Origin of the sequence: Kitasatospora sp. NPDC058115, assembly GCF_042884635.1 — a bacterium.
GTDB lineage: Bacteria > Actinomycetota > Actinomycetes > Streptomycetales > Streptomycetaceae > Kitasatospora.
Genome location: NZ_JBHVTL010000012.1, coordinates 115,343 through 205,320 on the forward strand (window position 1 = coordinate 115,343; position 89,978 = coordinate 205,320).

64 protein-coding genes and 3 pseudogenes (1 of these 67 cut by a window edge) are annotated in these 89,978 nt (G+C 75.6%); 38 read left to right on the forward strand and 29 right to left on the reverse strand.

The annotated features are described in order from the left end of the window. The 8 genes and pseudogenes from ACFVVL_RS15000 to ACFVVL_RS15035 form a co-directional block, all read left to right on the forward strand. Positions 1-9,844 (forward strand): annotated as a pseudogene (locus ACFVVL_RS15000) (type I polyketide synthase) (its annotated part extends 353 nt beyond the left edge of the window); the annotation flags it as partial. A gap of 50 nt (positions 9,845-9,894) precedes the next feature. Next, on the forward strand, positions 9,895-10,650 hold the full coding sequence (locus ACFVVL_RS15005; protein WP_387675057.1) for a thioesterase II family protein: 756 nt from the start codon (positions 9,895-9,897) through the stop codon (positions 10,648-10,650). Positions 10,651-10,887: 237 nt separating this feature from the next. After that, positions 10,888-13,653, forward strand: a complete 2,766-nt coding sequence (locus tag ACFVVL_RS15010) for an ATP-binding protein (RefSeq protein ID WP_387675060.1) — start codon at positions 10,888-10,890, stop codon at positions 13,651-13,653. Positions 13,654-13,735: 82 nt separating this feature from the next. Next, positions 13,736-14,524: an alpha/beta fold hydrolase gene (locus tag ACFVVL_RS15015; protein ID WP_387675063.1), complete on the forward strand. Its 789-nt coding sequence runs from the start codon at positions 13,736-13,738 to the stop codon at positions 14,522-14,524. 114 nt (positions 14,525-14,638) lie between these two features. Next, entirely contained in the window at positions 14,639-15,883 is a 1,245-nt protein-coding gene (locus ACFVVL_RS15020; protein ID WP_387675065.1) for an extracellular solute-binding protein, read from the forward strand. Next, on the forward strand, positions 15,876-16,772 hold the full coding sequence (locus tag ACFVVL_RS15025; protein WP_387675068.1) for a carbohydrate ABC transporter permease: 897 nt from the start codon (positions 15,876-15,878) through the stop codon (positions 16,770-16,772). The genes ACFVVL_RS15020 and ACFVVL_RS15025 overlap by 8 nt, the downstream gene beginning before the upstream one ends. Before the next feature lie 4 nt (positions 16,773-16,776). Then, the gene (locus ACFVVL_RS15030; RefSeq protein WP_387675071.1) at positions 16,777-17,592 is read left to right on the forward strand and encodes a carbohydrate ABC transporter permease; all 816 of its coding nucleotides are present in this window, start codon (positions 16,777-16,779) and stop codon (positions 17,590-17,592) included. 106 nt (positions 17,593-17,698) lie between these two features. Then, positions 17,699-18,796 carry a helix-turn-helix domain-containing protein gene (locus tag ACFVVL_RS15035; RefSeq protein WP_387675074.1) on the forward strand — a complete coding sequence of 366 codons (1,098 nt, stop codon included), beginning with the start codon at positions 17,699-17,701 and terminating at the stop codon, positions 18,794-18,796. Here the strand turns inward: ACFVVL_RS15035 and ACFVVL_RS15040 are convergent. Beyond that, complete coding sequence (locus ACFVVL_RS15040) at positions 18,748-19,491, reverse strand: GPR1/FUN34/YaaH family transporter (protein ID WP_387675077.1); 744 nt, start codon at positions 19,489-19,491, stop codon at positions 18,748-18,750. The two genes, ACFVVL_RS15035 and ACFVVL_RS15040, sit on opposite strands and share 49 nt — an antisense overlap. 529 nt (positions 19,492-20,020) lie before the next feature. Here ACFVVL_RS15040 and ACFVVL_RS15045 point away from each other — a divergent pair. Further along, the gene (locus ACFVVL_RS15045; protein WP_387675080.1) at positions 20,021-21,007 is read left to right on the forward strand and encodes an ATP-binding cassette domain-containing protein; all 987 of its coding nucleotides are present in this window, start codon (positions 20,021-20,023) and stop codon (positions 21,005-21,007) included. Next, the gene (locus ACFVVL_RS15050) at positions 21,004-21,795 is read left to right on the forward strand and encodes an ABC transporter permease (protein ID WP_387675083.1); all 792 of its coding nucleotides are present in this window, start codon (positions 21,004-21,006) and stop codon (positions 21,793-21,795) included. The genes ACFVVL_RS15045 and ACFVVL_RS15050 overlap by 4 nt, the downstream gene beginning before the upstream one ends. A gap of 43 nt (positions 21,796-21,838) precedes the next feature. Here the strand turns inward: ACFVVL_RS15050 and ACFVVL_RS15055 are convergent, their stop codons facing one another. Next, on the reverse strand, positions 21,839-22,471 hold the full coding sequence (locus ACFVVL_RS15055; protein WP_387675086.1) for an HD domain-containing protein: 633 nt from the start codon (positions 22,469-22,471) through the stop codon (positions 21,839-21,841). Between the two features lie 71 nt (positions 22,472-22,542). Between ACFVVL_RS15055 and ACFVVL_RS15060 the strand changes: the two genes are divergently transcribed. Further along, the gene (locus ACFVVL_RS15060) at positions 22,543-23,502 is read left to right on the forward strand and encodes a GlxA family transcriptional regulator (protein WP_380292487.1); all 960 of its coding nucleotides are present in this window, start codon (positions 22,543-22,545) and stop codon (positions 23,500-23,502) included. Between the two features lie 52 nt (positions 23,503-23,554). On the opposite strand, the gene ACFVVL_RS15065 is transcribed toward ACFVVL_RS15060, so the two are convergent. The 6 genes from ACFVVL_RS15065 to ACFVVL_RS15090 form a co-directional block, all read right to left on the reverse strand. After that, on the reverse strand, positions 23,555-24,826 hold the full coding sequence (locus ACFVVL_RS15065; RefSeq protein WP_387675089.1) for an MFS transporter: 1,272 nt from the start codon (positions 24,824-24,826) through the stop codon (positions 23,555-23,557). After that, complete coding sequence (locus ACFVVL_RS15070) at positions 24,819-26,018, reverse strand: cytochrome P450 (protein ID WP_387675092.1); 1,200 nt, start codon at positions 26,016-26,018, stop codon at positions 24,819-24,821. Before ACFVVL_RS15070 ends, ACFVVL_RS15065 begins: the two co-directional genes overlap by 8 nt. 24 nt (positions 26,019-26,042) lie before the next feature. Then, on the reverse strand, positions 26,043-26,717 hold the full coding sequence (locus ACFVVL_RS15075; protein ID WP_387675095.1) for a DUF5825 family protein: 675 nt from the start codon (positions 26,715-26,717) through the stop codon (positions 26,043-26,045). Next, positions 26,698-28,632, reverse strand: a complete 1,935-nt coding sequence (locus tag ACFVVL_RS15080; protein ID WP_387675098.1) for a RiPP maturation radical SAM C-methyltransferase — start codon at positions 28,630-28,632, stop codon at positions 26,698-26,700. Before ACFVVL_RS15080 ends, ACFVVL_RS15075 begins: the two co-directional genes overlap by 20 nt. Positions 28,633-28,710: 78 nt before the next feature. Then, on the reverse strand, positions 28,711-28,872 hold the full coding sequence (locus ACFVVL_RS15085; RefSeq protein ID WP_380292481.1) for a hypothetical protein: 162 nt from the start codon (positions 28,870-28,872) through the stop codon (positions 28,711-28,713). Further along, complete coding sequence (locus tag ACFVVL_RS15090; RefSeq protein ID WP_387675101.1) at positions 28,869-30,686, reverse strand: alpha/beta hydrolase family protein; 1,818 nt, start codon at positions 30,684-30,686, stop codon at positions 28,869-28,871. The genes ACFVVL_RS15085 and ACFVVL_RS15090 overlap by 4 nt, the downstream gene beginning before the upstream one ends. Positions 30,687-31,025: 339 nt before the next feature. Between ACFVVL_RS15090 and ACFVVL_RS15095 the strand changes: the two genes are divergently transcribed. Beyond that, a complete protein-coding gene (locus ACFVVL_RS15095; RefSeq protein ID WP_387675104.1) occupies positions 31,026-31,637 on the forward strand; it encodes a DUF5134 domain-containing protein in 612 nt (203 codons plus the stop codon). Positions 31,638-31,695: 58 nt separating this feature from the next. Here ACFVVL_RS15095 and ACFVVL_RS15100 read toward each other — a convergent pair whose 3' ends face one another. The 5 genes from ACFVVL_RS15100 to ACFVVL_RS15120 form a co-directional block, all read right to left on the reverse strand. Next, a complete protein-coding gene (locus tag ACFVVL_RS15100; protein WP_387675107.1) occupies positions 31,696-32,121 on the reverse strand; it encodes a hypothetical protein in 426 nt (141 codons plus the stop codon). Positions 32,122-32,127: 6 nt separating this feature from the next. Continuing rightward, complete coding sequence (locus ACFVVL_RS15105; protein ID WP_387675110.1) at positions 32,128-33,627, reverse strand: tyrosinase family protein; 1,500 nt, start codon at positions 33,625-33,627, stop codon at positions 32,128-32,130. Between the two features lie 222 nt (positions 33,628-33,849). Next, positions 33,850-34,734 carry a glycosyltransferase family 2 protein gene (locus tag ACFVVL_RS15110; protein WP_387675112.1) on the reverse strand — a complete coding sequence of 295 codons (885 nt, stop codon included), beginning with the start codon at positions 34,732-34,734 and terminating at the stop codon, positions 33,850-33,852. Beyond that, complete coding sequence (locus ACFVVL_RS15115; RefSeq protein ID WP_387675114.1) at positions 34,731-35,444, reverse strand: haloacid dehalogenase-like hydrolase; 714 nt, start codon at positions 35,442-35,444, stop codon at positions 34,731-34,733. The genes ACFVVL_RS15110 and ACFVVL_RS15115 overlap by 4 nt, the downstream gene beginning before the upstream one ends. Beyond that, a complete protein-coding gene (locus ACFVVL_RS15120; RefSeq protein ID WP_380292467.1) occupies positions 35,441-36,337 on the reverse strand; it encodes a PfkB family carbohydrate kinase in 897 nt (298 codons plus the stop codon). The genes ACFVVL_RS15115 and ACFVVL_RS15120 overlap by 4 nt, the downstream gene beginning before the upstream one ends. A gap of 245 nt (positions 36,338-36,582) precedes the next feature. Here ACFVVL_RS15120 and ACFVVL_RS15125 point away from each other — a divergent pair, with 245 nt between their 5' ends. Genes ACFVVL_RS15125 through ACFVVL_RS15135 form a run of 3 tightly spaced genes read left to right on the forward strand, consistent with a single transcriptional unit; the run spans position 36,583 to position 40,709 of the window. Then, positions 36,583-38,559 carry an aminotransferase class III-fold pyridoxal phosphate-dependent enzyme gene (locus ACFVVL_RS15125; RefSeq protein ID WP_380292465.1) on the forward strand — a complete coding sequence of 659 codons (1,977 nt, stop codon included), beginning with the start codon at positions 36,583-36,585 and terminating at the stop codon, positions 38,557-38,559. Further along, positions 38,556-39,464, forward strand: coding sequence for an inositol monophosphatase family protein (locus ACFVVL_RS15130; RefSeq protein WP_380292463.1), 909 nt, complete (start codon positions 38,556-38,558; stop codon positions 39,462-39,464). Before ACFVVL_RS15125 ends, ACFVVL_RS15130 begins: the two co-directional genes overlap by 4 nt. A 9-nt stretch (positions 39,465-39,473) precedes the next feature. Beyond that, positions 39,474-40,709: a hypothetical protein gene (locus ACFVVL_RS15135; RefSeq protein ID WP_387675117.1), complete on the forward strand. Its 1,236-nt coding sequence runs from the start codon at positions 39,474-39,476 to the stop codon at positions 40,707-40,709. Here the strand turns inward: ACFVVL_RS15135 and ACFVVL_RS15140 are convergent, their stop codons facing one another. Continuing rightward, positions 40,710-41,570 (reverse strand): SDR family oxidoreductase, encoded by an 861-nt coding sequence (locus ACFVVL_RS15140; protein ID WP_387675119.1) that lies wholly within the window; start codon positions 41,568-41,570, stop codon positions 40,710-40,712. It lies immediately after the preceding gene. Between the two features lie 49 nt (positions 41,571-41,619). Between ACFVVL_RS15140 and ACFVVL_RS15145 the strand changes: the two genes are divergently transcribed. Genes ACFVVL_RS15145 through ACFVVL_RS15155 form a run of 3 tightly spaced genes read left to right on the forward strand, consistent with a single transcriptional unit; the run spans position 41,620 to position 45,760 of the window. Next, complete coding sequence (locus ACFVVL_RS15145) at positions 41,620-42,636, forward strand: zinc-binding dehydrogenase (RefSeq protein WP_387675122.1); 1,017 nt, start codon at positions 41,620-41,622, stop codon at positions 42,634-42,636. A 26-nt stretch (positions 42,637-42,662) separates the two neighbouring features. Continuing rightward, complete coding sequence (locus tag ACFVVL_RS15150) at positions 42,663-44,795, forward strand: beta-galactosidase (RefSeq protein ID WP_387675125.1); 2,133 nt, start codon at positions 42,663-42,665, stop codon at positions 44,793-44,795. After that, positions 44,792-45,760, forward strand: coding sequence for an ROK family protein (locus tag ACFVVL_RS15155; RefSeq protein WP_387675128.1), 969 nt, complete (start codon positions 44,792-44,794; stop codon positions 45,758-45,760). The genes ACFVVL_RS15150 and ACFVVL_RS15155 overlap by 4 nt, the downstream gene beginning before the upstream one ends. Positions 45,761-45,958: 198 nt before the next feature. Here ACFVVL_RS15155 and ACFVVL_RS15160 read toward each other — a convergent pair whose 3' ends face one another. Together ACFVVL_RS15160 and ACFVVL_RS15165 are read right to left on the reverse strand one after the other, a co-directional pair. Then, positions 45,959-47,035 carry a polysaccharide pyruvyl transferase family protein gene (locus ACFVVL_RS15160; RefSeq protein WP_387675131.1) on the reverse strand — a complete coding sequence of 359 codons (1,077 nt, stop codon included), beginning with the start codon at positions 47,033-47,035 and terminating at the stop codon, positions 45,959-45,961. Then, positions 47,032-48,144 carry a hypothetical protein gene (locus ACFVVL_RS15165; protein WP_387675134.1) on the reverse strand — a complete coding sequence of 371 codons (1,113 nt, stop codon included), beginning with the start codon at positions 48,142-48,144 and terminating at the stop codon, positions 47,032-47,034. The genes ACFVVL_RS15160 and ACFVVL_RS15165 overlap by 4 nt, the downstream gene beginning before the upstream one ends. A gap of 290 nt (positions 48,145-48,434) precedes the next feature. Between ACFVVL_RS15165 and ACFVVL_RS15170 the strand changes: the two genes are divergently transcribed. After that, on the forward strand, positions 48,435-49,394 hold the full coding sequence (locus tag ACFVVL_RS15170; protein ID WP_387675137.1) for an ABC transporter ATP-binding protein: 960 nt from the start codon (positions 48,435-48,437) through the stop codon (positions 49,392-49,394). Continuing rightward, a complete protein-coding gene (locus ACFVVL_RS15175; RefSeq protein WP_380292446.1) occupies positions 49,391-50,224 on the forward strand; it encodes an ABC transporter permease subunit in 834 nt (277 codons plus the stop codon). Before ACFVVL_RS15170 ends, ACFVVL_RS15175 begins: the two co-directional genes overlap by 4 nt. 802 nt (positions 50,225-51,026) lie before the next feature. Here ACFVVL_RS15175 and ACFVVL_RS15180 read toward each other — a convergent pair. The 3 genes from ACFVVL_RS15180 to ACFVVL_RS15190 all read right to left on the reverse strand — a co-directional run bounded on the left by ACFVVL_RS15180 (position 51,027) and on the right by ACFVVL_RS15190 (position 56,213). Then, a complete protein-coding gene (locus tag ACFVVL_RS15180) occupies positions 51,027-51,911 on the reverse strand; it encodes a universal stress protein (RefSeq protein WP_387675141.1) in 885 nt (294 codons plus the stop codon). Positions 51,912-52,740: 829 nt separating this feature from the next. Further along, a complete protein-coding gene (locus ACFVVL_RS15185) occupies positions 52,741-55,770 on the reverse strand; it encodes an amino acid adenylation domain-containing protein (RefSeq protein ID WP_387675144.1) in 3,030 nt (1,009 codons plus the stop codon). Positions 55,771-55,901: 131 nt separating this feature from the next. Next, on the reverse strand, positions 55,902-56,213 hold the full coding sequence (locus ACFVVL_RS15190) for a hypothetical protein (protein WP_380297793.1): 312 nt from the start codon (positions 56,211-56,213) through the stop codon (positions 55,902-55,904). Positions 56,214-56,588: 375 nt separating this feature from the next. Here ACFVVL_RS15190 and ACFVVL_RS15195 point away from each other — a divergent pair, with 375 nt between their 5' ends. From ACFVVL_RS15195 to ACFVVL_RS15225, 7 genes are all read left to right on the forward strand, one after another. Then, complete coding sequence (locus tag ACFVVL_RS15195; RefSeq protein WP_387675147.1) at positions 56,589-57,818, forward strand: GNAT family N-acetyltransferase; 1,230 nt, start codon at positions 56,589-56,591, stop codon at positions 57,816-57,818. Positions 57,819-57,908: 90 nt separating this feature from the next. Further along, positions 57,909-59,144, forward strand: a complete 1,236-nt coding sequence (locus ACFVVL_RS15200; RefSeq protein WP_380297795.1) for a DegT/DnrJ/EryC1/StrS family aminotransferase — start codon at positions 57,909-57,911, stop codon at positions 59,142-59,144. Continuing rightward, the gene (locus ACFVVL_RS15205) at positions 59,141-60,571 is read left to right on the forward strand and encodes an NAD(P)/FAD-dependent oxidoreductase (protein ID WP_387675151.1); all 1,431 of its coding nucleotides are present in this window, start codon (positions 59,141-59,143) and stop codon (positions 60,569-60,571) included. Before ACFVVL_RS15200 ends, ACFVVL_RS15205 begins: the two co-directional genes overlap by 4 nt. After that, positions 60,568-61,998, forward strand: coding sequence for an aspartate aminotransferase family protein (locus tag ACFVVL_RS15210; RefSeq protein ID WP_387675154.1), 1,431 nt, complete (start codon positions 60,568-60,570; stop codon positions 61,996-61,998). The genes ACFVVL_RS15205 and ACFVVL_RS15210 overlap by 4 nt, the downstream gene beginning before the upstream one ends. Further along, entirely contained in the window at positions 61,995-62,438 is a 444-nt protein-coding gene (locus tag ACFVVL_RS15215; RefSeq protein WP_387675157.1) for a hypothetical protein, read from the forward strand. Before ACFVVL_RS15210 ends, ACFVVL_RS15215 begins: the two co-directional genes overlap by 4 nt. Beyond that, positions 62,435-63,916, forward strand: coding sequence for a GMC family oxidoreductase N-terminal domain-containing protein (locus ACFVVL_RS15220; RefSeq protein ID WP_387675160.1), 1,482 nt, complete (start codon positions 62,435-62,437; stop codon positions 63,914-63,916). Before ACFVVL_RS15215 ends, ACFVVL_RS15220 begins: the two co-directional genes overlap by 4 nt. Further along, positions 63,913-65,442: an FAD-dependent oxidoreductase gene (locus ACFVVL_RS15225; RefSeq protein WP_380296531.1), complete on the forward strand. Its 1,530-nt coding sequence runs from the start codon at positions 63,913-63,915 to the stop codon at positions 65,440-65,442. The genes ACFVVL_RS15220 and ACFVVL_RS15225 overlap by 4 nt, the downstream gene beginning before the upstream one ends. 7 nt (positions 65,443-65,449) lie before the next feature. Here ACFVVL_RS15225 and ACFVVL_RS15230 read toward each other — a convergent pair whose 3' ends face one another. From ACFVVL_RS15230 to ACFVVL_RS15245, 4 genes are all read right to left on the reverse strand, one after another. Further along, complete coding sequence (locus tag ACFVVL_RS15230) at positions 65,450-66,418, reverse strand: ROK family protein (protein WP_380296529.1); 969 nt, start codon at positions 66,416-66,418, stop codon at positions 65,450-65,452. Next, entirely contained in the window at positions 66,415-66,936 is a 522-nt protein-coding gene (locus ACFVVL_RS15235) for a pyridoxamine 5'-phosphate oxidase family protein (RefSeq protein WP_387675164.1), read from the reverse strand. Before ACFVVL_RS15235 ends, ACFVVL_RS15230 begins: the two co-directional genes overlap by 4 nt. A gap of 102 nt (positions 66,937-67,038) precedes the next feature. Then, on the reverse strand, positions 67,039-68,355 hold the full coding sequence (locus ACFVVL_RS15240) for a hypothetical protein (RefSeq protein WP_387675166.1): 1,317 nt from the start codon (positions 68,353-68,355) through the stop codon (positions 67,039-67,041). 9 nt (positions 68,356-68,364) lie between these two features. Continuing rightward, entirely contained in the window at positions 68,365-69,669 is a 1,305-nt protein-coding gene (locus tag ACFVVL_RS15245) for a hypothetical protein (RefSeq protein ID WP_387675169.1), read from the reverse strand. A 226-nt stretch (positions 69,670-69,895) separates the two neighbouring features. Here ACFVVL_RS15245 and ACFVVL_RS15250 point away from each other — a divergent pair. From ACFVVL_RS15250 to ACFVVL_RS15275, 6 genes and pseudogenes are all read left to right on the forward strand, one after another. Beyond that, positions 69,896-70,429, forward strand: a pseudogene (locus ACFVVL_RS15250) (carbohydrate binding domain-containing protein); the annotation flags it as partial. Between the two features lie 192 nt (positions 70,430-70,621). Next, a pseudogene (locus ACFVVL_RS15255) lies at positions 70,622-71,578 on the forward strand (chitinase); the annotation flags it as partial. A gap of 114 nt (positions 71,579-71,692) precedes the next feature. Next, complete coding sequence (locus ACFVVL_RS15260; protein ID WP_387675172.1) at positions 71,693-72,034, forward strand: PadR family transcriptional regulator; 342 nt, start codon at positions 71,693-71,695, stop codon at positions 72,032-72,034. Further along, positions 72,031-72,933, forward strand: a complete 903-nt coding sequence (locus ACFVVL_RS15265; RefSeq protein ID WP_387675175.1) for a hypothetical protein — start codon at positions 72,031-72,033, stop codon at positions 72,931-72,933. The genes ACFVVL_RS15260 and ACFVVL_RS15265 overlap by 4 nt, the downstream gene beginning before the upstream one ends. 739 nt (positions 72,934-73,672) lie before the next feature. Continuing rightward, entirely contained in the window at positions 73,673-74,395 is a 723-nt protein-coding gene (locus tag ACFVVL_RS15270; RefSeq protein ID WP_387675178.1) for a DUF981 family protein, read from the forward strand. A 197-nt stretch (positions 74,396-74,592) separates the two neighbouring features. Continuing rightward, complete coding sequence (locus ACFVVL_RS15275; RefSeq protein WP_387675181.1) at positions 74,593-74,964, forward strand: hypothetical protein; 372 nt, start codon at positions 74,593-74,595, stop codon at positions 74,962-74,964. Positions 74,965-75,024: 60 nt separating this feature from the next. Here the strand turns inward: ACFVVL_RS15275 and ACFVVL_RS15280 are convergent, their stop codons facing one another. Next, positions 75,025-76,293 (reverse strand): MFS transporter, encoded by a 1,269-nt coding sequence (locus tag ACFVVL_RS15280; protein WP_387675184.1) that lies wholly within the window; start codon positions 76,291-76,293, stop codon positions 75,025-75,027. Between the two features lie 124 nt (positions 76,294-76,417). Here ACFVVL_RS15280 and ACFVVL_RS15285 point away from each other — a divergent pair, with 124 nt between their 5' ends. Further along, positions 76,418-77,353: a LysR family transcriptional regulator gene (locus ACFVVL_RS15285; RefSeq protein ID WP_387675187.1), complete on the forward strand. Its 936-nt coding sequence runs from the start codon at positions 76,418-76,420 to the stop codon at positions 77,351-77,353. 34 nt (positions 77,354-77,387) lie between these two features. Here ACFVVL_RS15285 and ACFVVL_RS15290 read toward each other — a convergent pair whose 3' ends face one another. The 5 genes from ACFVVL_RS15290 to ACFVVL_RS15310 all read right to left on the reverse strand — a co-directional run bounded on the left by ACFVVL_RS15290 (position 77,388) and on the right by ACFVVL_RS15310 (position 84,796). Then, positions 77,388-77,810 (reverse strand): I66 family serine proteinase inhibitor, encoded by a 423-nt coding sequence (locus ACFVVL_RS15290; RefSeq protein WP_387675190.1) that lies wholly within the window; start codon positions 77,808-77,810, stop codon positions 77,388-77,390. A 124-nt stretch (positions 77,811-77,934) separates the two neighbouring features. Next, positions 77,935-78,690 (reverse strand): pyruvate formate-lyase-activating protein, encoded by a 756-nt coding sequence (gene pflA, locus ACFVVL_RS15295; RefSeq protein WP_387675193.1) that lies wholly within the window; start codon positions 78,688-78,690, stop codon positions 77,935-77,937. A gap of 74 nt (positions 78,691-78,764) precedes the next feature. Beyond that, positions 78,765-81,041, reverse strand: coding sequence for a formate C-acetyltransferase (gene pflB, locus ACFVVL_RS15300; RefSeq protein ID WP_387675196.1), 2,277 nt, complete (start codon positions 81,039-81,041; stop codon positions 78,765-78,767). Positions 81,042-81,065: 24 nt separating this feature from the next. Next, entirely contained in the window at positions 81,066-83,714 is a 2,649-nt protein-coding gene (gene adhE / locus ACFVVL_RS15305) for a bifunctional acetaldehyde-CoA/alcohol dehydrogenase (RefSeq protein WP_387675199.1), read from the reverse strand. 218 nt (positions 83,715-83,932) lie between these two features. Then, positions 83,933-84,796 (reverse strand): universal stress protein, encoded by an 864-nt coding sequence (locus ACFVVL_RS15310; RefSeq protein ID WP_380297471.1) that lies wholly within the window; start codon positions 84,794-84,796, stop codon positions 83,933-83,935. A gap of 304 nt (positions 84,797-85,100) precedes the next feature. On the opposite strand from ACFVVL_RS15310, the gene ACFVVL_RS15315 reads away from it, so the two are divergent. The 4 genes from ACFVVL_RS15315 to ACFVVL_RS15330 all read left to right on the forward strand — a co-directional run bounded on the left by ACFVVL_RS15315 (position 85,101) and on the right by ACFVVL_RS15330 (position 89,935). Beyond that, positions 85,101-86,927, forward strand: coding sequence for a CocE/NonD family hydrolase (locus ACFVVL_RS15315; protein ID WP_387675203.1), 1,827 nt, complete (start codon positions 85,101-85,103; stop codon positions 86,925-86,927). Between the two features lie 167 nt (positions 86,928-87,094). Next, positions 87,095-88,357 (forward strand): MFS transporter, encoded by a 1,263-nt coding sequence (locus ACFVVL_RS15320; protein ID WP_387675206.1) that lies wholly within the window; start codon positions 87,095-87,097, stop codon positions 88,355-88,357. A 116-nt stretch (positions 88,358-88,473) separates the two neighbouring features. Further along, positions 88,474-89,670 carry a PP2C family protein-serine/threonine phosphatase gene (locus ACFVVL_RS15325; RefSeq protein WP_387675209.1) on the forward strand — a complete coding sequence of 399 codons (1,197 nt, stop codon included), beginning with the start codon at positions 88,474-88,476 and terminating at the stop codon, positions 89,668-89,670. A gap of 136 nt (positions 89,671-89,806) precedes the next feature. After that, the gene (locus tag ACFVVL_RS15330) at positions 89,807-89,935 is read left to right on the forward strand and encodes a hypothetical protein (RefSeq protein ID WP_387675212.1); all 129 of its coding nucleotides are present in this window, start codon (positions 89,807-89,809) and stop codon (positions 89,933-89,935) included. The last annotated feature ends 43 nt before the right edge of the window (positions 89,936-89,978 follow it).

Sequence of the window (89,978 nt, forward strand, 5' to 3'; positions counted from 1 at the left end):
GCAGCGGCTGCTCCTGGAGGTGGCCTGGGAGACCTTCGAGCGGGCCGGGATCGACCCGCTGTCGGTCAAGGGCTCCAGCACCGGCGTCTTCGTCGGCCTCGCCTACCAGGGGTACGCGGGCGACGCCGAGAACGCCCAGGAGCTGGAGGGCTTCCTGCTCACCGGCACCGCGCCGAGCGTCGCCTCCGGCCGGCTCTCCTACACCTTCGGCCTCGAAGGCCCGGCGCTGACCGTGGACACCGCGTGCTCCTCCTCGCTGGTCGCCCTGCACCTGGCGGTCCAGGCGCTGCGCCGGCGCGAGTGCTCGCTCGCGCTGGCCGGCGGCGCGGCGGTCATGGCGAGCACCGGGATGTTCACCGAGTTCAGCCGCCAGCAGGGCCTCTCGGTGGACGGCCGCTGCAAGTCCTTCTCCGCCGAGGCGGACGGCACCGGCTGGGGCGAGGGCGTCGGCCTGCTGCTGGTCGAGCGGCTCTCCGACGCCCGGCGCCACGGGCACCCGGTGCTGGCCGTGGTGCGCGGCAGCGCGGTGAACCAGGACGGCGCGTCGAACGGTCTGACGGCGCCCAACGGTCCCGCCCAGCAGCGGGTGATCCGCCAGGCGCTGGCGAGCGCGGGGCTCTCCCCGGCGGACGTCGACGCGGTGGAGGCGCACGGCACGGGGACCAGGCTCGGCGACCCGATCGAGGCGCAGGCGCTGCTGGCCACCTACGGGCAGGACCGGCCCGAGGAACGCCCGCTGTGGCTGGGCTCGTTGAAGTCGAACATCGGTCACACCCAGGCCGCGGCCGGGGTCGGCGGCATCATCAAGATGGTGCAGGCGCTCCAGCACGAGGTCCTGCCCAGGACCCTGCACGTGGACGAGCCCTCCCCGCACATCGACTGGTCGACCGGCGCGGTGCGGCTGCTGACCGAACCGGTGGCCTGGCCGGCGGGCGAGCGGCCGCGCCGCGCCGCCGTCTCTTCCTTCGGGGTGAGCGGGACCAACGCGCACACCATCATTGAGCAGGCTCCGGCCGCGCCCGGGGCGGACGAGGAGCCGTCGGCCCGCTCGGCCCCGCTGCCCGTCAAGGCGGCGGCTCCGGTGCCCTGGGTGGTCTCCGCCCGCAGCAGGGCCGCCCTGCGCGGGCAGGCGGAACGGCTGCTCTCCCACGTCATCGGCCTGCCCGACGTGCGGCCGGTCGACGTCGCCCGCGCGCTGGCGACCTCGCGCGCCGCGCTGGAGCACCGCGCGGTGGTGGTCGGCACGGAGCTCGCCGAACTCGTCGACGGCGTCCGCGCGCTGGCGCAGGGCGGCCCGTCGCCGCAGGTGGTCGAGGGGGTGACCGGCCGGGACGCCGGGCTGGCGTTCCTGTTCTCGGGGCAGGGCAGCCAGCGGGTCGGGATGGGGCGTGAGCTGCACGCGTCGTTCCCGGCGTTCGCGGAGGCGTTCGACGAGGTCTGCGCCGCCGTGGACGTCCACCTCGAACGGTCCTTGCGGGACGTGGTGTTCGGCGAGGACGCGGAGCTGCTGGGCCGCACGGAGTTCACCCAGCCCGCGCTGTTCGCGATCGAGGTGGCGCTGTTCCGGCTGGTGGAGTCCTGGGGGGTGCGGGCGGACTTCCTGGCCGGGCACTCGATCGGCGAGCTGGCCGCCGCGCACGTCGCGGGCGCCCTCTCCCTGGCCGACGCGGCCGAACTGGTGGTCGCGCGCGGCCGGTTGATGCAGCAGCTGCCGCCCGGCGGCGCGATGATGGCGGTGCAGGCCGCCGAGGGCGAGGTGCTGCTGACGCTGGCGGGCCGCGAGGACCGGGTGGGCATCGCGGCCGTCAACGGCCCGTCCTCGGTGGTGCTCTCGGGCGCGGAGGACGCCGTCCTGGAGGTCGCGGGGCTGCTGGAGGGCCGTCGCACCAAGCGGCTCGCCGTCTCCCACGCGTTCCACTCGCCGCTGATGGAGCCGATGCTCGCCGCCTTCCGCGAGGTCGCCGCACGCGTCACCTTCGCCGCGCCCACCCTGCCGATCGTCTCCACCCTGACCGGCCAGCTCCTCACCTTCGAGGAGGTGGCCGACCCCGACTACTGGGTGCGCCACGTGCGCCACGCCGTCCGCTTCGCCGACGCCGTCGAGACGCTGGCGGCCAAGGGCGCGGCGGTGTTCCTGGAGGTCGGCCCCGGCGGTCTGACCCCGATGGTGCAGGAGACGCTGGCCGGCGCGGTCGCCGTCCCCGCGCTGCGCGCCGACCGCCCCGAGGCCGAGTCCTTCACCACCGCCCTCGCCCGGCTGCACGCCCACGGCACCGCCCTCGACTGGGACGCCGTGCTCGCCGGCACCGACGCCCGCCGGATCGACCTGCCCACCTACGCCTTCCAGCGGGAGTCCTACTGGCTGGAGCCGGCCGCCCGTGACCGGCGCGAGCACCCGACGGCGGACGGCTGGGAGTACCGGGTCACCTGGACGCCGCTGCCGGACCTCCTCGCGGACGCCCCGCAGAACACGAGCACGGCGCAGGGCCGCTGGCTGCTCCTGGCACCCGCCGGCAGCGCGGCGCGGAGCACCGCCGACGCGCTGCGCGCGACGCTGGCGGCCCGGGGCGCGGACATCGACGTCCTGGAGCTCGACGGGCCCGCCGACCGGCAGGCCCTCGCCGCGCGGCTGCGCGCGGCCGCCGACGGCGAGGTGCCGCTGCGCGCGGTCGTCTCGCTGCTCGCCCTCGGCGACGACCGGGACGAGGACCAGGACCGGGGCGCGCTGCCCGCCGGTGTGGCGCCGACCCTGACCCTGGTGCAGGCCCTCGGCGACGCGGACGTCGAGGCGCCGCTCTGGTGCGTGACCCGCGGCGCGGTGGCGGCCGGCGGAGCCGACGAGCCGGCCGATCCCGCCCAGGCGCAGATCTGGGGTCTGGGCCGGGTCGCCGCCCTGGAGCACTCCGACCGCTGGGGCGGCCTGGTCGACCTGCCGCCGGCCGCCGCACCGGGGGAGGAGCGGCCGGAACCCGACGAGCCGGCCCTCGCCCGGCTGGTCGACGCCCTCACCTCGGACGGCGACGAGGACCAGCTGGCCGTCCGCGGCACGACGGTCCTGGCCCGCCGGCTGACCCGCCTCACCCCCGACGGCCCCGCCCCCGCCGACGGATGGGCGCCGCGCGGCACCGTCCTGGTCACCGGCGGCACCGGTGCGCTCGGCGGCCACGTCGCCCGCTGGCTGGCGCGCAGCGGCGCCGAGCACCTGGTGCTCACCAGCCGGCGCGGCCCCGCCGCCCCGGGCGCCGACGAACTCCGCGCCGACCTGGAGGAACTCGGCGCCCGCGTGACGATCGCGGCCTGCGACGTGACGGACCGGGACGCGCTGGCCGCGCTGCTGGCCGGCCTCCCGGCGGAGCAGCCGCTCACCGCCGTGGTCCACACCGCCGGCGTCGACACCGCGGCGATGCTCGCCGACACCGACCCGGAGGCCTTCGCCGCCGTGGTCGCGGCGAAGGCCGCCGGTGCGGCCCACCTGGACGACCTGCTGGGCGACCGTCCGCTGGACGCGTTCGTGCTCTTCTCCTCGATCGCCGGGACCTGGGGCGGGGGCGGCCAGGGCGCCTACAGCGCCGCCAACGCCGCCCTGGACGCGCTGGCCCAGGCCCGCCGGGCCCGGGGCCTCGCGGCGACCGCCGTCGCCTGGGGCCCGTGGGCCGAGTCGGGCATGGCCGGTTCCGCCGAGGTGGCCGGCAGCCTGCGCCGCCGGGGCCTGCGGCCGCTGGCGCCGGACGCCGCGATCGCCGCGCTGGCCGGGCTGCTGGAGCGCGGCGAGAGCGCCGTGACGGTGGCCGACGTGGCGTGGGAGCGGTTCGCCCCCGCGTTCACCGTGGTGCGGCCCAGCCCGCTGCTGTCGGAGCTGCCCGAGGTCCGGGCGGCCCTGCGGCCGGCCGCGGACCCGCGCGACGGCGACCTCTCCGAGGAGGCCGGCGCGCTGCGCCGCACCCTCGCCGGGGCCGGGCCCGCCGAGCGGGAACGCTCCCTGGTGGAGCTGGTCCGCGCCGAGGCGGCCGCCGTGCTCGGGCTGCGCGGCCCCCATCTGGTCGAGCCCGGACGGCCGTTCCGGGAGCTGGGCTTCGACTCGCTGACCGCGGTGGAGCTGCGCGACCGGCTGACCCGGGCCACCGGGGTCCAGCTGTCCACCACCGTCGTGTTCGACCACCCCACGGCCGACGCACTGGCGCGGCGGCTGCTCGCCGACCTGCTGGGCGGGGCCACCGCCCCCGGCACCGGGGACGGGCCCGCGACGGCCGGCCGGGACGACGAGCCGATCGCCATCGTCGCGATGAGCTGCCGCTTCCCCGGGGGCGTGCGCAGCCCCGAGGAGCTGTGGCAGCTGGTGGCCGGGGAGACCGACGCGATGTCGGTGTTCCCCGGCAACCGGGGCTGGGACCTGGACGCGCTCTACCACCCCGACCCCGACCACCCGGGCACCACCTACGCGCGCTCCGGCGGCTTCCTGCACGACCTGCCCGACTTCGACGCCGCCTTCTTCGGCATCTCGCCGCGCGAGGCCGTCGCCATGGACCCCCAGCAGCGGCTGCTGCTGGAGACCGCCTGGGAGCTGTTCGAGCGGGCCGGCATCGACCCGGCGACCGTGCGGGGCACCCCGACCGGCGTGTTCGTCGGCACCGGCTACCAGGACTACCTCCAGCGCGGCCTGGAGGTCTCCGACGACGTGGTGGGCTACCTGGGCACCGGCAACGCGGCCAGCGTGGTGTCCGGGCGGATCTCCTACACCTTCGGCCTGGAGGGTCCGGCGGTCACCGTGGACACCGCCTGCTCGTCCTCGCTGGTGGCCCTGCACATGGCCGTCCAGTCGCTGCGCAACGGCGAGTGCTCGATGGCGCTGGCCGGCGGTGTCACCGTGATGTCCAACTCCGGTGCCTTCGTGGAGTTCAGCCGGCAGCGCGCGCTCGCCGCCGACGGCCGCTGCAAGGCGTTCGCGGCCGCCGCCGACGGCACCGGCTGGGGCGAGGGCGTCGGCCTGCTGCTGGTCGAGCGGCTCTCCGACGCCGAGCGCCACGGTCACCGGGTGCTGGCGGTGGTGCGCGGCAGCGCGATCAACCAGGACGGCGCCTCCAACGGCCTGACGGCGCCCAACGGCCCCGCCCAGCAGCGGGTGATCCGCCGGGCGCTGGCGAGCGCCGGACTGTCGGCGGCGGACGTCGACGTGGTGGAGGGGCACGGCACCGGCACCCGGCTGGGCGACCCGATCGAGGCGCAGGCGCTGCTGGCCACCTACGGGCAGGACCGGCCCGAGGAACGCCCGCTGTGGCTGGGCTCGTTGAAGTCGAACATCGGTCACACCCAGGCCGCGGCCGGGGTCGGCGGCATCATCAAGATGGTGCAGGCGCTCCGGCACGAGCTGCTGCCCAGGACGCTGCACGTGGACGAGCCCACCCCGCACGTCGACTGGTCGGCGGGCGCCGTGGAACTGCTGACCGAACCGGTGGCCTGGCCCTCGGGCGCCCGCCCCCGCCGGGCCGGCGTCTCCTCCTTCGGGATGAGCGGCACCAACGCCCATGTGATCATCGAGGAACCCCCGGCCGCCCGCCCGGCCCCGGCGGCCGACGCCGCACCGCGGCGGACACCGCTGGAACCGGTGGCGGTGGTCCTGCCGCTGTCCGCCCGGACGGCCGGCGCGCTGGAGGAGCAGGCCGCCTCGCTCGCCGCGCTGCTCCACGCGCGGCCCGAGCTGCGGCCCCAGGACGTCGGCCACTCGCTCGCCACCACCCGCTCCGCCTTCGAACAGCGGGCGGTCGTGGTGGGCGGCGACCGGGCGGAGCTGACCGCGGGGCTGGAGGCGCTGGCGACCGGCGGCTCCCACCGGCTGGTGGCGCGCGGCACCGCGGGCGGCGAGCCGAAGACGGTGTTCGTCTTCCCCGGCCAGGGCTCGCAGTGGTCCGGCATGGCGGTCGGCCTGCTGGACTCCTCCCCGGTGTTCCGCGACAGCGTCGCCGCCTGCTCCCGGGCGCTGGCCCCGTACGTGGACTGGCGCGTGGAGGACGTGCTGCGCGAGGCGCCCGGTGCGCCAGGACTCGACCGGATCGAGGTCATCCAGCCGGTGCTCTGGGCGGTCATGGTCTCGCTCGCCGAGCTGTGGCGCTCCTGCGGGGTGCGGCCCGCCGCCGTGGTCGGGCACTCGCAGGGCGAGATCGCGGCCGCCTGCAGCGCGGGCGCGCTGTCGCTGGAGGACGGCGCGCGGATCGTGGCGCTGCGCAGCCGGCTGCTGGCCGGGGTGCCGGGCGGCATGGTCTCGGTGCCGCTGCCGGAGGCGGAGGTTGCCGGGCGGCTGGAACGGTGGGAGGGGCGCCTGAGCGTGGCCGCGGTCAACGGCCCGCAGAGCGTGGTGGTGGCCGGCGACCTCGACGCCGTCGAGGAACTGCTCGCCGCCTGCGAGGCCGAGGGGGTGGCGGCCAAGCGGGTGCGGGTGGACTGCCCCTCGCACTGCCCCCAGGTCGAGGTGCTGCGCGAGGAACTCGCCGGGATGCTGGCCGGGATCACCCCGAAGGCGCCGGCCGTGCCGTTCTACTCCACCGTCACCGGCGAGGTGGTCGAGGGCGCCGAGCTGGACGCCGACTACTGGTACCGCAACCTGCGCCGGCCGGTGCAGTTCGAACGGGCCGCGCGGCGGTTGCTGGCCGACGGCCACCAGGTGTTCGTCGAGGTCAGCCCGCACCCGGTGCTGGCGTTCGGTCTGCAGGAGACCGTCGACGCCGTCACCCGCGAGGAGGACGGGGCGCCGGACGCCGGTGCGCGGCGCGGCCTGCCGCCCGCCGTGGTGCCCACCCTGCGGCGCGGTGACGGCGGCGCCCGGCGCTTCCTGATCTCGCTCGGCGAGGCCCACACCCACGGGGTGCGGACCGACTGGTCCGCGGTCTTCGCGGGCTGGGACGCGCGGGAGACGGACCTGCCGACCTACCCCTTCCAGCGCCGGAGGTACTGGCTGGAGACGGCCGCCCGGCCCGCCGCAGCGGCGGCCCCGGAGGCGGACGCCGAGTTCTGGGCGGCCGTCGAACGCGAGGACCTGGCGTCGCTGACCGGGGACCGGCGGCTGGCGCAGGACGCCCCGCTGGGCTCGGCCCTGCCCGCGCTCTCCGCCTGGCACCGGCGCCGCCGCGAGGAGTCCGAGGCGGACGGCTGGCGCTACCGGATCACCTGGCAGTCCGTCCCGGAGCCGGTGGCGCCCGGGCCGGCCGGGAGCTGGCTGGTGCTGCTGCCGCCGGAGCCGGCGGCCGGTCCCGCTCCCGCCGCCGAGCTGGCGCTGAACGCCCTGGCCCTGCACGGCGCCGAGGTGGTCCGGCTGACCGCGGGGGACGACGAGGACCGCCGGGCGCTGGCCGGGCGGCTGCGCCGGGCCGCCGACGGCCTCGGCGCGGACGGCCCGCGCGGGGTGCTGTCGCTGCTCGCGCTCGACGAGCGGCCCCACCCCGGGCATCCGGGCCTGTCCCTGGGCCTGGGCCGGACCCTGACGCTGGTGCAGGCGCTCGGCGACGCCGGGATCGCGGCCCCGCTGTGGTGCGCCACCCGGGCGGCGGTCTCCGTCGACGGCCTCGACACCGGCGCCCGCGACACCGCCCCCGGTCCGCTGCGCGGCACCGCCCAGGCACAGGTCTGGGCGCTGGGGCGGGTCGCCGCGCTGGAACTGCCCGCCCGCTGGGGCGGCCTGGTCGACCTGCCTGACCTGCCCGGGGGCGCGGCGGCCACGGACGGCCGGATCCTCCGCCGCCTGGCCGCCGTGCTCTGCGGCGCCACCGCCGAGGACCAGCTCGCGCTGCGGGCCGGCGGCCTGTACGCCCGGCGGCTGGTGCGGGCCCCGCGCCCGGCCGGTCCCGCCGCGCGGCCCTGGCAGGTGCGCGGCACCGTGCTGGTCACCGGGGGCACCGGCTTCATCGGCGGCCAGGTCGCCCGCGCCCTCGCCGCCGACGGCGCCGAGCACCTGGTGCTGGCCGGCCGCGCCGGGGCGGCCGCCGAGGGCGCCGAGCAGCTGCGGGGCGACCTGGAGGCGCTGGGCGCCAAGGTGACGCTCGTCGCCTGCGACCTCGCGGACCGGGCGGCGGTCGCCGACCTGGTGGCCGGCCTGGACGACCTGGCGCCGCTCAGCGCCGTGGTGCACGCCGCCGGAGTGGGCGGCGCGCCCGCGCTGCTCGCCGACACCACCGAGGCGGAGTTCGCCGCCGTGCTGGGCGCGAAGGCGCTCGGCGCCGCGCACCTGGACGAACTGCTGGGGGAACGCCCGCTGGACGCGTTCGTGCTCTTCTCCTCCGGCGCCGCGGCCTGGGGCAGCGGCGCCCAGGCCGGCTACGCGGCCGCCAACGCCTTCGTGGACGCGCTCGCCGAGAACCGTCGCGCCCGCGGGCTGGCCGCCACCTCCGTCGCCTGGGGCGCCTGGGGCGGCGGCGGCATGGTCGACGCCGCCGCCGGGGAGCGCCTGCGGGCGCGCGGCCTGGAGCCGATGAGCCCCGAGCTGGGAGTCCTGGCGCTGCGCCGCGCGGTGGAGGGCGGGGACACCACGCTGGTGGTCGCCGCCGTGGACTGGGAGCGCTTCGTGCCGGGCTTCACCGCGGCCCGGCCCAGCCCGCTGATCGGCGAGCTGCCCGAGGTCGCCCGGCTGCTCGCCGCGCAGGAGGGCGAGGACGCCGCCGACGACGCCGCCGAGCCTCCGCTGCTGCGCCGGCTGGCCGCCCTGGAGGTCGGCGAACACGCCTCGGAGATCGTGGAGTTCGTCCGCGGCGAGGCCGCCGCCGTCCTCGGCCATCCCTCGAAGGAGGCGGTCCAGGCCCAGCACGTGTTCCTGGAACTGGGCTTCGACTCGCTCACCGCCGTCGAGTTCGGCAAGCGGCTCAGCCGGGCCAGCGGCCTTCGGCTGCCGAGCACGCTGGCCTTCGACCACCGCACCCCGGCCGAGGTGGGGCGGCGGCTGCTGGCCCTGCTGGCGGAGCGCGGCGGTGCCCCGGCCGGTGGGCCCGCGGACGCGCCGCAACAGCCGCGGCCGGAGCCGGAGCCGGAGTCGCAGGACCTGATCGTCTCGCTCTACCGCCGGGCCGGGGAGCTCGGCCGGATGGCGGAGGGGATCGAGCTGGTCACCGCCGCCGCCCGGCTGCGGCCGGTCTTCGCCGCGGCGTCGGCCGCCGACCACCTGCCCGCGCCGGTGGCCTTCGCGCAGCACCCGGACGGCCCGCAACTCGTCTGCCTGGGCCCGTACATGGCGCCGTCGGGCGTGCACCAGTACGCCCGGTTCGCCGCCGCGTTCGGCGGCCGGCGCGGCATCTGGGCGCTGTCCGAGCCGGGCTTCGTCCCGGGGGAGGCGCTGCCGCAGGACGTCGCCGCGCTGGTCGAGGTGCACGCCACGGCCATCGAACGCAGCGTGGGCGACCGGCCGGTGGTCCTGGTCGGCTACTCCTCGGGCGGCTGGGTGGCCCACGCGGTCGCCTGCCACCTGGAGCGGCTCGGACGCCCGGTGGCGGGGATCGTCATGCTGGACAGCTTCACCCGGCGCGAGCGGATGGGCGAGCGCTTCCAGTCGGCGGTGGTGGAGGGGCAGTCGGAGCGCTTCGGCTTCGTCTCCGCGCCGGGCACCCAGCTCACCGCGATGGGCGGCTACCTGAGGATCTTCGAGGACTGGGACGCGCCGCGGGCCGCCGCGCCGACGCTGGTCGTCCGGGCCGCGGAATGGATGGCCCGGGACGGGGCGGACGCCGACGACCGCCCCGCCGCCCCCGAGCACGCCGACACCGTGGTCGAAGTGCCCGGCAACCACTACACCCTGATGGAACGTCATGCCCACGAGGCCGCCGCGGCGGTCGACGCCTGGCTGGACGCGCTCGGCCCGGTGGGGCCGTGACCGCCGCCGGCAGCCCCCTCCCACCCACGACGCAAGGAGCGACAACTCCCGTGAACCGTCCCGCTGACGACGACGACCGGTGGATCCGCAGGTTCCACCCGCGCCCCGACGCCGCGGTCCGCCTGGTCTGCCTGCCGCACGCAGGAGGCTCCGCGAGCTACTTCCTCCCGGTCTCCCGGGCGATGCCGCCGTCCGTGGACGTCCTGTGCGTCCAGTACCCCGGACGTCAGGACCGCCGCGCCGAACCGCTCGTCGACAACGTCCCCGACCTCGCCGACCAGGTCCTCGCCGCGCTGCTGCCCTGGACGGACCGGCCGCTGGCCTTCTTCGGCCACAGCCTGGGCGCCACCCTGGCGTTCGAGGTCGCCCGGCGCCTGGAGCGGCAGAAGGGGCTGGTGGCGGCCGGCCTGTTCGCCTCCGGGCGCCGCGCCCCCTCCACCCACCGCGTCGAGACGGTGCACCTGCGCGACGACGACGGCCTGATCGCCGACATCCGCGAGCTGAGCGGCACCGACGACCGGCTGCTGGGGGACGAGGAGATCCTGCGGATGATCCTGCCCGCCACCCGCGCCGACTACCGGGCCGCCGAGACCTACGCCTACGAGCCCGGCGAGGCCCTGCGCTGCCCGCTGTCCGCCCTGGTCGGCGACGACGACCCCAAGGTCACCGTCGACGAGGCCGCCGCCTGGGCCGACCACACCGAGGGCCCCTTCGACCTGCGGGTCTTCCCCGGCGGCCACTTCTACCTGGCCGACCACCAGGCCGCGGTCATCGAGGCGGTGACCGCGCGGCTGACCGCTCGCTGAGCGTCCCGGCCCGCGCGGACGCGCCGGCCCCGGAGCGGCGGACACCCGCCCCGGGGCCGGCGCACCCGGTCCGTCGCTGCCCGCCACTGCCCGCGCCGCCCGCGCCGCCCGCGCGCCCGGCATCCCCCCCCGGGCCGCGATTGCCCAGGTCAGGGCGGTGGGGCCGGGTATGTAGACTCTCCGGGGACCGGGCGGGACCCGGTTCCGGCGGACGAGCGCGGACGGGACGAGTCGGAGATGGCGGGAGCGGACGGTCCACTGTCCCGCAGCGGTCTGCGCGGCCGGGAGGCCGAGCTGGCCGAGCTCACCGCGCTGATCGCGTCGGTCGCCCGCACCGGGAGCGGCGGGCTGGCCCTGATCCAGGGCGAACCGGGCATCGGCAAGACCACGCTCCTCGCCGAGGCCGTCTCCAGGGCCCGGGCAGCGGGCTTCTCGGCCGGCGTCGGCAAGGCCGACGAACTGCACCACATCGTGCCGCTCTCGTCGCTGGCCACCTCCGTCCTGCACGGCGAGCGGCCGCTGCTGTCCGGCGACGACTTCGCCGGCCTCGCCCGCCACCACGACCAGCGGATCTGGCTGGTGGAACGACTCGCGGAGGCCATCGAGGCCCGGGCGGACAGCATGCCGGTCCTGGTCGGCCTGGACGACGTGCAGTGGGCCGACACGCTGAGCCGCTTCGCCCTGCAACAGCTCCCGACCCGCCTGCGGACCTCGCCGGTGCTCTGGCTGCTGACCGGCCGGCGCGCGCCCGCCGCCCCGGCGGAGGAGATCGTCGCCGCCGCGGCCGGGAACCTCCCGGCGGTCACCGTCCGGCTGGGCCCGCTGTCCGGCGAGGCCATCGGCCGGCTGGCCCGCGACACGCTCGGCACGCCGGTCGACGCAGCGGTGCGGGACCTGCTGGACGGAGCGGGCGGCAACCCCTTCCTCGCGGTCGAGATGCTCAGGGGCCTGCGCGAGGCCGAGGCGCCCGACCGGCCCGTGCCGCCGGACCAGCCCGTGCCGCCGGGCCTGGTGGTGGGCGTGCGCGGCCGGCTCAAGTCCCTGGGGCCGGACACCCTGGGCTTCCTCCAGATGGGAGCCGTCCTGGGCCGCGGCTTCGGCTTCGACGCCGCCGCCGCGCTCTGCGGCCGGCCCGCCGCCACCCTCGTCCCGGCGCTGGAGGAGGCCCTGCGCGCCGGGCTCCTGGACGACGACGGCGACCGGCTGGTGTTCCGGCACGACCTGCTGCGCCAGGCGGTCTACGCCGACATCCCGCCGTCGGCCCGCAAGGCCCTGCACCGGGAGGCCGCCCGCAGCCTGGTCGCGGCGGGGCACCGGCCGGTCGACGCGGTGCCGCACGTCCTCCGGGGAGCGCTGCCCGGGGACGAGGAGGCCGTGCTGCTGCTGCGGCGCGCGGCCGACGAGGTGCTGCCGGTCACGCCGGAGCTCGCGGCCGACCTCATGACGCGCGCCCTGGAGCTCGCCCCCTCGCCGGGCCCGCTCCGGTTCGCCGTGGGGGAGCAGGCCGTCCGCTGCCTGACCCGGGCGGGCCGGAGCCGGCAGGCCCTGGCCGCGGGGGACGGACTGCTGGCCGAGCGGCCGCCGCTGGAGGCCTTCGGCCGGCTGCAGGCCGCCCTCGGCGGCACGCTGTGGGAGCTGGACCAGGCGGGCGAACTGCGCCGCCGGACCGAGGCCGCCCTCGCCACGGGCGCCGCCGCCCCGGAGGTCGGGGCGAGGCTGGCCGCGCTGCGCACGCTGGCCCTGTCCCGGGAACCGGACCTGGTCGCGGCGCGCGAGGCCGGCGAGGCCGCGCTGCGGGCCGCCACCGCCACCGGCGACCGGGAGGCGCACGTCCTGGCGCTGTCCGCGCTCGGCGAGATCGCCCAGAACGCGGGGGAGAGCGCCACCGCGCTGGAGCGGTTCGCCGCGCTGAGCGCCCTCGACCCGGCCTTCCTGCCCGAGGAGGTCGTCGCGCACCTGCACCTGGACGACTTCGGGACCGCCGGACGGCTGCTCCTGGGCGGGGCCGACACCGGGACGGCACGTCAGACGATGCTGGCGTGGGCCCAGGGCCAGCACGACCTCGGCCTCGGCCGGCTCGACGACGCCGAGGCCGACCTGGTGACCATGGAACGGCTGGAGGACGAGCTGCGGATCCGCGTCCAGCAGGTGAACGGCCGGGTGCTCCGCTCCCGGATCGCGCTGCTGCGCGGTGAGCGCGAGGCGGCGCGGGAGCAGCTGGCCGCCGCCCGGGAACGGCTGGCGGCCAAGCCGAACGCGGGCAACACCGCCGCGGTGGGCTTCCTGGAGGCCGTCCACGCCGGGGCCGGCGGCGACCTCGGGCTCGCCGCCGAGCGGATCCGGCTGGTGCAGCGGCAGGGCCCCTTCATGCGCTGGCGGATCCTGCGCAACTCGGTGGCCCTCGCCACCCGCCTGGCCCTGCGCGCCGGGGAGCGGGAGCTCGCCGAGGACCTCGCCGCCCAGGCCGCCGCCCACGCGGACCGCAACCCCGCCGTGCCGACGGCCACCGGCCTCGCGGCGCAGGCCCGCGGGCTGGTGGCGAACGACCCCGCCGTGCTCGCGCACGCCGTGGACCTGCTCGGCGCGAGCCCCCGTCCGCTGGTGCGCGCCGACGCCTGCGCCGACCTGGGGCGCGCGCTGCTGGCGGCGGGCCGCACGCGCCCGGCGGTGGCCGCGCTGACGCGGGCCCGGGACGCCTTCGCCGCGTCCGGCGGCCACGGCGCGGCGGCCCGGGTGCAGCGGGTGCTGGAGGACGCGGGGGCGCCCGGCGGCCGCCGGGCGGTCACCGCCCCGCGACCCGTGCAGGGCTGGGAGTCCCTCACGGCCTCGGAGCGCCGGATCGCGCGCCTGGTCGCCGAGGGCCACACCAACCGCTCCGCCGCCGAGCAGCTCTTCCTCTCGCCGCACACCGTCAACACCCACCTGACGTCCGCCTTCCGCAAGCTGTCGGTCAACTCCCGGGTCCAGCTCGCCAACCTGGTCAGGAGCCTGCCCGCCGACTGAGGGCACTTGGTACGTTCACGCGATGCGCCGCGCCGGCCGGACGCGCTTGGCTGGGGCCACCATCGAGTCGGAGGTCGCCGGAGTGCACCGATCCAGCCCCTTACTGCCGACCGTCGTGCTCGTGCACGGCGCGTTCGCCGACGCCTCGTCCTGGGCGGGGGTCGCCGCCCGGCTGCGCGCCGACGGACTGGCCGTGCACACCCCCGCGAACCCGCTGCGCGGTCTGGCGCACGACGCCGACCGCATCGGGAGCGTGGTCCGCGCGCTCGACGGTCCCGTGGTGCTGGTCGGCCACGACTACGGCGGCGCGGTCATCACCCAGCCCGCCGCCGGGGGCGCGGACCACGTCGTGGCGCTGTGCTACGTCGCGGCCTTCGGCCCGGACGCCGGCGAGAGCGTCCTGGACGTCGCCGACCGCTTCCCCCCGGCGCCGGTGGCCGACGCGACGCTCACCGTCACCCTGCCCGCCCGGCCCCCCGACGGCCCGCGGCGCGCCCTGACCGTCCGCGGCGAGCGCTTCCCGGAGCTCTACGCGGCCGATCTGCCGCCCGCCGCCCGGGAGGCGGCGGGCGGGGCCCGGCACCCGATCGCGTGCCGCGCGCTGACCGAGCCCTCGGGGCCGCCGGCCTGGGCCGCCAAGCCGTCCTGGTACGCGATCGCGACCGCCGACCGGATCGTCAACCCCACCGCCCAGCGCTTCATGGCCCAGCGGATGGCCGCCACCGAGCACGTGCTGGACGCCTCGCACGCGCTCGCGCTGTCCCGGCCCGACGCCGTGGCGGGGATGATCCGGGAGGCCGCCGGCCTGACGAGGCTTCCGCCGTGGTGCTTCCCGGACACCCCCGGCGGGCGTCCGACCTGGGGTGTTTAAGATGTGTCCGAGCGGAAGGCGCCGGTTCGGGTCATCGTGACGGCACGGGAGTCCCCACGCGCACGACGGTGGCCGCCCCCGGCCACGAACAGTCACCCGACGAGGCACCCCACGATGATCCCACCGGTCCCACGGCCGACGCGGCGTCCTGCCACCGGCCTGGCCGCCGTCATGGCCCTGGTGGCGCTCGCCACCGGATGCGGCGCCGGCACCGGCAGCGCCGAGGACCCCGGCACCATCACGGTGCTCGACTACTACACCGACCGCACCGAGCACGCCCAGTGGGACGAGATGCTCTCCGCCTGCGGACGGCGGGCCGGCGTCCGCGTCGAGCAGACGAGCGTCCCGCCGGCCGCGCTCGTCCCCAAGGTCCTCCAGCAGGCCTCCGCCCGGACCCTGCCCGACCTGCTGATGCTGGACAACGCCGACCTGCAGCAGATCGCCCGGACCGGCGCGCTGACACCGCTGGCCCGCTACGGCATCGACACCACCGGCTTCGCCGAGCCCATCCTGTCCGCGGGCACCTACCGGGGCGAGGTGTACGGGCTGGCGCCCTACGTCAGCACGGTCGCCCTCTTCTACAACGAGGACATGCTCGCCGAGGCCGGTGTCGCCGTGCCGAGGACCTGGGACGAGCTGAAGGACGCGGCGGCCCGGCTGACCCGCCCCGGACGCTACGGCATGGCGCTCGACGCGAGCGCCACGTTCGAGAGCAGCTGGCAGTTCCTGCCCTTCCTGTGGTCCAACGGCGGGGACGAGAAGCAGCTGGACAGCCCGCAGGCCGCCCAGGCCCTCCGGCTCTGGTCCGACCTGGTGACGAGCGGCTCCATGGCGAGGTCGGTGCTGAACTGGACGCAGGCCGACGTCCACGACCAGTTCGCCGCCGGCCGGACGGCCATGATGATCAACGGACCCTGGCGGATCCCCGCGCTGAACGAGGACCCGTCCCTGCACTGGGCGGTGGCGCCCGTCCCCGTGCCGCAGGCGGGGGCGACCCCGGTCACCCCGCTCGGCGGCGAGGTCTGGACGGTCCCGCAGAACCCCTCCGCCGCCCGGCAGGAGAAGGCCGCCCAGGTCCTCGCCTGCCTCACCGAACCCTCGAACATGCTCACCCTGGCCGGTCAGCACGTCACGGTCCCCTCCCGCCCGGAGACCGCCGCGCGGTACGCGCAGCAGAACCCCTCGACGGCCGTCTTCGTCAAGGGCGTGGAGAACGCGCGGACCCGTACCGGACAGCTCGGCGTCGGGTGGCCGAAGGCGGCGACCGGGATCTACACCGCGATCCAGTCCGTGCTGAGCGGGCAGCAGACCCCGGAGGAAGCCCTCCGGGCCGCCCAGCGGACCGCGACCGGTGACTGACCGGCTGCGCCCCGGGCCGCGGCTGTCCCGGTGGATGTTCGTGCTGCCCGCCGCGGTGTACCTGCTGCTCTTCTTCGGCTACCCGCTCGTCAAGAACGTCGTGATGAGCTTCCAGCAGTACACGGCCGACACGTTCTACACGGGCGACGCGCCGTTCGCGGGGCTGCGCAACTACACGGCGGTCCTCTCCTCGGAGGCGTTCACCGGGGCCCTGCCGACCACCGTGCTGTTCACGGCGGGCTCGGTGCTCGGGCAGGTCGCCGTCGGCCTGGCCCTCGCGCTGTTCTTCCGGCGGAACTTCCCGCTCGGCGGCGTCCTGCGCTCGCTGCTGCTGCTGCCCTGGCTGCTGCCGCTGGTGGTGTCCGGCACGACCTGGCGCTGGATGCTCGACCCCGACACGGGGGTGGTCAACACGGTGCTGCGCGGACTCCACCTCTCGACGGCCGGCGTCCCCTGGCTCACCGACCCCGGGCAGGCGCTGGTGTCGGTGATCCTCGTCAACGTCTGGGTCGGCATCCCGTTCGCCACCGCCGTCCTGTACGGCGGCCTGCAGAGCATCCCCCCGCACCTCTACGAGGCGGCGGAGCTGGACGGCGCCGGACCGCTGGCGTCGTTCCGGTACATCACCTGGCCGCTGCTGCGGCCCGTGGTGAACGTCGTGCTGGTGCTGGGCGTGGTCTACACGGTCAAGGTGCTGGACGTCGTCCTCGTGGTGACCGGCGGCGGGCCGGCCGGCGCCACCGAGACCCTCGCCACCCGGGCCTACGAGCTCTCCTTCCGGCAGTTCGAGTTCGGGCGCGGCGCCGTGCTGGGCAACGTATTGATCGCCGTCTCGTTCCTGGCCGCCCTGGTCCACCTGCGGGCCGACCGCCGCGCCCGGGCGCTGTGATCCGGTGAGGCGCGCCCGGGGCCGCGGCCCGCTGACCACCGTCGTCGCGATCGTCCTGCTGGCGCTGATGCTGTTCCCCGTCTACTGGATGGTGAACGCCTCCCTCCAGCCGACGGGCACCACCCTGCGGGGCGGCTGGTTCCCGCTCCACCCGGACTTCGGCGGCTACGCCGTCGCGCTGCGCGAGCAGGGGCGCAACCTCGTCACCAGCCTCGTGGTGGCCCTCGGCAGCGTGCTGCTCAGCCTCGCGCTCGCCGCCCCGGCCGCCCATGCGCTGGCCCGGTTCTCCCTGCGCGGCACCCGCCTCGTGCTGCTCGGCGTCCTGGTCACCCAGACGGTGCCGGGCGTCGTCCTGGCCAACGCCCTCTACGGCGCCTACGCCGACCTGGGACTCCTCGACTCCCGCCTCGGCCTGGTCCTCGCCGACTCCACCGCCGGGGTGCCCTTCGCGATCGTCGTCCTGCACGCGTTCATGCGGACCCTTCCCGGGGAGATCATCGACGCGGCCCGGGTGGACGGCGCCGGCCGGCTGCGCGTCTTCTGGTCCGTGGTGCTCCCGCTGAGCACCAACGCCCTGGTCACCGCCGGCGTCTTCACCTTCCTCTTCACCTGGGGCGACGTCCTGTTCGCGCTCACCCTGACCACCACCCCGTCCGTGCGGCCGGTCACCCTGGGCATCTACCAGTACCTCGGGGCGCACACGGACCAGTGGAACGCCGTGATGGCGACCTCCGTCCTGACGGCCGTCCCCGCCGCGCTGCTGCTGGTCGTCTCCCAGCGCTTCGTCACCGCCGGCGCCACCGACGGGGCCCTGCGCTGAGGCACACCCGGGCCCGCCGCCCGATCTAGCGCGTTCACGCGATGCGCCCGGCCCCGGTCCGCTGGCACGGTGAAGTCCGAGGCACACCGGCCGAAGGACGGGGATCATGGCAACGGATGTCCAGGAACGAAGCTCGCGCGGCAGCGTCCGCACCACCGGCGCGCCGCCCGCCCACCGCGAGCGGGCGCTGTGGCGCGACGCGCTGGCCCGGACGCTCGGCGCCGCGCCCCTGACCGTGCCCGGTGAGCCGGCCTGCGGCACGGTCCGCACCTCCGCGCTCGGCCGGCTGCGGACCGCCACCGTGGAGGGCGGCGGCCTGTCCGCCCTGCGGAGCGGGCGGACCGCCGGAACCGACGGCCGGGCCGCGACCGTGGTGGTCACCCTGCTGGACAGCGGCACCGCCCGGCTGGAACAGGACGGCCGGGAGGCGGTCCTTGAGCCCGGGGACGTCGTCGTCCACGACCTGGCCCGCCCCTTCCGGCTCGCCTTCCCCGGGGACTTCCGGGCGAAGTGCCTGCTGCTGCCGAGGGACGTCCTGGGCCTGAGCGCGTCCGAGACCGCCCAGGTGACCGCCCGCCGGTTCGGCTCCGACACGCCGCTCGGCTGCCTGCTCTCGCCCCTGCTGGCCGGGCTCGTGGACGGCGCCGGGGACTACGCCCCGCACACCCTCAAACTGATGGCCCGCAACGCCGTGGACCTGCTCGGCCTGCTCGCCGACGAGGTGCTCGCGCGGAGCGGCGCGGAGACGCCCGGCGGGGACCGGGCGCTGCTGCTGCGGATCCAGGAATACATCGACCGCAACCTCGCGGACCCCGAGCTGACCCCGGAGGTCATCGCCCAGGCCCACCACATCTCCCTGCGCTACCTGCACAAGCTGTTCGAGGGCGAGGACGCCACGGTCCGCCGGTGGATCCAGCGGCGCCGGCTCAAGGAGTGCCGGCACGACCTGGCGCTGCACCGCCACACGACGATCTCCGCGGTGGCGCACCGCTGGGGCTTCACCAGCGCCGCGCACTTCAGCCGGGCGTTCCGGGCGGCCTACGGGATGTCCCCGCGCGAATGGCGCGCCGTCCAGGAGTCGGTGCCGGGCCCGGCGCACGGACCGGCCGCGGCCGGCGCGCCCTCGGAGCGGACGCCGGCCGGGCCGGCCGTCGGTTACAGGCTCCGGCGCACGCCCGCCTGCGTCTCCAGCCCGCGCAGCTGACCGGAGAGCCCCGCGTGCATGGCGAGGTGCGCGGGGCCGCTGCGCCCGATCGGCAGGACCTCCCTGCCCCGCAGCTCCTCCAGCATCAGGGCGTAGGCCGCGTACATGGCGACCGCCGCGAGGAGCAGGCCCAGCGCTCCGGCGAGGTGGCCCAGCCAGGCCGCGCCCGAGAGGCCGTGCAGCCCGGCGACGAAGTAGCGCGGCGTGGCGATCATCAGCAGCAGCCACAGCGCCCTCTTCGGCCTCGCCACCGAGGCCATCAGGGCGGCGAACACCGTGAACGCCAGGTTCATCACGCCCAGCACCTGCGCCCCGCCCCGGGCCTCCGTCGCCGAGACCAGCCCGTTGGCCAGCCAGGCCCCGGCGAACCCGCCCATCAGGGTCGCCGCGATGACGTCCCGGGCACCGAAGGCGAGGATGCTGACCAGCAGCTGGAGCACGAACGCGGAGAAGACCGTGAGCGCCACGGCCTGCCGGCCCGCACCGTCGATCAGACCGAGCTGGAGGCTGCTGGTCACGGCCGAGGCGATGGCCACCGCGAAGAAGCCCAGCGGCAGCGGCGAGGCGATGGGCCTCAGGTGGATCCGCGCCATCGCGCGCGGGTCCGGTTCCTGCCCGCCGCCGGCCACCGGTCCGGCGTCCGGGGTGACCTCCTGCCGCGCCACCCGCTGCTCCTCCGCCGCCACTGCCGTCATCGTCGCGCTCCTCTGTGCTCTCGCTGCTTCGCGGCCCGCCGTGGGGGCGGACTCGTGGGCAGAACGATAGGAACCGGGGCGAACCGTGACTTGTCCCGAGGCGTACGGGCACTGTCGCACCCGCGCCCCGGTTCCCCGCCGCGGGCGGGACGCCGGTCAGCCGGTGGCGGGGGACGGTAGCACGGTGTGGCGCCGGGGTCCGCGGACGCGTCCGCGCACGGATGGCGCCACCCGGCGCCACGTGGCGCCAATCCGTGCCGTCCGGCGCCATGAGGCGCCATCAGGTGGATCCGGACGCCTCCCGGTGCGCCCGGACTCCGCGGTGGAGCCCGGCGGGCCGCCGTCCCGGGCCTCCCGCCTGCGTCTTCGTGCCCCAGGGGCAACGACTTCGAGCCGCCCGTGCCCGGCGGTGCCATGATGGCTTGCCATGGCGCCAAGATGGTGCCACCATAGCGTCATCAAAGGTCGGGCGACCGAGCTCGCCGTCACGAACGCCTTCGAAGGGGAGGACTCCGTGCCGTCTTCTGCCATGCCTGAGCCCAGGCGGGCCCCTGGTGCCCAGGTACCCGCCGCCGTCACCGCCGTCGGCCTGCGCAAGTCCTACGGGGCCAAGACCGTCCTCGACGGCGTCGACCTGCGCATCCCGGCCGGCAGCGTGTTCGCGCTGCTCGGGCCGAACGGCGCCGGAAAGACCACCGTCGTGAAGATCCTCTCCACCCTGATCAAGCCCGACGGCGGGCAGGCGCAGGTCGCGGGCCACGACCTCGCCACCGCCCCGGACGGCGTGCGCGCCGCCGTCGGCGTCACCGGGCAGTTCTCCGCCGTCGACGGCCTGATCACCGGCGAGGAGAACATGCGCCTGATGGCGGACCTGAACCACCTCGCCAAGCGGGAGGGGCGCCGCGTCACGGCCGAACTGCTGGAGCGCTTCGACCTCGTCGAGGCCGCGAAGAAGCCCGCCTCCACCTACTCGGGCGGGATGAAGCGCCGGCTCGACATCGCCATGACCCTGGTCGGCAGCCCCCGGATCATCTTCCTGGACGAGCCGACCACCGGCCTGGACCCGCGCTCCCGGCACAACATGTGGCGGATCATCCGCGACCTGGTCGCCGGCGGCGTCACCGTCCTGCTGACCACCCAGTACCTGGACGAGGCCGACCAGCTCGCCGACCGCATCGCGGTGCTGCACGGCGGCCGGATCGTCGCCGAGGGGACGGCCGAGGAGCTGAAGCGGCAGATCCCCGGCGGGTACGTCCGCCTCCGGTTCACCGACCCGGAGGCCTACCGGTCGGCCGCCGCCGCCCTGCCCGCCGCCACCGCGGACCACGAGGGCCTGTTCCTGCAGATCCCCAGCGACGGCAGCCAGCGCGACCTGCGGGCGGTCCTCGACCGCCTGGACGCCGCCGGCGTCGAGGCGCCCGAACTCACCGTGCACACGCCCGACCTCGACGACGTGTTCTTCGCCCTGACCGGCGGCACCACCCCCGCGACCCAGCCCGAGGAGGCTGTGCGATGAGCTCCCTGTCCCTCGCCGTGCGCGACTCGGCGACGATGCTGCGCCGCAACCTGCTGCACGCCCGCCGCTACCCGTCCCTGACGCTGAACCTGCTGCTGACGCCGATCTTCCTGCTGCTGCTGTTCGTCTACATCTTCGGCGACGTGATGAGCGCGGGCCTCGGCGGCGGCCACGCCGACCGGGGCGAGTACATCGCCTACCTCGTCCCCGGCATCCTGCTGATGACCATCGGCGGCACCACGGTCGGTGCGGCGGTCTCGGTCTCCAACGACATGACCGAGGGCATCATCGACCGCTTCCGCACGATGGCGATCCACCGGGGGTCCGTGCTCATCGGGCACGTCGTGGGCAGCGTGCTGCAGGCCGTCCTCAGTGCCGTCCTGGTCGGCGCGGTCGGCGTGGCGATCGGCTTCCGCTCGACCGACGCCACCGTCCTGGAGTGGCTGGCCGCCTTCGGGCTGGTCACGCTGTTCGCCCTGGCGCTCACCTGGATCGCCGTCGGCCTGGGCATGATCAGCCCGAGTGCGGAGGCGGCCAGCAACAACGCCCTGCCGCTGATCTTCCTGCCGCTGGTCTCCAGCACCTTCGTCCCGGTCGAGGCGATGCCGGGCTGGTTCCAGCCGATCGCCGAGTACCAGCCCTTCACCCCGGCCATCGAGACCCTGCGGGGGCTGCTGCTCGGATCCGGGATCGGCAACAACGGGTGGCTCGCCGTCGCCTGGTGCCTCGGCCTGACCGTCTTCGGCTACTTCTGGGCGAAGTCGGTGTTCGACCGCCACGCCGGGTGAGCCCCGCGAGTCGCCGCCCGGCGCGGGTCGTCCGGGCGGCGGCCTACTCGCCCCAGGGGCACGACGCGGCGGAGCGCTCCAGCTCGGTCACGCCCTCCGCCCGGCGTTCGCGGAGCAGCTCCCCGCCGATCGAGTAGCGGGGAGCCGCCGCCTCCGACCGGGCGGCCCGCTCCACGATCGCGTCGACGAGGGAGCGGACCATGGCCAGGCGGGGGTGGGCGGCGTGGATCTGCGGCGCCCACCGGGCGGCGAGCTCCGCGCGGCGCCCGAAGTCCAGCCCCACCCCCTCGCGGGTGAGGTAGCACAGCAGGCCCCGGCGCTCGGCGATGCCGGGCGAGGTGTGCAGGGCGATCGCCTCCCACACCCGGTCGACGTCCGCCTCGGGGACGTAGTGGCGCCGCAGGAGTCCGGCCGCCAGGTCCGCGCCCTCCACCTCGAAGCGGGCCTTGCCCTCGGCGAGGTCGCCGGCGCCCAGATCGTGCAGGACGGTCGCGGCGAACAGCAGCTCACGGTCGTAGTCGACGTCCTCCAGACATCCCTCGTGGGCGGCGACGATCTCGGCGAAGAGGAAGCTGCGCACGCTGTGGTTGGCCACCGACGGCGACTCGGAGGTGCGGGCGGCGGCGAGGACGGCCTCGGCCAGGGGGCCGGTCGGCAGCTCAAGTGTGAAGTCCATGGCCGCAGGCTACGAAGACCCCTCGGGGCCGCGACAGTGGCACGCAGGCCGGGTGGCGCTAGGATCGTGCCATGTCGGCCATCGATGGGCACCGGGTCGCGGTGCTGGCGCTTCCCGGAGTCCTCCCGCTGGACCTCGGCATCCCGGTGCAGGCCTTCGGGGCGGACGCGCACTACCGGGTCACCGTCTGCGCCGACCCCTCGGCCGGGCCGGTGCTCAGCGGCGGGTTCACCGTCACCGCGCCCGCCGGGCTGGAGGCGTTGCGGGAGGCCGACACCGTCGTCGTCCCGGGCTACGAGACGCCGGAGACCCCGCCCTCCGCCGCCGTGCTGTCGGCGATCCGCTCGGCGCACGCGCGGGGAGCACGGCTGGTGTCGATCTGCACCGGGGCGTTCGCCCTGGCCGCCACCGGACTGCTGGACGGCCGCCCCGCGACCACGCACTGGCGGGACGCCGACGCGCTGCAGCGCCGCTACCCCCGGATCGACGTCCGGCCGAACCGGCTCTACGTCGACGACGGCGACATCCTCACCTCCGCGGGCGTGACCGCCGGCATCGACCTCTGCCTGCACATCATCCGCCGGGACTTCGGCGCCGCGGCCGCCAACGCCCGCGCCCGGGCACTCGTCGCCCCGCCCCAGCGCCCCGGCGGCCAGGCGCAGTTCATCGAGCGCTTCCGGCCGGCCGCGCGCGGCGAGGACCTCGCGCCGCTGCGCGCCTGGATGCTCGGCAACCTGGCGCACCGGCACAGCGTCGACGAACTGGCCCACCGCGCCCACATGTCCCGCCGGACGTTCATCCGCCGCTTCCAGCAGGAGACGGACACCTCACCGATGGCCTGGCTGACCACCGCCCGCATCGACTGGGCCCGCGAACTCCTGGAGACCACCGCGACCCCCGTCGAGCAGGTCGCCCGCCTCAGCGGCCTGGGCAGCCCGGCCGCCTTCCGCGCGGCCTTCCACCGCCACGTCGGCACCTCCCCGTCGGACTACCGGGCCACCTTCCAGATCCAGGGCGCGGTGGCGCCATGACCGGCCCCGCGAGGACCGGCCGCCGCGACCGGCGGTTCCCGCCGCCCGGTCCTCACAGCTCACGCATCTCGCGTCTGGTGAGCGCGTAGCCGAAGGCACCCAGCAGGCAGAGCCCGGTCGTGGCGAAGACCCCCCGGCTCCCGAAGGCGTCCACCGCCGCACCGGCCGCGATCACCGAGAGCGGGAAGACCCCCAGCGCACAGAAGGTGACGGCCGCCATCACCCGGGCCAGCAGGGCCGGCGGGGTGCTCTTCTGCACCCCGGTGACGACCAGCACATTGGTCACCGTGCCGGCGCCGCCGGCCAGGCAGAGCAGCAGCACGGCGCCGACGATCCCGGTGAACGGCACCAGGCCGATCGCCGCCCCCATCAGCAGCCCGGAGAGCATCGCCGTGCGGCCGCGCGAGCGCACCTCGGTCAGGCCGGCCGCGAACAGGCCGCCGACCAGCGCGCCGCCGGTGAACGCGGCCAGCAGCAGGCCCAGCCCGACCGCCCCGGCGGCGAAGCCGTCGGTGGCGAGGGCCGGCAGTGCGACCCGGGTGGCGCCGCCGACCGTCAGGTTGGCGATCACCGTCACCGTCAGCACCGCGCGCAGCAGCGGCGATTCCCGCAGCAGGGCGCGGAAGTTCCGCGGCACGGAGGCCCGTTCGGAGATCGGGCGGGGCACGGTGACGGGGTTGCCGCGGCCGATCAGCACCAGCGTCACCGCCGAGACGGCGAAGGTCGCCGCGTCCAGCCCCAGCGCGGCGGCCGGGTCCAGCCAGGCGACCAGCGGGCCCGCCGCCGCCGGACCGACCAGACCGGCGCCGAAGGTGACCGTACTGTTCAGCGCGTTGCCCGCGTGCAGGTCCTCGGCGGGCAGCAGGGCCGGGGTGACCGCCCAGGCGGCCGGCAGGAACACCCCCGCACCGACACCGACCAGCAGCGCGAGCCCGCCGATCAGCCAGAACCCCGACGCCCCGCCCGCCGCGACCGCGCACAGCCCGGCGGTGGCCGCCAGCCGGCCGAGGTCGGCGGCCAGCATCACCCGCCGGGCGCCGAACCGGTCGGCGAGCATCCCGCCGAGCGGGGTGGCGGCCAGCCGTCCCGCGCCGTAGGCGGCGACCACCAGGCTCAGCGGGCGGGCGCCTCCCCCCAGGGAGTAGACCAGCAGCGGCAGGGCGACCACCTGGAACGCGTTGCCGAACTCCGAGGTGGCCTGCCCGATCACCAGCAGCCGGTAGCCGCGCGAGCGCAGCGGCGCGAGGCCGATCCGGGGACGGAACCGCAGCAGCCCCGCCGCCCCCCGCGCTCCCGCCCGGTCCGTCCCCGTCCTGCTAGCCATCGAGCGAGACCGGCAGCGACTCCAGGCCGCGCAGCATGATCGTGTTGCGCCAGGGCAGGGTCTCCTCCGGGACGGCCAGTTCGATCCGGGGGAAGCGCTCCAGCAGGCCGCTCAGCGCGACCTCGCTCTCCAGCTTGCCGAGGAAGGAACCGAGGCAGCGGTGCAGTCCCTGCCCGAAGGCGAGGTGGCCGGGATCGCCCCGGTCCAGGATCAGCCGGTCCGGATCGGTGAAGCGGGCCGGGTCCCGGTTGGCCGCGCCGAGCGAGAGCAGCACCAGCTCGTCCGCCGGGATCTCCACGTCGTCGACCGTCACCTCGGCGTTGGTGAACCGCAGGGTGGCCATGCCGACCGGGGACTCGTAGCGCAGGAACTCGTCGACCGCGACCGGCATCGCCGTCGGGTTGGCGCGCAGCCACGCCAGCTGGTCGGGGTGGTGGAACAGCGCCAGGGTGGCGGTGCCGAGCAGGTTGACGGTGGTCTCGTGACCGCCGATCAGCAGCAGGAAGACCATCGAAAACACCTCCTGCTCGGTGAGTTCACCGGCGTCACTGGCCTGCACCAGCTCGGTGAGGATGTCGGCGCGCGGTGCCGCCCGCCGGGCGGTCATCAGCTCCCGGAGGTAGTCGTTCAGTTCGGCGGTGGCCTGGTCGAAGGTCATCTCGCCGCCCTGGGTGAGGATGGCCGTGGACCAGGTGCGGAAGGCCTGCATGTCCTCCGGGGGGAATCCCAGCAGCTCGCAGATGATCATGATGGGCAGGGGGAAGGCGAAGTCCGTCACCAGGTCGGCGGACTCCCGTCCGCGCAGCCCGTCCAGCAGGCCGCCGGCGATGCGTTCGACCAGCGGCCGCATCATCTCGACCCGTCGGCGGGTGAAGACGCCCTGGATCCGGCGGCGCAGCCGGGTGTGGTCCGGCGGGTCGCTGTTGAGCATGTGGACGACCTCCGAACCGAGCGTCAGTGCGGAGCCCCGTCCGCTCGCGATGGCCTGGCTGCGGCGGACGTCCTGCCCGAACCTCGGGTCCGTCAGCGCGCCCCGGACGTCCTGGTAGCGCGTCACCAGGTAGACCGGCAGGCCCTCGCCGAACTCCACGACCGAGACCGCGCCGGCCTCGCGGATCCGGGCGAGCGTGGGGTAGGGGTCGCGGATGAAGGCGGACATCCGCGCGGCGGCGTCGTCGACCGCGGTGGTCATGGTCTCTCCTCGGACTCGGACGGGTCACACGGTCAGCGAAGGGAACGGCCAGCGGCGCACCCGCATGGGCAGGAACCAGGCCCGGCCGGCCTGTTCGGCGATCAGCCCGGCCTCGGTGAGGTCCCGGCGGACGGCGTCCGGCAGCAGGTCGGTCCCGACGCCCTCGGCCAGCGCGTCCAGCTGCTCCAGGTGGCCGGGCTCGTCGATGGTGAACAGCTCCAGCGTCCCGAACCGGCGGTCGCGCACCTCGGCGAAGCCCGGGCCGCGCCGGACGACGCACTTGCTCGGGAAGTACGTGGCCCGCCAGTCGGCGACGACCTCCTCCGGTGCGCCGGCCACCCGCTCGGGCGGGTACAGGTGGTGGAACCGGCGCCGCGCCGCGCAGCCGTCGGTGCAGACCGCCCGCCAGAGCACGGCCAGCCCCTGTGCGGTGGCCTCGCGCAGCAGCATCAGCGCCCGCGCGGAGGCCGGCGGCGCGTCCGCGCAGAGCCGCACCGGCTCGGTCAGCCGCAGGCAGCGGACCCCGGCGCGGTGCAGCCCGGTCACCTCCGCCCCCGCCGGGCCGGACAGGACGCGGCGGCCGAGCGCGAAGCCCGGCAGCTCCCGGGCGGCGGGGTCGTAGTCGAGCCAGAGCTCGGCCTGCGGGCCGGGCGCGTGCCAGGCGGCCTCGTCGGTCCGCTCAGCCGGTCGCGAGGGCATCGAGCACCTCCTCGGTGCGGGGGTGGGCGGCGGCGGGGCCGTGCCGGTGCTGCATCCGCATCAGCACCTGGTTGTCGGACTCCACGGCGACCTGCAGATAGCTGTCCCCGTCGTGGAACAGCAGGCCGAGCGCGGTGAAGCGGTCCAGGACCGGGCCGACCGCCGCCGCTCCGCCGGGCACCCTGGCGGCCAGCGCGGCCGCCGAGCGGGGCTGGGCCAGCAGCCGGAAGGCGGCGACCTCCACCGGATCGGTCAGCTCGGCCACCCGCCAGTCGTACCCGGCCCGGGTGTTGACGAGCACGATCCGCCCGCCCGCGTCCCGGTAGCTGAGCCGGCTGTCGGGGAACCGCGCGAGCCAGGTGTCCACCGCCGTGCCCAGCCGCTCCGCGAGCGGGCCGCCGATCCCGCGCGGCGGGGCGGTGAACACGTACGCCAGCTCGGCCAGTTCGCTCTCCGGGAGGCGGTAGGTCGCGCGGTACTGGAAGGCCGGGCGGGTGATCGCGAAGCCCAGCTCGGGACGGTCGAAGTACGGGCTGAACCGTTCGATCGCGATCCGCCCCGCCCCGGTCGGCGGATCCAGGTGGTGCAGCACGGGCAGCTGGCGGATCACCGACTCGTAGTCGGCCGGCTGCTCGCCGGGGAAGCCGTAGAGGTAGTTCCAGGTCACCGAGACCCCGGCGCTCTGGGCGTCCCGCAGCGCGCGGACGTTCTGGCAGCCCGTCACCCCCTTGTCCATGATCCGCAGGACCCGGGTGCTCAGGCTCTCGATGCCGGGCTGCACCTGGGCCGCGCCCGAGTCGCCGAGCAACTGGAACTGGTGGCGGCGCAGATTGGCCTTGATCTCGAAGTGGAGCCGCAGATCGACCGGGAGCTCGGCCAGCGACGTCAGGACGGTGTCGAAGTAGCCCATGTCCAGGATGTTGTCGACCACGTACACGTCCAGCAGCCGGTGGCGTTCGGCGAGCGCGAGCACCTCGGCGAGGAAGTCCGCCGGCCGTTTGGAGCGGAACTCCATCGAGGAGCCGTTGAGCCCGCAGAAGGTGCAGTGGTGCTTCTCGCCCCACCAGCAGCCCCGGGAGCCTTCGAGGACCAGTTTGGGATCCACCCAGCCGGCCGCGACGGAGGCGTCGAGCCGCTCGTAGAAGCCGTCGTAGCGGGGCGGCCGGATCGCCCCGGGGGGCAGCGGGTGCTTCGGCATCGCGTTGACCGTCGGCCGTCCGGACCCGTCGCGCCAGCACAGTCCGGGGACGGCGGAGAGGTCGCCGCCCGCCAGGAGCGCCGGGAAGGCGGCGTCGCCCTCGCCGCGCACCACGTAGTCCAGGAAGGGGAAGTTGCGGTGCAGCGCGGCGCCCTGCGGACCGTCGCAGTTCGCGCCGCCGAACACCGTGCGCACCTCGGGGCAGCGTTCCTTGAGCAGCTTCGCGGCGGCCAGGCTCGCGGTGTTCTGCTGGAAGGTGGTGGTGAATCCGACCAGGTCCGGCGGGTCGGCGGCGATCTCCTCGACCAGGCGGGCGACGAACGCGGGGGCGATCGCGCGGGTGGCCCGGGTCAGGGCGATCTCCCGTTCGCTCGCGCCGTTGGCGGCCAGGTACGCGAAGTAGCCCGCGAACCCGGCCTCGTCACCGTCGCTGCCGTCACCGCCGTCGCCGTCGCCGTCGGGGTTACCGTCGTCGCCGTAGAGCGCGCCGGCGAACGCCCAGTCGCCCGCGCCCTGGAAGTACGACTTCTCCGAGAAGTACTGGTAGTCGTCCACGCCGAAGCCCGCCGTGTCCGCCGCCCAGTCCACGAAGTCCAGGTTGGCGTACCGCACCTCGACCCGGTGGCCGGCACGGGCGGCGGCGGTGTGCAGGATCCCGAGCGCCAGTGACGGCACGTCGATCGCGCCCCAGGGCATGTGCAGCAGGACGATGCGCATGATGGCCACTTCCGTCGTTCGCGGGCGGTGGGCGGGGTGTCGCTCCGGGGGCCGCGGGCACCCCGGAGCGACGGAGGATCACTTGGCCTTGGTCTCCGGCTTCGGCTTGGCCTTCCCCTTGAGGGCGGGCGCGACCGGCGCGGCCTTGGTGATGTCGAGCGCGAAGTTCTGGACCACCACGGCGCCCCGGTCACGCTCCGGGGTGCTGATCGGGTCGTTCTGGATGCTGCGTCGCTTCATGGCTGTTCACCTCCTTCCGTCGACTCGGCGGGGACCCCTGGGCGGTCGCCCCGGGGTGCTCGGGGGAGCGGTGCCGGCCAGACGCGCCCGGCGAAGCGGACCATCGCGGCGAGCACCGACCGGTGGTCGGCGGTGCGGCGGCTGTAGTGGCCGCCGTCCACCCAGAGCAGTTCGTGCGGCACCGCCAGCCGGCGCAGGTCGGCCGCGTAGCCGGCCACCTGCCCGGGCGGGCACCGCTCGTCGGTCCGCGAGGCGACCAGCAGCACGGGCGAGCGGACCTGGTGCACGTACGCGCGCGGATCGGCCGCTCGGTAGCGCTCGGGCACCTCCTCCGGGCTGCCGCCGAAGAGCTGCCGGTCGAGCTCGCGCAGCGCGGGGGTGGTGCTGCGGTAGGCGGCGGGGTAGTCCGCGATCGGCTGGGCGGCCATGCCGAGCGACCACAGCTCCGGCTGCGCGCCCATCGCCAGCAGGGTCAGGTAGCCGCCCCAGGAGAACCCGCACAGCCCGGTGCGCTCCGCGAGCGCCGTGCCGTCGGCGACCAGCTCCGCGCGGACGGCGGCGAGGTCCTCGATCTGCGCCAGCCCGACCCGGTGGCCGTAGGCGTGCTGCCAACGGGCGCCGTAGCCGGTGGAGCCCCGGTAGTTGGTGCGCACCACCGCGTAGCCGTGGTCCACCAGGGCGTTCACCCGGGGGTCGTAGGAGTCCCGGTCGTGGGTGGCGGGGCCGCCGTGCACCAGGAAGAGGGCCGGCCACGGGCCGGGCCCGGCCGGGGTGCTGACGAAGCTGTGGATCCGCCCGTACGACCGGGGCGTCCAGCGCCGGCTGCGGACGGTGTCGTCCCGGTCCGGGCCGGGGTGGCCGGCCGCCTCCGTGCCGGGGCGCAGCACCAGCGGGCGGGGCGGCGTCGACTCCCGGCTCCAGACGCAGTGCAGGGTGCCGTCCGGGGCGCAGGACAGGTCGTGGATGGTGCCGCCGGGCGTGCGGATCTCCCGGGCCCCGGCCGACCGCGGTCGCGCCGACGGGCCGAGGTCGGCCAGGAGCAGCCGGCTGCGCCCCGCCCGCTCGTGCTGGACCAGCACCTCGCGTGGCCCCCGGTACCAGCCGGCCGATATCTGCGAGTCGAACGACAGCCCCGGGTGCCGGCGCAGCCCCGTGTCCGCCCGCCAGGTCGCGACGGTGTAGCGCTCGTCCTCCTCGACCACCAGCAGCAGTTCCGGCTCGGTGGCCGCGAGCGGGTTGAACTCGATCGGCCAGAGCCGTGAACCGCCGTTCCCGCCGAGCCGCAGCGGATCGCCGGCCCGGGCGCCGGTCGGCCACAGGACCACCGCGTCGTCCCCGTCCGGCTGCCCGCCGAGGGCGAGCAGCCGCCCGTCCGGCGACAGGTCGGCCAGGCCCAGGTACCCCGGCACCGCGCCGATCGGCCGTGCCGCGCCGGCCGGCGGCCCGACGTAGCAGTACGAGGCGTCCTCGACGCCCACCGCCACCGCCGCGAGCGCGCCCGTCCGGTCGAAGGCGACGCCGTACGCCCGCCCGGGCGGCACGCCGGGCAGCGCCTCGCCGCCCGCCCCGCCGGCGAACGGCTCACGCCGCCACCGCCCCACCCCGGCACCGTCGGCGTCGAACCACCAGATGGCACCGCCGTCCGGCTCGATCTCGCTCAGGTGGACGCCCCCCGGCCGGTCCGTGACCACGCGTCGCCGCCCGGTCCCGAGATCCCAGGCCACCGCCTGCCACCGGTCGTCGACCAGCCGTGTCTCGACCGCGCGGCCGGCCGCCAGCGCGGCGAAGCCGGGGGACTGGAACGCCTGTGACACGGGCCCGGCCCTTCCGGCTCGATGAGGTGAACAGGCTGCGCCGAACGCTCGGGGGACCGGTGAACGGATGTGCGGAAATGACCACAGGTCGAAGGTCGCGGTCGACTCTAGGGGGGTGTGCCGACCTCGAACAGACCTCGTGCACAGATGGCCGAAAGAGGGCTGGGACGGCCGTCGGACGGCAGGACCGTACGGGTGCCGGGACGGCGGAGGCGACGGGGCGGGCGGGCCGGGCGGCCGTTCCGCCTCCCCGAGCGTCGGACGGGGCCCCGGCCTACTGTGGTGGAAGGGCCGGCGGCTCCGCACCGGGCCGGGGGCGGCCCCGGAACGGGGGTCCCCGTGCTGGAACCCGTGATCGTCACCGCGTTGCTGATCGTCCTGACCGGCTGGTGCGCGGTGCACTGCGCGCTCGTGCTCGCGGGGCGCCGCTGCGCCGACCGCCGGCTGGAGCTGACCGAGATCGTCATGGCGCTCGCCATGGTCGCGATGATGGCCCCGGCCCTCGACCCCCTGCCGCCGGTCGTCTGGTCGGCCCTGCTCGCGGCGTGCGCGGCCTGGCCGGCCCTGCTCCTCCTGGGACGCGCCGGACGCCCCGGACACGCGAGCCGCGCCGGCCCCGGCGGCTGGCAGCACTACCCCCACCACGCCCTCAGCGCCGCCGCGCTGGCCGCGCTGGTGCTGCCGCTCGCACCGACGCACCACCACGCCCGCGGCGCCGCCCACCCGGGCGCCGCGGCGGTGCCGGAATGGACCCTGCTCGCGCTCGCCGCCTACTTCCTGGCCCACGCCGCCTGCGGGGCCGGTGCGATGCTGCCGCGCCCGGCGGACGCCGCCCGGCGCGCGGGAGCGCGGCCGGTCCTCGGACCGGCCGCGCCCTCACCCCGTCTGGTCGCCGCACGGCAGTCGGTGATGTCGATCGGCATGGTCTACATGCTGCTCGGCATGAGCTGACGGCGGCCGTCCGCCGGCCCGGCGCAGCGGCGAGGCCCGGCACACCGGGCCGGCCGGGTCACGCGCCGTCGCGCCGCACCGCCAGGAAGCTCGCGGTCTGCCCGGCCGGCGCGCCCCCGTGCGGCTCCGCCCGCAGCACCGTCCCGGCGAGGACGACCCGCTGGTGGACACCGGTCTCCCAGTGGCGCAGGATGCCGCCGTCGTACTCGTAGTGGAAGTCGGCGACGGGCGGCCGGCCCCGGCCGCTCAGGGTGAACGAGACCCTGGACGAGGCCGCCGTGGCGGTTCCGGCCATGTCCATGATGATCGCCGGCTCCTCTCCCGGATCCGAGAGGATCAGCTCGCCGCCGACGGTGCCGTCCGCCGAGGCCGTCAGCTCCAGCGTCGCCTGGGCGAACCGGAGGCGGTTGAAGTCGTCGACGGGATCCGGCAGCTCCAGGAAGCTCCGGTAGGTGTACGTCCCGGTCAGGTCGATGACGTCCACGGGGTGCTACGCCTCCTCGGCCAGCAGGCGCGCGTTGATGCTGGGGCTGCCCGCCTGGGTGAGCGGGAAGGCCGTCCCGATCGCCCCGGCGTGCCCGGGCACGTCGATCCGGACGGACAGCGACCGGTCGAGCAGCTGCTCCTGGGGAAGCCGGAAGTCGATGTTGACGATGCCGTGCTGCACACAGGTCGCACAGCTGCGCGGATCGTCCGGCTGGAAGAAGTAGCGCTTGGCGACCGGCTCGCCGTCGGCGAGCAGGCTCACCACGAAGGAGCCCGGGATGTTCAGCCGGTCGATCCCCTTCACCCGGACCGAGACCGGGTTGGCGCTGCGGAACGCGAAGGTGCGGGCGGCGTCGATGCTTCCGCTCAGGTTCTCCAACACGCCCTCCACGGGGCTGACGAGGTCCAGCCGGTCGTAGGAGATGTCGGTCTCGATCGTCTGGTCGGCGGTCACGCTGTACGGCGGCAGCGCGTTGAACGGCGGCGTGAGCCAGTCGGTGTTGTTCCCCAGGGTGGACCGGAACCCGGTCAGGGTGGTCGCGCCGACGCGGGTCTGCCAGCTCAGCCAGAGCCGGTCCAGGTTGCAGTGGTAGAACCAGAACACCGGGTCGAAGGCGGCCACGTTCTGGTTGCCCATCGTCGGCCCGATCGATCCGTGGCCGCCGTCGTGGGCCTGGATCGAGAAGTCCTGGTAGCCGTTGACGTTGAAGGCGCCCCACAGCGACTGGACGAGCGAGGTGGCGATGTCGTCCAGGACCCCGAAGTCGATCACGTTCTGGGCGATGGTGTCGACCGGGAAGCGCTGGGTCGTGTACGGGAAGAACCCGGGTACCGGATGCGGCGTGGCGTCGGCGCCGGGGTCGGCCGGCAGCACGTACGCGTCGAACGGCGGGTGCTGCAGCCGGTCGGGCAGCTTGGTCGAGATGTCCCAGTAGGGGATCGTCACCTCCTCGCAGCCGGGCACGGTGCGCAGCGCGTCCTCGAAGACGCGCAGGTACTGGCGGTGCCAGGGGTTGTAGCGGTTCTCGTGGTGCAGGCAGAACCGCTTCGGGAGGCCGTGGTGCCCGGCCAGCGCGAAGTAGCTGTCCGGGGCCTTCGGGTCGCGGGCCATCAGGCCCTCGAACGCCGTCCTCAGCTGCGCGAACTCGGTGTCGCTCAGCGTGGTGACGTCCTTGCGGACCCGGGTCGTGGGCGCCGGGGTCGGCGGGCCGGCCGGTGTCGCGGTGCCGAGCGGGAACCCGTTGACGATCCAGTTGCGGAAGGTCTGCGAGCGTTCGGCGCTCCACTTGCCCGCCGCGTCCGGGGGCATCTGCGCGTCCGGCGGAGCGGTCTGGGCGTGGATCGCGAGCGCGTTGGCCTTCACCCCGTCGTAGGTGCCGAGTTCGATCCCCTTCTGGCCCATGTGATCGATGTCCTCGGGGCGGAAGAAGAAGCGGATGTCCGCCAGATAGGTCGGTGCCGCGACGACCTGGTCGGTGGTCGGGCCGGGGTCGGTGGGGCTCATGCGTCCTCCGCAGGGCTTCGAACTGGTGTCGGGGCCGGCTGCCCCGGGTGGGCGAACCCCGGGGGTCGCACCCGAACGATCGGTACAGGCCAACAGTCGGAGATGCTCCGACCGGTCGCCAGACGGGCTGCGCCGGATGGGGCACCGCCGGGGAACGCGGGGTGCCGGGTCACCCGGGGCGGGCGCGGACCGCCTTCCGGCGCGGGGACGGCCGGGAGCGGTTCACAGGTAGCACCGGCGGTGTCGGGCGCTGCCGGCGGCGCGGCCCGCACGCAGGGCGAGCTGGGCCAGCAGGGCGGCGCGCCGGTCGGTCGGGCCGAGCAGGTCGGGGGCGTGGGCCAGGAGTCCCCACCAGGCGCCGGCGGCGTCGGCCAGCGGCGAGGACGGCATGCCGGCGGCGGCGAACTCGCGGTAGAGCTTGGGGTGCGAACGCCCGAAGCCGTAGGCCTGCCGGACGATGGCCCGGGTCTCGCTGCGGTGCCGGTAGTGCACGACCGCGTCGGGGGCGAACTCCAGCCGGTAGCCGGCCAGCTGGGCGCGCCAGAAGAACTCGGTGTCGTCGCCGCCGCCCCGGTAGCTCTCGTCGAATCCGCCCAGCCGGCTCCACAGCTCCTTGTGGAAGCCGCAGTTGGCGCCCGCCGGATAGGGCAGGAAGCCGAAGGTGTTCAGCAGGGCGGGGGCCTTCTTCGGCGGCCGCGCGGCGAGCGCCAACGGCCCGTTGAGCCGCCGGCGTTCGAGGGCGCCGCCGGCGGCCGGGCTGGTCCGCAGGGCGTCGACCAGGCCGGCCACCCAGCCGGGCGCCGCCACGTCGTCCGCGTCGCAGAGCAGCACGAACTCGCCGTCGGCCTGCCGGCACCCGATGTTGCGCGCCCGGTTGACGCCGGCGGCCCCGGCGAAGGTCACCCTCAGCCGGGGCATCCGCCGCTGCCAGGACCGCAGCAGCCCGCGGGTGCCGTCGCTGGAGCCGTTCTCGACGACGATGACCTCCCACGGGTCCGGATAGGTCTGCCGGCCCAGGGCCTCCAACTGGCCGGCGATCGTCCGCTCGGCGTTGCGCGCGGGAATGACCACCGAGACCAGGCGCACCGGCCGGGCGGCCCCGCTCATCCCGGGCTCCGCGCGGCCGGCCCCGCCGCCCGGACGGCGCGGAGCACCGCGGCGGTGTCCCGGAGGTCCGCCAGCACCGTGTCCGCCCCCGCCGCCCGCAGCGCGTGGGCGCTGCTCGCGCCCGAGGCGACGGCGACCACCCGCGCCCCGCCGATGCGCCCCGCGGCCACGTCGCGCGGGGTGTCGCCGATCAGGACGGTGCGCCCGGCGTCGAAGGCGTGTCCGTGCACCGCCGCCGCGCGCCGCCGCGCCACCGGGACGAGGGCGGGCCGTTCGCGCGCGTCGTCGCCGTACGCGCCGACGGAGAGGTCCAGGAACTCCGCCAGCCCGAACAGCCCCAGCTTCAGCTCGGCGTTGGCCCGCAGGTTGCCGGTCAGCACGGACTGCGTGACGTCACCCCGCGCTGCCAGCGCCCGCAGGGCTTCGACGGCCCCCGGCAGGGCCCGTCCGGCGGCCCGCAGCTCGGCGGCCCGTTCGCGCAGCCGGGCGGCCAGTTCGGTGGTGACCCGCTCCGGGCCGACCCCGCCGACGCCGTGCCGGGCGAACAGCTCGTCCATGATGTCGAGTTCGGTCCGCCCGGCGATGCTGACGCGGTGCAGCGCCGGCCGGCCGGTGAGGCGCTCGAAGGCGCTCGGGTAGAGGGCCTCGCAGACGTGGTCGCCGTCGATCAGCGTGCCGTCGATGTCCCACAGGAGCAGCAGATGCGTCATACCCGGGCCGCCGGTCGTCGAGGGGCGGGCCCGGCGGTGAAGGGGCCCCGCTCGGTGGTGCAGGCCGCGCCGTGCCGGGCGGCGAGGTCCAGGGCGTCGGCCGTGGTCCTGCCGGTGGCGAGCGCGTAGGTGAGGACGGCCGCGAAGTTGTCCCCGACCCCGTAGGTGTCGACCAGGGGGCCCGGGGCGTGGGCGGGCCGGTAGCGGCGAGGGGGCTGGTTGCAGCAGGTGAACACGCCGCCGTGGCGGCCTTCGGTGCTGACCACCAGGTCCGGCAGCCGGCGCAGCAGCGCCGGGTCGCAGCGCTCGGCCGGGTCGCAGCCGCTGCCCACCAGCGCGTCGACCCGCACGCCGGACTCCAGCACGGTGGTGAACTCGCGCGCCGTCACCACGAGCACCCGCGCCCGCCGGGCCCGGCGCAGCAGGGCGGCGTCCCCGGCGGTGAAGAACACCGCATCCAGGGAGGCGAGCTGCGCCCAGTCGAAGGGGTCCTCGGCGGCCGGCTGCAGGCGTTCGCCCAGGGTCACGGTGGTGCGTTCGCCGGAACGGTCGACCATGCTCACGGCGGTGCGGGTGGGGCCGGGGCGCGGCGCGGCCAGGACCCGTACGCCGCGGTGCTCCAGTTCGGCCCGCGAGCGCCGCCCGGCGTGGTCGTCGCCGAGGGCGGTGAAGAAGGCGCAGTCCCCGGCCAGTTCGGCCAGCCGCACGGCCGCGACCGCGCCGCCGCCGGCCGGGCCCTGCCAGAGCCGGTGCGCGTGGACCACCTCGCCGGCGCCGGGTACCCGGTCGAGCCCCGCGATCGTGGTCCACTCGACGTGCCCCATCACGGCCACGCGTGGCCGGGGGCGGCCGGAGCGGGCCGTCGTACGGGTGGGGCGGCTGTCTTCGTCCATCGCTCCTCGGCTCTCGCTGCGGCCCTCCGGGGCCTCGCTCCCAGTCGACCACCGTCCTTCCGGGTGCGCACCGAGCCGTGCGCCGATCGTGGGTACGCCGACGAACCGCGGGGCGGGCGCCGGGTGGGGGAAGCATGAATGGCGGGACCGGGTGGGCCACGCGATGATGGACGCTCGGCGCCTCGGCTCCGTACCCGAACCCCTGGCCGCGCGGCCGTTCGCCGCCGCTCGACGGAGGTGTCCGTGTGAAGGACGTGGATGCGATTCTCTTCGATTTCGACGGGACGCTGTGGGATCCGGAGGCCGAGATCTTCCGCGCGCACGCGGAGGTCTTCCGGGAATTCGGTCACCAGCTCCCGGCCGAGGTGTGGTCGTCGCTCGTCGGCACGATCGGCTCCGACCTGTGGACCCGGCTCGAACGGGCCACCGGCTGCACGGCGGACCGCCGCGAACTGCAGCGGCGGGTCCGCCACCGGCAGCGTGAGCTGCTCGGCGGGCTGTGCGGCAGGCCCGGTGTGCACCGGGTCCTGGGCGCGGTCGACGCCCTGGGGATCTCCCGGGGGATCGTCAGCAACTCCACCCGGGAATGGGTCGCGCGCTATGCGCGGCAATGCGGAATCGCCGACGGGTGGAGCACCGTGCAGTGCGCCGACGGTGACCGGGCCAGCGCCAAACCGGAGCCGGACCTCTATGTCGCGGCGCTCGCCTCGCTGGGAATTCCGGCCGAGCGGGCGGTCGCCTTCGAGGATTCCCCCAACGGCGTGCGCGCCGCGAAACGGGCCGGAATCCGGTGCGTCGCGGTACCGAACGCGATGACCGCCGAACTCGATCTCCAGGAAGCGGATCTGCGGTTCGAATCGTTCGAGCAGGTCGATCTGCCAGGAATTGTCGGAGGAAAGCCGATGCGCCAGGCAAGCCCCGCGGCACGAACCGCCGCCGCTCCCGAGCCCCCGCCCGGCGGGGACGCCGCGGCCGCGCTCCAGCACTACTACTACCGGCCGGACGACCTCAGGGTGGCCGGGGGCGAGGGCGTGTACCTCTACGGCGAGGACGGCCGGCGCTATCTCGACTGCTCCTCGGGGACGTTCAACCTGAGCCTGGGCTACGCCCACCCCGAGATCGTCGAGGTGGTCCGCGAGCAGGCCGGCCGGCTGATCCACGTCACCTCCAAGTTCCAGACCGAGCCGCTGAACGCGCTGGTGGCCAAGCTGGCCGAGGTCTCGCCGGCGAACCTCACCCGGGTGCACCTGAAGTCGGCGAGCGGCTCGGACGCCAACGAGAGCGCCGTCAAGATCGCCCAGGTGCACACCGGGAAGTCCGACGTGGTCACCCTCTTCCGCGGCCACCTCGGCCAGACCCTCGGCATGATCGGGGCCTCCGGCGCCGCCTTCCGGCGCACCCCCTTCCCCTCGCACCTGCCCGGCGTCGTGCACGTCCCCGACCCGCACTGCCTGCGCTGCTTCTACCGGCAGGAGCGGGCCACCTGCGGCCTGCTGTGCGTCGAGCGGATCAACGACTTCATCGACTACGCGAGCACCGGCCGGGTGGCCTGCGTGGTGCTGGAGCCGATCAGCGGCAACGGCGGCAACGTCGTGCCGCCGGACGGCTACCTGCGGGCGCTCAAGGACCTGTGCGAGGAACGCGGCATCGTGCTGGTCTTCGACGAGATCCAGACCGGCTTCGGACGCACCGGCCGGATGTTCGCCGCCGACCACTTCGGCGTCGCCCCGCACATGATGACCTTCGGCAAGGGCCTCGGCGGCGCGGGGATGCCGATCGCGGGCATCCTGACCGAGGAGCGGCTGACCGGGGTGGAGGGACACCACATCAACTCCACCTTCGGCGGCAACGTGCTGGCCGCCGCGGCCGCCCTGAAGACCGTCGAGATCATCGGCCGCCCCGGCTTCCTGGAGAACGTGCGCGAGGTCGGCGGGCACGTGCTCACCCGGCTGCGCGACCTCGCCGCGAAGGTGCCGTTCGTCCGGGAGGTGCGCGGCGTCGGGCTGATGATCGGCATCGACGTCGTGGACCGGGACGGCCGCCCCGACGCCCGGCTCACCAACCACCTCGCCGAACGCGGCATGGACCACGGACTGCTGCTGCGGACCTCGCTCTACGGGCACGGCAACGTGCTGAAGGTCCGCCCGGCACTGATCATGACCCGTCAGGAGGCGGACGAGATGTGCGACCTGCTGGAACGACTCTTCCTCTCGGTCTCATGAGGGGCCTCGTCCAGGAGCTGTCCGGGCGGATCCGGGCGGCCGTGCGCGAGGGACTGCACGAGGTCGGCAGCCGCTACGTGGCGGGGACGGCCAAGGGCGGCGACGCCGAGTTCCCCGTCGACGTGCTCGCGGAGCGCGCCGCCTGGGACTTCCTGCGCGAGCGCGGCGAGCCGGTGGCCGTCTACACCGAGAGCGAGGGGCTGCGCACCATCGGCCGCGCACCCGGACACGTGCTGATCATCGACCCCATCGACGGGACCCGCGGCGCCGCCGCCGACCTGGAGATGGCCTGCGTCTCCATCGCCGCGGCCCCGTTCACCGAGGCGCCCACCATCGGCGACATCCGCCACGCGATGCTCCAGGAGATCAAGACCGGCCACTGGCTCTACGCCGACGAGCACGGGCCCGGCATCGAGTCCGGCGGCTTCCCGGCCCCGGTGCCCCGGCTGTCCGCCACCACCGATCCCGGGCGGATGTTCTGGTCGCTGGAGTTCAACGGCCACCCGGCGGAGCTGATGATCGGGTCGTACGGCCATCTGATCGACGCCTCGGCCAACACCGGCGGCGTGTACGTCTTCAACAGCGCCTCCTTCTCCATCTCCCGGATCATCACCGGCCAGATGGACGCCTACGTCGACATCGGCAACCGGCTGCTGCGCGACCGTCCCGAGACCGAGGCGGACTTCCGCCGGGTCGGCCACGGGAGCGTGCTGCACCTGTTCCCCTACGACATCGCCGCCTCCGTGTACCTGGCGGAACGCGCCGGGGTCACCATCACCGACGCCTACGGCAAACCGCTGCACGACACCCTGCTGCTGGACATCGGCCCGCTGAACCAGCGCTCCTGCATCGCCGCCTGCACCCCGCAGCTGCACGCGGCGCTGATCGACTCGATCCGCTGGTAGGAGGACGCGGTGACCGACCACCGGCACGTCACCTCCCCGCGCCCGCCCGGCGGATGGACCGACCGGACGGCCCTGGCGGCCGTCGCCGGGACCCTCGGCCTCACGATCGGGGAGGAGATCCTGGACGGCGGCTCCCCGGCCCGGGTCCACCGGGCCCTCACCCCTGCCGGGGAGGGCCTGGTGGTCAAGGTCCTGGTGCCCGCCCCCGGCGCCGTGGACGGCCACGACCTGGAGTCCTTCCGCCGCAAGCTGCACCAGATCGAGCTGCTGCGCACCCTGGCGCCGCGCCTGGCGGCGCACTACCTGCCGGTCCCGCACGTCCTCGACGGTGACGGCTGGTCGGCCTGCACGACGCCGTACTACGACTCCGCGGACCTGGCCGCGCCCCTGCGGGAGTCGCCGCAGGGCACCGGGGAGTTCTTCCGCCGGTACACCGCCCTCGTCCAGGCCCTCGTCCTGGACGGGTACGCCGTGCGCTCCCACCCCACCCCGGCCGGCCACCTGGCGGACGTCGTCCTGGGCCGCTTCCTGCGACGGCTGCCCGTGCTGCGCCGGGCCCTGCCGCCGGAGCTGACGGGCGCCGGGCGGCTCACGGTCAACGACGTCCCCTGCGAGGCCCCGCAGCTGGTCCTGGAACGGCTGGCGGGCCGGCTGGCCCGGCTGGAGCCCGCCCGGCTGATGGCCCCCGCCCACGGTGACGCCAACACCCGCAACGTGCTGCTCTCCACCCGCCCCGGCGCGGCGGCCGAGGACTTCCGGCTGATCGACCCGCGCGGCTCCGTCGAGCCGTGGGACCCGGTCTACGACCTGGCGAAGACACTGTTCAGCCTCACTGTCTGGGATCCCGCCCTGCGCACGGGCTTCGCGGTGCGCAGGACGGCGCACGGCTACCGGGTGGGCTTCCGCCGCCCGGTGTTCCCGGGCTACCGCGCGGCTATCCACCGCTTCCTGCCCCGGCTGGCGGCCCATGACGGCCTGTCGGACCTGTTCCGGGACGACCCGGGCTGGTGGGACCGGCTGCTGCTGACGCACGCCCTGCACGTCCTGGCGGAGGCGCCGTGCCGCCTCTCCGACCGCAAGCCCAAACCCGACCTGCGGGGGCGGGACTCCCCGCCCGCCGAACTCGCGCTCGGCCACTACCTGCTCGGCACCCTGCTGCTCAACGACCTCGCCGCCCGGCTCGGCCGCCCAGGCGGCGTGGACGCCGCGAGCCACCTGGCGCTGGTCGCCGACCACCTTCCCTAGTCATGCCGCCAGGTGCGCGAGCGCCTCGTCCAGCCCGGGGCCCAGCAGGCCGTGCCGGGTGCTGCGCAGCACCAGCCGCGGGGGCCGGCGGCAGCCGGGGCCGTCGTGCTCCGTGGGCACCACCCGGGTCGGCAGCGCCAGGGCCCGCCGGACCCGGGACATCAGCTCGTAGCGGGTCACCACGTCGGCGCCGCCGTAGTGCACCACGCCGGTGCGGTCCCACAGCCGGGTCAGCGCCGGGCCGAGGCTGGGCAGGTAGACGGGGGCGCAGACCAGGTCGGTGCGGGCGGCGGTGGCCGGTCCGGCCAGGCGGGCCAGGAAGGTGTTGGCCCAGGGGCCGCGCCCGAACACCATCGGGATCCGCACGGTCAGGTGGCCGCCCTCGGCGAGCAGCAGGTCCTCCGCCGCCGCCTTGGTCCGCCCGTAGACGTTCACCGGGGCGCGGAGGTCCGCCTCGGTGTACTGCTCCCGGGTGCCGTCGAAGACGTTGTCGCTGGAGAGCAGGACCAGCTTCGCCGCCGAGCCGCGCACGGCGTCCAGCAGCACCTCGACGGGGCGGACGTTGAGGCGGTGGGCCAGCTCCGGGTCGGCCTCGGCCTGCTCCAGGGGGACCAGGCCGGCCGCGTGGACGACGAGGTCGAAGCCGTCGGCCGCGAGCGCCGCCAGCCGGGACTCGTCCCGCAGGTCCAGCCGCACCAGTCCGGGGGCCGGCCGGGTGGCGTACGTGCCGACCACCTCGTGACGGGACGCCAGGTGGCTCCACAGGCCGCCGCCGACGAACCCCGAGGCACCGAGCAGCAGGATCCTCAGCCGGGAGTCCGGCGGGGGCGGCCACCCGCTCGGCCGCCAGAATGGGTTCATAGCGGACATTCTATGGGACCGTTGACGAACGATCCGGTGGGAGGCTGCGATGAAGGCCGTCGTGTTCGAGGACGTGGGCGTGCCCGGCATCCACGACCGTGCGGTCCCCTCCTACGGGGCGGACGAGGTCCTGGTCGAGGTGGCGGCCACCGGGATCTGCGGCACGGACCGGGCGATCCTGCTGGGCGAGTTCCCCGCCCGGCGCGGGGTGGTGCTGGGGCACGAGGCGGCCGGCGCGGTGGCGGCGGTCGGGTCCGGCGTCGCCTCGGTGGCACCGGGTGACCGGGTGGTGATCAACCCGACCTACCACTGCGACCGGTGCCGCCCCTGCCGGCGCGGGATGCCGGCCCACTGCGGGGCGAAGGCGGGCCGCGAGGTCGGCGTCGACCGGGACGGGACGATGGCCGGCTTCGCCGTCGTGCCCGAGCGCTTCGTCCACCGGTTGCCCGCCTCGGTGTCCTACCGGCGCGGGGCCCTGGTGGAGCCGCTCGCCTGCGTGCTGAACAACCTGGCGGCGGCCCGGCCGCGCTGGGACGACCGGGTGCTCGTCGTCGGCGCCGGTCCGATCGGGGCGCTGTGCGCCCTGGTACTGGCCCGGCGCGGCGCCCGGGTCACCCTGGCCGAGCGCGATCCGGGCCGGGTGGCCCTTGCCCGGCTGCTGCTGCCGGGCACGGTCCGGGTGCTGCCCGCCGAGGAGGCCGCCGGGGCGGGCCCGCCCGACGTGGCCATCGACACCACCGGGACGCTGCCCGGGGACGTGCTCGGCGCGGTGGCGGCCGGGGGCACCGTCGTGGTGATGGGGGAGAGGGAGAGCGGCGTCGCCACCGTGCCGCTGCGGGCGCTGGTGACCAGGGGCGTCCGGCTGGTGGGCGCCGGACCGTACCGGCCGGCGGACTTCGCCCTGGCGGTGGACCTCGCGCGGGAGTTGCCGCTGGAATCACTGGTGACCCATGTGCTGCCGCTCGAACGCTGCGCCGAGGCCCTCGCACTGCTGGCCCTCGCGCCGGCGGCCGGCTACGGCGCGATGAAGGTCCTGCTCGCCGGCGACGGGGGTCTCGCCCCGTGAGGCCCCGCCCCGTGAGGCCCCGCTTCGTGAGGCCCCGCTTCGTCGACGGAACGCTGTGGCTGGACGGGCGGCCCCGGTTCCTGATCACCGGCGAGTACCCCTACTACCGGGACCGCCCCGGGCGGTGGGCCGCCAAGCTGGCGGCCGTGCGCGAGGCCGGCATCGAGGTGGTGACCTGCTACGTCCCCTGGCGGCACCACGAGGTCGCCGGGGCCGACGGCGCCCGGCGGTGGTGCTTCGAGGGGGACGGCAACCGCGACCTGGCCGGCTTCCTGCACCTGGTCGCGGCCGCCGGGCTGCTCGCGGTGGTGAAGCCGGGCCCCTTCGTCCACGCCGAACTGCCCTACGGCGGACTGCCCGACCGGCTCAGCCCCGCGCTCGACCCCCGGCGGACCGCCGCCCGGTCCGCCGACGGCCGGCCGCTGACCTGCCAGCAGTACCCGCTGCCCTCCGCCCTGGACCCGGCGTTCCTCGCCGACGCGACCGGCTGGCTGCGCGCCGTCGGCCGCTTCCTGCGCCCGTTCGCCCACCCGCGCGGCCCGGTCGTCGCCGCCCAGATCGGCAACGAGGGGCACTACGGGGAGAGCGCGCTGCCGATCGACGCGCTCGACTACGCGCCGCCGGGCACCGACGCCTTCGCCCGCTTCGCCCGCTTCGCCCCCGGCCTGGCCGCGCCCACCGGCGCGCAGGCCGGGGCCGGGACCCGCGCCGACGGGCTCCGCTCCCAGGTCGACTGGGGCCGGTGGTCGGCCGAGGTGCTGGCCGCCGGGATGGCGGGCTGGGCCGAGGCGCTCGCACCGGACCTCCCCGTCTTCACCACCTGCGCGCCGCCGGCCCGGGCCGAGCGCGTCCCGGGCCGGGCGGCCGGCCGCCACGACGCCTGGCTGGCCAGGAACCGGATCGGCGCGGCCGCCGCCCTGCCCCGCGCCTACACCAGCTGGACGGGCGACGTGCTCGCCGACGAGGAGGCCCTGATCGGCTACGTCCTGGCGGCCAAGGCCGGACCGGGCCCCAACATCGAGGAGAACTGGGGCCTGCGCTGGGCGGAGGCGGGCTGCGCCTTCCCGGTGGTCCCGGTCCACCGCACCCTGCTCGGCGTGGCCTGCGGGGCGACCGGCATCAGCGTCTACCCGGCCTGCGCCACCGAGGGCTGGGGCCCGCACCTCGCGGTGGACCGCACCTGGCTGACGGAGACGGGCGGTGATCCCGTGCCCTTCGGGGCGCCCTACGGCGACGGCGCCCCGGTCCGGCTGGACGCCGGCCCCGGCCCGGCCTTCGCCGCGCTGCGGGTGCTGACCCACTTCCTGGCCGGGCGGCAGGAGGCACTGGCCCTCTCCCGTCCGGAGCCCGGCGTGCGGTGGGGCGTGCACCCGCCGTACGCGGCGATCGGCGCCTGGGACTGGGCACGCGACGGCGCGCGGCCGGTGCCGTCGGCCGACCGTACCCTGCTGCCCTTCGTCACGCACTGCCTGCACCGCAACCTGCCCTTCCGGCTGACGGAACTCACCGGCCGCAGCGCCCTCGACCCCACGGCGGGGCCCCTGGCCACCGCCTCGGCCCGCTTCATGGAACGGTCCCTGCAACGGCGGCTCGCCGCGTTCGCCGGGAACGGCGGAGCGCTCCTCCTGCTGGGCGAACTGCCGTCCCTGGACGAGGACCTGAACCCCTGCACCGAACTCGCCGACGCCGCGCGACGCAGCGGCGGAATCGCGCTGGCGCCCGGCGGGCGGAGCGTCGGCCGGGCCGTCGAGGACTGGCCGGCCGGCCGCACCGCCGCCGTGCGGGGCAGACCGGCGCCCTGGCTCGAACTGCGCCGGGTCACCCGGGATCCCGAGGAGGCCCTCGTCTTCCTGTTCAACCGCACCGACGCCCCGCTGCGGGCCCGCACCGCGTGCGGGGACCAACTGGTCACCGCCGATCTGGTCGGGGGCGGCTGCGCCGTCGTCCAGGTCGCGCGCGGACGGCTCGGGGCGTGCTACGTGAAGGGGCTGAACGAGCGGACCGGCGCCGGGTCGCCGGTCCGGGTCGGGGTCGGGAGCGACCTGCTGAGCACCGACCGGCCGTGCGACCTGTCCGCGCTCCGCGGGCCGGGCGGCTTCGAGGTGCGCACCGCCGCCGCGCACGGCGCGGCCCGGGTGGTCCTGCCGGAGGGGTCATGACCGGGGCCCGGGCCGAGGCGGTCGGCATCGACGTCGGCGCCACCAAGATCGCGGCGGTGCGGATCACGGCCGACGGCACGGTCGCGGCGCGCGCCCGCGCTGCCACGCCGCGCCGCACGGCGCAGGAGCTGGTCGCCGCCGTCGCCGCCCTGGTGGCGCGGGTGCGCGGCCAGCGGGCCGTCGCCGTCGGCGTCGGGTTGCCGGGGATGGTCGACGCCCGGACCGGCGCACTGGCCTTCGCCCCCGGGCTGGACTTCGCGCGCGCCCCGCTGCGGGAGCCGATCGCGGACGCCGTCGGCCTGCCGGTGGTGACCGACAACGACGCCAACGCCGCCGCGTGGGCCGAGTACCGGCTCGGCGCTGGGCGCGGGCACGCGGACCTGGTGCTGGTGACGCTCGGCACCGGTCTGGGGTGCGGCGTGGTCGTGGGCGGGCGGCTGCTGCACGGCGCGCACGGCTTCGCCGCCGAGGCCAGCCACCTGATCGTCGAGCCCGGGGGGCCGCTGTGCGAGTGCGGCAACCGCGGGTGCTGGGGCGAGACGGCGTCCGGCGCCGCCATCGGCAGGCGCGGGCTGCGGGAGGCGGCGGCCCGGCCGGGCTCGCCGCTGGCCCGGCTGATCGGCGAGGACCGGGCGGGCGCCGGCGCGGCCGTCACTGCCGCCGCCCGCGGCGGCGACGAACAGGCCCTGGAGATCATGGACCGGGTGGGCACGCTGACCGGCGTCGGCCTGGCCGCGCTGGCCAATGTGTTCGACCCGGCGGTGCTGGTCGTCGGAGGCGGGTCGGTCGCCGCGGGGGAACTGCTGCTCGCCCCGGCGCGTGCGGAGTTCGCCCGCCGGCTGTACGCGCCCGGCGACCGCCCGCCGGTGCCGGTGCTGGCGGCCCGCTTCGCCGCTGACGCCGGTGCGATCGGCGCGGGGTTGCTGGCGTTCGACCGGGCGCGTGGGGATCGGGCCTCGGGGTGATGTTGCTCAGGTGGTGCGGACTGGTCGGGGTGTGGCCGGGTCGGTGAGCAGGGCGGGCGCCGTCCGCGGTGCCCGTCCGGCGTTCGGCCGTCGGTGCTGGTGGTGGCGGGTGGTTTCGCGGCCGAGGCCGGTGCGTTCGGCGCGGTGTTGCTGGTGTTCGGCCGCGCGTGTGGGGATCCGGCCTCGGGGTGATGTTGCTCAGCCGGTGCGGAGTGGCCGGGGTGTGGCCGGGTCGGTGAGCAGGGCGGCCGCCGTCCGCAGCGCCCGCTCGGCGTCCGGCTCCCGCCGGGCCACCGAGCGGTGCCGGTCGTGGCCCCAGGTCTGCCAGTAGCCGCTGATCTTGCCGTACCGGTCGTCGACCACGACGTGCGGCAGGCCGAGCAGCAGGCTCAGCAGATGGCCGTGCAGCCGGTCGGTGACCACCGCCGAGGCGCTGCCGAGCAGCCGGCAGCCGCGCCGGAGCTGGAGTTCGGCATGGCGGTCCTGGGCGTCGGCCAGCTCGGCCGCCGCCCGGTCGCCCGCCGCCCGGTCGCCCCCCGTCGCGCGGACCTCCGCCGAGGCGTTCGCGATCCGCTGCCGGACGGCCCGCAGCGCGGCGGGCCAGTCCGCGTCGGCGCCCTCCTGCGCGGTCCAGTCCGTCCGGTGCACCCCGGCGTCCGTCGGCGGGCCGCCGGGTTCGTGCGCGGCGGCCGACTCGTGGTCCTCGCGCCGCAGCCACAGGATCCGCCGCTCGGGCCGGGCGAGCCGGGGCAGGCCGGTCATCGCGAACGCGCAGTCCGGGGCGAGCGCGGAGGGGGTCCGGAAGGCGCGGCGGGCCGCGCGCAGGCTCGGCTCGTCGCGCAGCAGCAGCACCAGGTCGGGATGCGCGTCGAAGACGGCCCGGGCCCGGTCCAGGGCCGCCGGGTCGCCGAAGTGCAGCGACTGCGGCAGCTGGATGATCCGGTGTCCCGGGAAGGCGCCGATCACGCGTTCGCGCATCCGTTGGTGGCTCGGCCACAGGTCGCCCAGGTTGCCGCCGCCGGTCAACAGGATGGTGCCGCTCGGTAGCCGCCCGGCGAGCGCCGCCTCGCAGAAGTCGTGGTGGTCGGCGGTGTACACGACCTCGGCGCCCAGTTCGGCGAGCAGCGCGCGCACCCCCAGCCAGATCGCGCTGTCGCCGACGTTGGCGTAGTGCGGGAAGCCCAGCAGCGCGCAGCGGCCCGGCGGCCCGACCAGCTCGCGGACGGTCCGCGCGAGCCGGCGCCGGTCGTCGGCCCACCGGCCGCCCCCGGTCACCGGGCCACCGCCGCCGGGGACACCGGCCCGTGGCCGTCCGCCGCCAGCGCGGCCGCCTCCGCGAGATCGGGGCGGCCCCGTGCGGCGGCGTCGGCCCCGGTCTCGCGCATGGCGTCCCGGGCGTCGGCCGTGCCCATCGGGACGCTGCGCAGCCGGTCGGGGTCGAGCACGGCGGGCAGTGTGCCGCAGCGCGGGAGCACCCCGGCCAGTTCGAGGGCGACCATGGTCCGCAGGCACTTCTCGCACGCCCCGCAGTTGCGTCCGGGCCGGTCGCGCCAGCACACCGTGAGGTTCCGCAGCGCCAGGTCGGAGCGCGCCAGCCGGCGCGCCACCTTCTGCGCCCTGGTGGCGTCGGCGCCGTCGTGCACGACCTCCAGCGCCTCGGTGGACCACAGGTGGTCCAGCACCGGGTGCGAGCCGTACGGCGGCAGCCGGCGGTAGTCGAAGCTGGCCGCGATCAGACAGCGGCCGAGCAGGCCCTGCAGCGCCAGCGCGGTGGCGGCGAGCGCCGCTCCGTGGAAGTCCTCCCAGCGGACCAGTGGGGCGGTGAAGGCGCGCACATCGGTCTCCACGGCCAGGGTCCGGCAGCCGGTCCCGGCGGCCACCTGCCGGACCCGGCCGAGCAGGTGCTCCTGGTCCGGGCCGGAGTGCCGGTCGAAGTTGACGAACAGCAGCTCGGTCACCGGCCGGTGACCGGGCTCGGCGCGGCGCTCGCCGTCCCCGAGCAGGCTGTAGAAGGAGTCCACGCCTAGGGTGAAGAACAGCCCCACGCCGGCCGGCCCGCGCCGCGCCTCGTCGACCTCGCCCGCCGTCACCCGGACCTCGCGCAGCCGCTCCCACCAGGCTGCGTAGACGGCCGCCACGGTCCGCGCCGAGCGCAGCAGCCGGGCGGAGACCGGAGCGTCGACCACCAGCTCCTCGCCGAGGCTCATCGCGGGCATCAGCAGCGCGGCGAGGAAGGCGTCGCCGCGCTCGGGCAGCCAGTCGCCCTCGCCGCCCGGCACCGTGAAGTGCAGCCGGGCCGACGGCAGTTCCGTCCCGGCCCGGACCGCCGCCGACAACCGCCGGCCGTCCGCGACCGGCTCGCTCCTGACATCCTCGACGATCATGCCTCCGCCTCTCCGGCAGCCGCCCGGCGCGCGTCCCCACCCGGCCGGCCGCTCACGATCCGCTTGTACCAGGGCGGCGCCGCCCCGTCCCGGCCGCCGGGGCGCGGCCCGCCCGGTGTCCACCCGGGCGGGTCAGCCGTGGTCACGGGGGCCGGTGGGCCCGGGCGGGCGGTCCGTTCGGCCCCGTGCGCCGGGGCCGCGGCGGACGGCAGGGTGGGGGAGCCGGCAGCCCGGTTCGCCGCCGCCCGGACGGGGAACCATGGAGCCGCGCTCACCACGGGAGGTGGAGCATGTCCGCTGCGGGCACGGCGGTGATCGAGCTCAGATCGCTGACCAAGCGCTACGGGCGCAGCGTCGGGATCGACGGCCTGGACCTCGACATCGGCGCGGGCGAGGTGTTCGGACTGCTCGGGCCCAACGGCGCGGGGAAGACCACCACGCTGCGCTGTCTGGTCGGGCTGCTCAGGCCGAGCGCCGGAGCGGTGCGGATCCTGGGCCTGGACCCGGTGGCCGACCACCGCCGGGTGGCGCCGTCCGTCGGCTACCTCCCGGGCGAACTGCGGCTCTACCCCGAACTCACCGGCCGTCAGACGCTCGACCTGCTGGCGAACCTCCAGGGCGCCCCCGCGCCCCGGCAGGCCGAGCTCTGCACCCGGCTGAACCTGTCCCGGGCCGACCTGGACAAGACGGTCGGGGCGTACTCGCGCGGCATGAAGCAGAAGCTGGGACTGGTCCAGGCCCTCCAGCACCGCCCGGCCCTCACCGTCCTCGACGAACCCACCGAGGGCCTGGACCCGCTGGTCCAGGAGGTGTTCTTCGAACTCCTCGCCGAGGAGACGGCGGCCGGCCGCACGGTGCTGCTCTCCAGCCACGTCCTGCCGGAGGTGCAGCGGGCCTGCGGCCGGGTGGCGATCATCCGCGGCGGGCGGCTGGTGGCCGTCCAGTCGGTGGCCGCGCTGCGCCGGGCCCGGGCCCGGCGGATCCGGCTGGTGCTCGCCGACGGGCGGGGCGAGCGGCCGCTCGGCACGGCCGAGCGCTGGTCCCCGCGCTGGGACGGCCCCCGGGTGGAACTCCTGGTGCCGCCGGACGACGTCGTGGCGGCGGTGCGCGACCTGCTCGCGACCCTGCCGGTGGGCGACCTCACCGTCGAGGAGGCCGGTCTGGACGAGGCCTTCCTCGACCTCTACCGGGCCGGTGAGGAGCCCGCCGCCGCACCCGGCGGCGGCCCCGGCGCGGAGGGACGGTCATGAGCCGGGCCACCGTCAGCCGGCGGCTGCCCCTGGTCTGGCTGGCCCTGCACCGGCGGCGCCGGATGCTGCTGTCGCTGGTGCTCGGCATGGTCGTCTTCGAGGCCCTGATCGTCGTGATCACCGGGACGGTGCCGCCCACCGACCTGTTCGGCGGCACGGCGAACCCGCCGGACGCCTTCAAGGCGTTCAGCGGCTCCAACGGGGACGTCTCCATCGCCAGCTACCCCGGCCTGCTCGGCGCCGGGCTCACCCACCCGTTCTGGATCGCGCTCCAGCTCACCGCCATCGGCGCGCTGGGCGCGGCGGCGGTCGCCGCCGACGTCGAGTCCGGCACCGTCGAACTGCTGATGACCCGTCCGGTCTCCCGCCGCCGGCTGCTGGCCGAGCGGACCGTCGCGCTGGTGGCCGCGTCCGTCCTGCTGAACGCCGCGGCCACCGCCACGGTGGCGCTCGGCGTCGCGCTCTCACCGGACCTGCGGGCCGCCGTCCCGGTCGGCGGGGTGCTCGCCGCCGGACTGCTGGGGTGCGGCTTCACGCTCTGCCTGACCGGGCCGGTGCTGGCGGTCTCGGCCGTGAGCCGGCGCCGGGCGCACGTGGTCGGGGCCGCGGTCGCCCTCGGCGCGGTCGGGTTCGCGCTCAACTTCGTGGCCCTCGCCTGGAAGCCGGCCGCGCCGCTGCGGTACCTCAGCCCCTTCCACTACTACACGCCCGCCGACGCGCTGGCCGGCGGCACCGTTCCGTGGTCCTCGCTGGTCGTCCTGTCCGCCGTCGGCCTGGCGGGGCTGGCCGCCGCCTTCGCCCTGCTGGACCGCCGCGACCTGGCCATCTGAGCCTGGGGCCCGGGCACAGCGGGCCGTCGAGGCCCTCGACCACGAAGCCCTCGGGATCGGCGACCACCTCGTAGTGCCGGCGCGCGAAGCGGTCGGCGATCCCGGGTGCGGCCCCGCAGGCCCGGGCCCCGGGGGGCTCCTCGCGGCCGTGGCGGCCACCGCGCGGCTGGTCCGGGAGGACCTGCCGCGCCGACGGGTCGGGCCGCCGACCACCGGCAGATCCGCGGCCCGGGGGCCGCCTCGGCGATCTCGCGGGTGTTGCCGTGGAGGCTCCCGCAGACGATCACGGTAGGCACGGCCGGTTCCTCTCCGATCCGGCGGGAAGTCGGGCCGGTCGACTTCCCAGTCCAGTCGCTCGGGGCACGCCGAACGGGATGCGGTGGAGCAGGAAGTCGGACGGGCCGACTTTCCGCTCCCAGCCACTGCGGAATCTACGCGCATAGATGCCCTCGGGGCAGAAGTTCCGGCGGGCGCATCTGTCGGTGCGGTGCCCGGCGGAGCCGGAAGTCGGGCGGGCCGACTTCTCAATCCGGCCGCTCGCGCGCCACGCCGGGCGGGGTGCGGTGGGCAAGGAGCAGGAAGTCGGGCAGGCCGACTTTTCACTCCCAACCACTGCGGAGTCTACGCGCATAGATGCCCTCGGGGCAGAAGTTCCGGCGGGCGCATCTGTCGGTGCGGTGCCCGGTGGAGCGGGAAGTCGGGTGGGCCGACTTCTCAATCCGCCCGCCCGCTCGTGCGCAGCGGCGGGCGGGGTGCGATGGGCAATGGAGCAGGACAGGAAGTCGGGCGGGCCGACTTCGGGTCAGCGCCCCTCCGCCGGCGGCTCGGGGACGGTGATGACGGGGCAGCGGGCGCGGCGCAGGAGTCCGTGCGGGACGGAGCCCATCCGCATGCCGGTGAACCCGCCGTCGCCCCGCCGTCCGACCACCACGGCGAGCGCGTGCTCGGACGCCCGGGCCAGCTCTTCGACGGGATGCCCGTGCAGCACCTCGTGGCCGAGCCGCACCCCGGGGTGCGCCGCGTGCGGCCCCTCGGTGGCCGCGACCAGCTCGCGCCGCAGCTCCGCCTCGACGGTGAGCGGATCGCTGCGGTCGAACGGGACGCGCGGGCGGACCCGGACGGCGCGCAGCCGGGCGCCGCGCTGCGCCGCGAGGCCCAGGGCAAAACCGAGGGCGGTGACCGAGGCGGGGCTGCCGTCCAGACCGGCCACGACGAACGGCGGGTCCTGGGTGATGTGCTCCGGGCCGGGGACGACCACCACCGGACAGCGGGCCTGGGCGCTCACCGGGACGGTCACCGAGGCGAGGCTCAGCACCTCCGCGACCCGGCTCAGCCGCCGGGTGCCGAGGACGACCAGCGAGGCGCGCGCCGACTCCCGGCACAGTGCGGGCGCCGGGACGTCCTCCTCGACCACGGTGGTGATCTCCAGGCCCGGGTGGCGTGCGCGGGCCTCGGCGGCGGCCCGGTCCAGCGCCCGGTCGGCGCGCTCGCGCAGCGCCTTGTGGTGGCGGCCCTCGTCGGCCGGGCGGAATTCGCGGGCCACCGACGGGATCGCGTGGACCAGCCGCAGCGGGAGTCCGCCGCGGGCGGCCGCGTCGGCGGCCCACGCGGTGGCCAGGGGCCGGGGATCGGCGTCGACGCCGAGGACGACCGGACCGCCGGAGGGGCCGGGGGTGGTGGCGGTCATGGCTGCTCCGCGCTGCTCGCTCGGCGCCGTCCGGAGCCCGGGCGGCGGTGGCGTCCGGCCCTGCCGGGCGGGGCCCGGACCCACACCTCCATGGCACCACCATCGGCCCCGCCCGGCAGGCCCCGCCCGGGCCGGGCCACCCGCGCCCGCCGCACCCGCGCCCGGACGGCCCGGCCCCGGCCCACCGTCGCCCGTTCGCCCGAGTGGGGGACGGTGATGGGCGTGCGGCCCGGGGGAGTGGGTGTAGGGCGTGTGATGTGTGGTTCGGGGCGGGGCCGGGATGTCAGGGCGTGGTGGTTCCCAGCTTTCGGCCGGGTGGTATCGCCGCACTGCGTCGTCGTCGGTCGTCCGTGGCGGCCGGGAGGTGCCTCCACCGGCCGGGAGGTGCCCCCATCGATGGGCGTGCGGCCCGGGGGAGTGGATGGCGGGCGTGTGTTGTGTGGTTCGGGGCGGGGCCGGGGCGGCAGGGCATGGTGGTCCCCAGCTTTCGGCCGGGAGGTGTCTCCACCGGGCGGGGGACGGTGATGGGCGTGCGGCCCGGGGGAGTGGATGGCGGGCGTGTGTTGTGTGGTTCGGGGCGGGGCCGGGATGTCAGGGCATGATGGCCCCCAGCTATCGGCCGGGAGGCGCCCCCACCGATGGGCGTGCGGCCCGGGGGAGTGGGTGTAGGGCGTGTGATGTGTGGTTCGGGGCGGGGCCGGGGCGTCAGGGCGTGGTGGTTCCCAGTTTTCGGCCGGGAGGTAGCGCCGCACCGCGTCGGTCGTCCGTGGCGGCCGGGAGGTGCGTCCACCGGGTGGGGGGACGGTGGCGGCCCAGGGGGAGCGGCTGACTAGCGACCGGCGTGGTGGGCGACGTAGCGGTGCAGGCCGTCGCGGTTGGACGGGACGGACCCGGTGTCGGCGAAGGCGGCGAGCCGGGCCGCCCGGGTGGTGCTGAAGCGGGCGGCGGCGTCCTCGAAGGCCATCGGGGTGCGTTCGGGGCGGGTGGTCGGCACCGGGAGCAGCGCCAGCGCCCCCGCCAGCGGCCGGTCGTCGGGTTCGGCGGCCGCGGCCTCGTGGACGGCCTGCCAGAAGTCCCGGTAGTCGGCCCTGCGCAGGTCGAACGCGGAGCCGAAGGCGCCGAGCAGGTCGTCGAGCGGCAGCGGACCGGGGCGCAGCAGGTGGAAGTAGCCGGGCTCGCGGTGGGTGACGGCGGCGACCAGCAGCCGTCCGACGTGGTCGACCGGCGTGTAGTCGGTGCTGAGGTCGCTGGTGAACCAGGCGCCGACCCGCAGGCAGGCCCGGATGAGCAGTTCGACCCGCGAGCCGGGGTTGGGGATGCCGGTGCCGGTGGCCGGCATGACCTCGCCGAGCCGGTGCACCGCGACCGCCATGCCGCGGTCGGCGGCGGCCTGGACCAGGTGTTCGGCGACCCACTTGGACTGCCCGTAGCCGGTGTCGGGCGTCCGGCCGGCGGGGATCGGCCGCTCGGGGACCGGGGCGTCACCGGCGGGCCCGGCCGGGCAGGCGGCGAGGGTGGAGACGAAGTGCACCATGGTGGGCCGGCCGGTGGCGGCGAGCCGGAGCAGTTCGACGGTGCCGGTGACATTGGTGCGCCGGTGGGCGCGGTAGCCGCGCACCAGGTTGACCATGGCCCCGGCGTGCACCACCGTGTCGGCCTGCTCGGCCAGCCGGCGGTGGTCGGCCGGGGCGAGGCCGAGCCGGGGGCTGCCGAGGTCGCCGGGGACGGCGACGATCCGGTGGCCGGTCCGCTCGGACCAGAGCCGGTAGCGGTGCAGGGTCTCGGTCACGCGTCGGCGGGCCGCGGCGGGGCCGTCGGCACGCACCAGGCAGTGGATGACGGCGTCGGTGCCGTCCAGCAGGTCGCGCAGCAGCTGGGCGCCGACGAAGCCGGTGGCGCCGGTGAGCAGCAGGTGCCGGGGCGGGCCGGACGGCCGGCCGGTGGGCCGGATGTCGGCGGGCAGCGTCAGGTCGGCGGCGGACGCCGCGGCGGCGGGCGGGGTGGCCGGCAGGGCGCGGACGCCGTCGAGCGCGGCGGCCTGCAGGGCGATGGTCGGGGCGTGCACGATGTCGCGGATCGACAGCGGGGTGGCGAAGCGGGCGGACACCGCGAGGGCGAGCCGCTGGGCGCGCAGCGAGTCGCCCCCGCTGTCGAAGAAGTCGGCGTCGGGGCCGGTGACGGGCTCCGGCAGCAGCGCGTTCCACAGGTCGGCGAGGGCGCGCTCGGTGCTGCTCCCGGTGGCGCTCCAGCCGCCCGGGTCGGTCGGCGCGGGGGCGCGCAGGAGTTCCGCGAGGGCCCTGCGGTCGGTCTTCCCGTTGCCGTTCACCGGCACGGCGTCGAGCCGGACGAACCGCTTGGGGACGAGCTCGGCCGGCAGCAGCGCCCGGACGTGCGACCGGAGCCGGGCGTTGGTCAGCTCGCCGCGCAGGGTGACGAAGGCGGCCAGGTGCTGCCCTCCGCCGTGGTCGCTGACCAGGACCTTCGCCTCGCGCACCGCGGGGTGGGAGGCGATCGCGTGCTCGATCTCGGAGAGTTCCACCCGTACGCCGCCGATCTTCACCTGTTGGTCGCGCCGGCCGTCGAAGTACAGCAGGCCGTCCGCGCCGTAGTGGCCGAGGTCGCCGGTGCGGTACATCCGTTGCCCGGGCAGCCCGGGGAAGGGGTTGGGGACGAACGCCAGGGCGGTGCGGTCGGGGTCGCCGAGGTAGCCGGTGCCCAGGCAGGCGCCGCCGATGCAGATCTCGCCGGTCTCCCCGTCGGGGGCGGGGCGGCCGTGCTCGTCGAGCACGATCGCCCAGGTGTTGTCGATCGGCCGGCCGATCGGCACGGGCACGGAGTCCTGCGGCGTCACCTCGTGGAAGACGGAGCCGATGGAGGCCTCGGTGGGGCCGTAGGTGTTGGTCACCCGCAGGTCCGGCAGGAGCCCGCGCAGGGCGCGCACGCTGCCCGGGGCGATCTCCTCGCCGCCGACCAGCAGCATCCGCAGGCTCGCCAGGCCGCTCACCAACTCGGGCCGGGATTCCAGGAGTTCGACGAGCGCGGTGAGGATGGTGGGGACGAAGTCGGTCATCGTGACGCGGTGGCGCCCGATCACCTCGACGGTGGCGGTCAGGTCGAGGACGTCGTGCGGGCGGGGGATGACGACCCGGCTGCCGCAGGTGAGCGGCCACAGCAGCTGCCACAGCGAGGAGTCGAAGGTGTGCCGGCTGTTCTGCAGCACCACGGTGTGCGGCGAGGTGCCGAACCGGCGGCCCATGGCGAGCAGCCGGTTCGCCAGGCCGCTGTGCAGGTTGAGGGCGCATTTGGGGGTGCCGGTGGAGCCCGAGGTGTAGAAGCCGTAGGCGAGTTCGTCCGGCCGGGGCGGCGCGGGCGCCGGCCACGGGGGAGGGGCCTCGTCCGGGGCGGGGCCGGCGACCGGGTCGCCCACCGGGTCGACGGCGAGCGCGGGAACCGGCCGGCCGCCGGGGTCGGCGCCGGGGGAGAGCAGCACGGCGGCGGGGCCGCAGGCCTCGATCATGGGCTGCAGGCGCGGCCCGGGCCACTGCTCGTCCAGCGGGACGAACACCGCGGCGCAGCGCATGACGGCCAGCATGGCGACCAGCAGTTCCGGGCCGCCGGACATCACCAGCGGCACGAAGTCGCCCCGGCGGACCCCGGCGCGGGCCAGCCGGCCGGCCAGGACCTCGGCCCGGTGCAGCAGTGCGCGGTAGGTCAGGGCGCCGCCCGGGTGCTCGACCGCGACGGCGTCGGGGGTGCGGGCGGCCGCGGCCTCGACGAGGCTCCAGGCGGTGACGCCGGCGGGGCGGGGGACGGTCTCTCCGCGGTACTGGCCCGTGTGCCACTCGGTCGGGGCTCGCATGGCTCTCCCTTGGTCGCTGGACGAGGACGAGGACAAGGACGGGGCAGTGGCGGGAACGGGGCGGGCCCGTGGGGTGCGCGGGGGGCCCGGCCCGGGAGCGGATCAGTGCCTCAACGGGGCTGCGACGGGTCTCAGACCTCGGTCGCCACCCAGCTGATGTACCAGCCGTGGCTCACGGCGTACTCGACCGACAGCGGACGGCCGTCCTGCCAGCGCACGTAGATCCGGAAACCCTTCGCCGTCGGGGTGTAGATGGTGTTCCCGCCGGTGGTCGTCCACATCGAGTCACGGCCGCACAGGTTGGCGGTGTAGACCGGCGTCTCGGCGAAGTTGCCGGCGGAGGTGTCGACGTCGATGTAGATGCCGGTGCCGTTGTCCTCCTCGACGTGCTGCTGCCAGTCGTCGACGGGCGTGTTGCCGGCGATGAACCTGGGGTTGGACATACCTGTCTCCTCGCTGTGGTCAGAGAAACGGGCAGGGGGGCGGATCAGAATGGATCGCCGATGTACCAGGGATCATCCGCCGTTGCCGAGTCTGAGTGAATCCTCCATTGATCACAAGAGCACTGAATGCGAATCATCGAATTCCGGTTGAGCATATTGATCCGCACACCAATCCGTGAACACGCGGGATTTCGCGCGGTCCTTGACGTCGCGTGGTTCGATCGTGCTATACCTGTGGCTTCTGACGTGGTCCGGTCATCGGACTCGCCGTGCGCGCTGGTCCGCCAGTCCCCGGAAACGCGCCGTCTCAAATGCCGGACCGGCAAGACCCGAATTCCCGGAAATCCTTGAGAACGCGAGGAGCGTGTGATCGGCATGCCTGAATTCCCGATCGTCCCGGAGTTGTCCGCCGCAGATTCCTGGGAGGATATCGCTCCGGTCGTGGAGCTGGCGTACGGGGGCTACGGACACTCGGCGGAGTACCACGCCTCGGCGGCCTCGATCTTCGAACCCAAACGATCCCTGGTCGCCCGCACCGGCGGCCGCGCCTGCGGGACCTGCGCCGTCTACTCCCTGGAGATGACCCTGCCGGGCGGCCCCCGCCCGGTGGCCGGCCTCGGCTACGTGAGCGTCGCCCCCGAGCACCGGCGGCGCGGCGTGATGCGCGCCATGGTGCTGCGGGTCCTGCATTCCCTGCACGACGCGGGCGCCGAGCCGGTGGCCGCCCTCAACACCACCGAGGCCGGGATCTACGGCCGCTTCGGCTTCGGCCTCGCCAGCCGGGCCGCCCGGGTGCGGATCCCCCGGCACGCCCGTGACCTGCGGACGGACGGCGGCGGGCGGACCGTCCGGATCGGCGACCCGCACGAGCACACCGCCGCGCTCGCCGCCGTGCACGCGCAGTGCGCCGGGGACCGCCCCGGGACGCTGCGCCGCGACGCCGCCTGGGCCGCCCGGGCCGTCCTCGACCTGCCCGACCACCGGGGCGGGTCCGGGCGGCTGCTCTGCATGGTGGCCGAGGACGACGGGGAGCCCTCCGGCTACGCCCTCTACCGGCTGACGGCGGCCTGGGAGGACTCGGTGCCGCGCTACGAGGTGTCGGTGCGCGAGCTGTTCGCCCGCGACCCCGCCTCCCACGCGGCCCTGTGGCGGGCCCTGCTCGACGTCGACCTCGCCGCCGTCGTGGTCGCCGACCGGCCGGTGGACGACCCGGTGCTCGCCCTGCTCGCCGACCCGCGCAGCGCGGCGCCCGTCCTGCGCGACCAGCTGCACGTCCGGCTGGTCGACGTGCAGCGGGCACTGGAGCAGCGCGGCTACGCCGCCGAGACCGAGGTCGTCCTGGACGTCACCGACCCGCTCTGTCCCTGGAACGAGCGGCGGTTCCGGCTGCGCACCGGCCCCGAGGGCGGCGAGTGCCGGCCCACCACCGCCGCGGCCGACCTGGAACTGACGGCCCGCGAGCTGGGGGCCCTGCACCTCGGCGGCACCTCCCTGGTCCAGCTCGCCCTGGCGGGCCTGGTCCGCGAACTGCGCCCGGGCGCGGTGCGGGCCGCCGCCACGGCGTTCCGCCACGACCCGGCCCCGTTCTGCCCCGTCGTCTTCTGACGCCGGGCCGCGCACCGGCCCGAGCGCACCGGCCCGCCGTCCCCCCGCCCCGGGCCGGCCACCGATCGTCCCTTCCGACCTAGGAGCCTCATGCCTGGTCCCGGATACGCCCACTTCGGCGCCGAGGAGCGCCGCAACCTCCTCGACGTCGTGGACGCCTGGCTCGCCACCTCCGACGCGCACTCCCGCCCACCCGGCGTGGACGCCCAGATCCGCGGCCTGGAACAGGAGCTGTCCGCGCGCTTCGGCAGCCCGCACTGCCTGGCCGTCAACAGCGGCACCTCCGCCCTGCTGGCCGCCCTCGCCGCGCTCGGCATCGGCCCGGGCGACGAGGTCATCGTGCCCGGCTACCTCTACACCGCCTCCGTCTCGGCCGTCGTCTTCGCGGGCGCCACCCCGGTGATCGCCGAGATCGACGACTCGCTGACCCTCGACCCGGCCGACGTCCTGGCCCGGATCACCCCGCGCACCCGGGCGATCATGCCCATCCACATGCTCGGCGCGCCCTGCGACCTGGCGGCCCTCGGGCAGATCGCCGACGACCACGGGCTCTTCCTGCTGGAGGATGCCGCCCAGGCCTGCGGGGCGACCTACCGGGGCCGTCCGGTCGGCACCTTCGGGCAGACCGGCGCCTTCTCCACCAACATCTTCAAGGTGATCACCGGCGGCGACGGCGGCTTCCTGCTGACCCCCGACGAGCACCTCTTCCGGCGCGCCTACTCCTTCCACCACCACGGCTGGTACCCCTACGGCGAGGAGACCGGCGACGGCGACCCGCTGTTCGGCCTCAACCTGCGGATGAGCCCGTTCACCGCGGCCGTCGCCCGCGCCCAGCTCACCCGCCTGGACGCCGTCCTGGAGCACAACCGGACCCTGGCCCGGGCACTGTCCGCCGCGATCCCGGCCCGCGACGGCCTGCGCCCGCGCCCGCTGCACGACGCCGCCGGCGACTGCGCGACCCTGCTGGTGCACCTCTTCGACGACCCGGCGAGCGCCGAGGCGGTGGCCAAGGAACTCGGCACCCGCACCCTGCTCCACTCGCCCAAGCACTACTACGGCGGCCTGCCCGAACTCGCCGCCCTGATGGCCGGCGACGCCCGCCCGAGCCCCTTCCGGCGGCCGCCGGAGAAGACCCGGCACGACTACCGGGCCGGCGCGCTGCCGCAGACCGACGCCGTCCTCGCCCGCGCGGTCGCGCTGACCGTCGGGCTGACCGACACCTACCTGGGCGCCGACTTCGGCCTGACGCCGCGCAGCACCCCCGCCGACGCCGAGGCCGTCGCCGACCGGTTCCGCACCGTCGTGGCCGGAGTGCTGGGCCGGTGACCGCCGCCGACCTGGCACCCGACGCCGCCGCCGCCGACGCCAACGCCGCCGACGCCGCCGCCGACGTGATCGTGGTCGGCGCCGGCTTCACCGGCCTGGCCGCCGCGCACGAACTCGCCCTCGCGGGCCTGCGCTGCCGGGTCGTCGAGTCGGCCGACCGGATCGGCGGACTGGCCGCCACCTTCCCGGTCGGCGGGCGGGAGCTGGAGCGGTTCTACCACCACTGGTTCGACTCCGACCGCGAGATCTTCCGGCTCTGCGCGGAACTCGGCTGCGCCGACCTGATCGAACGCCACCCCACCCGTACCGGTGTCTACCACGCCAACGCGGTCTACCGCCTCTCCAGCCCGCTTGACGTGCTGCGCTTCGCCCCGCTGCCCCCGGCCGACCGGGTGCGGCTCGGACTGTCGGCCCTGCGGGCCGGCCGGGTGCGGCACTGGCGGGAGCTGGAGTCGCTCACCGCCGAGCAGTGGCTGGTCCGGCTGGGCGGGCGCCGGGCCTTCGAGGTGGTCTGGCGCCCGCTGCTGGAGGGCAAGTTCGGCTCCTACGCCCCCCAGGTCGGCGCCACCTGGATGTGGACCAAACTGCACCTGCGGGGCGGCAGCCGCTCCCGCTCGGGCCGCGAGGTGCTGCACTACCTGCGCGGCGGCACCGCCGTCCTGCTCGACGCCTGGCGCGCACGCCTCCGGGACCTGGGCGTGGACCTGCGCACCGGCACCCCGGTCGACGAGGTGCTGGTCGACGGGCGCGGCGTGACCGGCGTCCGGGCGGGCGGGCGGACCCTGCGCGCGCCCCGGGTCCTGGTGACCACCGCACCCGCACTGCTGGCCGGCATGCTCGACGGCGCGCCCGGCGCCCACCCCGCCCTGCCGGGGCTGGTCCGGCGGCTGCGCGCCGTCCCGTACCTCGCCAACCTCTGCCTGGTCCTGGAGAACCGCCGCGCCCTGTCCGACACCTACTGGCTCAACGTCACCGACCCGGCGTTCCCCTACGTCGGCGTCATCGAGCACACCAACCTCGACCCGCCGGACCGCTACGGCGGCCGGCACCTCGTCTACCTGTCGAAGTACCTCCCGGTCGACGCCGCGCTCTACCGGATGAGCGACGAGGAGGTCTACCGCCACAGCCTGCCCCACCTGCGGCGGATGTTCCCGGGCTTCCGCGAGGACTGGGTGCGCCGCCACCACGTCTGGCGGGCGGAGCACGCCCAGCCGGTGATCACCACCGACTACTCCCGCAGCGTCCCCGGGGTCGAGTGCGCCGTACCCGGCCTCTACCTGTCGAGCATGGCGCAGGTCTTCCCCGAGGACCGCGGCACCAACTACGCCGTGCGGCACGGCCGCGCCGCCGGACGGCTCATCGCGGACCGGATCCGCACCCGCGAACACGCGCAACCGCGCACGGCACCGACCGAGGAGGCGGTATGAACGACCTGCTGGACATCGCGGCCGCCGAGCAGCTGACCGGGGACCAGGTGCACGCGCTCTACCGGAGCTTCGTCAGCCGCAGCCAGGTCTCCCTGGTCGGCGCGTTCGGCTTCGGCCACGACCTGGTCGAGAGCGCCGAGGGCTGCTGGATCACCCTGCGCGACGGCCGGCGCGTCCTGGACTTCACCGGCGGGATCGGCGTCCTCAACCACGGCCACAACCACCCGAGGATCCTCGCCGCCCGCCGGCGCTTCGCCGAACGCGGCCGGATGGAGGTCCACAAGAACTACCTCTCGCCCTACGTCGCGGCCCTCGGCCACAACCTCGCCCGGCTGCTCCCCGGCGACCTCAACATCAGCTACTTCCCCAACTCCGGCGCGGAGGCCGTCGAGGGCGCCGTCAAACTCGCCTACAAGTACCACGGCGGGCGGCGCGGCACCGTGCTCCACACCGACATCTCCTTCCACGGCAAACTGCTCGGCGCGGGCAGCCTCACCGCCTCGCCCGAACTCCACTTCGACTACCCGCGGATTCCCGGCACCGACTACTTCGGCTACGGCGACCTCGACTCCTTCGCCCTCGCCCTGGACCGTCACCGGGCCCTCGACGGCGGCAGCGACGTCTACGCCGTCGTGCTGGAGCCGCTCAGCGCCTCCAGCCTGCGCGAATCCTCCGGGGAGTTCCTGCGCGCGGTGCGCCGGCTGTGCACCGAGCAGGACATCGTGCTGGTCTTCGACGAGGTCTACACCGGCTGGGGCCGCACCGGCGCGCTGTTCCACTTCATGCACCACCCCGGGCTGGTCCCCGACGTCGTCACCATGTCCAAGTCCTTCGGCGGCGGCAAGGCGTCCATCGCCGGGTACGTGGCCCGCGAACCCGTCTTCCGCCGCGCCTACGACAACCTCCACGACGCCACCCTGCACAGCACCACCTACTACGGCTTCGGCGAGGAGACCGCCACCGCGCTGGAGGCCGTCGCCGTCGCCGTCGAGGACGACTACCCCGGGCGCGCCCGCAAGCTCGGCGCCGTCCTGGAGGCGGGCCTGCGCGACATCGCGGCGCGCCACCGCGCCCTGGTCGCCTCGACCGCCGGGTGCGGCGCCCTGCACGGCGTCTTCCTCAAGGCCGGACCGGCCTCGCTCGACCGCGTGCTGCCGCTGCTCCCGGCAGCACTCGGACGCGACCCGCGGCTGCGCACCCAACTGATCACCGGCGCCGTGATCTCCGCCCTCTACCGCGACCACGGTGTCCTCACCTTCTTCGGCTCCAACCACGGCCTGCCGCTGATCGTCGCGCCGCCCCTGGTCGCCGAGGAACCCGAGGCCGAAACCTTCCTGCGGGCGCTCGACGAGGTGCTCGGCCAGGGCGCGGTGCGCCTGCTCGGGCGGTTCGCCAAGGACCTCGCCACCGGGAGGCTCCGCCCGTGACGGTCGACCTCCTGCTGCGGATCTGGTCACTGCGCCACCCCGCCCTGGGCGCGCCGGGCCCCCGCGCCGCCGCCCGCGCCCACGTCGTCGGCAGCCTCGCCGCACTCGCCCCGCACTACCGGGCCGGCCTGGCCCTGGCACTGCGGCTGGTGCCGGCCGCGCTCCTGCTGCTGACGGGCCGCCGCCCGGCCGGTGCCCCGCCGCCCGTCCTGCTGGCCGGGCTCCGGCGGGTGGAGCGGCTGCCGCTGCTCGGCCGGACGGTGCGGACGGCGGAGACGCTCGCGCTCTACGGCGGGCTCGACGCCACGGCCGCCACCGGCGCGGTCACGGGCGGCGCCGTCACGGGCGACGTGGTCACCGCCGTCGTCGACCACCCGGCCCCCGGCGCCCCGCGGCCCGGCCCCGCGCCGCGCACCGCCGACCGCAGGGTCTCCCGATGAGCCGGGCAGCGCGCCCGGTCGACTGCGACGCCCTGGTGATCGGCTCCGGCGCGGGCGGCAGCGTCGCCGCCCTCGGCCTGGCCGCGGCGGGCCGCCGGCCCGTCGTCCTCGAAGAGGGCCCGCGGGTGACCACCGCCGAGATCGCCGCCGCCACACCCGCCCAGAACCTCCGCCGCCTCTACCGCCACGCCGGCCTGGCCCCCATCCACGGCCGGCCCGTCATCGCCTTCGGCGAGGGCTGCTGCGTCGGCGGCACCACCGTCGTCAACGGCGGCCTGCTCTGGGAACCGCCCGCGGACCTGCTCGACCGCTGGGCCCGGCAGGCCGGCACCGACGGCTACCGCCGCACCGACCTGGAGCGCCACCTGCGCGAGATCACCCGCCGCCTCGGCGTCGCCGCCCAGCAGCCCGGCGCGGGCAACCGCGACTCCCGGCTGCTCGCCGACGGCGCCGACCGGCTCGGCTGGCAGTGGGCCACGGCCCGCCGCGCCGCCCCCGGCTGCTCGCACGCCAACCGCTGCCCGACCGGCTGCCCCTCCGGCGCCAAACAGAGCATGCTGCTCAGCTACCTGCCCACCGCCGAACGCCACGGCGCCCGCATCCACCCCCGCACCCGGGTCCTGCGGCTCGGCCACCGCGGCCGGACCGTCACCGAGGTCCACGCCCTCGGCCCCGACGGCGAACCGCTCACCTACCGGCCGCGCACCGTGGTGCTCGCCGCCGGGCCCGTCGGCAGCCCCGCCCTGCTCCAGCGCAGCGGCATCCACCGCCGCCACGCCGGGCGGCGCACCGCCGTCCACGTCAACCTCAAGGTCGTCGCCCGCTTCCGCGAACCCGTGCGCGCCACCCGCGGCACCATCTTCACCGCCCAGCTCCAGCACTTCCAGGACCAGGGCCTGCTGGTGATGCCCGCCAACCTCACCCCCGGCGCCCTCGCCGCCGCCCTCGCCGGCCACGACCCCGGCACCGTCGACGCCCTGCTGGCGGACCTGGACCGGGCCGCCCTGTTCACCGCCCAGGTCCGGGTGGACGGACCGGTCGCCGTCACCGTCCTGCCCGGCGGCCACACCCTGCTGCGCCACCGCCTCACCGCCGCCGACGGCCGGCTGCTGCGCACCGCGCTCCACCGCACCGCCCGCCTGCTGTTCGCCGCCGGTGCCGCCGAGGTCCACCCGCCCTTCCCCGGCCCGCCGTTGCGCACCGAGGACGAGGCCCGCCGGTGCGCCGACCACAGCGACCTCGCCCACTGGCCGCTGGTCTCCGTGCACGCCATGGCCTCCTGCCCGATGGGCGCACCCGCCCGCGGCGGACTGTGCGACCCCCTCGGCCGGCCCTACGGCTTCGACAACCTCCACCTCTGCGACTCCTCGGTGCTCCCGGGCGCGACCGGCATCAGCCCCCAGGGCACCGTGATGGCCTTCGCCCACGAGATCACCGAACGCCTGCTGAACCCCACCCGACGGGAGAACACAGGATGACGCACGACCAGAAACCCCACCGGCCCCCGGGCGTGATCGAACCGGACGGCCCGGAGATCACCTGCGACCTCGCGATCCTCGGCTCCGGCATGGGCGGGGCCACCCTCGCCTACGCCCTGCGCGACTCCGGCGCCCGGATCCTCGTCGTCGAACGCGGCGACTTCCTGCCGCGCGAACAGCAGAACTGGAACCCCGAAGCCGTGTTCGTCCGCGGCCGCTACCGCAACGGCGACCAGTGGCAGGACGCCCGGGGACAGCGCTTCCAGCCCGGCGTCCACTACTACGTCGGCGGCAACACCAAGGTCTACGGCGCCACCCTCCCGCGCTTCCGCGAGAGCGACTTCGGCCCGGTCGCCCACGCCGAGGGCGACGCGCCCGGCTGGCCGGTCGACTACGCCGACCTGGAACCCCACTACGGCCGGGCCGAGGACCTCTACCGGGTGCACGGCACCCGCGGCGAGGACCCCACCGACCCCTGGCGCTCCACCGACTACCCCCACCCGGCCGTCGAGCACGAGGACGCCGTCGCCGACCTCGCCCACCGTCTGCGCGGCCAGGGCCTGCGCCCCTTCCACCTGCCGACCGGCATCGACCTGCGCGAGGGCGGCGACTGCGTGCGCTGCGCCACCTGCGACAGCTTCCCCTGCCTGCTCGGTGCCAAGAGCGACGCCGACGTCCGCGCGCTGCGCCCCGCCCTGGCCTCCGGCGGCGTCCGGCTGCTGACCCGCACCCTGGTCGGCCGGCTGCGCACCGACCCCACCGGACGGCGGGTGACGCACGCGGTGGCGACCCGGGACGGCACGGAGCTGACGATCCGCGCCGGGCGCTTCGTCCTCGCCTGCGGGGCCGTCAACACCGCGGCGCTGCTGCTGCGTTCGGGCCTCGCCAACGGCTCCGGCCGGGTCGGCCGCAACTACATGGTGCACAACAGCACCTTCCTGGTGGCCGCCGACCCCGCCCGCCGCAACCGGGCGGTCTTCCAGAAGACCCTGGGCCTGAACGACTGGTACCTCGCCGAGGGCGGCCGGGCCCCGCTGGGCAACGTCCAGATGCTCGGCAAGCTCCAGGAGCCGATGGTGCGCGCGGCCCGGCCCCACGTGCCCGCCGCGGTCCGCCGCTTCGTCACCGACCGCAGCCTCGACCTCTACCTGACCAGTGAGGACCTGCCGACCCCGGACAACCGCGTCGTCCTGGACGCGTCCGGGCGGATCACCGTGCACTGGCGGCCCAACAACCTCGGTGCCCACCACGAGCTGGTCCGGCGCACCACCCGCTCGCTGCGGGCGGCCGGCTACCCGCTGGTGTTCACCCGGCGGATGGGCATCGAGACCAACTCCCACCAGTGCGGCACGGCCGTGATGGGGGCCGACCCGGCCACCAGCGTGGTCGACCCGGCGGGCCGCACCCACGAGCACGACAACCTCTGGGTCGCGGATTCCTCGGTCTTCTGCTCGTCGGCGGCGGTCAACCCGGCCCTGACCATCGCCGCCAACGCCTTCCGGATCGCCGGGGGAGTACTGGTCTGAGGTCGCGCTAGCCGGTCCGGTCCGCGGCCGGGTCCAGCAGGTCGCGGGCCAGCAGGCCGGCCCCCAGGCAGCCGGCCTCGTAGGCGAGCTCGGCGGGCCGCACCTCGGGCATCGCCTGGAAGGCCAGCCGGGCGGCGAGCCGCTCGCGCAACGGGTCGAACAAGAGCTCGCCCGCCCCCGCCAGTCCGCCGCCCAGCACGATCGCCGACGGGTCGAAGAGGGTGACGGCGACGGCCAGCGACTCGGCCAGCACGTCGACCGCCTCGGACCAGACCCGCACCGCGTCCGGATCGCCCTTGCGCGCCAGCGCCGCCACCGCGGCGGCGTCCGCCGGCCCCCCGGTCCCGGTGCCGGCCAGCGCCCGGTAGTGGCGCAGCACCGCGGGCCCGCCCACGATCGTGGAGACGCAGCCGCGTTGCCCGCACCCGCAGGGCTCGCCGCCCGGCCGCACGACCAGGTGCCCGAGTTCGCCGGCCTGCCAGTGCGCGCCGCCGAAGGGGCGCCCGCCGATCATCACCGCGGCGCCGACGCCGGTGCCGATCGGCACGAAGAGGAACACCTCGTGCCCGCGGCCGGCGCCGAGCCGGGCCTCGGCGATGCCGCCGGCCCGTACGTCGTGCCCGAGTGCCACCGGCACCCCGGCGCGCTCGGCGACCAGCCGGCGCAGCGGCACGTCCCGCCAGCCGAAGGCGGCCGAGAAGACGCCGACGCCCGCCCGCTCGTCGACGATCCCGCAGCTGGCCACGCCGACCGCCCGGACCGGCGTGCCGCGCGCGGCCGCCAGGGCCTGCGACTCGGAGACGACGTCCAGCAGGGTCTCCACCACGGCCCCGGCCCCGCGCCGGGCGCCGGTGGGCCGGCGGACGGTGGTCAGTGCCGTGCCGTCCGGGTCGAGGAGAGCGGCCTTGACGACGGTGCCGCCCAGGTCCACGCCCAGGACGACACCGCCGTCCGCCGCAGGCGTCCGGGGACTCACTCGGCGAGCTGCACGGTGCTGAACGGGATGACGACGCGGTGGTTGACCTCGTCGCCGTGGACCGGGTGGCCGTCGGGGGAGAGCATCGAGTAGGCGGTCACCTTCGCCCGGTAGATCCGGATCGGGGACTCCCCGGCGAAGTCCTGCGGCGGGCGGAAGCGCCGGGCCCGGGTCGCCTCGTCCGGGTAGCGCCGCCGGTAGTACAGCTCGCAGCCCTCGGCCAGCGCCTCGCCGGCCAGGACCTCGGCCCGCGCCAGCGCGTAGAGGGCGTCGCCGCCCCCGCCGGCCGGGTTGGAGTCGTAGATCGTCAGGGAGACGACGGGATTGGCGGCGATGTTCCGGGAGTGGAGGGTGTCCAGCCCCGACTGCCAGTAGAACCCGTCCTCGTCGTCCCAGGCGTGGGCCACCGGGGCCACCCAGGGGACGGCCTGCGGCGAGGCGGTGCCGAGGGTGAGGTAGCGGGTGGAACGGAGGAGTTCGCGTGCGGTGGTGCAGAGTTCGTCGTCCGAGCTGGGCACAGTGCCTCCGGTTCGGTGTCGGTTCGCTCCACCGGGCGTCCATCGGCCGGGCGCCGGGACGCCGGTTCTTCGCGTACTCACTCTACCGACGCCCGGCGTCCGTCAGAAGGGGGCCGCGCCGTCGGGCGGGAGGGAACCGAGGACGGTCAGCGCCGCGCCGCCCCGGGCGGTGTTGACGATGCCGCCCGGGCTGGCGCGGCTGAAGTAGCCGAGGACGGTGCGGTCGAGGACGGCCACGCTCAGGTCCCGGGTGAGCGGGCCGAGGGTGGCGGGCTCGACGCGCTCCTGGACGAGCCACCCCCGGTGGCGCGGGTCCCGCACGAGCCCGGCCCAGTCCTGCGGGCCGTGCTCGCGCCCGATGCGCACGCCGGAGCCGAAGTAGCCGTAGGGGGCCTTGAGGACCAGCCGGGTCCGCTCGGCGAGCGCCCGCTCGACGGTGACGCCGTCGCCGAGCTTGCGGCTCCACGGCACGATCGTGCGCAGGACCGCGCGCTCGGCGGGCGGGAAGAGGTGCTCGAACCGGGGGTCGGAGAGCACCGCCAGGCAGAGCTTGTTCTCCGCCACCCACCGCTGGGCGAGGACGTTGGGGACGACCAGCTCGCCGTCGGTCACCGCCGCGCAGAACCGGTCCCAGTCCCGGACCGGAGCGGGGTCGGCCGGGATGTGCTTGAGGTATCCCAGCCGCCGGCCGGGTCCGGGCGTGTAGTCGGAGGGCGATCGCATGGCCGTGGTCCGGCCGGTGCGCCGGAACTGCTGGGCGATCAGATGCCGGTCGTGGCTCCTGCCCGCGGTGTGGAAGAGGTCGGCGTGCCGGGTCTGGTCGTCGGTCAGGCCCCGGGCCCGGCCGTGCTCCACCAGCCAGGCGGCGAACCAGTCCTCCGCCTCGATCCGGCCGGCCGGGACCCGCCACCGGTCGAGGAGCGCGCCGATCCCCGGCGTCCGGCGCCAGAAGCGGGCGATGGCACCCACGGTCATCATGCTGCCGGGGCTGCTGGCGTTGAACTCCAGGATCCGCGCGGTGCCCAGCCGGTCGCCGAAGAGGTCCGCCCGGCAGAAGTCCACCGTCAGGGTGCCCGGGTGCGGGTGGCGCACGATCCAGCGGTGGAGGACCGGCGGCACGTCCAGGAAGCGCTGGAGGAGCGGGCTCCCGGGGTAGGCGCGCACGATCCGCTGCAGGGCGTCCACGGCGGTCAGGACGCGCCGGTGCAGCAGCGGCTCGGCCACCGGGTGCAGCACGCTGACCGCCGGCAGCACCGGGAAGGGGACGGACGGCGGGGAGGTGAGTGCGGCGATCTCCTCCGCCACCCCCCGGCGGACCGCGTCGTGCGCGGCCAGCAGCTCGGCGTGCAGGGGGTGCGCAGCCGCACCCGGGACGGCCGCGAGGTCGCGGTCCGGGTCGAGGAGCGGAAGGTCGTCCACGGCGGCTCCTCAGAGGTAGAGCGGGTGGAGGCGGCCGCTGCGGGCGACGTTGAGCCGCGCCTCGTGGCCGGTGCGGACGAAGGCGGAGACCAGCCGGCCGTCGACGGCGCCGAGGGCGAGGTCGTGGTGCACGGGCGGCCCCCCGGGGCCGCCGCGCAGCCGGGGGCCGGGCAGGTACTCCTGGACCAGCCAGCCCTCCGCGGCGGCCCGGTCGACGGCCGCGGCCCAGGCGGCGCCGTCCGTCTCCGGGCCGATCACCACGCCGCGGCCGTTGGCGTCGAGCGGGCTCTTGAGGACGTACCGGTCGCGCTCGCGGGAGACCCGGCGCACCGTCGGGCCGTCGCACAGCGCCAGGTTGCGCGACCACGGGAGGCCCGGCCGCACGAGCCGGTGGTCGGCCGGGTCGAAGAGGCCGGCGAAGCCGGGGTCGGAGAGGACGGCGAGGCAGAGCTTGTTGTCACCGATCACCCGGGCGCGCAGGCCGTTCTGGACGAACAGCGCGCCCTCGCGCACGGCCCGCAGGTACGGCCCCAGGTCGCCGGCCAGCAGACCGAGGTCCCGCATACCGATCTTGGCGTAGGCGTGCCGGACGGGCTCGCCGTCCAGGGTGGCGCCGCCGTCCGGGCCGGTGCGCAGCGCGCGCGGGTCGGCGTGCAGGACGCGCACGCCGAGGGCGCCCAGGCCGTCGGCGTAGGACCGGACGGCGTTGCGGTCCGCCCGGTGCGGGTGGAGCAGCGCGACGGTGTCCGGCCGTCGGCCGCTCTCCCGCTCGGCGAGGTCGAGCAGCCAGCGGCCGGGCCACGCGGCGTCGTCGGCGGGCAGCGGGCGGGGCAGGCCGATGCCGTGGCGGGTGAGCAGCGGCCGCCAGGCGGCCCGGGCCCGGCCGGCCACGGCGAGTCCGCCCGGGCCGTTCGCGTTGGTCTCCAGCACGCCCCACCGGCCGTCGGGTCGGGGCAGCAGGTCGAGCCGCATCAGGTGCACCCGGGTGTCGCGGGCGGCCGCCGCCTGGGCGCGCAGCGACTCCGGGAGGGTGAGCACCCGGCGCAGTCGCGGGTCGTGCTCCCAGCCGGCCACGACCGCCTCGATCATCCGGTGGTAGGCGGCGGTGAACGCCTCCAACTCCTCGCGCAGGCCCGGCCGCAGCCGCAGCGGCAGCCCGAGCGGCCGGTCGTTGCCGACGGCCGGGTCGCCCAGGGTCTGGGTGCCGGCCAGGGCCCGGCCCTCCGCCGTCGCGCCGACCGCCGCGACCTCCCGGGTGAACGTCTCGTCCAGTCCTGACCAGCTTTCACCGTCGGTGCCGATGCCGTCGGCCATCAAGCGGACCCCGCCCCTCAACTGGTGGAACGCCCGGATGACGCACCGAGGGTAGTGGTACCGCTACCGCGCCCCAAGTAGGCATTGGTCCAGACCTATTGACGGGCCTTGCCGTCGCTCCTACGATCCGGACCGGCACATCCCCACATGTCCCCACCCAGAGCCGGGCGTCACGCCCCCACAGCGACGGTCATGCCCATGACTCCCGGCGGGAAGCGAGCACAGCATGTTCCGTCGGAGGTCGCGCACCCCACAGCCGCAGCGAGCGGTCGTGGAGCGCGCAGCGCAGACCCACCGGACCACCGGTGCCCAGCCCGGATCCAGCGTCGCCCGGCGCTCCCTCGCCGCGCTGAGCGCGGCCGTCGTCGTCGGCGCCGGCCTCGCCGTGGCCGGAACCGTCAACGCCGGGGCCGCCACCCCCAACCTGGTCGCCAACCCCGGCTTCGAGAACGGCCTTTCCGACTGGAACTGCGCGGGCGGCGTCGGCGCGGCCGTCAGCAGCCCGGTGCACGGCGGCACCTCGGCGCTCAAGGTCTCGCCGACCGGCCAGGACCAGGGCCAGTGCACCCAGACCATCAGCGTGCAGCCCAACTCCCAGTACACGCTGAGCGCCTACGTCCAGGGCAGCTACATCTACCTGGGCGCCACCGGCACCGGCCTCACCGGTTCGACGTCCACCTGGACGGCGAGCGCCGCCTCGTACAGCAAGCTCAGCACCACCTTCTCCACCGGTGCGACCACCACCTCGGTGACCGTCTTCCTGCACGGCTGGTACGGCCAGCCCGCGTTCTACGCGGACGACGTGGAGCTGGCCGGCCCCGGCGGCACCACCACCCCGCCGACCACCCCGCCGACCACCCCGCCGACGACGCCTCCCACGACGCCGCCGACCACCCCGCCGACGACGCCTCCCACCACGCCGCCGACCACCCCGCCGACCACGCCTCCGGGCTCCACCTGCCCGACGAAGCCCAAGCCGACCGGCAAGGTGCTCCAGGGCTACTGGGAGAACTGGGACGGCGCCTCCAACGGCGTGCACCCGGGCATGGGCTGGACCCCCATCACCGACCCGCGGATGGCCGCGCACGGCTACAACGTCATCAACGCCGCCTTCCCGGTGATCCTCTCGGACGGCACCGTCCTGTGGGAGGACGGCATGGACGCCAACGTCAAGGTGTCGACCCCCGCCGAGATGTGCCAGGCCAAGGCCGCCGGCGCGACCATCCTGATGTCGATCGGCGGCGCCGCCGCGGGCATCGACCTCAGCTCCAGCACCGTCGCCGACAAGTTCGTGGCGACCGTCGTCCCGATCCTGAAGAAGTACAACTTCGACGGCATCGACATCGACATCGAGACCGGCCTGTCCAGCAGCGGCAGCATCAACACCCTGTCCGCCTCGCAGGCCAACCTGATCCGCATCATCGACGGCGTGCTCGCCCAGATGCCGGCCGGCTTCGGCCTGACGATGGCCCCCGAGACCGCGTACGTCACCGGCGGCAGCGTCACCTACGGCTCGATCTGGGGCTCCTACCTGCCGATCATCAAGAAGTACATCGACAACGGCCGCCTCTGGTGGCTGAACATGCAGTACTACAACGGCAGCATGTACGGCTGCTCCGGTGACTCCTACCAGGCCGGCACCGTCCAGGGCTTCACCGCGCAGACCACCTGCCTGAACAACGGCCTGACCATCCAGGGCACCACCATCAAGGTGCCCTACGACAAGCAGGTCCCCGGCCTGCCGGCCCAGCCGGGCGCGGGCGGCGGCTACATGGCGCCGAGCCTGGTCAGCCAGTCGTGGAGCGCCTTCAGCGGCCAGCTGAAGGGTCTGATGACCTGGTCGATCAACTGGGACGGCTCGAAGGGCTGGTCCTTCGGCGACACCGTCAAGTCCCTCCAGGGCCGTTGATGTCCCGCTGAGCGGACGGACCGGGGCCCCGGGAGCGCACGCCGCTCCCGGGGCCCCGGCGTGCGCCCGGGCGCTGACGTTGAGACACTCCGGCGCAGTGACTATCGTCGTCGGGTGAGCGAGCGCGCGATGCAAGAACCGACCGTGATGGTGCTGACGGCCCTCGCGGACGAGCCCCGGCACGGCTACGCCATCGCCCAGGAGATCAAGGCGATGACCGGCGGCCGGGTCGCGCTGCGCACCGGCGCCCTGTACGGGGCACTGGACCGCCTGCTGGCCGACGGCCTGATCGGGATCGACCGCGAGGAGGTCGTCGACGGCCGCGCCCGGCGGATCTTCGCGCTCTCCCCGGCGGGGCGCGCGCGGCTGGAGACGGAGGCCGAGCGCCTGGCCGAGACGGCCCGGGAGGCCCGTCGGCGGCTGTCCGCCGCGCGGCCGTCCACCTCCGCCCCGTGATCGAGCGCGTCCTGAGGCTCTACCCCGCCGCCTACCGGCAGGCCCACGGCGGGGAGATCGCCGCGACCTTCCGGGAGATGACCGAGGGCGAGCCGTGGAGCTCGCGGCTGCGGGAGGGCGCCGGGCTGGCGGCGCACGCGCTGAGGGTGCGGCTGGGGCCGGGACCGGCCGCCCCGGCCGCCCGGGTGCTCGGCCTGGCCCACCCCTTCGCGCTGGCCGCCGCGGCCGCCGCCTGCGGTCTGCACCTGCTGCGCTGGTACGCGAGCTTCGCCGCCTCGCCCGCGCCGTTCGGGGTGCAGCTGCGCGCCGACCTGTCGGGGGCGTGGGGCGCCCTGCTCGTCTCCGCGCTGCTGGTGTGCACGGGAGCGGCGTCGGCGCTGGCCGGGCGGTGGCGGGTCGGGCTGCCCTGCACGGTGGCCGGGCTGCTGGCGTTCGCCGCGGCCGCGGTGGTCAGCGGACCGGCGTTCGGCGACCCGGTGGTCACCCCGGTCGCGACGGTGCTGGCGGCGGGCGTGCTGCTGGCCTGCCCGCCGGACCGGCGCCCGGGGCGCGGAACGGCGGGCCCGGCGGGCGTGGCCGGCGCCGCGATCGCCCTGGTGGTCGTGCCCCGGGCGGTCCTCGACGCCCGTCTGGTGCCCTGGGTCAGCACGGACTACGGCTGCTGGCCGCTGCTCGTGCTCGGCACGGTCGGCACCGTGCTGACCTGGCGTCACGGCCTGCGGGGCGGGCCCGCACTGGCGGCGACGGCACTGGCGTGCCCGCCGCTGCTCGCGGACGCCCTCCTCACGGCGCGCGGCGACACGACCGCGCTCGCGGGCCTCGCCGCCGTCCTGCCGGCCATCGCGGTGATCGTCCCGCTGGCCGGCCGCCTGGGCCGGTCCCGCCGCACCTCCCGCTGACCGCCCGGCCGCTGCGGCCCGCGGCGTGGGGCCGGCCGGCGGCCCGGCGCTCCTCGCGACGTCCCCGCGGCGCCCCCGGGCCGGTCCTCGCCCCGTGACTCCGCCGGCCCCTCGTGCCCTGCCCCGCGCGCCGCAACGGGAGCCGTACACGGCGGTTGACGCGGCGTCCACCGGCTGTGTACCGCCCCCGTCCACGATCCGCGTGCAGGGCCGTGCGGTCCTCCGCCCCGCCGCCGCTCACGCCGTCGGCCGGCGGGCGCCGACCCGACGGGGGTCCGCGCCGCCCGGCGGACCACGCCCGCCCCGCGCCGTCAACGAGAGGAAAGCCATGCAAGCCACGCCGCACCGTTCGGGCCTCGCGCGGTACCGACCACCGCACCACCGGCCACCGCACCACCGGCCGCCTGGACGGCCGCGTTCGTGAAGCACCAGGGCTCCTACTGGTCCGCGCAGTGGTACACCACCGCCACCCCCGGCACCGCCGAGGCCGACGGCGGCCGCCCGTGGAAGCGGCTGAGCCCGGTCCCGTAGCCGCCACCACCGCAGGGCCGGACGACCGCAGGACCGGAGCCGGCCGGGCACCGCCGCGACCAGCCGGCGCCCGGCCAGCTCCTCCGCTCCGTCCTCATCCGCCGCCGGTGCCGGCGGGGAGGGCCGGGCCTCGGCCGTCCGGGTGGCGCGGCCGCCCGGACGGCGGCGGCGCGGCCGTGGCGCGCACGCCGCTTCCTACCATCCGCACATGGAACAGCACGCTCTGTGGCTCCTCGCGGACGGTCTGAAGATCGACTGGGCCAGGATGCCGACCTACAACACGATCATGTCCGTGGCCGCCGGTGCCGGCCTGCTCCTCGTGGTCGCGCTCGGCCGCAGGTTCCTGGCACCCGGGCCGATCGCCACCCTCGACGGCTGGGCGCTGGCCTTCGGGGCACTCGGTTTCACCCTCGTCGTCACCGGGCTGCACATGACCCTGACCTGGCCGCTCGCCGGGCAGGGCTTCCCCTTCGACAACATCATCTTCGGCGAACCCGCCCTCGCCTTCGGCGTCTTCCTGCTCTCCGCCTCCTTCTACCTCTGGAAGCGCGGCGCCGAACTGCTCGGCGAGGAGCGGGTGGCCCGCACCGCCCGGATCGCCGGGCCCGTGTCGCTGTACGTCTTCGGCATGGGCCTCGCCTGCTTCGGCATCGCCGCCGCGGGCTGGAAGTACACGCTCTTCGCGGCTCCTCCGGAGGAACCCATCTCGGGTGAGTTCTCGGACTGGCCGTGGCTGGAGGCGAGCTTCATGTCGGGGCTCTACGTGCTGGTCGGCATCGGCGCGCTGCTGTTCCCGTTGGCGCTGCGCCGTCCGGCCGCGTGGCCGGTCCCGGTGGTCGGGGTCGCCTGGGGCCTCGCCGGGCTCGCCTTCCTCGTCTTCGGCGGCCTCAACTACTTCACCCACATCGGACTGATCGTCAACACCATGTGACGCTTCCCGCGGCGTGCTCCTGAGGGAGGGTCGGTTCCCTCAACCTCTACAGTCCTGTAGATTTCAGCTGGTGGCGGCCGGCGGTACGGGCCCGACCGAGCCGCCCCCGGGTGCTCGCTCAACAGTCGTCCCGCCGGTGGATCCGGTGGCCCCGGGTCCCGGCCGCCGACCGTACCGCAGAGACGACAGGAGTCGCAGTGAGCTCGCGCGTGATCGCGAAGATCGCCCCCGCCCTCGTACTGGCCGGGCTGGTGCTGGGTGCGCCCGGCATCGCCCAGGCCGTGCCCGCCGCCCCCCGGGCCGCCGTGGCGGCGCCGGCGGCGCAGCCGGTCCCGGTCGCCCCGGTCGCCCCGGCCGCCGGGCCCGTGGACGCCGTGCGGCCCGCCGCCGACACCGCACCGCTCGCGGCGGCCCCGGCGTCCGGTGAGAAGAAGAAGGGCGGCTTCTTCAAGAAGCTCGGCATCGCCGCCCTGGTCGTCGTCCTGCTCATCGTGCTGTTCTTCATCGGGCTCGTCGTGGCGATCGTGTTCGCCGTCCGCCGGATCTTCCGCCGCCGCCGCGAGGCGTGACCCGCGCCGCCCGGCCGCCGCACCCCGTGGTGGCCGGGCGGAGCGGTCGGCGCGGCCCGGTCACGAACGCCCGGGGGACGGCTCCGCCCCGCCCCGCGGCGCCCGCTCCCCGCCCCGCGGCGCCCGCTCCCCGCGGCGCGGGCGCAGCAGCGGGCCGGCCAGGACCAGCGCACCCGCGACCGCGATGGCGGCGCGGGGACCGATGGCGCCGGCCAGCAGCCCGCCGAGCGCGGTGAGGACGGCGACGGCCGCCTGCTGGCCGATCGACCAGGCCGCCAGGGTGCGGGCCACGAGCCGCCGGGGCGTGCGTTCGAGCCGGTGGGCGGCGAGCACCGGGTTGTACAGGCTCATGTTGACGATGATCGCCAGCTCGACGGCGATCACGGTGACCAGGCCGGCCGTGCCGGGGCGCACGAAGGCCAGGCCGATCAGCCAGACCGCGCGCAGCGTGCCGACCACCCGGAGCACCCGGTGCCGGCCGTGGCGGGCGACCACCCGGGGGGCCAGCCGGGAGCCGATCAGCCCGCCGAGACAGGGAGCGGCGAAGGCCAGCCCGTACTGCCAGGGGGTGAATCCGAGCCGGCCGAGCAGCAGGACCGTCAGCAGCGGCTGGGTGGCCATGATCAGACCGGAGACGAGCAGGTTGTCGAGGTAGAGCGCCCGCAGCGCGGGATCCCCCAGGAGGTGCCGCCAGCCGTCGAGCACCGCGCCCGCCCGGATCCGTCCGCCGCCGGCCGGCCGCGGAGCGTCCTCCCGGCCGCCGATCGCGGCGATGCCCAGCGCGGACAGCAGATAGCCGGCCGCGTCCGCCAGCACCGTGGCGACCGGCCCGAACAGGCCGATCGCCGCCCCGCCCAGCGGCGGCCCGATCGCGAGGGCGCTCCAGTTGGTGGACTCGAACCGCGCGTTGGCCACCAGCAGGTCCTCCGGCCGGACCAGGGCCTTGAGGAAGGCGCCACTGGCCGCATTGAAAGCGATCTTGGCGGCCGCGACCACTGCGGAGACCACCAGCAGCTGGACGAAGCCCAGCCGGCCGAACGCGTGGGCGACCGGGATCGACGCCATGGCGGCGCACCTCACCAGGTCCGTCGCGATCATCACCCGCCGCTTGCGCCGGAACTCCACCCACGGCGCGAGCGGCAGCGCGATCAGCGCACCGACCGCCGGGCCGGCCGCGGACAGCGCGGACACCTCGGCGGGCCCCGCGTGCACCACCAGCACGGCGATCAGCGGCAGCGCCCCGAACCCGAGGCCGGACCCGTAGGCGCTCGCCGCGTACGCCGCCCAGAGCCAGGCGAACCGCCGCCCCAGTGCTCCTCCGCCCGTCATGCCGCACCCTCCCTGCACAAACGACTGTTGCCGGGGCAGAGCCAAGCGGGCCGTGAAGCAGCAGGTCAAACAACCGGTCCACCCGATCTGAACAACCACAGGTTGTTCACTAGGGTGGTGCGCCATGGACCTCGAAGCCGTACGCACCTTCGCCGCCGTCGCCGGGGCGGGCCAGTTCCAGAAGGCCGCCGCCGACCTGTCGATCACCCAGCAGGCCGTTTCCAAGCGCATCGCCGCCCTGGAGCGCGATCTCGGGGTACGGCTGTTCAACCGCACCCCGCGCGGCGCCGAACCCACCATCGACGGGCAGGCGTTCCTGCCGCACGCGCGCGAACTGCTGCGCGTCGCCGAGCGCGCGGTCGCCTCCGTGCACGCCGGGCGCCGTCCGCTGCGCGTCGATGTGATCAGTTCACGCGGCGCGGGCTCGGGCCTGATGCGCGGCTTCCACCGGACCCACCCGGAGATCGAGCTGGACGTGCTGACGCTGCTGGAGATCGGGGCCGCCGTCGTCGCCATCGAGTCGGGCGCGATCGACGCGTCCTTCCGGGCCGTCGCCATGCCCGGCGGACGCCTGCCGGACTCCGTCGCGTCCGTCCGGGTCGCCGACGAGCCCCTCCAGCTGCTCACCGGCCCGGGCCACGCGCTGGCCGACGCCCGGTCGGTGACCCTCGCCGAGCTCGCCGGGCACCGGATCTGGATGCCCGGCCTGCTCCCCGGCTCCGAGTGGGCCGCCTACTACGACGACCTGGTCGCCGCGTTCGGCCTCACCATCGAGGCGACCGGCCCGAACTTCGGCTCCGACGCCCTCCTCGACACCGTCGCCGACACCCCGGCCCTGGCCACCTTCATGGGCGGCCTGACCCGCCTGGTCTGGCCCGCCGGCCACGGCCTGCGCCTGATCCCGGTGACCGACCCGGTGCCGGTCTACCCGCACGCGCTCCTCTGGCACCGCGACAACCCCCACCCGGCCCTGCCCGCCCTGCGCGCCCACCTCGCCACGGCCTCACCCGCCCATGACGCCCCCGGCACCTGGCGGCCGGACTGGGTGGTCCCGCACTGAGCGGCCGGGGGGGGGCGACGCCCGGGCCGGGCCCCTACACGTGGACCCGCTCGAACTCGAAGGTGGACCGGCCCAGGTCGTCGAGCGCGGGCAGCACCTCGACCGGGCCGTGCGCGCCCTCCGCCGGGGCGAGCCACACCACGCCCTGCCGCGAGCGGACCTCGTAGCCGTCCTCGGTCCCGTCGACCGCGGTCAGCTCCCACTCCTCGGCGTGCTCCTGCCCGACGAGCAGGGCGACCGGCGGCCCCGCCGGCGCGTCGTTCCCGATGCCGGTGGGGGCGCGCTTGGCGTACACCTTGTGGCGCCCGCCGGGCAGCGCCTCGACGATCCACACCGCGTTCTCGTCGTCGGTCGCGGCGAACACCGCCTTGGGCGCCAGGTCGAAGGTCTCCGTCCTGGCGCGGCCGACCGGCCGGCCGGCGTTGCGGATCCTGTAGGGGCCGGAGTCCAGGGTCATCGGTGCGGTCCGTCCTGCGCGGGGGCGTGCGGTACACGGACGTTCTACGCGCCACCCGGTCCGGTCCGGGCGAGGACCCGCCTGCGGGCCACCCGAAAGAGTGGCGGCCCCCCGCGGGGCGCCGTCAGACGGCGTGCAGGCCGTGGGCGGTGAACACGGCGCGGGCGGCGGCGGTCTGCTCGGCGGTGGGGACCGGGGTGCCGGCGAGGGGGAAGTCGAGGCCGAGGGCGCTCCACTTGGCGGCGCCGAGCTTGTGGAAGGGCAGCACGTCGATGCGGGTGACGTTGCCGAGCGAGGCGGCGAAGGCGGCGACGCCCTCGACGTTGCCGGTGGGGTCGGTGAGGCCGGGGACGAGCACGAAGCGGACGTGGACCTCCGTACCGAGACCGGCCAGGCGGCGGGCGAAGTCCAGGGTGGGCGACAGCCGGCGCCCGGTCACCCGGCGGTACAGCGCGCGGTCCCAGGACTTGAGGTCCAGCAGCACCAGATCGGTGTCCGCGAGCAGGGCGTCGGTGGCGCGGGTGCCGAGGTAGCCGGAGGTGTCCAGGGCGGTGTGCAGCCCGAGCTCGTGCTTGAACCGGTGCAGCAGTTCCCCGGTGAGGGCGGGCTGGAGCAGCGGCTCGCCGCCGCTGACGGTCGCGCCGCCGCCGGAGGCGCGGATGAAGGCGGTGTACCCGGCGGCCTCCCGGACGACCTCGTCGGCGGTCACCGGGCGGCCGTCGGCCAGGTAGCGGGTGTCGGGGTTGTGGCAGTACTGGCAGCGCAGCGGGCAGCCGGCCAGGAAGGCGACGAAGCGGGTGCCGGGGCCGTCGACGCCGGTGGACAGGTCCCAGGAGTGCAGCATGCCGGTCACCGGCGCGGTGGGGACGTCGTCGGTCATGGGGATCTCCCTCGGGGGGTGGTGCGCCGCCGGCACCCCGGACGCGCGGGGTGCCGGCGGCGCGCGGACACGTCCTACAGCGCGTCGTGGAAGGTGCGGTTGACCACGTCGAGCTGCTGCTCACGGGTGAGCCGGACGAAGTTGACCGCGTAGCCGCTGACCCGGATGGTCAGCTGCGGGTACTTCTCGGGGTGGTCCATGGCGTCCAGCAGGGTGTCCCGGTTCAGGACGTTGACGTTCATGTGGAAGCCGCCGACGGCCGTGTAGCCGTCCAGCACGCCGGCCAGGTTGGTGATCCGCTCCTGCGGGGTGCGGCCGAGCGCGTCCGGGGCGACGGTGTGGGTGAGCGAGATGCCGTCCTCGGCCTGCGCGTACGGGAGCTTGGCGACGGACAGGGCGCTGGCGACGTACCCGTGGCGGTCGCGGCCGTTCATCGGGTTGGCGCCGGGGGAGAACGGCTCCCCGGCCCGGCGGCCGTCCGGGGTGTTGCCGGTCTTCTTGCCGTACACCACGTTGGAGGTGATGGTGAGCACCGACTGGGTGTGCTCGGCGCCCCGGTAGGTGGGGTGCTTGCGCACCTTGCGCATGAACTCCTCGACCAGCCGCACCGCGATCGCGTCCGCGCGGTCGTCGTTGTTGCCGTACGCCGGGTACTCGCCCTCGATCAGGTAGTCGGTGACCAGCCCGGTCGCGTCCCGCACCGGGGTGACCTCGGCGTACGTGATCGCGGACAGCGAGTCCGCCGCCACCGCGAGGCCGGCGATGCCGCAGGCCATGGTGCGCCGCACGTCCCGGTCGTGCAGCGCCATCTCCAGGCGCTCGTAGGCGTACTTGTCGTGCATGTAGTGGATGACGTTGAGCGCGTGCACGTACGTCCCGGCCAGCCACTCCAGCTGCTCGTCGAGGCGCGCCCACACCTCGTCGGGGTCCAGCACCTCCGAGGTGATCGCGCCGGTGGCCGGGCCGACCTGCTCGCCGGACTTCTCGTCCCGGCCGCCGTTGACCGCGTAGAGCAGCGTCTTGGCGAGGTTGACCCGCGCGCCGAAGAACTGCATCTGCTTGCCGACCGCCATCGCCGAGACGCAGCAGGCGATCGCGGTGTCGTCGCCGAAGCGCGGGCGCATCAGCTCGTCCGACTCGTACTGCACCGAGGAGGTGTCGATCGACACCTTGGCGCAGAACTCCTTGAAGCCCCTCGGCAGCCGGGGCGACCAGAAGACGGTCAGGTTCGGCTCCGGCGCCGGGCCGAGGTTGTACAGGGTCTGCAGGTAGCGGAAGGAGGTCCGGGTCACCAGGGTGCGGCCGTCCGCGCCCATGCCGCCGATCGACTCGGTGACCCAGGTCGGGTCGCCGGAGAACAGCTCGTCGTACTCGGGGGTGCGCAGGAAGCGGACGATCCGCAGCTTGATGACGAAGTCGTCGACCAGCTCCTGGGCCTGCTCCTCGGTCAGCCGCCCGGCGGCGAGGTCGCGCTGCAGGTAGACGTCGAGGAAGGTCGAGGTGCGGCCGAGCGACATGGCCGCGCCGTTCTGCTCCTTCACCGCCGCCAGGTAGGCGAAGTACAGCCACTGGACGGCCTCCCGGCCGGTCGTGGCCGGACCGGAGAGGTCGTAGCCGTAGGCCGAGGCCATCTCCTTGAGCTCGCCCAGCGCCCGGATCTGCTCGGCGAGTTCCTCGCGCCCGCGGATCGTCTCCTCCAGCCGCGCCGGGTCGGTGGGGGCGGCGTCCAGCTCCGCCTTCTCGGCGAGCTTCGCCCCGACCAGCCGGTCCACGCCGTAGAGCGCGACCCGGCGGTAGTCGCCGATGATCCGGCCGCGACCGTAGGCGTCCGGCAGGCCGGTGATCACGCCGGCCTTGCGGGCGGCCCGGATCTCGGGGGTGTAGGCGTCGAACACCCCGGCGTTGTGGGTCTTGCGGTACTCGGTGAAGACCTTCTCCAGCCCCGGGTCGACCGGGTAGCCGTAGGTCCGCAGCGCACCCGCGACCATCCGCCAGCCGCCGTTGGGCATGATCGCGCGCTTGAGCGGGGCGTCCGTCTGCAGCCCGACGATCAGCTCCCGCTCCCGGTCGATCCAGCCCGGGGCGTGCGCGGTGATGGTCGAGGGGATGTCGTACGCGACGTCGTACACGCCCTTGGCGCGCTCCTCGGGGAAGCGCTCGGTGATCCGCCGCCAGACCGCGAGGGTCCGCTCGGTCGGGCCGGCCAGGAAGGCCGCGTCGCCCTCGTACGGGGTGTAGTTGCGCTGGACGAAGTCGCGCACGTCGACGGCGTCCTGCCAGCGGCCGGGGGCGAAGCCGTCCCAGGCTCCGGCCGCCACCGCGGTGGTCCGGGTCTGCTGCGAGGTGGTCATCTCGGTCTCTCCCTTCCCAGACCCTCAGGCCTGGTCGCCGTAGTAGGCCCGGCGCATCAGCCGCTGCATGTCGGCGAGCAGCGGCATCCGGGGGTTGGCGGGCGCGCACTGGTCCTCGTAGGCGTTCATCGCCTGCTGCGGCAGGGCCGCCAGGAACGCCTCCTCGTCGACGCCCGCCTCCTTGAAGGAGCGCGGGATGCCGACCCGGTCCCGCAGGTCCTCGACCGCCGCCGCGAGCGATTCCACGCCCTGCTCCGGGGTCGCGGCCGGCAGGCCGAGCATCCGGGCGATCGCCTGGTAGCGCTCCGGGGCCACGTAGCTGCGGTACTTCGGCCAGCCGGTGACCTTCGCCGGGGCCGAGCCGTTCCAGCGGATCACGTGCGGCAGCAGCAGGGCGTTGGTCCGCCCGTGGGCGACGTGGAAGGTGGCGCCCAGGGTGTGCGCCATGGCGTGCACGGCGCCCAGGAAGGCCGAGCCGAAGGCCATGCCGGCGATCGTCCCGGCGTTGTGCATCCGCTCGCGGGCCTCCGGGTCGTCCGCCCCGGCGGTCACCGCCCGCTCCAGGTTCTCGAAGATCAGCCGGACGCCCTGCAGCGCCAGGCCGTCGGTGAAGTCGTTGGCGTAGACCGAGACGTAGGTCTCGATGCAGTGGGTGAGGGCGTCGAACCCGGTGTCGGCGGTGACGTCGGCCGGCAGCCGGGTGGTGAGGGCCGGGTCGACGATCGCCACGGTCGGGGTGAGCGCGTAGTCGGCGAGCGGGTACTTCTGGCCGGTGACGGTGTCGGTGATCACCGCGAACGGGGTGACCTCGCTGCCGGTGCCCGAGGTGGTCGGGACGCACACCAGCTTGGCCTTCTCCCCGAGGTCGGGGAAGGTGAAGGCGCGCTTGCGGATGTCGAAGAACTTCTCCTTGAGGTCCGCGAACTCCACCTCCGGGTGCTCGTACATCAGCCACATCACCTTGGCCGCGTCCATCGGCGAACCGCCGCCCAGCGCGATGATGGTGTCCGGCTCGAACTCCCGCATCAGCTCCGCGCCCCGGCGCACCGTGTCGATGCTCGGGTTGGGCTCCACGTAGTCGACGACCCGCACCTCGACCGGCTCCCGGCGCCGGTCCAGCACGCCCCGGATCCGCTCCAGGTGACCGATCGCCACCATGGTGTGGTCGGTGACCACCACGACGCGGCGCGCGTTCGGCATGCTCGCCAGGTACTTGACGGAGTTGCGCTCGAAGAAGATCTTCGGCGGGACCTTGAACCACTGCATGTTGGTGTTGCGCCGCCCGATCCGCTTGATGTTCACCAGGTTCAGGGCCGAGACGTTGCCCGCCACGGTGTTGTGCCCGTAGCTGCCGCAGCCCAGGGTCAGCGAGGGCGTGAACGCGTTGTAGACGTCACCGATGCCGCCCTGCGAGCTGGGCGCGTTCCAGATGATCCGGCAGGCCTTCACGGCGTGCCCGAACTCCTCGGTGAACGCCGCGTCCTCGGTGTGCACCGCCGCCGAGTGCCCGGGGCCGTCGAACTCCACCATGGCGGCGGCCAGTTCGACGCCCTCCCGGCGGGAGCCCGCGGTCAGCACGGCCAGCACCGGGCAGAGCTTCTCCCGGGTGAGCGGCTCGGTGGGCCCGACCCGCTCGCAGTCCGCCAGGATCACCGTGGTGTCGGCCGGCACCACGAAGCCGGCCGCCGCCGCCACCTCGGCGGCCGTGCGGCCCACCACCTCCGCGTTCAGCTTCGCGCCCGCGCACGACACCCCGTCGCCGACCCCGAACAGGTGCCGCTCCAGCAGCGCCTTCTCCTCGGGGCTCGCGTGGTGCGCCTTCAGCTTGCGGAACTCCGCGAGCGCGGCCTCGCGGATCTCCGCGTCCAGGATCACCGCCTGCTCGGAGGCGCAGATCATGCCGTTGTCGAAGGTCTTCGACAGCACGATGTCGTTCACCGCGCGCCGCAGGTCGGCGCTGCGCTCGACGTACGCCGGCACGTTGCCCGCGCCGACGCCCAGTGCGGGCTTGCCGCAGCTGTACGCCGCCCGCACCATCGCGTTGCCGCCGGTGGCGAGGATCGTCGCCACGCCCGGGTGGCGCATCAGCGCGTCGGTGGCCGCCATCGACGGCTCCTCGATCCACTGGACGCAGTGCGCCGGCGCCCCGGCCGCCACCGCCGCGTCGCGCACGACCCGGGCCGCCTCGGCCGAGCAGCGCTGCGCCGCCGGGTGGAAGGCGAAGACGATCGGGTTGCGGGTCTTCAGGGCGAGCAGCGCCTTGAAGATCGTGGTGGAGGTGGGGTTGGTGACCGGGGTGATGCCGGCGACCACGCCGACCGGTTCGGCGATCTCGACGATGCCGTCGATCTCGTCCCGGCGGACCACCCCGACGGTCTTCGTGCGGGCCATCACATGGGTGACGTTCTCGCAGGCGAAGACGTTCTTGACGGCCTTGTCCTCGAACAGGCCCCGTCCGGTCTCCTCCACCGCCAGCGCCGCCAGGCCGGTGTGCCGGGCCAGGGCGGCCAGGGAGGCCTTCTTGACGATGTGGTCGACCTGCTCCTGGGTGAAGGAGCCGTACTCCTCCAGGGCGGTGAGGGCGCCGGTGACCAGACGGTCGACGGCGTCGTGCGGGGCGGCGAGGACGCTCGTGGGCGACGGCTTCGCGTCGTGCTTCGGGCGGGTCGACATGTGCGGGACTGCCTTTCGGGTCATCGTCCGACATCGGGCGCCGCGGGCGCCTTCGGTTCCAGGTTCCTTGCTCGGGGGCCGGGCGGGCATCCGCCCAACGGGACCTCCCCGTGGTCCGAAGGTCCCTGCCGCGGTGGGCGATCGGTCCCGCCGCGGTCGGGGACCAGCGGTCGGGGATCAGGGGTCCGGGTTCAGTGGTCCGGAATCGGTGGTCCGGTTCAGGGGTGCGGGACGACCGCGACCGGGGCGTGCGCGTGGTGCAGCACCGACTGGGCCACCGGCCCGAGGTGGGGCCCGGTCAGCGGGTGCGCGGGGGTGCGCCGGCCGAGCACCACCAGGCAGGCGCCGTGCGAGGCCTCCACCAGCGCCCGGCCCGGGCTCCAGGGGCACACCTCGGCCTCCACCCGGACCTGCGGGAACTTCTCCCGCCAGGGCGCCAGCGCGTCCTCCAGCCGCAGCTGCTCGGCGGCGGCCATCGCCGCGCGGATCTCGGCCTGCTCGACGGGCGCCCGGGTGGCGTAGACGTCGTGGGAGGTGGTCCGGCTCTCCACCGCGCGCAGGCCGGTGCCGTGGTCGGCGGCGTACCGGAAGGCGAACTCCAGCACGGCGTCACCGGGCCGGTCGCTCTCCAGCCCCACCACGACGTCGCCCGCGGCGTCGCCGTCCTGCCGGTCCGTCAGGGCCCGGACCAGGACGACCGGGCACTGCGAGCGGGCGGCGGTCCGCAGGCCGACCGAGCCGATCAGCAGCCCGGTGAACCCGCCGAGGCCGCGCGAGCCCAGGACCAGCAGCTCGGCGCGCCCGCTCGCGGCGGCGAGGGTGTACGCCGGGTGCCCGGGCTGGACCTCGCAGGTGACGTCGAGCCCGGGCAGCGCGGCGGCGATCCCGTCGCAGAGGTCGGCGACCGGGGTGGGCAGCGCCGTCCCGCCGCCGAGGTCGCGCTCCAGCGCGTCGGCCTCGGTTCCCGCCACGTGGATCATCCGCAGCGCGAGCCCGCGCCGGTCCGCCTCGCGGGCGGCCCACTCGGCGGCCGCCGCGCTCGGCACCGAACCGTCGATCCCCACCGTCACGTTGTGCGCCATGCGTACGACCTCCCCGGTCCCGGGGGTCCGCGGCACCCGGTGTGCGCGGCCCCTCCGGTGACCAGCGTCCCGCCCGGCGGGTGCCCGGCCCCAGGGTCCGAGCAGCCCCATCCGGCCGCCGAAGGTCCCGGGCCGGGGCGCCCCTTCGGCCCGGTGGGGCGTGGCGTCAACTCGGTGCGTGCGACGGCATCCCTTCGAGTGAACCTCGGCGTCAAGTCCGTTTTGTTCGAGCGCGGTTGATCAGGATTCCGGGTGGCACCCGTGCAGGGTGCCCGCTGCCACCGGTACCGAGAGGACGGCCCGTATGACCACTGCCAGTGGGGACCCGATCGCGTCGATCACCGACGCGACGCTCATCGACATCGCGACGAACGGCATCTGGGGCCCGGGCCTCACCCCCAGCGAGTCCGTCGTCGACCTGGCCCGGGCGCTGCTGGCGGCGCTCCGGGGCGAGCCGGGCGTCGAACTCCCCGCAGAGCTGGCGGAGTTGGCCGCCGACGTCCGGCAGGCCGGCACGGTCGACGTCACCGGCATCACCGTGCCCGGGGGCGACGGCGACCTCCGGCTGTCCGCGCTCACCATCAAGCTGAACGACGGCAACCCGCACCCCGTGGTGATCGTGCCCGCCGGCTGGAACCCGTACGGATGGCTGCCCTTCCTCTACGCCTACCTCACCCTCGCCCGGCGCGGCTACCACGTGCTGGCCTACACCCCGCGCGGCATCGGCATCCCCGGCTGGCTGTCCACGTCCGAGGGCTTCGTCGACGTCGCCGGCGAGAACGACCGGACCGACGGCTCGGTCGTGATCGACTACGCCGAGGAGTACTTCGCCCCGACCCGGGTCGGCTTCCTCGGCCTGTCCTACGGCTCGGGGATCAGCCAGCTGGTGGCCGCGCACGACCCCGCGGAGCGGGTCCGCGTCGTCGTCGCGGGGAGCACCTGGGGCAATCTCGCCACCAGCCTCTACGACAACGGCACCCGGCACCTGGAGGCCGTCCGGCTGCTGATCGACTTCACCGGCGGCCCGATGGAGGAGAAGTTCGACGAGGCGACCCAGGAGATCCTCAGGAACTTCCTGGCCGGCCGGGACATGGAGACCGTGGTCGACTGGGGCACCAGGCGCTCCCCGCAGACGTACGTGGACCGCACCAACGCCCGCGGCATCCCCACCTTCATCTCCAACACCTGGCACGAGACCCTGTTCCCGGTCGCCTCGGTGATCGACACCTTCCAGCAGCTGACCGTGCCGAAGCGGCTCAACCTCTGGATCGGCGACCACGGCGCCCCCGAGGGCCCCGGCCTGACCGGTCTGCTGAGCGGCCTGCCGTTCCCGGGCATCGCCGTTCCGATGCGGGAGGCCTACGAGTGGCTGGACCACTACCTGCTCGACGCCGACAACGGCGTGCCGGACTGGCCGGAGGTGAACGCCCAGTCCATGTTCACCTACGAGACCCTTCCCATCCCGGGCGGCAGCAGGCTGATCACCGTCCCGGCGCGCCGGGAGCCGCTCGCGAGCTGGAACGAGTTCACCACCGCCGCCGAGGCCTGGTACCTCACGGGCGCCGACGGCTCCGGGGACGGCCGGCTCTCCGACAAGCCGGCCGCCGGCTGGTCGCGGGACTTCGAGGCGGGCACCCTGACGGACGCCGTCGCCGTGGACGCGATCATGAAGACCGGGCAGAAGGAGTGGTTCGGCAACCCCAAGCCCTACGACCTCGCGACGTTCGACCGCTCACGGCTGCTGGTCTGGGCGACCGACCCGCTCTCCGGCTCGGGCGGCGTCGCCCGCCGGATCCGGGGCGCCGCCACCGTCCGGCTCACCGTGCGCAGCACCGTCACCGCCGCCACCCTGGTCGCGTACCTGTTCGACGTCGCGCCGGACGGCACCGCGCGGATCATCACCCACGAGCCGTACACCGCCACCGACCTGACCCCGAACGTCAACGCCGGCGTCAGCTGGCAGCTCCAGGCCGCCTCCTACGACCTTCCGGCCGGCCACCGGCTGGCGCTGGTCGTCAACGGCCGCGACCCGCTGTACTCGTACGCGAACATGGACCTCGCCGTCGTCACGACCACCACGGTCGGCTCGCAGACCGGGCAGGAGGCCGCCCTGGAGCTGCCGCTCGGCTGACCCCGCCCCGGGGCCGCAGCCGCTGCTGACGGCTCCGTCGATCACGGTCCCCCTGACCATGATCCTCTACCGCCGCCCTCGGGGCGCGGCCTACGGTGGGGGCTGCCCGGCGACGACCCGTCGCGCCGGGCACCCCCACCCGTCGCACCCGAAGGCAGAACCACCCCGTGACCAGCACCGGCCCGGCCGCCGCGCCCGGCATACCCACCCGCTCCGAGGCGCAGCGCCGCACCCTCACCGTGCTGGTCACCAGCCAGGTCCTCAGCGGCGCCGGCCTGGCCGCCGGCATCACCGTCGGCGCCCTGCTCGCCCAGGACATGCTGGGCTCCACCGACCTCGCCGGACTGCCCAGCGCGCTGTTCACCGCCGGCTCGGCCCTCGCCGCCGTCGCGGTCGGCCGGATCTCCCAGGCCAGGGGCCGCCGGCCGGGCCTGGCCGCGGGCTACCTCACCGGCGCCGTCGGCAGCGGGGGCGTCATCGCCGCCGCCGCCCTCGACAGCCCGGTGCTGCTGTTCCTCGCCCTGTTCGTCTACGGCGCCGGAACCGCCACCAACCTCCAGGCCCGCTACGCCGGTGCCGACCTCGCCGCCCCCGGCCACCAGGCCCGGGCCGTCTCCACCGTCCTGGTCGCCACCACCCTCGGCGGTGTCGTCGGCCCCAACCTCGCCGCCCCCACCGGGAGGCTGGCCGAGCACCTCGGCGTGCCCGCCCTCGCCGGACCCTTCCTGCTCGCCGGCGCCGCCTACACCCTGGCCGCTCTGGTCCTCGCCGTCCGGCTGCGCCCCGACCCCCTGCTGCTCGCCCGTGAGCTCCGGCGTTCGGAGCAGGAGCAGCGGGCGGGGGACGCGGCCGCCCCCGCGACCGACCAGGACGAGGTGCGCCGGCCGACGCTGGTGCTGGGCGCGCTGACGATGGTCCTCACCCAGCTCGTCATGGTCGCGATCATGACGATGACGCCCGTTCACATGCACGACCACGGCCACGGGACGGCCGCCTCCGGGCTCGTCATCGCCATCCACGTCGGCGCCATGTACCTGCCCTCCCCGCTGACCGGCCGGCTGGTCGACCGGCACGGCCCGACCGCCGTCGCCACCGGCTCCGGCCTCACCCTCCTCGCCGCCGGACTCCTCGCCGCCGCGGCCCCGGCCGGATCCGTCGTCCTCCTCGCCCTCGCGCTCGCCCTGCTCGGCCTCGGCTGGAACCTCGGCCTCGTCTCCGGCACCGCGATGATCACCGAGGCCGCGCCCCTCGCCACCCGCGCCAGGACCCAGGGCACGGTGGACGTCGCCATCGCCGTCGCGGGCGCGACCGGCGGCCTGGCCTCCGGCGTCGTGGTCTCCGCCGGAAGCTACGCGCTCCTCTCGCTGGCCTGCGGCCTGCTGGCCCTCGCCGTCCTTCCCGCCGTCGCCGCCACCGCGAAGGCCCGCTGACCGGGGTTCCGCCGTCGGCGGGCCGCCCGCGGCCCCTCGTGCGCCCCTCCTGGTGGCGGGAGCGCAGGATCGGGCCGATGGTGGGTAGGCGCCGAGCCGACGGGAGGTGGACGGCGGTGGGCCACGACGATGCGGTGCTGGGCGGTGTACTGGCCCGGCTGCTGGCCCGCTCGCGGGCGCACGGGCCGGCGGAGCTGCCCGGGCTGGTGCGGGAGGCGGTCCGCGGGCTGGGCGCGGACGGGGCCCGGATCTTCCTGGCCGACGTCCAGCAGCGGCACCTCGTCCCGCTGCTGCCCGGCTCGGGGGACGGCGAGCCCGAGGACGAGGTCGACGTCGAGGGGACGCTCGGCGGCCGCGCCTACCGCCTCCAGCGCAGCCAGTTCTCCACCGGCTCGCCCGCGGTCGGCTGGTACCCGCTGGTCGACGGGGTCGAGCGGATCGGCGTCCTGCGGATCGAAGGCGGCGCCCGGAACGCGGACACGACCGCGGGCTTCGAGGCGCTGGCCTCCCTGGTCGCCCTGCTGGCGGTGTCGAAGAGCGCGTACAGCGACATCATCGTCGAGGTCGGGCGCCGGCACCGGATGAGCCTGCAGGCCGAACTGCTCTGGGCCTTCCTGCCGCCGCGCACCATCGGCACCCGGGACGTCACCTCCAGCGCCGTCCTGGAGCCGGCCTACGACGTGGGCGGCGACGCCTTCGACCACGCGGTGGCGCGCGGGCACCTGCACGTGTCGGTGTTCGACGCGATGGGCCACGACCTGGCGTCCGGCGGGGCCAGTTCGGTCGCCCTGGCCGCCTGCCGCTCCACCCGGCGGGCCGGCGGCGGCCTGGCCGACATCGTCCACGCGATCGACCGCACGCTGGCCCGGTGGATCCCGGACCGGCTGCTCACGGCGGTGGTCGCCGACCTCGACACCGCCACCGGCGAGCTGACCTGGGTCAACTGCGGCCACCCCGCGCCGCTGCTCGTCCGGGACCGCCGGATCGTCCCGGACGCCCTGGTCCGGGCCGCCGAGCTGCCGCTCGGGCTGGGCTTCCACGAGAGCGGGCCGCAACCCGTGCACCACGCCCGGCTGCAGCCCGGCGACCGGATGCTGGTCCACACCGACGGGGTCACCGAGGCCCGCTCGGCCTCCGGCGAGCTCTTCGGGGAGCGCCGTCTGGCCGACACCCTCGTCCAGCACATGGCAGGCGGCGAGCCGGCCCCCGAGGCGCTGCGCCAGCTGATCCACGCCCTGGTCACCCACCAGGACCACGAGCTGCGCGACGACGCCACCATCCTGCTGGCGGAGTGGCACCCGCACCGGGCGTAGCGGGGGTGGACGCCCCCGGGCGGTCGGCGTCCCGGCGGTTCCGGGCCGGGGGCGCCGCGCCGCACGGCCGAGGCGGCGGGCAGCAGGGCGGCGGGGCAGGGCCGAACGGCCCACGCCCCTCGCCGACGTCCAGCACATGGCCGGCGGCGAGCCGGCCCCCGAGGCGCTGCGCCAGCTGATCCACGCCCTGGTCACCCACCAGGACCACGAGTTGCGCGACGACGCCACCATCCTGCTGGCGGAGTGGCACCCGCACCGGGCGTAGCGGGGGTGGACGCCCCCGGGCGGTCGGCGTCCCGGCGGTTCCC

Coding starts and splice junctions, on each gene's coding strand:
- ACFVVL_RS15010 (WP_387675060.1), top strand. CDS start 10,888: ATGGCGGGAGCGGACGGTCCACTGTCCCGCAGCGGTCTGCGCGGCCGG.
- ACFVVL_RS15020 (WP_387675065.1), top strand. CDS start 14,639: ATGATCCCACCGGTCCCACGGCCGACGCGGCGTCCTGCCACCGGCCTG.
- ACFVVL_RS15035 (WP_387675074.1), top strand. CDS start 17,699: ATGGCAACGGATGTCCAGGAACGAAGCTCGCGCGGCAGCGTCCGCACC.
- ACFVVL_RS15040 (WP_387675077.1), bottom strand. CDS start 19,491: ATGACGGCAGTGGCGGCGGAGGAGCAGCGGGTGGCGCGGCAGGAGGTC.
- ACFVVL_RS15045 (WP_387675080.1), top strand. CDS start 20,021: ATGCCTGAGCCCAGGCGGGCCCCTGGTGCCCAGGTACCCGCCGCCGTC.
- ACFVVL_RS15050 (WP_387675083.1), top strand. CDS start 21,004: ATGAGCTCCCTGTCCCTCGCCGTGCGCGACTCGGCGACGATGCTGCGC.
- ACFVVL_RS15055 (WP_387675086.1), bottom strand. CDS start 22,471: ATGGACTTCACACTTGAGCTGCCGACCGGCCCCCTGGCCGAGGCCGTC.
- ACFVVL_RS15060 (WP_380292487.1), top strand. CDS start 22,543: ATGTCGGCCATCGATGGGCACCGGGTCGCGGTGCTGGCGCTTCCCGGA.
- ACFVVL_RS15065 (WP_387675089.1), bottom strand. CDS start 24,826: ATGGCTAGCAGGACGGGGACGGACCGGGCGGGAGCGCGGGGGGCGGCG.
- ACFVVL_RS15070 (WP_387675092.1), bottom strand. CDS start 26,018: ATGACCACCGCGGTCGACGACGCCGCCGCGCGGATGTCCGCCTTCATC.
- ACFVVL_RS15075 (WP_387675095.1), bottom strand. CDS start 26,717: ATGCCCTCGCGACCGGCTGAGCGGACCGACGAGGCCGCCTGGCACGCG.
- ACFVVL_RS15080 (WP_387675098.1), bottom strand. CDS start 28,632: ATGCGCATCGTCCTGCTGCACATGCCCTGGGGCGCGATCGACGTGCCG.
- ACFVVL_RS15085 (WP_380292481.1), bottom strand. CDS start 28,872: ATGAAGCGACGCAGCATCCAGAACGACCCGATCAGCACCCCGGAGCGT.
- ACFVVL_RS15105 (WP_387675110.1), bottom strand. CDS start 33,627: ATGAGCCCCACCGACCCCGGCCCGACCACCGACCAGGTCGTCGCGGCA.
- ACFVVL_RS15110 (WP_387675112.1), bottom strand. CDS start 34,734: ATGAGCGGGGCCGCCCGGCCGGTGCGCCTGGTCTCGGTGGTCATTCCC.
- ACFVVL_RS15115 (WP_387675114.1), bottom strand. CDS start 35,444: ATGACGCATCTGCTGCTCCTGTGGGACATCGACGGCACGCTGATCGAC.
- ACFVVL_RS15120 (WP_380292467.1), bottom strand. CDS start 36,337: ATGGACGAAGACAGCCGCCCCACCCGTACGACGGCCCGCTCCGGCCGC.
- ACFVVL_RS15130 (WP_380292463.1), top strand. CDS start 38,556: ATGAGGGGCCTCGTCCAGGAGCTGTCCGGGCGGATCCGGGCGGCCGTG.
- ACFVVL_RS15140 (WP_387675119.1), bottom strand. CDS start 41,570: ATGAACCCATTCTGGCGGCCGAGCGGGTGGCCGCCCCCGCCGGACTCC.
- ACFVVL_RS15145 (WP_387675122.1), top strand. CDS start 41,620: ATGAAGGCCGTCGTGTTCGAGGACGTGGGCGTGCCCGGCATCCACGAC.
- ACFVVL_RS15155 (WP_387675128.1), top strand. CDS start 44,792: ATGACCGGGGCCCGGGCCGAGGCGGTCGGCATCGACGTCGGCGCCACC.
- ACFVVL_RS15165 (WP_387675134.1), bottom strand. CDS start 48,144: ATGATCGTCGAGGATGTCAGGAGCGAGCCGGTCGCGGACGGCCGGCGG.
- ACFVVL_RS15170 (WP_387675137.1), top strand. CDS start 48,435: ATGTCCGCTGCGGGCACGGCGGTGATCGAGCTCAGATCGCTGACCAAG.
- ACFVVL_RS15175 (WP_380292446.1), top strand. CDS start 49,391: ATGAGCCGGGCCACCGTCAGCCGGCGGCTGCCCCTGGTCTGGCTGGCC.
- ACFVVL_RS15180 (WP_387675141.1), bottom strand. CDS start 51,911: ATGACCGCCACCACCCCCGGCCCCTCCGGCGGTCCGGTCGTCCTCGGC.
- ACFVVL_RS15185 (WP_387675144.1), bottom strand. CDS start 55,770: ATGCGAGCCCCGACCGAGTGGCACACGGGCCAGTACCGCGGAGAGACC.
- ACFVVL_RS15190 (WP_380297793.1), bottom strand. CDS start 56,213: ATGTCCAACCCCAGGTTCATCGCCGGCAACACGCCCGTCGACGACTGG.
- ACFVVL_RS15195 (WP_387675147.1), top strand. CDS start 56,589: ATGCCTGAATTCCCGATCGTCCCGGAGTTGTCCGCCGCAGATTCCTGG.
- ACFVVL_RS15200 (WP_380297795.1), top strand. CDS start 57,909: ATGCCTGGTCCCGGATACGCCCACTTCGGCGCCGAGGAGCGCCGCAAC.
- ACFVVL_RS15210 (WP_387675154.1), top strand. CDS start 60,568: ATGAACGACCTGCTGGACATCGCGGCCGCCGAGCAGCTGACCGGGGAC.
- ACFVVL_RS15220 (WP_387675160.1), top strand. CDS start 62,435: ATGAGCCGGGCAGCGCGCCCGGTCGACTGCGACGCCCTGGTGATCGGC.
- ACFVVL_RS15225 (WP_380296531.1), top strand. CDS start 63,913: ATGACGCACGACCAGAAACCCCACCGGCCCCCGGGCGTGATCGAACCG.
- ACFVVL_RS15245 (WP_387675169.1), bottom strand. CDS start 69,669: ATGGCCGACGGCATCGGCACCGACGGTGAAAGCTGGTCAGGACTGGAC.
- ACFVVL_RS15270 (WP_387675178.1), top strand. CDS start 73,673: ATGGAACAGCACGCTCTGTGGCTCCTCGCGGACGGTCTGAAGATCGAC.
- ACFVVL_RS15280 (WP_387675184.1), bottom strand. CDS start 76,293: ATGACGGGCGGAGGAGCACTGGGGCGGCGGTTCGCCTGGCTCTGGGCG.
- ACFVVL_RS15285 (WP_387675187.1), top strand. CDS start 76,418: ATGGACCTCGAAGCCGTACGCACCTTCGCCGCCGTCGCCGGGGCGGGC.
- ACFVVL_RS15290 (WP_387675190.1), bottom strand. CDS start 77,810: ATGACCCTGGACTCCGGCCCCTACAGGATCCGCAACGCCGGCCGGCCG.
- pflA (WP_387675193.1), bottom strand. CDS start 78,690: ATGACCGACGACGTCCCCACCGCGCCGGTGACCGGCATGCTGCACTCC.
- pflB (WP_387675196.1), bottom strand. CDS start 81,041: ATGACCACCTCGCAGCAGACCCGGACCACCGCGGTGGCGGCCGGAGCC.
- adhE (WP_387675199.1), bottom strand. CDS start 83,714: ATGTCGACCCGCCCGAAGCACGACGCGAAGCCGTCGCCCACGAGCGTC.
- ACFVVL_RS15310 (WP_380297471.1), bottom strand. CDS start 84,796: ATGGCGCACAACGTGACGGTGGGGATCGACGGTTCGGTGCCGAGCGCG.
- ACFVVL_RS15315 (WP_387675203.1), top strand. CDS start 85,101: ATGACCACTGCCAGTGGGGACCCGATCGCGTCGATCACCGACGCGACG.
- ACFVVL_RS15330 (WP_387675212.1), top strand. CDS start 89,807: ATGGCCGGCGGCGAGCCGGCCCCCGAGGCGCTGCGCCAGCTGATCCAC.